Genomic DNA, 113,245 nt, shown 5'->3' with positions numbered 1-113,245 from the left:
CTCGTCGAGCTGCCGGGCGTCACCAACGACGCCGAGGCGCAGCGGGCCGAGGAGCGCATCGGCTCGACCGCCAAGCTGACCATCCACGAGGTGCTCGCCACCGCACAGGCCGACGCGAAGCCCAGCAAGAAGGGCGACCAGGTCCTGGTGTCCGACCAGGGCGACACGATCGAGATCGGCCCGACGGTCATCCAGGGTGACGAGATCACCGGCGCGAGCGCGCAGCAGCCGCAGAACAGCGTCGACTGGGTCGTCGGCATCGACTTCAACGGCAAGGGTGGCGACACCTGGGCCGACATCACCGGCAAGGCCGCCTGCAACCCGTCCGGCGACCCCAAGCGCCGCATCGCGATCGTCCTCGACGGTGAGGTGATCTCCTCGCCCGAGGTCAACACCGACGTCGGCTGCGACGTCGGCATCCGCGGCGGCAGCACCCAGATCACCGGCAGCTACACCGCCACCCAGGCCGGCGACCTCGCCGCGCTCATCGAGGGTGGTTCGCTGCCGCTCGAGCTGTCGCCGATCTCCGACCGCCTCGTCGGTCCCTCGCTCGGCGCCGCGGCGATCGACCAGTCCATCGAGGCCGGCATCATCGGCATCGTCCTGACCGGCCTGTTCATCATCATCGTCTACCGCCTCGTCGGCTTCGGCGCGACGCTCGCGCTGGCGTCGTACGCCCTCCTCGCCTACGCCATGCTCGTCGGCCTCGGATCGACGCTGACGCTGCCGGGCCTCGCCGGCTTCGTGCTCGCCATCGGCATGGCGATCGATGCCAACGTCCTCGTCTTCGAGAGAGCCAGGGAGGAGTACGCCGCCTACCCATCGGCAGGGTTCCGGCGCGCCCTCGCCGTCGGCTTCAACAAGGCGTGGAGCGCGATCATCGACTCCAACGTCACCACCCTGCTGGCCGCCGGCCTGCTGTTCTTCCTGGGCTCCGGGCCGATCAAGGGCTTCGGTGTCACGCTGACCATCGGTGTCATCGCGTCGATGATCTCCGCGCTCATCGTCGCCCGCGTGCTGTGCGACCTCCTGGTCTCCAACCGGCCGGTCTCGCGTCGTCCGCGCCTCACCGGCCTCAGCGACGTCGGTGCGGTGCGCAAGTGGCTCGAGAAGAAGAACCCGCAGATCATGCCGCGCCGCAAGATCTGGCTCGGCATCTCCGCCGCCGCGCTCGTCGTGGCCGTCACCGGCATCGTCACCCAGGGCCTCAACCTCGGCGTCGAGTTCACCGGTGGGCGCCAGCTCGACTACTCGGTGACCAAGGACACCTCCGTCGACCAGGCGCGCCAGGCAGTCGCCGACGCCGGCTTCCCGGAGGCCGTCGTGCAGACGGCCGAGAGCGGCTTCACCGTCCGCACCGGTGAGATCAGCAACGACGAGGAGCAGAAGATCGAGGCCGAGCTGGCCAAGGTCGGCGGCGACGTCACCAAGGTCGACGACCAGACCATCGGGTCGTCGCTGGGCAAGGAGCTGCGCAACAACGCGCTCATCGCGTTCGGCGTGGCCTTCCTGGCGCAGCTGCTCTACCTCGCGATCCGCTACAAGTGGACCTTCGGCTTCTCCGCCGTCGTCGCGATGGCGCACGACGTGATCCTCGTGGTCGGTCTCTTCGCCTGGCTCCACAAGCCGATCGACGGCATCTTCCTGGCTGCCGTGATGACGATCGTCGGACTCTCGGTCAACGACTCCGTCGTCGTCTTCGACCGCATCCGCGAGCGCTGGTACGGCTCCAAGCCCGACGCCGACTTCATGGAGATGGCCAACACCGCCGCCGTCGAGACGATGCCCCGCACGGTCAACACCGGCCTCGGCGCGATGTTCATCCTGGCCGCGCTCGCCGTCATCGGCGGCGACTCCCTCCAGGACTTCGCGATCGCCCTCCTCGTCGGACTCGTCATCGGCACGCTGTCCTCGGTCTTCGTGGCCACCCCGATGCTGACCTACCTCCACCAGCGCTTCCCGATGAGCCGGGTCAAGCGCGAGAAGGTCGTCCGCGCCCCCGAGGACTCCGGCGCCGTCGTCTGACGCCTCCTGCCGCGAGTCACCGGATATCCGGTGACCGCCCCGCTTGTCGGCCGAGATCTCGGCCGACAAGCGGGAGACTCGGGTGCAAAGGTTCGATCGGCCGCGCCCCCACCTTGCCCGGTCGTCGTACGCTCTGCCCATGCTGTGGTTGCTGCTGATCGTCGTGCTGGGCGTGGTCGCGTACAAGTACCGCGTGAAGATCCTGGCCAGGCTCCTCGGCCAGCCCGAGCGGCGCATCGAGCGCCAGATCGGCCGCAAGAAGAACTACTGACGTCCCTTGTGGATGGCGTACGACGTCGTGTCGGCGCCGCCCCGTAGGGTGCTCTGGTGCCTGAGCCCGACACCTCCTCCAGCCGAGTCGCGACCGTGCTGGCCCAGGCCGTCTCGGCGCTCGGCGGGCAGCAGCGCGACGGCCAGGTCCAGATGGCGACCGAGGTCGCGGAGGCGATGGAGGACGGCCGCCACCTGCTCGTCCAGGCCGGGACCGGCACCGGCAAGTCGCTGGGCTACCTCGTCCCGGCGATGCTGCACGACAAGCGCGTCGTGGTCGCCACCGCGACCCTGGCCCTCCAGCACCAGCTCGTCGAGCGCGACCTACCCCGGCTGGTCGAGGCGGTCAAGGACGTGCCCGGCCTCGACACGTCCTACGCCGTCCTCAAGGGCCGCTCCAACTACGCCTGCCTCCACCGGATCCGCGCCGGGGTCCCCGACGACCAGGGCACGTTGGTCGACGTCCCCATGGGCTCGATGGCCGAGAAGGTCCTCGAGCTGCGGGCGTGGGCCGAGGAGGAGTCCGAGCAGAAGGGCAGCGGTGAGCGCGACAACGCCCCGCGCCACACCGACCGCGAGTGGCGCCAGGTCTCGGTCAGCCACCGCGAGTGCCTCGGTGCCGCGAAGTGCCCCTTCGGCGCGGAGTGCTTCGCCGAGCTCGCGCGTGAGAAGGCGCAGCGCAGCCACCTGATCGTCACCAACCACTCGCTCCTCGCGATCGACGCGATCGAGGAGGTGCCGATGATCCCCGACTACGACACCGTCGTCATCGACGAGGCGCACGAGCTGACCGCCCGCGTCACCCAGGCCGCGACCGACGAGCTCGCGGCCGCCGACATCGAGCGCGCCGCCCGGCGCTCGAGCCGCTGGACCGCCGACGCGGACGGCGATCCGGCGGGCGACCTCGAGGACGCCGCCCAGCAGCTGGCCGAGGCGTTCGAGGCGACGCCGCCCGGGCGGATCGACCAGGTCTCGCAGCAGCTGTCCGACGCCCTGGTGCTCGTCCGTGACGCCGCGCGCGCCTGCCTGTCGGCGTACCCCCGCGAGTCCGGTGGCGGTGGCGGCGAGGGCGATGCCGGGCGCACCCAGGCCAGGGGCATGGTGCAGGAGGTGTTCGTCAACGCCGAGCGGATGGCCGCCGGCTCGCAGGCCGACGTGCTGTGGCTCGGCGAGGCGCGCGACCGGTTCCCGGCGCGGCTGCACGTCGCGCCGCTCCAGGTCTGGGGCCCGATGCGCGACAAGCTGCTCACCGACAAGACGGTCGTCTTCACCAGCGCCACGTTGATGCTCGGCGGCGAGTTCGGCGCGGTCGCCACCTCGCTCGGGCTCAAGCCCACTGAGCGGATCGGCCACCAGGTCGCGACCACCGACGCCGACGACGCGCTGCCCTGGAAGGGCATCGACGTCGGCTCGCCCTTCGACTACGGCCAGCAGTCGATCCTCTACGTCGCCCGCCACCTGCCGCAGCCCGGCCGCGACGGCCTCGGACAGGCGCAGCTCGACGAGATCTGCGAGCTCGTCGACTCCCTCGACGGTCGCACGCTCGGGCTGTTCTCGTCCCGACGCGCCGCGGAGACCGCGGCCGAGGCGGTGCGTGCCCGGCTGCCCCACCTGACCACGCTCGCGCAGGGCGACGCGCAGCTTCCCGAGCTCGCCAAGCAGTTCGTCGAGGATCCCCACACCTGCCTGTTCGGCACGCTGTCGCTGTGGCAGGGCCTCGACGTCCCGGGCGACACCTGCCAGCTCGTGATCATCGACCGGATCCCCTTCCCGCGCCCTGACGACCCGCTGATGTCCGCGCGGCAGAAGGCGGCCGACCAGGCCGGTGGCAACGGCTTCATGCAGGTCGCCGCGACCCACGCCGCGCTGCTGATGGCGCAGGGCGCCGGACGCCTGATCCGCACCACCACCGACCGCGGCATCGTCGCCGTCCTCGACCCGCGCCTCGAGACGGCGCGCTACGGACGGTTCCTCAAGGCCTCCCTGCCGCCGATGTGGTCGACGACCGACCCGGCGCTGGTGCGCCAGGCGCTGTCGAGGCTGGGTCAGGCGAAGAGCGCGTAGGCGATCACGCCGACGACGACGAGGATCGCGACGAGGATCAGGTAGAGGGCGGGTCCGCCCGAGCTCACCTCGGTGATCGCGGACGACCTCGTCGGCTCGTACGACGACCGCGCGGGCGCCGCCTGCGGCTGCGGCGCCGACACCGGCTGCGGGGCGGCCTGCGGATGCGGCTGCGCCTCGGGCGCGGGTCCGGGGACCGGAGGCGCCTGCTCGGGCGGCGCGCCTCCTGACGCGCGTCGGGCGGTCTCCGCGGCGGCGAGGTCCAGCCAGGTGTCGACCTCGCCGATGTCGTACCCCTGGCGCAGCCGCACCGGGGTGAAGCGCAGGTCAGTGATCCGCTCGGCGCCGAAGCGCGGCTCGGCGAGCTCGAGGTTCTCGAAGATCAGGTCGATGGCCTGGTCGACCTCCTGCATGTCGTAGCCCTCGCGCAGCGAGGTGGTCGAGAAGCGCGGGCGGTCGAGCGTCATCATGCCTCCACGTCGGTCGGGTAGCCGAAGAGCTGGTAGTCGCGGCGGTACATCCGTGCCACGAGGTCGCGCAGCTCGGCCGACACCTGGCGGTCGCGGCCGCCGGGTGCGGTCTGGTTCTTCGGAGCGGTGGGCACGGCCGGCGCCCCGATCCGCTCGCACACCTCGGCGAAGTCGCGGTCGAAGGTCTCGAGCCGGCCGACGAAGTCGACGCGGTTGAGGTCGATCATCCGGCTCTGGAGCGTCAGGTGCTGGTCGGTGCCCGGCACCGCGCCGAGGTCGTGGGTCGCGGTCCACGCGGCGAACTCCTCGATCACCTGCATCCGCGCGTGCGTCGCCGGGTCGAAGTCGTAGTAGTTGTTGTCCACGACCTTGTCGTGCCACGCCGACACGAAGCGGTCGAGCGGGTCGCGGACGAACGCGAACGTGAAGTAGTCGGCGTACGACTCCCACGGGTAGCGGATCCGCATGGCGTGGTCGACGTCGAGGACCACGCCGTTGCTCTCGCAGTGGTGCCGGATCGTGCGCGTGGCGACCTTCGCCACGCGGTACCAGACGAACCGGTGCGAGTGGCTGATCGTGAGGTTGTACGCCAGGGGGCTGAGCCAGCCGGACTCCTCGCCGGCGGTCGCGAGCCGGTCGAGCTCCGCCTCACCGGGCGGCGTGAGCCGGCGCCGGTTGCCGGGTCGGGTGCGGAACAGCTCGGGATCAGGTCGCGACATCGCCGCTCAGCCTAGGCGGTTGAGCAGCCCCGCGTGGAACGAACGAGGCGCATCGAGACCCCGACCGGTCAGCCGAACGCGATCCGCCCTCGCAGCGCCTCCGGGTCGGCGACCGGCTCGTCCTTGGTCTCGGCGATGAGCTCGCGCGCCTGGTCGACGCTGTCCCACACGTTCCACAGCAGCACGCCGCGCACGTGCCCGGACTTCAGGTAGTAGACGACGCCGGTGCCGACCTCGCCGTCCTTCCAGTCCTCGACCAGGTCGAGGTCGCTCTTCGTCTCGCCGACGGCCTCGTAGCCGTGGTCGAGGATGTCGGACCAGAAGAAGGGCGTGTAGTCGTAGGTCTCGTCGCTGCCGGTCATGGCCTTGCCGGCGGCCTCACCGGACTTCTCGGCGTGGTCGACGTGCTCGACGCGACGACGGCCGAGCAGCGCGTCGTCGTACGCCGCCACGTCGCCCGCGGCCCACACGTCCTCGGCGCTGGTGCGCAGGTGCTCGTCGACGACGATGCCGTTGTCGACCTCGAGCCCCGCAGCGTCCGCCAGACCGGTGCGGGGGAGCACCCCGACGCCGATGACCGCGCCGTCGGCAGTGATGTCGGTGCCGTCCTCGAGGCTGATCCGGACGCCGCCGTCCTCCTCCTGCCCACCCTCGACCGAGCCGTGCACGATCGTGACGCCCTTGTCGGCGAAGGCCTTGGTCAGCGTCGCGGCCAGCGCGCGCGGGAACATCTGCTCCTGCACGTCCTCGAGGTCGAGCACGAGCGTGACGGTCACGCCGTTCTGCACGAGGGCGGAGGTGATCTCCGACCCGATGTAGCCACCGCCGACGACCACGACGTGGCTGCCCTCCCCGGCGAACGCGCGCAGCCGCTCGTAGTCCGCGGCCGTGCGGTAGTAGACCACCCGCGGGCCGGGGTCGATGCCGAGCACGCGCGGCTCGGCGCCGGTGGCGAGCAGCAGCTTGCCGTAGGACACCGACGTCCCGTCAGCCAGGCGTACGACGTGCGCGCCCGGATCGATCTCCGTCACGGTCGTGTCGGTGACCAGGTCGACCGCGTCGTCCTCGTCGAGGTCGCCGGCCAGGTCGGAGTCGGCGAGCGTCTTGTCGTCGTCGAGCCAGAGGTCCTTGGACAGGTCCGGGCGGTAGAGCGGCCTCGCGGGCTCGGACCCGAGCACGGCGATCGTGCCGCCCCCGTCCCCGGACCGGATCCCCTTCACTGCACTGGCAGCGGTGACGCCTGCTCCGACGATGACGTAGTCGTACGACTCCTTGATGGCGCTCATCTGGCCATCGTGTCCGGCGGATACGGCCGTTTCAACGCACGAACGGGTGGACACCCGTGGAGGTGTCCACCCGTGCGATGGTTGAGCAGGGCGCCCCGCGCCCGTGTCGAGACCCAGCTCAGATGCTGCGCAGGACCGCCGTCACAACGCCGAGGATCGTGGCGTTGTCACCCGGGATCGGGTCGTACGCGGTGTTGTGCGGCAGCAGCCAGACGTGGCCGTCCTTGCGCTGGAACGTCTTGACGGTGGCCTCGCCCTCGATCATCGCGGCGACGATCTGGCCGTTCTCGGCCGTCTGCTCCTGGCGGATGACGACGTAGTCGCCGTTGCAGATGGCCGCGTCGACCATCGAGTCACCGGAGACCTCGAGGAGGAAGAGCGTGCCGTCGCCGACGAGCTGCTTGGGCAGCGGAAAGACGTCGGTGACCTGCTCCTCGGCGAGGATCGGGCCACCGGCGGCGATGCGGCCCACGACGGGGATGTTGACCGCGGTCGGCGAGACGTCGCCGATGCCGGTCTCGTCGACGCTCGACTCGTCGCCGCTGGAGATCGAGCGACGGGCGGCCATCACCTCGGGCAGGAACACCTCGAGGGCGCGCGGACGGTTGGGGTCGCGCTTGAGGAAGCCCTTGCTCTCGAGCACGCGCAGCTGGTGGGCGACGCTCGAGGAGGAGGTCAGGCCGACGGCCTGGCCGATCTCGCGCATCGACGGCGGGTAGCCCTTGGACTCGATGGAGTCCTTGATGGTCGCGAGCACGCGCTGCTGGCGCGGGGTCAGGCCCGTCGCGTCCGGGGGACCGTCGGGCATCTCGATGACGTTCTTGTCGTCTGACTTGGCCATCTGTGGAACCTCTCGACGCATGTCTGGACGGGCTGGTGGTGCGACTGCCGGACCAGGCCGGCTGTGCGAGCACCGTAGCCCGAACCGAGGGGCGTGATCAAACATCTGTTCGAAGCCGCGTGTCGCGCGAGACCGGTGGCGACACGCCGAACATTTGTTCAACAGGGGTCTTGCATCGTTCGAACACGTGCTCTAACGTCGTACACCTGTTCGATCGAACGTCTGATCGACAACCACCCACTGTCGGTGGCTGTCGCTAGACATTCCTCCGACAACTTCCACCCGGCTGATCTTCCCCAGGAGGCCACACCATGAGCACCCTCAGCCTTTCTCCGGTCTTCACCGCCAGCCCCGCCACCGCTCGCCCGCGTTCGACCGTGCGGCTGACGCGACGTGGCCGGCTCGTCGTCTTCCTGACGTCGCTCTTCCTCGTCCTCGGCGTGGCGATCATGCTGGCCGGCGGTGCCGTCGGCACCGACTCGGCCGGCCAGCCCGTGCCGACCGAGGTCGTCCAGGTCGCCCCCGGCGACACCCTCTGGGGCATCGCCAGCGACATCGCCACCGAAGGTGACGTCCGCGGGATGATGACCCAGATCGAGCGGCTCAACGCCCTCGACTCCGCCAGCCTCACGGCTGGCCAGAAGCTCCGCGTCCCGGTCGTCACCGAGTAGGCGCAGAGGCCTCCATCAGCCGCTTCGACCCCGGCTGGTGGACCAAGGGGAAGGCGAGGGGCGGGCCATGTGCCCGCCCCTCGGCGCATTTCGGTTTGTCCACAGGCTTTGCCGACGCACTGGTTCGAGACGCTCCGTCATGGGTAACTTGACTGCGTTCAACGCTCTCGGGAAGGCCCACTCGATGCACGTACGCCGCGCCCTCGCGCTCGCCCTGGTCGCACCCCTGCTCCTCGCCGGGTGCTCCGACGACCCCGAGCCCAAGCCGAAGATGCCGGAGACGTCGACCTCGACGCCCACGGATGAGCCGACGGAGACCGAGACGCCTGAGGCCGAGAGCGCGGAGGAGTTCATCCGGCGCTGGGTGAAGGCGGGCGACGAGATGCAGGTGACTGGGGACACCGCCGAGTACGACGCCATGACGCCAAAGTGCTCGCCTTGTCAGGCGTTCGTCGACAACGTGAGCGAGGTGTACGCCGCCGGTGGAAGCGCCGAGTTCGCCGGTTCGACCATCGTGAGCATCAAGCAACTCGGCAAGACGCCTCCCACCTTCAACCTCACGAAAGATCTACCCGACACGGTCATCTCGCGACCGGGTGAGGCCCCGGAAACCCTGCCGGGAGGGCGCACCACGCTGAGAGTCACGCTTGGCAAGGCATCGGGCAATTGGGTCGTGACCCACTTTGGAATCCTGTGAAGCCCTTTCATGCACTCCGAGCCCTCGTGCTGGTGGCTGCCCTGCTCATCACTCCAGCTGTTTCGAGTCCAGCTTCTGCCGAGCCATCGCCATGCATCACCGTTGGGTGGGAACAGGCAGATGCCGAATGCCAGTGGACGTATGCCGACTACAGCTCGAGTTCCGGCTCCGGAGATGGGCACACGTGGGTCGTCACGATCCAGTGCAGCAATGGCGGCATCTGCGCTGAGCACGTCGAGTGTCTCGAGAACGGGGAGGAGGGCTTCGTCCACGACGTCTACATGGATGGCACCGACGTCGGCGACGTCTGCGTACCCGAGAGCCAAGTGGAGGAGGTCAACATCGCCGAGCTTGCTATCCGCGAGTTCAAGCGCCTGACGTGGCCCTCGTCCGAGCTCGTCGTCCAACCGCCCGGCGGCAAGACACTGGTCAACCTCGAGACGAACTTCTACACGACCAACGACCAGGTCAGCACGCGGACCGTCACGCTGGCCGGTCGCCGCGTCGAGATCCGTGCGATGCCGTCGTACACCTTCAAGTTCGGCGACGGTCAGAGCACGGCGACGACCAACCCGGGTCGCCCGCACCCGAATCTCGACGTCACCCACGTCTACCTGGCGACCGGCGACGTCGTGGTCAGCGTCGACACCACGTACGCGGGCCAGTTCCGGATCGGCGACGGCGACTGGCAGTCGATCCCGGACGCGCTCACCGTCGCCGGCGCCGGCTCGGACCTCCGGGTCGTCGAGGCGCTGCCCCAGCTCGTCATCCGCTGAGCGCGACGTCCTCGAGCGGACGCCGCGCTAGCGAGCCGCGCGCTTCCCGCCGACCGGCCGAGGAGCAGGAGCGGGGGAGTCGGGGGCCGAGGTGACCCCCAGGGCCCGCATCATCCGGGCGACCAGCAGCAGCCCCACGAAGAGGCACGCGATCGCGCCGAGGCAGGCGAGGGCCATGAAGCCCCAGGCGCCTGAGCTGCCCCCGCGCGCGGCCGTACCGAAGTCGATGGCGGCGTAGACGAGGTAGCCCCAGGCGACCACGCAGACGGTGATCGCCGCGCCCAGGAAGAGCGCCGCGCGGTTGAGGGAGCGGGGCTGGCGAGTGCCACGCCTCGACCCTGCTCGCTTCCCCGTGGACACGGGGAACAGTGTGACGCATGTGACCGGAGGGGGACACCCGAACTGACCACAAACACGGGTCGACACGCCGCCCCGACAGGACTCGAAATCGCTCTGACCTGCAGTTTTGTGAGCGCCGCCAAATTGGTCGGCAGAGGTTCCGCATTCGCTTGCCAAGCATTGTGGTCGGGGCGTACGGTTACCACTACATCTAGTAGTTACACCGCTGTAGTTATCCACATCTGGTGCACAAGCTAGAGGCCGAAGCGCACAGCTTGAGGCTAGTTGTCCACAGGAACATCCCCAAGCCGCACCCTGTTATGAGGGTGTACGAAGCGCGCCCTGACGACGCGAGAGGAGGACCCATGCACTGTCCCTACTGCAAGAACGAGGACACCAAGGTCCTCGACTCCCGCGTCGCCGACGACGGCGGTTCGATCCGCCGCCGGCGCACCTGCTCGGAGTGCGACCGCCGCTTCACGACGATCGAGAAGATGCAGCTCACGGTGCTCAAGCGCTCCGGTGCGACCGAGCCGTTCAACCGCGACAAGGCGATCGCCGGCGTCCGCAAGGCCTGCAAGGGCCGCCCGGTCACCGACGCCCAGCTCGCCTGCCTCGGCCAGGACGTCGAGGACGCCCTGCGCCTGAGCGGCCAGGCCGAGTTCGACGCGAACGACGTCGGCCTGGCGATCCTGGCCCCGCTGCGCGCGCTCGACGAGGTGGCGTACCTCCGCTTCGCGAGCGTCTACCGCGCGTTCGAGTCGGCTGACGACTTCGACGCCGAGATCAAGATGCTGCGGCTCGAACGAGCCGCAGCCGACGATCAGCCCGCCGCCGAATCGGCGCACTCGGGCTGACCCCCAGACGGCCCGGCAGGTAGTGGGGAAGCTGCCTGCCGGGCCTACCAATGCCGCGGACGCATTCCGCACACCTGCAGGACATCAGCACCACCACACGGCAGCACACACCACGAGGGAACGAGGAGCCCGAATGACCGAGACGGCGAGCGCCCGCAGCAAGCGTGCGACGAAGGGCAAGGGTCTGACGCTGGAGCGCGTCTTCAGCACCGAGGGCACCCACCCCTACGACGAGATCACCTGGGAGCGCCGCGACGTCGTCCAGACCAACTGGAAGACCGGCGAGACCGTCTTCGAGCAGCGCGGCGTGGAGTACCCCGACACCTGGTCGGTCAACGCCTCCACGATCGTCACCACCAAGTACTTCCGCGGCGCCGTCGGCACCGACGTCCGCGAGTGGAGCCTCAAGCAGCTCATCGACCGGATCGTGACGACGTACACCAGGGCCGGTGTCGACCACGGCTACTTCGCCACCCCCGGCGACGCCGAGATCTTCGAGCACGAGCTCACCTGGCTCTTGGTCAACCAGTACTTCTCGTTCAACAGCCCCGTGTGGTTCAACGTCGGCACGGCGTCGCCGCAGCAGGTCTCGGCCTGCTTCATCCTCAGCGTCGACGACTCGATGGACTCGATCCTCAACTGGTACAAGGAGGAGGGCTTCATCTTCAAGGGCGGCTCCGGTGCCGGCCTCAACCTCTCCCGCATCCGCTCGTCCAAGGAGCTGCTCAGCTCCGGTGGTACGGCGTCGGGTCCCGTCTCCTTCATGCGCGGCGCCGACGCCTCCGCGGGCACCATCAAGTCGGGCGGCGCGACGCGTCGTGCGGCCAAGATGGTCGTCCTCGACGTCGACCACCCGGACATCGAGGAGTTCGTGATGACGAAGGCGAAGGAGGAGGACAAGATCCGCGCCCTCCGCGACGCCGGGTTCGACATGGACCTCGGTGGCGCCGACATCACCTCGGTCCAGTACCAGAACGCCAACAACTCCGTCCGCGTCACCGACGAGTTCATGCGCGCCGTCGAGGACGGCACCGAGTTCGGCCTCCGCTCGCGCGGCACCGGCGAGGTCATCGAGACCGTCGACGCCCGCGACCTCTTCCGCAAGATCAGCGAGGCCGCGTGGGCCTGCGCCGACCCGGGTCTGCAGTACGACGACACGATCAACGACTGGCACACCAACCCCGAGACCGGCCGCATCACCGCGTCCAACCCGTGCTCGGAGTACATGTCGCTCGACAACTCGTCCTGCAACCTGGCCTCGCTCAACCTGCTGAAGTTCCTCAAGGACGACGACACCTTCGACGCCGCCCTGTTCGCCAAGGCCGTCGAGTTCATCATCACCGCGATGGACATCTCGATCTGCTTCGCCGACTTCCCGACCGAGCCGATCGGCAAGACCACGGTCGACTACCGCCAGCTCGGCATCGGCTACGCGAACCTCGGCGCGCTGCTCATGGCCATGGGCCTCGGGTACGACTCCGAGGGCGGCCGCTCGATGGCTGCCGCGATCACGTCCCTCATGACCGGCACGTCCTACAAGCGCAGCGCCGAGCTCGCCGGGATCGTCGGCCCCTACGCCGGCTACGCCCGCAACGCCGAGGCCCACAAGCGCGTGATGCGCAAGCACCAGGCGGCCAACGACGTCGTCCGCGTGCTGCACACCGAGGACGGCCGCACCCACAAGCTGGCGACGCAGGCGTGGGCCGACGTCATCAAGCTCGGTGACAAGAACGGCTTCCGCAACGCGCAGGCCTCCGTGCTCGCGCCCACCGGCACCATCGGCTTCATGATGGACTGCGACACGACCGGCATCGAGCCCGACTTCTCGCTGGTGAAGTTCAAGAAGCTCGTCGGCGGTGGCTCCATGCAGATCGTCAACCAGACGATCCCGCGGGCCCTGAAGAAGATGGGCTACCAGGAGGAGCAGATCGAGGCGATCGTCGCCTACATCGCCGAGCACGGCCACGTGGTCGACGCTCCCGGCCTCAAGCTCGAGCACTACGAGGTCTTCGACACCGCGATGGGCGCTCGTTCGCTCAAGCCGATGGGCCACGTGCGGATGATGGCTGCCGCGCAGCCGTTCCTCTCCGGCGCGATCTCCAAGACGGTCAACCTCCCCGAGAGCGCCTCGGTCGAGGAGATCGAGGACGTCTACATGCAGTCCTGGAAGCTCGGCCTCAAGGCGACGGCCGTCTACCGCGACAACTGCAAGGTCGGCCAGCCCCTGTCCGACGGTGGCGGCAAGGCCAAGAAGGACGAGGCCGACAAGGCCGCGGCCGACGCGGTCGTCGAGACCAAGGTCGTGGAGAAGGTCGTCTACGCCCCGGTCCGCAAGCGCCTGCCGAAGTCGCGCGTCTCCCGCACGACGTCGTTCACCGTCGGCGGTGCCGAGGGCTACATGACCTCCGGCGCCCACGACGACGGCCAGCTCGGCGAGGTCTTCCTCAAGCTCGGCAAGCAGGGCTCGACCCTGGCCGGCGTGATGGACGCCTTCTCGATCGCGGTGTCGATCGGCCTGCAGTACGGCGTCCCGCTGGAGACCTACGTCTCGAAGTTCACCAACCTGCGCTTCGAGCCCGCCGGCCTCACCGACGACCCGGACGTGCGGATGTCGCAGTCGATCATGGACTACATCTTCCGCCGCCTGGCCCTGGACTACCTGTCCTTCGACGAGCGCTCGGCTCTCGGCATCTACTCCGCCGACGAGCGCCAGCGCCACCTCGAGACCGGCTCCTACGAGCCGCTCGTGGAGGAGACCGGCAACGCTTCCGAGCTGGTCGAGGCGGTTGCTGCCCCGGTCGCCGCTGAGGTCGTCGAGGTCGAGGACGTCGTCGAGGCCACCGCCAAGCCGGCTCCGTCGGGTGCCAAGACCACCGCCGAGCTGTTCGAGCAGCTCACCGGTACGGCCGTCGACTCGCCGCTGTGCATGACTTGCGGCACGAAGATGCGGCCTGCTGGTTCGTGCTACGTGTGCGAGGGCTGCGGGTCCACCAGCGGCTGCAGCTGACCTGACACCTGGTGGGCTGGTTGCGGCGTGTCTCGTCGCTCCAGTCCACCAATGTCGGTGGGCCTGTCTAACCTGGCTCCGTAGGGTCGTCGAGCGCTTTGAAAGGGCATCACCGTGGTCTCCAAGATTGTCAGTCAGATCGATCGGAATCCCGACCCCACGTTTCGCTTCATCGACCTCTTCGCGGGGATCGGCGGCTGCCGGCTCGGCTTTGAGCGAGCTGGCGGGGAGTGTGTTTTCACGTCTGAGTGGGACCGATTCGCGCGCCAGACCTACGAGACCAACTATCCGACGGACGAGGGTAGTGAGCATGTCTTCGCTGGCGACATCCGCGAGGTGACGGCGTCCGAGGTTCCCGACCACGACGTACTTGTTGGCGGCTTCCCGTGCCAGCCGTTCAGCATCGCTGGTGTATCGAAGAAGAATGCCCTCGGGCGACCGCACGGCTTCCAGGACCCCACGCAGGGGACGTTGTTCTTCGACGTCGCGCGCATCATCGCCGAGAAGCGTCCGCGAGCGTTCGTGCTGGAGAACGTTCGCAACCTCGTGTCGCACGACAAGGGCAACACCTTCAAGGTGATTCGGGCCAAGCTCGAGGACGAACTTGGCTACGAATTCCACTCGATCGTCATCGACGCCAGTCGTGTTGTCCCGCAGGGTCGTCGGCGCATCTTCATGGTCGGCTTCGACAAGCGCGTTTTCCCCAACGGATCAGGCTTCACCTTCGAGGACTTCGAGCTCGATGGCGACTCACCCACCATGGAGTCCGTTTTGCACCGCGAGGATGGTTCTGAGGCTCCTCACCTGCCGTACACCGACGCTGTTGGCCAAGTCGCTCAGAAGTACACGCTGACGCCGGGGCTATGGCAGTACCTGCAGAACTACAAGAAGAAGCACAGCGCTGCGGGCAATGGCTTCGGTTTCGGCTTGGTCACCCGCAATGACGTTGCCCGCACGCTTTCCGCTCGGTATTACAAGGACGGGTCGGAAATCCTCGTGGACCAAGGAACGGACTCGCGCCCGCGTCGTCTCACCCCGCGCGAGTGTGCCCGGCTCATGGGCTTTCCGGATACCTTCGAGATCCCGGTGAGTGACACGCAGGCCTACAAGCAGTTCGGCAACAGTGTCGTGGTCCCGGTTGTCGAGGCCGTTGCGACACGAGTGGCGGAAGTCCTTGCGGCCCAGACTCGTGAGGTCGCCGCCGCGGGCTAGCCTCGATGCATGCCGGATATTGTGTCTCGCGAGGTCCGCAGCCGCATGATGTCTGGAATCCGCGGCAAGGACACCAAGCCTGAGGTCGTCCTCCGCAAGGCGTTGCACCGCCGGGGGTTCCGGTACAAGCTCCACGATCGGAGCCTGCCTGGTAGGCCCGACCTCGTGCTTCCCGCGCGTCACGCGGTTGTTCTCGTGAACGGATGCTTCTGGCATGCCCACGAAGGGTGTCCCTACTTCAAACTCCCCGCCACGCGGCCCGAGTTCTGGCGGGACAAACTGATGGCTAACCGCGAGCGGGATCAGCGCAACTTAAGTCTGCTTCAGGATGCAGGCTGGCGAGTCGCGGTCGTGTGGGAGTGCGCGACGCGGAAGGATTTCGACTCGACGGTTGATCAGCTCGAGGGCTGGTTGAGGGGAATGAGCCAGAGAGTCGACGTGGCATGGCTGCAAGCGCAAGGCTAGAGGACTACTTCGACGGAGCTGCAGGAAAGTACCTCAGCAGTGTCGAGACGGATCCCACCAGGTCGAACCAGCATGAATTCAATGGTGTCGCACCACTGATCGAGCTGCTTGACGTGCCGCCAGCTAACGGAGGCCGCAGGTTCGCGACCTCCTACGTGTACCTAGAGGACGACAACGACCCGCTCGTGGTCGACAGCACCTCAACGTGGTACGACGCTCGCGAAGCCCACCCGACGCGCACCGAGTACCGCTTCTACTATCCCGCTGGCATCGAGGTCATGAGTCGGGCGAAGTCCGGCGACTACCTGGTCCTTGCGAAGACGCGGTCAGATCCGCAACGCGACCTGTTGGTGATCGTGGCCGCTGGAGGGTCAACCCTTGCGCAGCAGGTGGAGGTCCTGTTTGGGCTGGAGCCCGCTGATCGGTTCGATGTTGAGACTGCTCCGTCGGGCGTCGACCTGAACTTCACGTCGCGTGCGCTTCTGGAAGCCCTCGGTTATGAGGTTGAGCTCGCTGACGACAACTTTCTCGATGTCCTTATCGAACGATTCGGGATGACCTTCCCTCAGACCAAGGTGTTCTCTGCCTTCGCGCGAGAGACCTTGCTGGCCGTTGACTCGCGCATTGACCCTGACGCGGCCCTTCTCGAGTGGTGGGAGCGCGAGGAGATCCTGTTCCGCACCTTTGAACGGCACGTGCTGTCCGAGAAGATCGCCGAAGCGGCGACCGACGTCGATCAGATACTCAAGCTCGCCATGAGCGCTTTCCAGCGCCGCAAGTCGCGCGCGGGTCACGCGCTGGAGAACCATGTAGCTGCAGTCCTTGAGGCCTGGGAGATCTCGTTCGATGCGCAACCCAAGACAGAGGGCAAGGTGCGTCCCGACTTCCTGGTACCGGGGGAGGTTGCCTACCGCGACCGCACCCACGACGCGGCGCGACTTCGCATGCTCGCGGTCAAATCGACCTGCAAGGACCGATGGCGTCAGATCCTGAGTGAAGCCGCTCGAATCCCGCACAAGCATCTGCTGACGTTGGAGGCGCCGATCAGTGAAGGCCAGACGACAGAGATGGCCGACAGCAACGTGACGCTCGTTGTACCGGCCGACCTCCATGGCGCATATCTGCCGTCACAGACAGTGTGGACTGTGGCGCAGATGTTGGAGGACTTTCAGGCTGTCACGGCGGGAGGCTCGTGACCGCGGCACGGGATGCGACATGTGATCGGTGCCGCTGCGGTCATTTGTCCGTGCAGTAGTCCGCAAGTATCGAGCGAAGTATCAATTGCGTCGAGCGCTCGGGTGAGTCGCTGTTCTCCTGCGTGTGTCGGACGGCTGATCTACATTCGTCCCGTACCGGAAGCGTGATTATGGGGGAACAGTGCACGGTTGGAAGGCTGGCTCGGCCGGTCTGGCATGGGTAGTAGACGAGCAGACGCGGGTGTGCCTGAACGTGTATGCCGAGGATGCGTCACGGGTGCGGCAGGACGCGAACAATGAGCGCCGCATCGCTCAAGGCGGCTACTCGTCGCGACAGTTCGAGGAACTGCTCCAGAACGCCACGGACGCTGCCGCCAAGGGCGGAGGTCGCGTCGAGGTCTACCTGAGCGACACGACTCTTTACGTGGCCAACGATGGGGAACCATTCACTGAGCGAGGCATTCGATCAGTCCTGGCGTCCGATATCTCCGCCAAGGACGATGAGCAGATCGGCAAGTTCGGAATCGGCTTCAAGTCGATCCTGGCGGTGTCGGACACGCCTAAGGTCTTTAGTCGCACAGTCTCCTTCGGATTTGACCGTATGTGGTCGACCGAGCTGCTTCAGAGCCGTGGGTACGACGAGGACCACTATCCGGTGATGCGGCTTGCTCGTGTCCTGGATCCGCAGGGGGACGGCGCGCATGCCGATCCCGTGCTGGCAGAACTCATGGACTGGGCGTCCACCGTGGTGGTGGCCACGCTGAACACGGACGTGACGCCCCTGGCGTCCCGACTCGCACAGTTTCCTTCTGAGTTTGTTCTGTTCTCCCCGCATCTCAAGACGGTCCGGATGCGAAGCAACGTGACTGGGCCTGACGGTCAGCCATCCATAATGGCGGGAGACCGCACCATTGCGCGGCAGGACCGTGGTGACGGCTTCGTTACCGTCGTCTCCGGGACAGGATCGACCACGTGGTCGCTCGTCACCAAGAAGGTGGCGGTATCGCGAGCCGCCTACGCCGAGGCTGGCCACGTTGCTGCGCGACAGTCCGTAGAGGTGCAGTACGCCGTCCAGTTCCCGCCGTCGAAGAGTGACGGTGCCTTCTGGGCCTACTTCCCGACCGAAACGAAGACGACGTTGTCGGGCATCGTGAATGCGCCGTGGAAGCTGAGCGACGACCGCCGTCACCTCCTGGATAGCAGCTTCAACAGAGAACTGCTCGAGGTCCTGCCACAGTTGGTCGGTTCGGCCCTGATCCGTTTCGGGGGCACGGACCAAGCGGTGAGCATCCTGGATGCGCTGCCGTCCCGTGGTGGCGAGCTCGGCGCCAAGGAGGCACGTAACTGGGCTGACGAGGAGATCAATGGGCCGATCTTCAGCCACATGAGGAAGGTCGCGTGTGTGCCGAACGCCGCGGGCGACCTGCGTAAGCCGAAGGAACTCCAGTGGGTCGGCAATATGGGCGCCAGCGGCTGGCTGGACAGGTGGGCCGCGACGGCTTCAGCACCGTTGGACCACTGGGTCGCAGGTGCCGCTTACGCGCCCGAAGAGCGACGCCTGAAGGTTTCGCGGTTGATGGGTGCAGGTGCTGCGATCGAAGACAGCGCAGCAGGGCTATCGGAATGGCTCGAGGCGCTAGTTGCAAGCGAAACGGTGGACGCGTCAGCAGACGCGATCCTGCTGGCCGAACATGTCTTCGCAGACGATGCGGGTATTGAGGAGTTCACGAGGCGGCGACGCGGCCAAGACGCGAAGGCACTTCAGCGTGAGGTTCAGGCCCAAGTGCGGGCAGCCAAGATCGTGCGCCTCGAGGATGGATCGCTCAGCGCGCCTGCCAAGGGGCGAGTCTTCGTGCGCGTGGCGGGGGATGACAGTTCCGACGTAGCGTTCGTTGATCGTGATCTCGCCAAGCGCCCAGGAATTCCGGATGCACTCGGTGTCCTCGGTGTGAAGCTCATGGACCTCAGCGGTGAACTTCGCAAGCTTCTGCACCGGTGGAATGCCAGTGCGAAGAGCCCGGCGGATGCCGCGATCTGGAGTGAAATCTGGCGGGTAATGCGCCAGCTTTCGCCCAGAAGTATCGACGACATCCTTCATGAGGACCTCCCGGGGGAATTCGTCAGATCAGGGCGCGTCAAGTCTGCTGCGGGAAGGTGGGTAAGGGTCTGCGACGCATTCATAGGTGGTCGGCTGGTGCCAGCCGATGGGAGTCGCGATCCGGGCTTCCTGATCGACCCCAAGTTCCACTCGCACGACGACGAGCTACTTCAGCACTTCGGAGCCGTGGAGGTTCCGCTGAGCCGAAGTGGCAAGCTCGGCGAGCCATGGCTCGAGGAATGGGCGGAGATGGCTCGTCAGGCCTTCGTCGATAACACAAGGTTCGTCGACCCCAAGAAGGCCGAGATTTCGATGCCCGCGAGCGTGACATGGCCGCTTCAGCCAGTCACGCTCATGAGCGCCGAGGCCAAACGGATCGTGACGGAGCTACTGCTCAGGCGCACCTTGCCACCGCCCGTGAGGGTGGCAAACCGTGGTGAGTCGGTCACCGTGGTGGGGCCGGAGACCTTCTTCCTTTGGCGGAACGCCCACTTCGCGACCTCGCACGGAACGCTTCGCCCGTCGGACACCGTGGTTCCGTTGGAGGGTGTCAGGCCTGAGGTCTTCCCGACTGTAGACATCGCACCTAGCGCGGCGTCCATGCTCGGCGTTAAGGCATCACTCGAGGAGCTTGGCGGAGAATCGTGGCGTCGGATGAAGCACGTTGTAGATAACTGGCGCTCCCCGGATAGGGACGCGGACCGTTCCCACTTCTACGCGTGGAGTCTGTACCACGGACCGGCGGACCTCCTCACAAATTCACCTCCGGTCGTGGCAGTCGGCAACAGCCGGCAACCAGTGGAGGTGCAGAACGTCGGCGTGACGAGTTCGTCCACCACTTACGACTCTCTGCTCGATGCGGGTATCCCTGCCCTCCTCGTGGAGGAACCCACGGATCTCGACGAGTTCGTCCGTAAGCTCGAGATGCCCTTGGGCGAGGACTTGCTCCAAGAGGAGGTAATCGTCGAGCCATCCGGTGAGTTGGTACACCTGACCGATGAGTTTCCACCGCTGAAGATCCGGTTGCAGACTGCTGACCAAGACCTGAAGCTGCAGCCGGCAAGCCGCATCGAACGCATGACCGCCACGCCAAAGGGCCAGGTGGCCAAGCGGCTGGCCTTCCGTCGGGAGTCCGGGACGCTCTTCGTGACTGGCGAGTCGGCCCGCGATCGCCTCGCGCAGGTCTCTGAAGCGCTTGGGCTCGACCTCGGACGTGAGGGCGTGGACCAGGTCCTCGCCTCGATGGCAAAGGCCGCGACTGACAAGCTTCGTACGCAGGTGAAACGCTGCAAGGACCACAATGAGCGGCTTGTGTTGGCAGCAGGTGTCGAGGCACTGCGTCGTGCCGTCCCCGCGCAAGCACTCACCGTCCTCGAGCAAGCGACGGGGGAGGCCTCGCCAACACAGGTGGCAGCCTTGGCCCAAGCTGTCCACGGTGTCGGAATCCTGAAGGTGCTCAGTCCTGCGCTGGAAGAGAACGGACTGATGCCGCCTCGCGAGTGGACAGGGCGTCGGCTCCCGCGGCAGTGGGTCGACGGACTTGGTTTCCCGGGAGACTGGGCCGGGTTCCCGGGGAGCCAGCGAGCTGCCGTAGAGGTGGTAGATGGGCCAGCTGTGCTGAGTCCGCTGCACGCCTACCAGAAGGTCGTCACCGAGCGGATCGAGGAACTCCTGCGCGGGGTGGGACCAGATCGCGGGATGGTCTCGTTGCCGACAGGAGCCGGCAAGACGCGAGTTACGGTGGAGGCCCTTGTGCAGGCCGTCGCACTGGAGCTGGTCGCCCCCGACAAGCCCTTGGTCTGGATTGCACAGACGGATGAACTGTGCGAGCAGGCGGCTGAGACCTGGACGTATGTCTGGCGCGCCATCGGGCCTCAGGTTCCTATGCGTCTGGGTCGCTTATGGGGCAGCAACGAGGTGCCGGAGGAGCCGGGCGCGTTCCAACTGGTGATCGCCACAGTGCAGAAGCTGTCGTCCCTACAGAAGCGGGGCGAGGAGTATGACTGGTTGCGCGACCCATCCATCGTCGTGATTGATGAAGCGCACACGTCGATCGCAACCTCCTACACCCAAGTGCTGGACTGGATGGGGCGTGGAGGTCGGGGTCGCGACAGGGACATCCGACGTCCGCTACTCGGTCTGACAGCTACACCATTCCGGGGGACCTCGGAGGTGGACACGGACCGACTCGTGGGAAGGTACGACGGCAATCGGCTGGATCAGGGCGCCTTCCGGAAGGAAGACCCGTACGAAGAACTCCAAGACATGGGCGTTCTGGCGCAGGTGCGCCACGAAGTGCTTGACGGGATCGACGTCACGCTCAGCGCGCAAGACAAGGCGGAGATCGAAAAGACTCGGAAGTTGCCGTCGACGGTGTCCGAGCGACTGGGGTCGGACCTCGAGCGAACCAAGCGCGTGGTGGATCACATCGCGTCGTTGCCGGACGACTGGACGGTGATCGCATTCGCCCCGTCGGTGGAGAATGCACGCGTCGTGGCGGCGCTACTCGCCCAGCGCGGGGTCCCCGCGGTCTCCGTTTCCAGCGATACCGAGCCAGCGGTGCGCCGTCATTATGTCGAGGAGTTCAAAGCGGGGCGCATCAGGGTGATCACGAACTACAACGTTCTCACCCAGGGTTTCGACGCTCCGCAGGTGCGAGCGGTATACGTCGCCAGACCCACCTTCAGCCCGAACGTCTACCAACAGATGATCGGACGCGGGCTCAGAGGACCGCTCAACGGCGGGTCGGAAGAAGTCCTCATCGTCAACGTGGAGGACAACTTCGATCAGTACGGCGACTTGCTGGCCTTTAACGAGTTCGAGTACCTCTGGACGAAGCGTTGAGCGATGTCTGCCTCGACGACGACCAGTTGACCGTCGCCACTTGTGACCCATCGGAACGGCAGGTCGTCATTGCTGGGCCTGGGGCAGGGAAGACGCACGTTGTTGCCCGTCTGGTGGAGAACCTGATCATTGACGAGGGCGTCGACCCGGTAAACGGACTGCTGGTGCTGAGCTTCTCCAACGCTGCTGTGCACGCTGTCCACGCTCGGCTCAAGGCGCACGATGTCCCGCCCGTTCAGGTGCGGACTATCGATTCTCTGGCCGGCCTGATCCTGCGTCGGTATGCGGAGGATGACCCGACGAGCTCCTCCTTCGAGGCACGCGTCTCTCACGCAACAGAACTACTCAAGACCGGCGGATGGGATGACGGCGAGGACATCGAGCATGTCTTGGTCGACGAGGTGCAGGACGTAGTGGGCGTGCGAGCCGATTTCGTGTTGGCGCTTCTCGCATCGATTCCGAAGGAGGCTGGGATGACCCTCCTGGGCGACCCCGCGCAGGCGATCTACGATTTCCAGCTAGCGGAGGAAGGCGGAGGAACCACCTCGTCCGAGATGCTCGACCAAGTGCGGGCCGACGGGGCTCGGACAGTGTTTCTGCGAGGTCAGTACCGCGCACGGAGCCGTGACGCGGTCGCCGCTGCTGGCCTCCGCATGTCGGGCGCCGATACAGCGGATCCTGACGACGTCGAGGATTTCTGGAATGAAGTGGTTCCGCTTGGCAGCGCAGGTGAGGCGTGGGACGTGCTGGCAACCCGGTCGGGCACCAAGGCCTTCCTGACGGGGACGAACGGGCACGCATTGCTGGTGGCGTCGGCGCTGCGCGACATGGGGCTGAGGGTGACCCTGCACCGCGGCGCACAGCAGCAGTGCTTAGCGGCCTGGATAGCACTTGTCTTCGTTTCGCCCGCAGCCTCGCTGGCTCGCGATGAGTTCCGAGATCTGCTGAGCGAGGTCGCCCCCAAAGTGGATACCGCCGTCGCCTGGCAAGCGCTCAGGTCCGTCGTATCAGGGCGCGGCACGGAGATCGACAAGGTTGCTCTGGCTTCGTCGCTCCGAGCACGGTTCACCTTCGCCCCGGAACTCGTCTCCGTCCCCGACGCAGATGTGGTGGTGTCGACGGTGCACCGAGCCAAGGGTCTGGAGTTTGACCACGTCGCCTTGGTGGAGGATCTATCGCCGGGCCAATCCCGCACGGCTGAGGAGGAGTCAAGAGGACGGTTCGTTGCCCTGACCCGGGCGAAGGATCTGCTTCTGAGAGTGCCCGGACCCTCCGATCGCACGGTTCGGCTACACAAGCCGCCTCCACCAGCAGGGGCCCGGTGGATCCGCGGAGGTCCGCAGAAGTGGCAGACGTTGGCGTTCGAGATGCGCATGGGTGACATCGATGGAGACGCTGGCGGCGATCTCGGTGTTACGGGGGCCACCGGAATGCTGGACGTGAAGTACCTCGTCGGGAGGTCCGCTCGCCTGACGCCTGATCTTGTCCTCTCCACTTTGGAGCGACCCATCTACAGCGTGGAGATCGAGGGTAAGTCCGTCGGCGTAACGACCGAGGCATTCGGGACGGACCTTGTGAGCCGCATCGGAGGGCTGGAGAGGCGTCGCCGCGGTTGGCCAACTCTTACTAATGCCTACATCGAGGATGTGGCCACGTTTGTGGACGAATCCCTTAAGTTCCGGCTCATACCGGTGCTGTCCGGACTTGCCGACATCGAATGGAGCGACAGCGACGGTGAATGACATTTCTGCGTGGTACGACGCCCGTCGGATGATGGTCGAGGCGCTGGTGGCCGATCTGCAGGGCACGCATGACCACGAGCTGATCGACGAAGCGCCATTGAGGCGATTCCTTGTTGGCGTGCTCTACCCAAGGGGCACCTCGGCCGAACCGCAACCGGACTCGACGCTGGGTGACGACACTGATCAGGACGCCGGAACCGAGGTGGACGCTACCTACGACCCGGGTGTTTCGTTTGCTCATACTCGTCGGCCATCGACCATTGGTCTGACCACCTCGGTCAGTGCCGTTACCCCGGTCATCAACGTGACGGTGCAAGCCGATCGTTACGAGCGGGTGTCTGAAGAATCTGCGAGCAACTCATGGAGCAGGGTTCCGTTCGGACCCGTCGAGGTTGACCTCACTCTGGCGGTCACCGGGTCTGGGCAGTCCGTCCTGGGACAAGGCCTGGTGTTGCGCTATGTGATCCGGCCGGTGAAGGACGGGCGTCGAAGTGTGACGGTCGTGCTGCTCAACGACTTGTCAGAGCCCTTGCAGGGAGCACCCGACGGTGCTTGCTGGTTCCGGCCCTCGCTCACAGTTCGCACGCCGGATGGCGAGTTCGTGGACCGGCGTCCCAGCCCGAGCGTCGAATTCATGGACGACGACGAGATGAGCAGCGCGCTGCTACACCGCCGCCAGCGCAACCTCGCTGTAGGTCACGGCGTCGCCGTCGAATGGGAGGAAGGGCTCGTGGTCCGTCAATTGACGACCACATTCTTCCCCCAACACGACCTGCCTCTGGCCGATGCCAGCCGTGCTGATGTGCCGTCTCTGGATATGCAGATGCTGGCCTCCGGTGACAGAACCCTCCTGTACGCATTGGTCGAAACCTACGAAGCGTGGATTCACGACCGCAGCATCATCGACCTAGAGTCTCTAGACGGAGCCCACCTGGACACCGCGGGGAGGCATCTCCGAGAAGCTGAGGCAGCCGCTCGAAGGATGCGACGAGGCATCTCGCTCCTCGAGAGCGATGCGATGGTCGCTCGTGCGTTCGCGGCCATGAACGAGACGATGCGTAGCCAAAGGCAACGTCAGGAGGTGCTGAGGACCGGTTCGGACCGACACATCGACGCCGTCGTCGCAGCGTGGCGCCCGTTCCAGATGGCCTTCATCCTGATGAACATCGAAGGGGTCGTTAACCCGGCCAGCAACGATCGCGAGATTGCGGATGTGCTGTGGTTTCCCACCGGCGGTGGGAAGACCGAGGCCTACCTCGGCCTGATCTCACTGACCTTAGTGCTTCGGCGTTTGCGAGGGACCGGCAGCGATGGGCAGGGGGGCGGCGTGGGTGTCCTCATGCGCTACACCCTGCGGCTGCTGACCCTTCAACAATTCGAACGGGCTGCGGGCCTCGTCTGCGCACTTGAGGTTTGGCGGGCCGGGCAGCCCGACCTCTCGTCGAAGTCGCCGTTCACCATTGGGCTGTGGGTGGGACAAGGAGCGACACCGAACAACGTGAGGGACGCCGGCAAGGCGCTGCGTGACAGAGCTCGCGGGCTCACCCCGGAGAATGGGGATCCCGTCCAACTGCTGCGTTGCCCTTGGTGTGGGAGCAGGCTGTCTGAGGTCGCCTACGTCGCTGACAGGGCGGCCGATGAACTACGCGTTGAGTGTCCCGGGACCACCTGCCCATTCGCGGCAGGGCTGCCGGTCGCATTGGTTGACACAGACGTGTACGCGAAGCGACCGTCCTTGGTCATCGGCACCGTTGACAAGTTTGCGATGTTGGCGTGGAATGCCGATTCGAACAGCATCTTCGGGGGAGGTACAGACGCCCCACCCGAACTGGTTATCCAGGATGAGCTGCACCTTATCAGTGGACCCCTCGGTACATTGGTCGGCTTGTACGAGACCGCCGTGGACCGGCTTGCGACCGACCCGCACACGGGTGCCGGTCCCAAGGTGGTGGCGTCCACGGCAACCATTCGACGATCTGCCCAGCAAGTCCGCGCAGTGTTCAACCGGGAGTCGCGACAGTTCCCGCCACCCGGAATAGAAGCAGGGGATTCCTTCTTTGCCGTCGATGCGTCATCGGCGACGAAGGGCACCCGGCAATACGTCGGCGTCATGGCACCAGGCGCGAGCCACGCGACCCTGACGGTTCGTGCCTATGCGGCGCTCCTCCAGGCAGGAGCCGGGATGGAGGTGCCAGACGAGGTCCGGGATGCCTACTGGACGCTGCTCGGCTACTTCGGGAGCCTAAGGGTTCTTGGAGCGGCCTACATCGCAACCATCGACGACGTCCGGGACCGCATCAAGGTCGTCGCATCGCGGTTGGGGCAGTCCGAGCGCAAGACCCGAGACCCCCGCGAGCTGACGTCACGCAAGAAGGCAAGCGAGATCCCCGTCGAGCTCGATGCCTTGCAGACTCCCTATCCATCTCCCGAATCTCCGGACACCGTGCTGGCGACGAACATGATCTCTGTCGGCCTGGATGTCGACAGACTTGGCCTCATGGTCGTCTCCGGGCAACCCCAAACAACGTCGGAGTACATCCAAGCGACCAGTCGAGTAGGGCGTCGCCACCCCGGTTTGGTGATAACCCTGTTCAATGCTGGCCGATCGAGGGACCTCTCCCATTTCGAGTCATTCACCACGTACCACCGTTCGATCTACCAGCAGGTTGAGGCAACCGGTGCCACGCCTTTCGCTCCCCGAGCCCTGGACCGTGGGCTTCACGGCGTGGTTGTAGTCCTCCTCCGGCACCTGCTTACCGGCGCACGGCCGGATTCAGCAGCGGGCATGGTCGACGAGGTGAGTCGCTCAGATCTCGACGATGCCTTGGCTTGCGTCCTGGAGCGCGTCCGCAGTATCGCGCCCGAGCAGGAGGATGAGGTGCTGCAAGCCGTCGACGCTCTGGTGGACCACTGGAGGGATGCGGTTGCCGATGGATACGTGTCGAAATACGCAGGCTGGAGATCTCCGGATGCGGCGCTGATGGTTCCGGCAGGCGCCCAAATGCAAGGTGCGGATAACGAACCGTTGGTGGAAGTTTTCCCACCCAGCCGGCCCGCTTGGCCGACGCTGACGAGCCTCAGGAATGTCGACAGCGAGAGCACACTGCGGTTGGTCAACGTGAAACGAGAGGCCCGCACGCCATGAAGCCTGAGGACACACGAGTGCGGCAGAGCCAATTGGTCTCCACTTTCGGGGTCGGCGCAATCTTCCCCTCGGGCGATCACAGCTACCTGATTTGTGGCCTTGATGAGTGGGACGACCGGAGGTGCACCCCGATCGAGGAGCCGCGGCTCGCGCGGTCGTTGGGAGTCTCCCTGTTCAGGGCACCCTCCACGGGCGCGCGGCGCGGGGACGTCCCCGTTGTCCGCTTTCCTGAGTTCCAGTACTGCCCGGAGTGCCGCCGCTTGGCGCGCTACTGGGAGTTCGATGCCCAGAAGATGCAATGCCAGGAATGCATCCGCGAACTAACCCCGTCACGTTTCGTGGCCTGTTGCGAGAACGGACATCTTGAGGAGTTCCCGTACTTCCAATGGGTTCACCGCCGCGTGGAGGGGGCCGTCACTTGGGACGAGTCCGCCGAGCACTCCCTGCGGTTGGAGACTCGCGGGACATCGTCTTCCTTGGGGGACATCGTGATCAGGTGTTCCTGCGGAGTTCCGCCGCGTGACCTGGAAGGAGCGTTCGGGCGCAACGCAGTCGCCATGGTCAAGGGCTGCTCCGGCCGGCGTCCGTGGCTGCCCGGCTCTGAGCCTGAAGCCTGCGACAAGAACCTGCGTGCCCTGCAGCGCGGTTCCGCGAACGTGTGGTTCGCGTCTGTGCGATCCAGCATCTCGATCCCACCGTGGTCTAGCCCGAGTGCGCGCCTCGTAACCAAGCTCTGGGACTCGTTCGAGGTGCTCGACGACGTGGCAGTGCGCACCGTTGTGGAAGCACAGGCGGCGAAGAATCGTGACGTAGATGTCGAAAGCGCCATGGCCTTGGTGGCCCAACGGCGGGGCGTAATAGCAGGCCCTCCGCCAACCGAGGCGGAACTCCGTGCAGAGGAGTACCAAGCGCTCGTCGACGGCAACCACGGCGGTCGACAAGATTCGTTCCAATGCGTCGCCGTGGACGTGTCCCCGAGTCTGTCGTGGATTCTGGCGCAGGTCTCAAAGGTCACTCGCCTACGTGAGGTCAGGGCTTTGAGTGGCTTCTCTAGGGTGACTCCGGTGGCCACGGAACAAGGGCCTTCGGCGGGGCTTAGCCTGCGACGCCACGACTGGTTGCCGGCCGTCGAGATCTTCGGCGAAGGCGTCTTCGTCCGCCTGGATGAGGGCCTTGTAGCCGATTGGGAGTCTGGGAGCGAGGCTAACGATCGCCGCACCATGCTCGCCACCGCGATTCAGGCCCGAGACAGCGACACAGGGTCGAACGTGGAAGCGCCCTCTACTCGCTTCCTCGCGGTCCACACGCTCGCACATGCGGTACTAAAAGAACTCAGCCTCGATGCCGGTTACCCCGTGGGCGCTCTGCGGGAACGGATCTACGCCGAGAAGGAGCAGGCGGGCTTCCTCGTGTACACGGCGTCATCGGACGCAGCCGGGAGCCTTGGAGGTCTAGCTGCACTAGCAGACCAGGAGCGCATGGCCGAGATCCTGCGGAACGCAGTCACTAGGGCACGTTGGTGTTCCAATGACCCCGTTTGTTCGGAGTCAGGGCCCTCAGGCAGCGACGGGTTGAATCTCGCAGCGTGCCACGCATGTCTGCTGCTGCCGGAGACGAGCTGCGAGCACCGGAACATCTTCTTGGACCGTGTGGCGATGGTAGGAGTGGATGGCGAAGCAACTACTGGAATGTTGAGCGGGATGTAGCACGACACGTCCCCGTCATCCCGGGCGCGAATAGGCATCGCGAATCGGACGCCGAGCGCCGGATGAGTCTTTGCGGATCGATGCCGCCTGAAACCTGTCCTCCTTCCGCCGCTGAATTCTGACCCTTCGTCGAGACGGTGAGGCACGAGGACTGGACTGTTGTCGATGGAGGACTGGGGAGAGATCCGTGTGCTGCACCAAGCTGAGAGGAGTTGCCTATCGAGACGATCGCTAGGGCGTCTACGGTGTCCCGCGCGACAAGGTGCCCGCTGCGGCGGAGGCGGGTTTGCTGGAGCCCACATTCCTGCCCCTCGAGGACGCGCAGCCTCAGATCACCTATGATCCGCCTGCGCGGGAAACGTAAGTGCCTACTTCCAGTAGGCACCGTACTCAGTATCGCCCTGCCCAAGGAGCGCGTAAGAGAGTTTGAGTGCCACGCCTTCAAACGAGTCCTTTCCTCCCTGATTCTTCGTCAGTGCGTCTTGAACCGCTAGCATCCTTCCGTCACGATCGAGTGATGCAGTCCAAACTGGGTGATCGCAAATGTTCTTGATCGACTTTTCGATAGCGTCACGCTGGGTTTGATCGGGAACGCCATCAAGCATTTTGGAGTCCCCCTTTATCATGACGTATCCGTACAGTTGGCCGAGCAGATTCGAGATATGTTCGAGAGAAGCTTGCTTGAATAGTCGTCGGCTTCGTTCAATAAAGATCTCGTCAGGTGTTCCATCATCCCTTTTGGTCGCGAGCTCATCGAGAACAAGATTCCACATCCAGACGATATTCTCGACTTCTTCTTCGCGACGACTAGTCGACTCGTAGAACGGATCCTTGAGTGGCGCGCTACTCAACATCTTGTCCAGGATCTGACGCTTGATCATGCCTTCCGTCAGGCTGGGTGAGGCCGACGCCTCCGTGAAGTTGTTAGCTCGAAAATTGGAGTGTTCCAGCACTCTTTGCATAAGTGCTGACTGAAAGGCGGCCTTGGCGCGGGTACGTTCTGCACCGCTTGGCACCCACCTTAGGAACCCGTCTTCGCTGGCACTCTTGCCTTGGTCGGCCATCGCGGATTCGTACTGGTCGACCTTATTGCGCCATTCGTCTGACATCTTCGATGCGAGTTCGAACGCCGAGAGTGGGAGCTTCTTGATCTTCGATTGAATTGAGTTGACGAGATAGTTGGCAGCAGAGACGCTCATGTCTAGGTAGAGCTTAATGACGATGGTCATGCGCCCCTGCATCCAGCAAGCAATCGTCTTGTGCTGGCCGTCAAACATCAGGATTCGCTGAAGACCGTTCTTATCCGGCTCGTCGAGCCTGCAGCCAGGTGGCTCGTGAAGTGGATTCTTCAAGAGATCGCTGTAGATCATGAATGCGTGGTCATATCGGATATTTCGGGGCTGCACGCGAGCGTCGTTGAATAGAGCAACCCTCGGTACCTCGACGAAGCAGAAGGTGAAGTCAGTGCCCCCTACGCTTTCTCGATGCAACTGGGACGAGGTAGTTGACTTGTCCGCGAATGAGATATCCGCTGATGTCGGAGAAAGCTCGACGTGCGACGGTCCAGGCACGATGTCAAAGTGGGTCGTCACGCCATCATACTTAAGGCGCCCGCCGTTTTCTCGCATGAACCGACGTAGGCGAAGATAGGGTTGAATCTGGGTCGTGGAAAGATTTCGCTTGGACCTATTACATTCCAAGTGAGCGAGATGGAGGTTTGCGAGGACCGTTGGCCCTCCCTCGCCCTCTGGCTCATCGTGATCGGCCTCGAGAACCTCGGACGCAATGTGCATCTGTCCACTACAGAGCCAGCAGATGCCGCCTTGCTCGTCGAGGAGGTACTTGCCGATCACCTCGGGATCGTTGCGCTCGTTGGCTGGCAACTTGTTCACGAGGGACTTGGCGATGTTGTACGGCATTCAGATCTCCACGGTCGGCTGGAATGACCCTATGGCACGCAACGACAGGCCGTCATGGATCAAGGTCGGATGTGGACGAGCCGCCCGAAATCCAGACGGCCGGCCGTGGTCACGCGGCCAGATCTGCCACGCGGATAGCGTCCCGGCAAAATTGCTAGTACCACTCGAGGCGTTGAAAGGTCACCTCCCCGCCCACCCGCGCCGAGCCGCCTCGTGCCCGAGCTGAAACCGCGTCACCACCCGAGCCCGATCCATCAGGGATGACACCCGCCGCTGGATCGTACGGAGTGACATCCCGAGCTGCCCTCCGATCGCCTGGTCGGTGAGCCCGGCGAGCAGGAGCGTCAGGATCCGGGCGTCCACCTCGTCGATCTGGTCGGAGGGCTGGAACGCGCCGGAGGGCAGGACCTCGTTGGATGAGGCCCACACGAGGTCGAAGAGGTGGAGCAGGGCGTCGAGCAGCCCTGACTCGTGCACGAGCAACGCGCCGCCACCCACGTCGGAGGCGGTCGGCGCCAACGGCAGGAGAGCAAGGGAGCGGTCGGCGATCATCAGCCGCAGGGGGAGCGAGTCCGCCACCCGCACGGTCTCGCCGGCGGCCACCGACTCGATGACCCGCTCCATGAAGCCCGGCCGCTCGAAGGCGGCGCGTTCGAGCACGACGCGGTAGGCCACCCCGCGGGCGAGGGCGACATCTTCAGATGCCGAGTTCTCCTCCGCTGACACGATCGCGACCGACGACTTCACCAGCGCGACCACCTCGGAGGTCGCGCCGCGCTGCATCTGGGCGAAGCGGTCGGCGACAGCCTGCGGGCCGCGTACGACGTCGACGACGTCCGTCCCTGTGCGGTCGGCGACCGAGCCGCGGTACTGCTCGGTCAGCCGGCCGAGCTCGAGCTGCGCGCGGCGGATCTCCTCCTCCCGCTCCACGATCAGCGACCCGAGCGCGAGGGACGGGGGAGAGGCGACGAAGTGGTCGCGCTGGCCGGTCGAGCGGGCGACGAGGCCCTTCGACTCGAGGGCGGAGAGAGCGGTGGCGAGCGCCGACACCGACAGCGTCATGGCCGAGGCGAGGTCCTCCGCAGACGCAGAGGGCAGCGCGACGAGCCGGCGGTAGGCGCCTTCCTCCGTCGCATCCAGTCCGAGCACGTCGAGCATGCTGCCGCCTTCCGGGTTGCCGGGTGAGCACGGTCATAGGCGGAGATGTGTCATGGCGTATCCCCGCCATTGAGCAGCGTACTCATCGGTGGCAGGTTCATGCCTACCTCTCGGTCTCGGAAAGGACCCACCCCTGATGCCCCGATCACTCCTCGCCGGCCTGGCAGCGCTGGCGGTCACCGCCGCCGCGCTGTCGGTGCCGAGCGCCGCGGCCAGCCCGGAGGGCAAGCCCGCGCCGCAGCCAGCAGCGCCGAAGAAGACCACCGTCACGCTCCTCACCGGCGACGTCGTCACCCTGGTCGGCGACGCAGTGACCATCGACCGCGCGCCCGGCAGCACCGGCGGCGTCCAGACGTACACCGTGGGCGGCGACCTCCACGTCGTACCGGATTCGGCTCTGCCGTTCCTCGCGCAGGACCGCCTCGACGCGGACCTCTTCAACGTCACCGAGCTCGTCGAGCAGGGGTACGACGACGCGTCGGTGTCGTCGATCCCGCTGATCGTGCAGTACGGCCCGGGCACCCGAGCGGCTGCTGCGCCGGCGCCCGAGCACGCCACCAGGTCAGCGGTCCTCACCAGCATCCACGGCGCTGCGATCGCCGCGTCCAAGGAGGACGCGACCGACTTCTGGGCGGACCTCGCGCAGCAGAGCAAGGCCCGCTTCGCCGGCGGCATCGCCAAGATCCACCTCGACGGCAAGGTCGAGGCCTCGCTCGCTGACAGCGTCGCGCAGGTCGGCGCCCCGGAGGCGTGGGCGGCCGGCCTCGACGGCACCGGCACGACCGTCGCCGTGCTCGACACTGGCATCGACCAGACGCACCCCGACCTCGCCGACCAGGTCACCCAGACGCAGAGCTTCGTGCCTGGCGAGACGATCACCGACGTCAACGGCCACGGCACCCACGTCGCTTCGACCGTCGCCGGCACGGGTGCCGCGTCGGGCGGCAAGGAGAAGGGCGTCGCGCCCGGCGCCCACCTCGCCATCGGCAAGGTGCTCAACGACGCCGGCTCGGGCGCCGAGTCGTGGATCATCGAGGGGATGGAGTGGGGCGCCTCGGTGGCCCCCGTCGTCTCGATGAGCCTCGGCAGTACCGAGCCCAGCGACGGCACCGACCCGATGGCGCTCGCGGTCGACTCCCTCAGCGAGTCCACCGGCGCGCTCTTCGTGATCGCCGCCGGCAACTACGGCCGGGTCAGCGGCATCGGCTCGCCCGGCGCCGCCCAGTCCGCGCTCACGGTCGGCGCGGTCGACGGCAACGACGAGCGGGCGTACTTCCAGGACATGGGCCCGCGCCTCGGCGACGCCGTCGTGAAGCCCGAGATCGTCGCCCCCGGCGTCGACATCCTCGCCGCCCGTTCGTCCGCGTCCGCGGAAGGAGAGGGCGCCTACGTCTCCCTGTCCGGTACGTCGATGGCGACCCCCCACGTCGCCGGTGCGGCCGCGATCATCAAGCAGCAGCACCCCGGTTGGACGGGCGCGCAGGTCAAGGACGCGCTGGTCAGCACCGCCGAGCCGCTCGCCGGGCAGACGGCGTACCAGGTCGGCGGTGGTCGCCTCGACGTCCCGTCCGCCCTGGCCGACATCCACGCGACCGCGAGCGTCGAGCTCGGCTACCACGCCTGGCCCGCCGACGACGACGTCCCGGTCGAGCACGCGATCACCTACACCAACGACGGCGACACCGACGTCACGCTCGACCTCACCGAGGCCGTCACCGCCGACGACCTGGCTCCGGCACCCGAGCCGCTCGTGACCCTGTCGGCCGAGCAGGTCACGGTGCCCGCAGGAGGGACCGCGGACGTCACCGTCACGGGCAACCCGGACGCCGGCGCGCCGGGAGCGACGTACTCCGGCACGATCGTCGCCTCCTCCGGCGGCGAGCAGGTCGCGCAGACCGCCGTCGGCCTGGTCAAGGAGGAGGAGCGCCACGACCTCACCATCCGCGCGCTCGGGAGGGACGGCCGGGCGACCGGCGGCTTCGTGACGATGTACCGCTACGGCGACCAGTTCGTGCAGACGCTCGAGCTCGACCCGACCACCGGACAGGTGCCCACCCAGCGGCTGCGGCCCGGCGTCTACAACGTGACCAGCTGGCTGCCGGTCGACGCGAACGCCAGTGGTGTCGCGCTCGTCGGCAACCCGCACCTCGTCGTCGGCGACGCCGACCAGACCCTCGTCCTCGACGCGCGCAAGGCGAAGGAGATCTCGGTGCGCACGCCGCGCCCGAGCATCGACGGCACCCGCCGCCCGGGCTACGTGCACGACTCCGGGATCGGCGGGGACTACGCGACCTTCGTCAACCAGTACGACGTCTCGCCCGCGATCGACACGGTCTACGCGGCGCCGACGGGACAGGTCGCCGGTGCGAGGTACGAGTTCCTGACCCGTTGGCGGCGCACCGCTCCGCTGCTGACGGTGACGGTGGGCGGCGACGACATCGACGCCCGCAACCTGCCGTCCGCCCGTCGGTGGGACGGCACCACCCGCCTTGCCGCGGTCTCGGTTGGCACCGGTCAGGCCGGTGACTTCACCGGCCGCGACGTCCGCGGCAAGGCGGTGCTGGTCCGGCGCTCCGACGACATCGCGGCCTACGAGGTCGCGGAGAACGCCGCGCGTGCCGGCGCCCGCGTCGTGCTCGTCGTCAACGACCGGCCGGGCCGCTTCGTCAGCTACGCCGGCGGCACCGACCTGCCCGTCCTCGCGGTGACGCAGGCGGACGGGCAGCCGATGATCGACAAGCTCGAGCGCGGTCGGAAGGTCACGGTGAAGCTCGACGGCACCGAGCAGGCGCCCTACGTCTACGACCTGGTCCGGTCGTTCGACGGCCGCATCCCGGCCAACCTGGCGTGGGCGCCGTCGACGAGCGACCTCGCGACGATCACCAACCGCTTCGTCGGGGAGGACGGTCGCCTCGCGATCGAGAGCCGCGGCGACTGCCGCGACTGGAACTGGCCGCCCTGCCTGATGGAGACCGAGCCGGTGCACCTCGGCACCGAGCGCACCGACTACGTCAGCACTCAGGCCGGGACCGCGTGGTACGACGACGTCCAGGACGTCCGCGGCTGGGAGCAGCGCGGCGACCAGCAGTCCTACCGCCGCGGTGAGAAGGTCGCCCGCAGCTGGTTCGACCCGGTGGTGCGGCCGCGCACCGGTCCCGGCTACTGGCAGCCGCGCCGGGTCGGCAACTTCTTCGCCGTCAACGTCCCCACCGCCAGCTCCGGTGCTGACGGCGTCACCGGCGGCATGCTCGACGAGGGATCGACGGTGACGTCCCGCCTCTACGCCGGTGGTGCGCTCGTCGACGAGGGCCCGTTCCAGGCGGTCCAGACCGAGGTGCCGGCGGCCGGCGGCTGGGGCGACTACCGCTTCGAGATGGACACGACCCGCCCGGCGGCGTGGAAGCTCGGCACGCGGACGTCGACCTCGTGGGAGTTCCGCGCGCGCACGAACGAGACGGCCGACTGGGTGAACCTGCCGCTGCTGCAGCTCGACTACGCGCTCGACACCGACCTCAACGGCCGGCTCACCGGGAGGTGGCAGGAGATCGGGCTCGCAGCCGCCTTCCCACCTGACGTCGAGGGCGCCGGTCGCGTGACGGACGCGACGCTGGAGGTGTCGTACGACGACGGGGCCACCTGGCAGCGGATCGACCTGACCCCCGAGAAGGTCGGTCAGTGGTCGGGGACGGTGCGACTCCCGGCGAGGGTCACCCACCTCGCCCTGCGCGCCACGGCCTCGGACGACGCGGGCAACCGCGTCGAGCAGGAGGTGATCCGCGCCGCTGGGGTGCGTTGATCACCTGCTGAGGACGCCCGCCGAGGACCCCACCCTCGGCGGGCGTCCGTCTGTTCTTCCGGGCGTTCGGGCGTTCGGCAGACAGGAGGGCGGGTACCCACCGATGCTGTCCGTGCTCGACCGAAGGGGGCTACGTCCATGCGTAGGAAGTTCGCCGGCGCCATCGCCTGCATCACCATCACCGCACCTGTCCTGGTGCTCGTCACGCCTGCCGAGGCAGCCGTCCCGGCGCAGTGGCAGAACTGCACCGTCGTCAACAACCGCCTGCCTCACGGCGTCGGCCGGGCGAACGCCCGCGACCGCACCTCCGGCACGCCCGTCACCACTTTCCGCCGCGACACCGCGCTCTACAACACCGCGATGCGAGCCAACCGCCGCCTCGACGGTGACGGCGACGGGATCGCGTGCGAGAAGGCGTGAGCCTGACCTGACCGACGCCACACGTGTCCGAGAAGCTGCCCCTGATCCGCGCGATCGGGGGCGACATCTCGGACACGTGTGCCGTCGTCCGGCGACGCAGGGTCAGAGGGTGTCGCCGATCAACCGGAGCACCGCGGCCTGGGCGTCGTTGAGGCGTGGGTCGAGGTCGACGGCGGGCACGTCCTGCTCGCGCAGCTGGCGCAGCCGTCCACCCATCGCCGTGTCGGCGTGCTGCGTCAACATCGGACCGAAGGCGGCGATGAAGGCATCCGCGACGCCGCGGACGTCGGCCTCGGAGGCGTCCGCGGGCAGTGCTTCGAAGCGGGCGGCGAAGTCGTCGTACTCCCCGCGGCTGCGTACATCGTTGAGCACCGCTGCGAGCTCGTGCAGGTCCTCGGGCGTCCCGCCGGCCTCGTAGAGACGGGCCAGCAGGACCGAGGCGTCGTGCTCGAGGTCGGCGAGACCCGACTCCTCCACCCCGCCCACCGCCGCGAGGAACTCGGCCAGCGCCGGAGTCAGGTCCGGCCGCGCGCGGGAGGTGCGCAGCTCGCTCACCCGCCGCAGCTGGCCCTCGAGGTGCGCGATGCGCTCGCGCAGCTGGGTCTCGAGGTCGGCGAGCAGGTCCGCGCTGGCGGTGTCGGCGGGATCGTCCAGGAGCGCGGCCATCCGCTCGAGGGGTACGCCGAGCTCGGCGAGGGTCCGGATGCGGAGGAGGCGGGCGACGTGCGAGAGCTCGTAGGTGCGGTACCCGTTGGTTCCGCGGCCGGGCTCGGGGAGCACGCCGACCTGGTGGTAGTGCCGGAGCGTGCGGACCGAGACGCCCGCGAGCTCGGCGACCTCCTTGCTCCTCATGCCACGAGCTCCGGGGACTGCGAAGACTCCGATGAGGAGAGGTCGCGCAGCGAAGGGAGGAACAGGGCGGCGACGGCCACGACGGCCCACAGCCCGCCGATCGCGAGGCCGGCCGCCTCGAGCGAGACCTGGTCGACGAGCACGGCGGTCGCGAGGATGCCGAGGGACGGCGCCACGGTGAGCAGGGCGTTCTGGGTGCCGGTCACCCGACCCCGCAGCTGCTCGGGGATGCGCTCGGTCATGAGGACGCCGAGCACGGTGCTCACCATGCCCCCGAACGTACCGACGATCGCGGCTCCGCCGAAGACCAGCCACACCGCCGGCAGGGAGCCGATCACGAGCAGCCCGGCCGCGGAGCCGAGCAGGCCGACGACCAGCCAGACCCGTCGCGACAGCCGCGTGCCGACAGCGGCGTACACGCCCGCCCCGACCAGCATGCCGACGGCCAGCGAGCTGAGGACGAGGCCGAGCCGCCCCTCGTCGCCCGTGATCGTGAAGTGCACCGGGAGCAGGAGGCCCTGCACGGCCGCGAGGCAGGACGCGAGGACCAGCGTGAGCACCGTGACGGTCAACAGGAAGGGGCTGCACAGGAAGAGCAGCGACCAGCCCTCGGCCAAGTGGGCCAGCACGGCGCGCGGCGACGACCCGGCAGGCGACGCCCCGATGACCCCGACGTCGCCAGGCAGGACGAGGGTGATGAGCGCAGCCAGCAGGGACATGCCGGCGGTCACCCAGAGTGCCTCCGTCCCGTCCAGCGCGGTGACCAGGCCTGCCGCGATCGCCGGGCCGACGATCATCGTGATCGCGGCGGTGCCCTCGCGGAGCCCGACCAGCCGGTCCACGGTCCACGAGCTGCGCCGCGCGACGGGCAGGAGGAGCGCCTCGCGAGCGGTCAGTCCGGGTACGTCGCCGAACGACCCGAGGATGCCGAACAGCACGAACCAGCCGAGTCCGAGGTCGGTGAACAGCGCGGTGATCGGCAGCGCTGCGACGGCCGCGCCCGAGATGACGTCGGTCAGCACGGACACCCAGCGTCGGTCGTACCGGTCCACCACGCTGCCCATGAACAACCCGGCCACGAACGCCGGGAGCGCAGTGGCGGCGGCGACGAGCCCGGCGTCGAGCGCGCTTCCGGTGGTCTGCAGCACGACGAGCGGCAGGACGACGACCGCGACCGAGTTGCCGAGGAAGGAGATCCCGTAGGACGTGAGGTAGGCGAGCACCGAGCGGTTCATGCGTCCAGTCGAAACCATGACGCTACGTCGGGCTCAAGCCGAGGCGACCACGTAGGCGTCGTGGTCCGAGAGCCGCTTGCCGTCGTACGACGCCTCGATCCGCGTGGCGACCGCACTCCAACCATGCGGCACGGCGATGTGGTCGATGCTGACCAGGCCGTCGATCACGTGCGGCAGGTCGGCGGTCGGGACGTCGAGCTCGAGCTCGGCCAAGACTGACTGGATGGCCGCGCGACCGCCGAGCGAGCCGGCGTGCTCCCGTCCGATCAGTGCGTGGTTCCAGTCGCCGCCCCAGACGAGCGAGGCCGCTGCGCGCAGCCGGACCAGCAGCTCGTCGACAGCGTGCTCCGTCTTGTCGACGTGACGCGCTGTGTCGGTGTGATGTCGCGGTTGTCCACAGATCATCGTCGAGGTCTTACGGCGACCCGCTCGTGCGGCTTCAGTGGATGCATGCCTCGTTCACGACACCGCCGCAAGGGAAGCACCCGCAGGCCCCACCACCCGTCCACGCCACCCCGAGTGACGCTCGCCGACGCGGTGGCGGCCCACCCCGAGCTGAAGGGCTCCTTGCCCTGGCTCGAGCGCATGTTCGCCGTCGACGCGGCCGAGGCCGACGGCGACGCACGAGGGGCGCTGCAGCTGATCGAGGAAATGCTGCTCGGCCCGGACGGGCGACCCTTCTGGCGGCCGGAGCGCGTGAGACGGCTTCGCCAGCTCGTCGAGCTCGGTGCCGATGTGCCGACGTGGGCCGTACGTCGCTGGGCGGTCGCCCAGGCAGCGCAGGTGTCGCCCGGCCGGCCCAGGGAGGCCATGGATCTGGCCATCCGTACGCGCGGTGGTCGGAGCACCCTGTGGGGGATCGACGATGACGCGAGGTCGAAGATCCTCGATCACGACTGGGTCTACCGCCAGCTCGTCCTGCACGACCACGGTGGCCTGGCGGACTTCCTGCGACGGGTGGCGAGCCCGGACCTGCGTGGCCTCACCGGCGACATGACGTCGTGGTCGACGGCGCCGATGGGCGGATACGAGCTGTGGGAGGAGGCGAGCAACCACATCGTGTGGCGAGACCTGGCGACCTCGCTGCCGGTCACCACCCTCAATCTCGGGAGCGCGTCGATGATGGCCATCGGGGAGGGCGCGATCGGCCGGATCGTCGAGTCTGACGACGTGCGACTGTTCGAGAGTGCTCCGCTCTGCGTTCCGATCGACGTCGCGCAGGCCGTCGCTGATCGTCCTTTCGCGTGGATCGACGCCATCAACGAGGCGTGTCGGGGCCCGTACGGCGAGGTCATGACCGAGCTGATCGCCAAGCTGAACCATTTCGACCTGCTCTTCGATCTGTCGTCCCGATCCCGTCGCTACCTCATCCAGCCACCGGATCCCGACCTGCGTTCCGACCGTGTGGTGTCGGGTGGCAACGGCACGGAGTACGACGTCGCGCTGGTGCTGGCTGCAGTTGCGGGGGAGTTGGAGCGCGACGAGAACGAGCTGTGCAGCTGCGGGCGACAGCACGACGAACGACGCCCCCTGGAACCGCTGGTGGCTGCGGCGATGCTCGAACCTGACACGGTCGGGCGACTGGCGTCGATGCTCGTGGATTCGGACGCAGCGGCACTCCGCGACCTCGAGCTTCTGCTTCCCTCGCCTGCCGACGTGCTGTGCCGACGGCTTCGCCGGGGGCTGGCCGACGCGGCGTGAGGCGGTATGATCATGGTATGACCACGAAGATCGCGGTGAGCCTTCCGGATCACCTGGTCGACGAGGCCCGTGACGCGGTGGCCACGGGGCGAGTGGCATCTGTCTCGGCGTATGTCGCCGAGGCGATGACGGAGAAGTCGCGGCGACTCACCTTGGCGGAGGTTCTCGACGAGATGGACGCCGAGCTGGGCGCTCCCGACGAGGACGCCCGGGCTCGTGCTGAGCGGGCGCTCGACGCGCTCGGCCGATGAGCGGAGTCAGCCTCGACGCGGGCGCTCTCATCGCGATCGAGCGGGGTGACGCGAACGTTCGCGCTTTGCTGCGAGAGGCGGTGCGACGCGGACTGGAGGTTCACGTCGTCCCTGAGGTCGTCGCTCAGGTCTGGCGCGGCGGTCCGCGACAGGCGCGACTTGCTGCGCTGCTCACGGCGCGCGGGGTCGAGACGCCGGCGTACGACGTCCACGCTGCGCGCGAAGTGGGCCGGCTCTGCGGAGCCTCGGCCACTTCGGACGTCGTCGACGCGCACGTCGTGTGGCACGCCCGCCTTCACGGACATCTCGTCGTGACGTCCGACGCAGGCGACCTGCTGGCGATCGACCCTGACCTGCGAGTCGTCGGGGTGTGACCGACGAGTTCCGAGCGGCCGTACCACCTCACGAGTGCTGGCGCTCTCAGGGCGCGGTCTGAGCCTGACCGAAACCTTTCGCTCAGCGCCCAAGCGGCGAACGCGAGCCCGTCAGGACCACTGCCGACGCATGACCGTGGTCGCGGCGAACGGGTCCTCGCCGGACACCGCGGCCATGATGCCGGCCCCCTCGGGCCGAGCCGTCGCCAGGAGCCGGCCCTCGCCGACCCAGGTGCGCCAGGTCTCGAGGTAGTGACCGGCGCTGGTGGCATTCCGTCCGAGCACGGTCGGCACTGGGTGCCAGACCTCCCCGGTGGCGCCGGCCGCGGCCAACGCCCTGCGAGCGCCGGCGCGGGTGCGGATCCGCCGGCCGGGGGCGTGCAGCCGGGCCGAGGTCCAGCGCGACACCAGGTAGCGAGGTGCACCGACAGGGGCGATGGCCTCGTCGAAGGCCGTCGCGAAGACCTCGGCGTCGGCCTCGGAGCCGACGAGGCGGAAGCGGTACTCCCCGCCCGGGTGGACGTCCGCGGCGAGGGCGGGCGCGCCCACACCGGTGAGGCCAGCAGCGACGAGGGCGTCCGCGACGGCGGCGGCAACCGCCTCGAGCGGGGGAGTGCCAGACGTGAGGGCGAGCTGTGCGTGCACCCACTGGGTGAGGACGTCCGCGTTGCGATGACGGGCGACAAGAGCCCCGCCGGCGGTCAGGACGGCGAGCACACCGGCGCCCACCAGCGTCCCCACGCCCGGGAGCGCGGCAGCCGCACCGCCGGCCCCGGCCGTGCCGGCGGCGAGGGAGAGCGGCGTACGCCAGCTGGTGTCCGGGACCTCGGCGTCGGTCGCCAGGCCGTCCGCTGTCAGCCGCCACGTCGGCCCAGCCGGGACCAGGGTGACGACCTCGCCCGGGTGCACGGCGACAGGAGAGGTGGCGCGTCGGACGCGCAGGGACGCCAGCGTGATGTCCTCGTAGGGCTCGCCGACCGCCCAGAGGTCGCGGATGGCGTCGCGGTCGGCGGCCGCGACCAGCATCCGCGCGTTGTAGCCGTCGAACGAGGCGACGGGCGGCGGCGCGAAGGGAGAGAAGGACGCGTCGATGTGGGCGACTCCGTCGACGATGTCGCCATCGGCGTCCACGCCGTGGAACCCCTGGTGCTTGCGGACCAGCCGGAACCAGTCGTTGTCGCCCTTCGGGTGTGCCTCCGACACGCACACGACCGTCCAGTTGGTGGCGACCTTCTCGGGCCAGGTCGGGTCGGTGCGCAGCGCCCTGCCCCGCGTCTGGACGACGGCCGTCAGGGTCGTGGCGGTCGTGAGGTCGATGAGGGTGGAGACGCCGCGGGCGTTCCACCCCTCGCCGAGGAGGCCACGGGTGCCGACCAGGACCTGCGTCCCGCCCGCCTCGAAGAAGGCCGTGACGTGGCCGACCCAGGTCCGCGAGGTCCACCCGGCCGTGCACGTCGCCACCGGACCCGCACCTGCGTCGACGACGAGCCGGGCGGCCAGCTCGGGGTCGCGGGTCGCGACGAACTCGACGAGCTCGCGCAACGTCGACGCGGACGCCGCGACGACCGACCCGGTCACCAGCATCGGCTGGAGCACGGCGGTGTCGGGCGACGAGAGCAGCGCCTCCAGAGAGGCGACCGCCGAGCCGGCCTCCGCGTCCTGGACCCCGTCGAGCGTGACCGGCACCGTCGCCGACGCGCGCTCGTGGTCGCACAGCACCAGCACCCGGGTCCGTACGCCGATGGCCGCGTGCTCGGCGGCGATGATCTCGACCGCCGCGCCCGGCTTGGCGTAGGACCGGGCCAGCACCCGGTCGACGGTGGACCGTCCACGACGCACGCCGCGTCGGGTCCACACGTAGCCGACCGACGGCAGCGCCGCCTTCACGGTCGCCAGCACTTCTGCGTCGCGAGCCTCGGAGGAGACGGCGACGTGGTGCAGGAGCCAGTCGCCGAGCAGGCCGACCCAGTCCTCGGCGGAGGGTGGGTGGCGGTGCTCCTCGCGGAGCCGTGCACCGACGGGCAGCGCCAGCAGCCCCGCGTGGTGCATGCGCAGCGCGGCGTCGCAGAGGTCCGGCTCCCGCTCGGCGAACGCGGCCCACGTGGTCGTGGCGGGCACCGGGTCGTCGTACCGCGCCGTGAGCCACTCGTAGAACCCGATCGACCCGAAGCCCGGGGTGGTGAGCAGGGTGGTGAGCTCAGTGAAGCGGAGCGCCTCGCTGGTGAGCCAGTCCTCCTCGGTCGGGGTGGGCGTGGTCAGCCAGACGAGCTCGTCGAACGGCGCGAGGTGGCCCTCCTTGACGACCGCCGGCACGGACACGCGGTAGCGGATGCTCCCGAACAGCTCGTCGACGAGGTCGCGCTGCTCGCCCGTCAGGCTCTCGGGCGGCGTGGCGGTGAGGGCCAGGACGTGGGCGCCCGACACGGCCTCGAGCAGCTCGGCGAGCAGGCGGCCCCACACCTCGAGCAGGTGGTGGCACTCGTCGAGCACCAGTGTCAGGTCGGGCTCGGTGCGGATCCGGTCGAAGAGCGCCACGCCGTTGGGGTGGAGCCGGTCGACGACCGCGGCCTCGGAGTCGCTGGCCTCGGAGTCGAAGACCGCGAGGGACTGGTACGTCAGGCAGGTCAGGGCGCCGGCCAGGGACTTGTCGTCGTCGGCGTCGAGCCCCATGGCACGCGCCTCCGCGATCCACTGGGACTGGATGGCGGTGTTGGGGGCGAGCACGACGGCCCTCGAGCCCGGGTCGGCCCGGAGCCGGCCGGCGATCGCCTCGAGGCCGACGCGCGTCTTGCCCGCGCCCGGCGGCAGGACGACCCACGCCCGTGGGCGCTCGGAGCCGTCCCACGCCCGCGCGAGTGCCTCGAGTGCCTCGCGCTGGTGGATGCGCAGTGGCGGCACCGGTGGGATCACGCGTCGAGACCGATCACCACGTCGGCGGAGTCGCGCGTCGCGGCGACGAGCCGCGCGTTGGCCTCGTCGCTGCGCATCACCCACTCGCGCGCCTCGGCGGGAGACTTGCCGAACCGCTCGTGCCGCGCGATCAACCGAGCCACGCGCAGGTCGTCGTCCACGTCGACGTACCAGACCTCGGCCAGCAGGGGACGTACGCGCTCCCACCCGTCGCCGGGCAGCAGCAGGTAGTTGCCCTCCGTCAGCACCAGCCGCGCCGACGGCGGGATCGCGATCGCGGCCGCGATCGGCTGCTCGAGGTCGCGCTCGAAGCCGGGTGCGAAGAGTGTCTGCCCGGGGAACGCGTGGAACCGGGACAGCGCCGAGACGTAGCCGTCGACGTCGAAGGTGTCGGGCGCCCCCTTGCGGTCGCGGCGCCCGAGCCGGTCGAGCTGCTCGTCGGCGAGGTGGAAGCCGTCCATCGGCAGGTGCCCGGCGGCCGGCCCGAGGTGCTCCAGCACGAGCGAGGTCAGCGTCGTCTTTCCCGCACCCGGCGGCCCGGTGATGCCGAGGATGCTGCGACCGGGGCGGGCGAGCAGGGCGTCGGCGCGGGCGAGCAGCGGCTCGAGGGAGGCGACAGGGCTGCTCACGGGTGCGATGGTAGGGGCCATGTCCGGCCTCGAGGCAGTCCTGCGTCCCCACGTCGGGTCAGGCGCGATCCCCGGGCTGGTCGCGCTCGTCGCGACGGGCGACGACGTCGAGGTCGTCGCGCTGGGGAGCCAAGGCACGAGTGGTGCGCCGATGCAGCGCGGATCGATCGTCCGCGGGGCCTCGATCGCGAAGCCGCTCATGGCCGCCGTCACGATGATGCTCGTGGAGGACGGCACGCTCGACCTCGACGCCCCGGTCTCCGGCCTGCTGCCCGAGCTGGCGGACCCACGCGTGCTCCGCACGCCCACCAGCGAGCTCGACGACACCGAGCCCGCGCAGCGACCGATCACGGCCCGCCACGTCCTCACGAGCACGTCGGGGCACGGGTTCGCGACCGTCGAGACCCCGGTCGTGCCGCTCCTCGTCGAGCGGCTCGGGCAGGCCTCGATGGAGCTCGACAAGGTCCCCGCGCCCGACGAGTGGATGCGGCGCCTGGCGGACATCCCGCTGATCCACCAGCCCGGCGACGGCTGGACCTACAACGCCTCCTACGACCTCCTCGGCGTCCTGCTCGCGCGTGCGGCAGGGAAGGACCTCGCCGAGCTCATGGCCGAGCGGCTGCTCGGACCGCTCGGCATGGTCGACTCGGGCTTCTTCGTGCCGATGGAGAAGCGTGACCGCTTCACCACGCTCTACGGCAGCGACCTCAGCGTCAGCGACGAACCGGACGGCTCGTTCGCCGAGCCGCCCGCCTTCGCGTCCGGGGCCGGCGGGATCGTCACGACCGTCGACGACATGCTCGCCTTCGGCCGGATGCTGCTCGCCGGAGGCGGCGACCTGCTGACGCCCGGCTCGGTGCGCCAGATGACAACCGACCACACCACGCCGGAGCTGCGCGAGATGGGTGGCTTCTTCCTCGACGGCCAGGGCTGGGGCTACGGCGGCGGGGTCGACACCTCGGTCCGCGAGCCGTGGAACGTCGTCGGCCGCTACGGCTGGGTCGGCGGCACCGGCACGTCGGCGTACGTCATCCCGAGCCGCGGATCCGTCAACGTGCTCCTCACCCAGGTCGAGCTCGGCAGCCCCGAGTCGACCGCGGTGCTCGAGGCCTTCTGGACCCACGCCGCTACCGCCTGACGGCGCCACCCCGACGGGCGTGGTCGCCCGGGGGAGCGTGGCTACGGTGGGACGCATGACCGACGAGACGAAGCAGGCGGCCGTCGAGGCCGCGCAGCGCGTGGTGGACAACGTCAGCTCCTACCAGTACAGCGCCGAGGACGCCGACATCGCCCAGCAGCTCGACGAGGGCCTGGCGGAGGCGCAGGTGAGCCTCGGAGCCGACGAGCGCACCCGCATCCTCGAGGAGATCGACGCCCTCAAGGACGAGGAGTCGGGGACGCCGCAGGTCCGCTCGGCGGACCCGGTCGAGTGAGGTCGGCATGGACGTCCGTGGACTGCTGACCGAGGGCTTCGGCCGCATCACCGAGCTGTACGCCGGCCTCGTCGAGGGGCTCGACGACGAGACCCTGCACACCCGACCGGGCGGCTCCGGCAACCCGATCGGCTGGCTGCTGTGGCACCTCGCTCGCGTGCAGGACCACCACGTCGCCGGCCTGGCGGGTCAGGCGCAGGTGTGGGAGAGGTTCCAGGAGCGGTTCGGCCTGCCCCACGGCACCGACGACATCGGCTACGGCCACACCAGCGCGCAGGTCGACGCGCTCCGGATCGAGGACCCCGCGCTGCTGGCGGACTACCACCACGAGGTGACGCTCGCGACCGCGCGCTACCTCGAGTCCGTGGACGAGGACGAGCTCGAGCGGGTCGTCGACGAGCAGTGGGACCCGCCGGTCACCGCCGGCGTACGCCTCGTCAGCATCCAGTCCGACTGCCTCCAGCACCTCGGCCAGGCCGCCTACGTGAAGGGTCTGCTCGGCTCCTGACGTTTGCTCGACACGGTGTCGGGTAGGAGGTGCGCGCAACGACGCGACGAGTGGGGGAGTGGCAGTGACGAGGAAAGAGGACATGGGCGCGAGCCTCGAGGAGCTGCTGAAGGGCGGGCTCACGGAGGTTCCACCGATCGCGGATGCGTTCACGAACGCCAGCACCACGCTGTCGGGGATCTCGACGGGCGGGATGTTCGCCGACGGTGGTCCCTTCGACAGCAACAACCCGAAGGAGGCCATGGCCTCCCTGATGAGCGCGATGGCCTCCTCGACGCAGAAGTCCGGCGCGGTGCTCGACGACGTGGCCCAGGCCCTCGTGACCACGGCCCGCGACTTCGCGAAGACCGACGACGAGATCAGGCGCGCGTTCATCGCCGCGGGTGGGACGCTCGCATGAGCGCCTTCGACATCGGCTGCCAGGTCGGCGCCAAGGCCTCCGAGCTCATCGACGGCACCCCGCCCGGCTACACCGTCATCGGTGGGAAGTACGGCGACATCGGTCCGTCGTTCGGGCACTACGACGGGCTGCCCGGTGACAGCATCACCGGCTCGTGGCCGTCCTTCGCCACCGCGCTGAACAGCGTCGCCATCGCCGGCCAGGGCTCGTCGGGCGTGATCGCCGACGCCGTCACGGTGACGCCCAACGGCGTGTTCGCCAACATGGAGCGGATCGCCACCGACGTCGACGACTGGAAGGGCTCGGCCGCGACCGACTTCACCGAGAACTACAAGGCGCAGCTGCCCTACGTCGCCGACGCGAACTTCACCGGCATCTCCGTGGCCATCGCGGCGCTCGAGGCGCAGAACGAGCTCTACACGACGGCCTACGAGTCGATCATCGACATCGGCAACAAGACCCTCTCCGCCCTGGAGGCGGCCGACGGGCGCGGTGGCGCGGACGGGAGCTTCGCGCTGACGGTCCTGGCGGCGGTCGGGACCGTCGCCGTCACCGTCGCCAGTGCCGGGACGGCGGCCGTCGTCATCGCCGTCGCCGCAGGGGCGGCGTCCGTGGGCGCCTCCGCCACCTCCCTCGACTTCAGCGCGGGCGACCCCGAGGGCGTGATGACCCAGTTCTACGACGCGGTCGACAAGGTCGAGAACCACGTCAAGACCCGCCAGCAGGAGATCTCTCAGGGCCTGCGCGACTACGCCGCGGCGGTCAACGCCGACATCAACAGGACCGACTTCGCCGAAGGAGAGTTCCCTGCCTTCAAGTTCAAGCCCACCGGCTTCGCGCAGGGTCCCGGCAACCTCGGGGGTTATGACGGATGAGTGAGACGCAGCTGCAGTACGTCCCGCAGGCCGACGGCCACGTCAGCCCCTTCGGCAGGGCCGTGGACGCGATGCACGTGAGCGCGAGCACGGCCGGTGACGCCCTCTTCGCGGAGATCAACGGGTGGTACGCCGTGCGGGTGGGCATCGCTCCCGGCCACGCGGAGCGCACCTCCGACGCCGAGATGGCCGCGCAGGTCACCCAGCTCGCGCGCCTGATCTTCGTGGCCCGCACACGTGAGTACTACCGACTCATGGACGTGCACCTCCAGCCCAACCCGGTGTCCCTGCGCCGCACGCGCGACCACCTCGAGTCGTCCGTCGAGGACAAGCAGGTGACCGGGTACGCCGCCGGCGGTGCGGTCGAGGTGACCTCGATCGGCATGAAGCAGTTCGTCATCCAGCTCCAGCCGGGCACCTGCGAGCGGCTCGGGAGCGACGGCCTGGGGGCCGCCCTGACCACCGCCGCCAACGAGATGGTCGCCGCCTGGCTGCTGGTGCTCGCCGACTACAAGAAGCAGCTCTGGAGCCGATGAGGAGCCGGGCCGCGAGCGTGGCCGGGAGCCTGGCCCTGGCGTCCGTGCTGCTCGTGAGCGCGTGCGGTGGCGACGAGTCCGGCTCGGCGCAGGCCGGGGACCTGGTCCGCGGGCGCCTCGGTGAGGTCGAAGGCACGACCCACAGCCTCCTCCTGCCCAACGGCCTGCTCACCGTCGTCGCGGCCGAGGGGCCGGACTCGATCGGTCCGACCGACGCCGCCGACGGCCGCGAGCACCCGGCGCCGGACGGCGCCGAGTGGCTGACCCTCGACTGGGAGCTCAGCCCGGGGGAGGGCCTCGACCCCTTCCAGCGCACGCTGATGGAGGACACCGCGCAGCGCACCACGCTCGAGCTGGTGGCCGGTGACGCCACCACCGAGCTCGGGGACGCTCCGGGCTCGACGTCCACCCCGACCGAGGTGCGCACCGGCGGCACCGTCTACGTCGCGGTCGCGTCCGGGGAGTCCCCGGTGGTCGAGGTGACCTTCGACGGCGTGACGACCAGCCTCGACCTCGACACCGGCTCGGCCACGGGCGACCGCGCCGATGCGCTCGCGGACCTCGCCGCGCCGGAGTCGGCCGAGTGCCCGCCCCTGAGGGGCACGGGGGTCTCCGCCGACGTCGCCTGCACCTACACGCTCACCAGGGTTCCCTACCTCAGCGGCCAGGGCTGGTCCGACGGCGACGGCTGGACGGTGGCGCAGGTCGAGACCCGCATCGACTCCTTCACCCGCGCGGGGACGACGTACGACGTGCAGGGGGCTGAAGACGCTTCGGGGTTCGACGGCACGACGGGCGAGTCGACCGTGGTCGACGAGCGGCTCACCAGCCTGGTCACGCGGGTCGTCGTCGACGGCAACCCGAGCACGCTCGACATCGCGCGCACGCTGACCGGCCTGCGCGCCGACGGACAGGGCCCCGAGGACGCGAGCGCGGAGCTGACCGGCACGGTCGAGCTCGGCTGAGGCCTTAACCGCACGTTGAGGGACTGGGGAAGCGGCCTTATCCCGCCTCCCGGCACTGTGGTCGTCGTACGCACGAGAAGACGACCACAGGAGCAATCACGATGAACACCCTCAGCCGCCGCACCCGCCTCGCGACCGCCGCCGTGCTGGCCCCGCTCGCCCTCGGACTCGTCGCCTGCGGAGGCGACGACGACTCCGACGACGCACCGGTCACCAGCGCGTCCGGGACCGCGGCGCCCAGCGAGGGTGCTGCGTCCACCACGATCGAGGGTGACGTGGAGACCGCCGCCCAGACGGCCCTCGGCGAGGTCGACGGCACCGTCTTCTCCGTCGACCACGACGGCCAGGGCTGGGACGTCACGATCGTGACCGCCGACGGCGAGGAGAACGACATCGAGCTCAACGCCGACGCCACCGAGGTCACCCGCGGCCCGGTCGCCGACACCGACCAGGACGCCGACGACGCTGCCGAGCGCGAGACGCTCCTCGGTGCCTCGCTCGACTACGCGGCGGCGATCGAGGCCGCGGCGGGCGAGGTCCAGGGGACGGTCACCGGCGTCGACCTGTCCGACGACAACGGCACGGCCGTCTGGGAGGTCCAGCTCGACGAGGACACCCCGAACGAGTCCACGGTCGACGTCGATGCCGAGACCGGCGAGGTGCTGAGGGTCGAGCTCGACGACTGAGCCTGCCTGCGAGACTGGCGCCATGCCCGCCGAGCTCGTCGTCCGCGCCGCCGGCCACTCGCCGGTCAAGGGCATGCGGCACCTCGCCCAGCCGCGGGTGGAGCTCGACGAGCACGGCCCGGTCGGCGACCGGCGCTGGTGCGTGGTCGACGTACGTGCTGGAAAGGTCCTGCGCACCGTCCAGCACACGTCGCTGATCAGCGTCGTCGCCCGGCAGGACGATGACGTCCTGACCATGGAGCTGCCGTCGGGGGAGTCGGTCGCGGCCGAGCCCCGGGCCACCGGCGAGACGATCACCTGCGACTACTGGGGGAGGGCCGTCCCGCTCACGCTGACCGACGGTCCGCACGCCGCGATGCTCGGCGACCTGCTCGGTGTCGACGTACGACTCGCTGCCGCGCCGCGCGGTGGCGTCGTGTTCGCCTCGCCGCTCACGATCCTCGGCACGGCCTCGCTCGCCGCCCTCGCCGAGGAGCTCGGCGAACCAGTGGATTCGGCCCGGTTCCGGGCGAACCTCGTCGTCCAGACCGACGAGCCCTGGCAGGAGGACTCATGGCGCGGAGCGGAGGTGCGTGTCGGCAGTGCGCGCGTGCGGATCGGTGGGCCGGTCCCACGGTGTGCGGTCGTCGACCACCATCCGGTGACCGGCGAGAAGGACGTCCGGCTGCTCAAGGCGCTGGTCCGGAGCCGCCCCACCAACCGCGCCGGGGAGCCGTTCCTGGGCGTGTACGCCGACATCGTGCGGCCCGGATTCGTGCTGGGACAGCGCTGAATTCACCGCGAGGGCGCATACTCGACGCAAATGACTTCTTCGCACGGCTCACGGCCGAAGCACCTCTCGAGCAGCCCTTTCAAGCCCAAGGTCGAGCCCGAGATCGAGGTGTTCGAGGTGGGTGACCGCGTCACCCACGACCTCTACGGCCTCGGCCGGGTCACCAAGATCGACAGCCACGCGGTGACCGTCGACTTCGCGGGGCAGACGGTGCGCATCCAGCCGCCGTACTCCAAGCTGCAGCACCTCTGACCTCGGGTCCCCGGCAGCGGACCACCGCCCCGACTGGTCCGCATGACCAGAACGGCTCCGGTCCGGTGGCTGCTGGACAGTGATGGAAGCGCTCTCATAGCGTGACGGGCGTCACCAATCTCTCGGGAAAGAGGTTCCGTCATGCGCACCTTCCGCGCGCTCCTCGGCCTGTTGGTCGCCCTCGCGATCGGCTTCACGCTCGCCAGTCCGGTCGCCCCGGCGGCCGCCGCCGGCCCTGACCGGTTGCCGTTCAACATCACCAACAACTCGCAGCGGGGGGAGAACGTCTTCCTCTACGTCGTGGGTGTCGACCTCACGTCCGGTCGCCTCGGCTACGTCAGCCAGGACGGCACGTTCACCGCATGGTCGGGCGGGACCAACCCACCCAGCCCCGCGCCCGACGTGTCCATCCAGATGGGTGGCTCCGGCTCCAGCACGACCCTCAACGTGCCCCGCGGCTTCTCCGGCCGCCTCTACATGTCGTTCGGCGAGAAGCTGCCCTTCTCCCTCACGCCTGACGGCCTCGTGCAGCCCGCACCGTGGGCGCCGGGCGACGCGTCCGAGAACATCCTGTTCGACTGGAGTGAGTTCACCTACAACGACGCCGGTCTCTGGCTCAACAGCTCGCAGGTCGACATGTTCGCCGTGCCGCACGCCGTCTCGGTGACCGAGGCCAACGGCACCTACCTCGAGACCGGCAAGCTCAAGGCCGGCGGCCGCGACGCCGTCATCAACGGCCTGCGCGACCAGGGCGGCTGGGACGGCCTCATCCGCACCCGCGGCGACGGCATCGTCCTGCGCGTGCTCGCCCCCGGCAAGGGCGCGGACTCGGGATCGTTCGACCCCGACTACCTCGCCCCCTACATCGACGAGGCGTGGGGTGCGTACGCCAGCAAGACGCTCACCGTGCAGCCCTTCGGCGACCGGCCGGACGTGAAGTTCTTCGGCACCACCTCGGGCAGCACGATGAGCTTCACCGACACCACCGGTGCCCAGGTCGCGTCGTTCCAGAAGCCCTCGACCAGCAACGTCTGGGGCTGTGACGGCAACCTCGGTGCGCCCAACGACCAGGTCGTCGGCCCCATCGCCCGCACCCTCTGCGCGGCCCTCCACCGCTCGACCCTGGGTCGCCTCGACACCCAGCCCAGCGGCACGGCGGCCGACTTCTACCAAGGCGACATCACCAACCACTACTCCCGCCTGATCCACCAGAACATGGTCGACGGACGCGCGTACGGCTTCGCGTTCGACGACGTCCAGGCCCAGGAGTCCCTGGTCCACAGCGGCGACCCGCGCCAGGCCGGGATCACGCTGAATCCCTTCTGACCAGGACCTCAGAAGCGCTGTGACGCCGGGTCACGTGCTGTGCCCACCCCTCTGCAGCAGGGTGGGCACAGCCACGAACCCGGCGTCGCAGCGTCGGTCAGAGGCGTTCAGGCCAGCCTCGCCTTACTGGAATCGTTCAAGAAAAGACGGTTAGGTAGGCGTCAGCACACCGATCCGACCCAGATCTTTGAGGGAGAGCCATGACCCAGACCGCCACCTCCAGCGCCACCACCCACACCGCGCACCCCGCCTTCCAGGCCTCCGAGCGCCTCGCCGGCCACCTCCAGCAGCTGCTGGTTGACCTGACCGACCTCCACCTCCAGGGCAAGCAGGCCCACTGGAACGTCGTCGGCAAGAACTTCCGCGACATGCACCTCGTCCTCGACGAGGTCGTCGACGCCGCCCGCGCCTTCTCCGACGACGTCGCCGAGCGGATGCGCGCCGTCTACGTGACCCCCGACGCCCGGGCGAAGTCCGTCGTCGCGCAGACCTCGCTCGCCGAGTTCCCCGCCGACGAGGTCAACACCGGCGACTGCGTCAACCTCATCGTCGCCGCGCTCTACGCCGTCGCCGGCACAGGCCGCCGCATCCACGACGAGGTCGACTCCGAGGACCCGACCTCCGCCGACCTCATCCACACCATCCTCGAGCGCATCGAGCAGCTCGCCTGGATGATCGACGCGGAGAACCGCATCGCCAACAGCAGCCTGCCGCGCTCGTGGAGCGAGTGATCGCGAGCACCTGAGCGGCGTACGCCGTCTCGTCGACACCACGTGAGCAGGGCCGGTCCTCCAGGGCCGGCCCTTTCGCGTGCCCGGGGTCAGGCGAGGAGTGACGGCAGCAGCGAGTCGACGCGGCCGCTGAGGATCGAGAGCGCGTGCTCGCGGTGCTCCTCGGGGCCGGTGGCCCACGACAGGAGCGTCTGCACGAAGAGCCCGTCGAGCATGCCGTAGGTCGTCGACGGGTCGAGGGCGGGCTCCTTCTCCGCCAGCTCGGCGTACTGCGACACGACGCGCCAGATCATCGCCTCGAGCTGTCCGTCGATCTCGAGGACGACCTCGCGCAGCGCCGGTTCGAACATCGACTGGTTGCGCAGGTCGTACCAGAGCTGGTGCATCGGACCCTCCTCGCGGATGGTCTCGGCGAGCTTCGCGGCGAAGCGCGACTGGAGCTCGCCCGCGGACGTCGAGGTCTCGACAATCTCGTCGTAGCGCGTCACGCACGTGCGCTTGTAGTAGCGCACGCAGTAGGTGATGAGCTCCTGCTTGTCGGCGAAGTAGTAGTGCACGACCCCGTGCGAGAACGGTGAGTGCTGGGCGATCTCGCGCAACGAGGTCTTGGCGTAGCCGAGCTTGCCGAGCGTGACGAGCGCGGACTCCGCGAGCTGGTCGCGCCGGTTGTCGTGCTTGCTCGCGCGGGCCGCAGCGGACGCCGCGGGGTCAGCGACAGCGGGTGCGGACGACGGGCTCATGGGGCGATCCTACGCCTTCACTCGTTTTCTTGACATGTGTCCAAAGATTTCCTTGACAGTCGTCAAGAAGCGGGGCCACTGTGATGGTCACCACACACCGCTCGACGATTTTCGAGGAGCCCCGGATGACTGGAATGGACCTGACCGGCCGCGTCGCACTGGTGACGGGAGGCGCCCAGGGACTGGGCGAGGGCATGGCCCGGGCGCTCGCCGCGGCCGGGGCGAAGGTGATGATCGCCGACGTCAACGAGGCAGGTGCCGAGACAGCCGCCAGCCTCGGCGACGGCCACGGCTTCACGCACCTCGACGTGACCGACGACGCCGGGTGGGAGGCCGCGACCGCCGGGTGCGTCGAACAGCTCGGCGGCCTCGACGTGCTCGTCAACAACGCCGGCGTCGAGATCAGCAGCCTCATCACCGAGGTCCAGACCGACGACATCCGCAAGATGCTCGACGTCAACATCCTCGGCACCGCCCTCGGTCTCAAGCACGGCCTGCGCACCATGCGTCCGGGCGGTGCGGCCGGCCAGGGCGGCTCGATCATCAACATCGCCTCGGTCGCCGCGACCATCGCCTTCCCGGCGATCTCGATCTACTCCGGCACCAAGTCGGCCGTCGACCGGATGACCCGCGTGGCCGCGATGGAGTCCGGGAAGCTCGGCTACGGCGTCCGCGTCAACTGCGTCTACCCCGGTCTCGTCCCGACCGCGATGGGCGCCGGCCTCGCCACCGACATGGCCGAGCTCGGGCTCTACCCCAGCGTCGAGGCCGCGATCGGCGCCGTCGTCGAGCTGACCCCGTCCGGCCGCCTCGGCGAGGTCGAGGACATGGCCGACGCCGTGGTCTTCCTCGCCTCCGACCAGTCGCGCTTCGTCAACGGGGCAGGCCTGCCCGTCGACGGCGGCATGGGCATGTGACCGGGACCGACGAGACACCAGAGACCAGAGGAGATCGCCATGAGTGAGAAGAAGGTCGTCGTCTACGGAGCGTCCGGCTACACCGGCCGCCTGATCTGCGAGTACCTCCGCGAGTACAACGTCCCGTTCGTCGCGGCCGGCCGGAGCCAGGAGAAGCTCGAGTCCTCGATGGCGACCAACGTCGCCGGCATCGAGACCGCCGACTACGAGATCAGGACCGTCGACCACGACGTCGAGAGCCTCGCCGAGCTGTTCGACGGAGCCTCCGTCGTGTGCAACACGGTCGGCCCGTTCAGCACCCTCGGCCCGACCGTCGTCGAGGCCGCGCTCAAGGCCGGCGTCCACTACACCGACACCACCGGCGAGCAGGACTGGCTGATGGACTGCGACGCCACCTGGGGCGAGAAGTACGCCGAGGCCGGGCTGCTGCTCTCGCCCGGCATCGCGCAGATGTACACCACCGGCGAGATCGCCGCCCAGCTCTGCCTCGAGAAGCCCGGCCTCGACACCCTCGACATCGCCGTCTTCTGGGGCGGCTCCCCGACGATCGCCTCGACCGAGACGATCCTCGTCAACGCGGCCTCGTCGGCCGCGCACTTCCTCGAGCAGAACGCCTACGTCCCCTTCGACCCGGGGCAGGGGCTCGTCCCCCTGGTCGTCCCCGGCCAGCACGAGCTGGCCCAGTCCCTGCCCTGGGGCGGGACCTCGCACCCGGTGTGGTTCAAGCGCGACCCGCGCGTGGCCAACTGCAAGGCGCAGGGCGGTGTCTTCAACGCGGCCCTGATGAACGGCGTCCCGCAGATCGTCGCCGGCGCCCTCGAGGCGACGAAGGACATGAGCGCCGAGGACCGTGCCGCTGCCCTCACCGCGACGGCGCGCCAGGTGATGGACCAGATGCCGCCGCGCGAGAACCCGCGCGTCAACAAGTCCCTCGACTCGGTCCACGCCTCCGGACCGCTCGGTCGCGCGCACTGCGTGATCCACGGCAACAGCAACTACAAGCAGACCGGCCTGATGCAGGCGTACGCCGCCTACTCGCTGCTGCAGCAGCCGCCCAGGCGGGTCGGCTTCGCGTCGGGCTGCCAGGCCTTCGGGCACCACGAGCTGCTCGGGGTGCTGCGGACGTTCGGCCTGGTCTCGACGCCGGTGCTGACCACGCAGGACTGACGGCGGCGCGACGTGCGGCTCCACGACTACCTCGACAAGGGCGCCAGCCTCGGTGCCGACCGCCCCTGCCTCACCACCGACGGCACCTCGATGTCGTACGCCGACGTGGTGGGGCTGTCGCGGGACGTCGCGGCCGCGCTCGTGGCGCGCGGCCTCGAGCCGGGTGGCAGGGTCGCGATCCTGTCAGCCAACGACCCGGTCGCTTTCACCTGCGTCTTCGGGATCAGCCGGGCGGGCGGTGTCTGGTGCCCGATCAACCCGCGCAACGAGGCCTCGGAGAACCAGGAGCTGCTCGACCTCTTCGGGGCCGAGGTGGTGATCTACCAGTCCGGGTTCTCCTCGCTGGTGGCGGCGATCCGCGAAGCGCTGCCCGGCGTGCACACGTGGGTCTGCCTCGACGCCGTCGACGACGGGTCGCTGACGTTCGACCACTTCGTGTCGTTCGGTGAGCCCGCCGCCGTGCCCGCCCTCCCCGATCGCCCCGGTGCCGACGAGCTCGCGATGCTCGTCGGCACCGGCGGCACGACCGGACGGCCGAAGGGCGTGATGCTCACGCCCACCAACCTCGAGACCATGACTGCCCTGACGCTGATGGGCTACCCGTTCGACGGTCCCCCGGTCTACCTCGCGCTCGCGCCGCTGACCCACGCCGCAGGGGTGCTCTGCTTCCCGGTGCTGTCGCTCGGTGGCGAGGTGGTGATCATGCGCGCACCCGACGTCGGTCGCTTCCTGGAGCTGGTCGAGGCGCATCGGGTCACCCACACGTTCCTGCCGCCGACGCTGATCTACATGGTGCTCGGCAGCTCGGCGCTCGAGACGACAGACCTCTCGAGCCTGCAGTGCTTCTGGTACGGCGCCGCGCCGATGTCGGCGTCGCGGCTCGAGGAGGCACTGGCCCGGATCGGCCCGGTCATGGCGCAGCTCTTCGGCCAGACCGAGGCGCCGATGATGATCTCGATGATGCCGCCGGCCGACCACTTCCTCCCGGACGGCTCGGTCGCGGTCTCCCGGCTCACCTCGGCCGGCCGCCCGTCACCGCTCGTGACGGTCGCGATCCTGGACTCCTCCGACCAGCCGGTCGCGCCGGGGGAGCGGGGTGAGATCTGTGCGCGCTCCTCGCTGGTGATGGCGGGCTACTGGAAGAACCCGTCCGAGACGGCGTCGACGCTGGCCAACGGGTGGCTGCACACCGGCGACATCGGGTTCCTCGACGACGAAGGCTTCCTCCACATCGTCGACCGGGCCAAGGACATGATCATCACCGGCGGGTTCAACGTGTACTCGACCGAGGTCGAGCAGGCGGTCCTCGACCACCAGGCCGTCCAGGACTGCGCCGTCATCGGGCTGCCCGACGAGAAGTGGGGCGAACGCGTCGTGGTCGTCGTCCAGCCCCACGCCGGGGCCTCGGTCGACCCCGCCGAGCTCACCGCCTTCGTGAAAGCGCGCATCGGCTCGGTCAAGGCACCGAAGGAGGTCCACGTCTGGGACGACCTCCCCCGCTCCAAGGTGGGCAAGGTGCTGAAGACGGAGATCAAGTCGTCGTTGGCGACGTAGCGCGAGTCTCGTCGCGGGCGGCCGCACCATTCCACCGCGTGGGGAACCGTCGGGCTCCTTGAAGGCTGGTACGACTACCCGTTGGTTCCCCGGTCGTGTACGTCCCCGGTGAACATCTCGATGTCCTCGAGCGCGTCGGCGGCAGCGCCCGCCAAGTCGGGGTCGCTGGCCATCGCCTGGAGGTGCGCAACGACGACGTCGGCATCGATAGAGCGATGGACGCGTGCGATGTGTCCGAGAGCAACGACCGAGGCGCGCCTGACCTGAGCAGATGGGTGAGACCCGAGCTCGATCGATCGGCCTGTGAGCCACTCGGGTTCCGCCCCTTGCAGCGCAAGAGCGATCAACCTCGAAATGATGAGGTCGGGGTCGTCGGCCTCGATGGCCGCCGCCAGCAGGAGGGGACTGGCCTGATCTGGTTCCTCGTACCGATTCACGATCCACCTCTCGTCATGGCCCGGCCCTTGCGGTCAACCACTCCCGCTTCGACCAGTGCGCGTTGCATGGCGTGACTGAGCTCGCCCCAGCTGCGCACGTGGCCATGAAACACGCCAGGCGTTGTCTCGTCGAATACGACGAACTCCTCCGTCTTGCCGTCGTATGCCACGCGGCGGGTGGTCGTGCTCGGATTGACTGCCACGCTGTCCTCAAGTGCTTGCTGGCCGTTGCGCGGCCCGGCAGCGGCGCGCCCATTGGGTCGACTTCCGTGCTTGGGACTGGCTTCGAACCTGGCGTCCTTCGAGAGCCACGCGAGCGGGTGCCTCAGCTCACCGCGCTCGTTGCGCGCCGGCACCCGGAGCCAGCCTTCGACCCGAGTTCGGAGGTCGGCCAGGTCGTCGAGCACCCGCTGGAGCCGGGCAGAGGCGGTGGCGACGGAGGCGCGGAGGGCGGTCAGGAGCGCGACGAAGCGGGGGAACTTCTCGCGGATCTTCGCGACAGCTGCGGTGGCCGAGGCGCCACCGCCCAAGCTGCCGGAGATCGCGGTGGCGATGGTCGAGATCGCGACGCCCTCGACGATCATCCGGCCGATCTCCTCGAGGAGGGCTCGTGTGCGCTCGCGGGTGTCGTCGATCGCGTCGGCGTAGTCGTCGCACGCGGTCGCGAGCGAACCGAGCTGCCAGGCGGTGTCGAGGACGAGGTCGCGCAGGTCAGCCAGGGCATCGGCGGCGACCGGGATCTCGGGGGAGCGCTGCGACTCCAGGAAGGTGATGGCGGCGTCGACGTGGTCGGCCAGCCCGTCGGTGGAGGCGGCCGCCCGTCGCCACGCGGAGGCGGTCGCGCGGAGCGCCGTCACGTCGCCTCCCGGCCAGACGAACCCCTCGACCTGGTCGAGGATCCACCGATCGACGGCGCCGAGCGACGGCTCCTGCGCGCCGAGGCTCGACGGCGGCCGCGGAGGACTGACCCGGACGAAGGCATCGTCGTCGAGGCCCCGGCCGCTGTAGGCCGACACGGCATGGGCGGCCGCGGCCTCGGCCTTCGCGTGCTCCGAGCCCGTCGCCGCCAGCAGCCGACCGGCGCCGATGAAGGCGTGCGTGAGGTCGGCCAGGGCGGCGAGCGCTGCCGGTGCGCTGGCGTCGTACGCCCGGGCGAAGCTCGCCGACGTGGCGTCGTTGCCGGCCATCCCGGCCCCCGCGACCAGCCGCCCGGCGAGGGACTGGGTGAGCAGGGCCGAGGTCTGGTTGGCCGCCAGGCAGGCGTCTGCCGCCCGGGTGAACCCTCCGCACTCCACTGAGATCCGCACCCCTCCACCTTCAGCGGCAGAGAGGTCCCGTCACCACCCGTGCCGGACGATCTGTGGAGAACTCGCTCAGGCGCGCACGAGCCGCCAGCGCGCGAGGTTGGCGTCGACGGCGCGCGAGTAGTGGCCGTCGGCCGCATCGGCGATGCCGCGCAGGGCGGACAGGGCCGTGACCATCTCGTCGCGGTGCCCGCGCCAGTCGGCGTACGCCGTCCGCTCGGCGTCGGCGGCCACGCCGAGCCACTCCTCTCCCAGGGCCGCCTGCGTGCGGTCGACCTCGGCGGCCAGGGCGAGGAGGTCGCGGTGGCAGGCTCCCAGCTCGCGCACCGCGGCGCGGAGCTCGTCGAGGTCGATGTCGAAGGCCGTCATGCCGGTGTCACCCGAGGCGGCGGTCGAGCTGGCGCGGCACGACGACGATGCTCTCGTCGACGTCGACGAGCTCCTCGCGCGCGAGGTCGAGGGCGGCGAGGAGGGCCGACAGGGAGTCGATGACCTCGTTGGCCGCGTCGTCCCACTCCTGCCAGCGCGTGGTGAAGTGCGCGGAGGCGTCGCCGCGCCACGACGCGAGCAGCGATCCCACGGTCGACTCCGCCGTGCGGCGACGCGCCTCGATGTCCTGCAGCCGTGAGGACAGGCTGGTCGAGGCCGTGGCGTGCGCGTTGCGGTCGAGGGCGAGCTTTCCGGAGACGATCATGTCTAGACCATCTCTTGCCCGGCCGTCCCGACAACAGACCCTTGACACGATCTGTGGACAACCGAGACGGCCTCTTACGGCGAGCCCACCCGCACGGGTCGGCAGGTTGTGCCGTCGGCGCTGACGCCTAGGGTGAGGCAATCGAACTGGGAGGTTCTCTCGTGGACACCATGACCCCGGTCTACGGCTCGGGCACCCTGCTGCTCATCGCTGCCGCGGCCGTCGCCCTGCTGCTCGTCCTGATCATCGTGCTGCGGATGCACGCGTTCGTCGCGCTCGTGCTCGTGAGCCTCGGCACGGCCGTCGCCGCTGGCGTGCCGGTCGCCGACGTGCCGACCATCGCCATCGCCGCCTTCGGCAGCACGCTCGGATCGGTCGCCCTGCTCGTGGGGCTCGGCGTGATGATCGGCCGGCTGCTCGAGGTGACGGGAGGCGCCCAGGTCCTCGCCGACAGCCTCATCAGCCGCTTCGGCGAGAAGCGCGCACCCCTGGCGCTCGGCGTCGCGGCGCTGCTCTTCGGCCTGCCGATCTTCTTCGACGCAGGCCTCGTGGTCTTCCTGCCGATCATCTTCTCGGTGGCGAGGCGCTTCGGCGGCTCCGTCCTGCTGTACGCCCTGCCCGCAGCCGGCGCATTCGCCGCGATGCACGCGATCGTCCCGCCGCACCCGGGCCCCGTCACCGCCGCCACCGAGCTCGGCGCCAGCATCGGCCTCACCCTGTTGGTCGGCATCGTGGTGGCCCTGGTCGCCTGGTTCGCCGGTGTCTACGCGGTCACCACGTCGTGGCTGGGCAAGGTGCACGTCCCGATCGACGACTCGGTGCTCACCGGCGGTCGAGAGGACGTCAGCGAGGACGCCCGTCCGGCCTTCGCCCACGTGCTCGGCATCCTGCTGCTGCCGGTGCTGCTGATCGCCGGCAACACGATCCTCACGACGCTGCGGACCAACGAGACGATCGGCGCGGACAACGGTGTCGTGGACGCCTTCATCTTCATCGGCCAGACCCCCGTCGCGCTCCTGATCGCCCTGCTGGTGGCGACCTACACCCTTGCGATCAAGAGCCACACGCGCGCGGAGATCGAGGGCCTGCTCAACGACGCGCTCGGCCCCATCTGCGCCATCATCCTGATCACCGGTGCGGGAGGCATGTTCGGCGGGGTGCTCCGCTACAGCGGCATCGGTGAGGCGCTCTCCGACTCTCTGGCGGACCTCGGATTGCCCCTGATCGTCTCGGCCTTCGTGATCGCCACGATCCTGCGCGTCGCGCAGGGGTCGGCGACCGTGGCGCTCACCACGACTGCCGGTCTGCTCTCCGCCGCCGTCACCGAGGCCGACCCCTCCTCGCTGCAGCTGGTCGCGCTCGTGCTGGCCATCGCGGCGGGCGCGACGGTGCTCTCCCACGTCAACGACTCGGGCTTCTGGCTGGTGGGGCGCTTCTTCGGCATGGACGTGAAGACGACGCTGCGCACCTGGACGGTGCTCGAGACGACCCTGGGCCTCAGCATCTTCGTGCTGGCGCTCGGCGTGTGGGCCATCGGATGACCGGCGCGACGCCGCTGCACCTCGTCTTCATGGGCGTCTCCGGATCGGGCAAGTCCACGGTCGCCCGGGCCGTGCAGGGCCTGCTCGGCTGGGAGACGGCCGAGGGCGATGACTTCCACCCCCCGGCCAACGTCGAGAAGATGAGCCGGGGCGTCCCGCTCACCGACGACGACCGGTGGGGCTGGCTCGAGTCGCTCGCGCAGTGGACGGCCGAGCGCGACCAGCGCGGCGAGCCGACGATCATCACCTGCAGCGCGCTGCGGCGGGCCTACCGCGACGTGCTCCGCACCGGCGGGGCCGGCACGTTCTTCGTGCACTGCACGGGTGACAAGGGGCTGCTCCTCCAGCGGATGGAGGCACGCGCGCACTTCATGCCGCCGAGCCTGCTGGAGTCGCAGCTCGACACCCTCGAGCCGCTGCAGGCCGACGAGGACGGCATGGACGTCGACCCCGCCCTGCCCGTCGACCGGATCGCGGCGATGGTCGTGGCGCGGCTCGGAGTCAGTTGAGGACGACGATCCCGATGTTGAGCGCCGTCGCGAACAGCACCCACGCGAGGTAGGGCACGAGCAAACCCGCGGCGACTCGGGAGGTGCGCCACGCCAGCGCCACCAGCACGGCGACCGCGACGTCGAGCGCCAGGATGTCGACGAGCGCGAGGACGTAGCGGTCGGCGGAGAAGAAGAGCGGAGTCCAGGCGAGGTTGAGCACGAGCTGGCCGGCCCAGAGCCACAGGACCCCGTCCCACCCGCGCGCCCGCCAGAGCAGCCACCCGGCGACGCCGATGAAGAGGTAGAGGACCGACCACACCGGCCCGAAGAGCCAGCCCGGCGGTGCGAACGGGGGGAGCTCGAGGGCGTCGTACGTCGAGCGCGCGGAGGCCGCGGCCAGCCCACCGAGGCCGGCGACGGCGATCACCGCGACCAGGAACGGGGCGAGGGTCCACCACTGACGGGCGGGCGGAACGGTCGGGGCGTGCGTGCTCACCCGACCATCCTGCCCGCCCACCGGTGACGTCGGTTCACCCCTGGCGGCGGGCGCGGAGCGTCGCGTCGGCGATGTCGATGTCCTCGCCGGTCTCCGGGTGCCTCTGCGTGCGGGGACGCGACTCGCAGACCTCGACGACGAAGTCCTCGTCCAACGCGGGGAGCAGCTGGTCGGCGGTGTGCATGAAGCTGTGGTGCCCGCTCCGCAGCCCGGTGTGGATGTCGTTGGGGGCGTGGCCGACCACGAGCAGCGTGCCACCGGGCGCGACCGCGGACGCGAGTCGGCGTACGACGTCGACCATGCCGCCGTCGGGCAGGTGCACGAAGTGCGCGGTGACCAGGTCCCAGGTCTCGCCGGCGGGCTCGAAGGTGCGGACGTCGATGCGGCGCGTCTCGACGCGGTCGGCGACACCGGCCTCCTCGGCGTGCTCGCTCACCCGGGCGAGGGCGGCCTCGGCGAAGTCGGACGCGGTGACCTCCCAGCCCCGCTCGGCCAGCCACAGGACGTCACCGCCCTCGCCGCAGCCGACGTCGAGCGCCCGGCCGGGGGTGAGGTCGGCGGCCTCGGCGGCGAGCTGGGCGTTGACCTTGCCGCTCCAGACCTTGTCTCCGGAGTAGCGCTCCTCCCACGCCGGTTGCTCGAAGAAGTGGGCGCGCTTCTCGGCGACCGCGGCGGCGGCCTCCTCGCCGGCGAGCTCGGCGTTGATCCAGGCACCGACGCGCACGCCGTGGGCCGCGGAGGCGATGAGGATCATCGAGACGTCGGTGATGTTGCCGGCGGCGAATATGCCGGGCACGGACGTCGCTCCGGTGTGGGGCTGGACCTCGACCACGGAGCCGAACGTGACGCCGTTCATCTCGAAGGGGACGGGCTCGATGCCGAGGGGTGCGAGGTAGTCGGCGCGCGCGTGCACCTGCGAGGCGACCACGATCGCGTCGCGCTCGAGGAGGGTGCCGTCCGCCAGGCGCAGGCCGACCAGCGCGTCGCCGTCCGTCACGACCTCCTGGGGCGTCCCGAGGACGATCTGCACGCCGATCGCGCTCATCTTCTCGAGCTCGGCGTCCGGGACCTCGACGTCGTCGAAGACGACCAGCGTGACGTCGTCCGACAGCTGGCTGAAGAGCAGGCCCTGGTGCCCGGCCATCGGCGTGGTGCCGAGGACGACGATCCGCTGGTCGCGCACCTCCCAGCCGTGGCAGTAGGGGCAGTGCAGGACGTCCTTGCCCCACCGCTCGGCCAGGCCCGGCACGGCAGGGAGCTCGTCGACGACGCCGCCGGCGACGAGGATGCGGCGTGCGGTGACGCGGCGCCCGCCCTCGGTGGTGACGAGGAAGGAGCCCGCCTCGCCGGACAGGCCGGTGACGCGGTCGGCGAGGATCTCGACGCCGTACTGAGCCACCTCCCCGCGGCCGATCTCGAGCAGCTCGAGGGGGCTGACGCCCTCGCGGCCGAGGTAGTTGTGGGCGTGGTCCGCGGGCGCGTTGCGCGGCTCGCCGGCATCGATGACCAGCACGGACCGCTTGCTCCGGCCGAGGGCCATCGCACTGCTCAGGCCGGCCGCGCCGCCGCCGATGACCACCACGTCGAAAGTCGTGTTCTCACTCATGCAGACGATGATGCACAGTCGTTCGCGGTATTGACAAACATTCTTGCCGTAATGGCAAACTCATCCACATGGACGACGACGACGTGCTGCGCGGGGTGGGCCCGCGGCTGCGCCAGCTCCGGCTCGAGCGCGAGGCCACCCTGGGCGACCTGGCGGAGGAGACCGGCATCTCCGTGAGCACCCTGTCGCGGCTCGAGGCCGGGCAGCGCAAGCCGACCCTGGAGCTGCTCCTCCCGCTGGCGCGAGCCCACCGGGTCGCCCTCGACGAGCTCGTCGACGCACCGGAGACCGGTGACCCGCGGATCCGCTCGAAGCCGGTGGTCCGGCACGGGCGCACCTTCATCTCGCTCACCCGGCGTCCCGGCGGGCTCCAGTCCTACAAGATCCTGATGCCGATCGAGGACGAGCCGTCGCCGGTGCTGCGCACCCACGAGGGCTACGAGTGGCTGTACGTCCTGAGCGGCCGCGTCCGCCTGATCCTCGGCACCCGTGACCTGACCCTGGGCCCGGGCGAGGTGGTGGAGTTCGACACCCGCACCCCGCACTGGCTCGGGAACCCGGGGCCGACCGTCACCGAGGTGCTGGCGATCTTCGGGCCGCAGGGCGAGCGGATGCACGTCCGCTCCTGAGGGTGGTGCGTCCTGTCCGGCGGAGGTGGCACGGTGGGCGCATGGCGATCCGCACCGGCACGACCGTGAAGTGGAAGTGGGGCTCCTCGTGGGCCGAGGGGAAGGTCACCGAGGTGCACCACGACGACGTCTCCCGCACCACCAAGGGCGAGAAGATCACCCGCCACGGCAGCGAGGACGACCCGGCCTACGTCATCGAGCAGGAGGACGGCACCACCGTGCTCAAGCTGCAGAGCGAGGTCGAGCGGGCCTGATCCGTAGGTTGGGGGCATGACGACCCGCTGGCTGTTCGGCGACCAGCTCGGCCCGCACTTCACCGACGACCACCGCGGGCCGCTGCTCATGGTCGAGTCGCTCGCGGTGCTGAAGCGGCGACGCTTCCACCGGGCGAAGGCGCACCTCGTGCTGAGCGCGATGCGCCACCGCGCGGCGGAGTTCGGCGACCGGATGCCCTACGTCAGGGCCGAGACGTACGCCGAGGTGGTGGCCGACGTCGAGGACCTCGAGGTCGTGCACCCGACCACCTTCGCCGCCCTGGGCCTGGTCGAGCGGCTCGGGGCGACCGTCCTGCCGCCGCGGGGCTTCGCCACCCCGCGCGAGGACTTCGAGCGCTGGGCGGGCGCGCGGGGGAGCCGGCGGCTGGTGATGGAGGACTTCTACCGGCGCGCGCGGCTCGCGCACGGCGTGCTGCTCGACGGCGGCGAGCCGGCCGGCGGCCAGTGGAACTTCGACCACGACAACCGCGAGCCCCCGCCGCGCGGGGCGACGACGCTGGGCGTCACCGAGCCGTGGTGGCCCAGCGAGGACGACATCGACGCGGAGGTGCGTGACGACCTCGACCGGTGGGAGCGCGACGGCACCCTGATGTTCCTCGGTCGTGACGGCGACCGGCTCTTCCCCGCCACCCGGCGCGAGGCGCTGGCCGCCCTCGACCACTTCGTCGAGCACCGGCTGCCGGAGTTCGGCGCGCACGAGGACGCCATCCTCGAGGGCGACCCGTGGATGGCGCACAGCCTGGTCAGCGCGCCGATGAACCTCGGCCTGCTCGACCCGCTCGAGGTCGCCGAGCGGGCGGAGGCGGCGTACCGCTCGGGGGCTGCACCGATCGCCAGCGTGGAGGGCTTCGTCCGGCAGGTCATCGGGTGGCGCGACTACGTCTGGCACACGTACTGGCACCAGGGCGACGCCTACCGGGGGGAGAACCACCTGCGCGCGAGCGAGCGGCTCCCGCAGTGGTTCGCCGAGCTCGACGCCGATGCGACCGACGCGCGCTGCCTCTCGCACACCCTCGGCCAGGTCGCCGAGAACGGCTGGGTGCACCACATCCCGCGGCTGATGGTGCTGGGGTCCTACGCCCTCCAGCGCGGGTGGTCGCCGCGGCAGGTCACGGACTGGTTCCACCGCGCGTTCGTCGACGGCTACGACTGGGTGATGGTGCCCAACGTCGTCGGCATGTCCCAGCACGCCGACGGCGGCACGATGATGACCAAGCCCTACACCTCCGGCGGGGCCTACATCTCGAAGATGTCGGACCACTGCGGGTCGTGCCGCTTCGACCCGAAGGTCCGGGTGGGGGAGGACGCGTGTCCGTTCACCGCCGGCTACTGGTGGTTCCTCGACCGGCACCGGGAGACGTTCGAGGGCAACCACCGGATGTCGCGCGCCGTGAAGGGGCTCGATCGGCTCAAGGACCTCGACGAGCTCGTCGAGCAGGAGTCCGCGCGAGGCAACCGCGCGCCCTGAGGTTTGGCGCGGCCGGAACGGGTGAGGATGCCTGCATGCGCAGCGAGCTCTTCGACCAGGCCAACCAGGAGAACCCGACCACCGAGAGGTGGAGCCTGCACCACCGCAAGACCTTGCGGGCGGTGCTGGGCGAGCCCGTGCTCGCGGCGAAGGGCTCGATGGTGGCGTTCCAGGGGCAGGTCACCTTCGAGCACAAGTCGGCCGGCTCGGTCGGCAAGATGATGCGCCGCCTGGTGACGTCGGAGGACACGCCCCTGATGACCGTGGCCGGCCAGGGCGAGGTCTTCTTCGCCGACACCGCCAAGGACATCTTCCTGGTCGGCCTCGAGGGCGACGGCCTGTCGGTCAACGGGACGTCCCTGCTCGCGATGGACGCGACGCTCGACTACGACGTCCACCGGGTCAAGGGCGCCGGGATGATGACCGGCGGGATGTTCAACACCCTGATCCAGGGACACGGCACGGTCGCGCTGACCAGCGACGGCCAGCCGCTGATCCTCGACTGCTCCGGCCCGCCGACCTACGTCGACATGAACGCCGCCGTCTGCTGGTCGGCCAACCTGGTGCCGCAGGTGGTCAGCTCGATGAACATGCGCTCGATGCTGCGCGGCGGCACGGGTGAGGCGTTCCAGTACGCCTTCCAGGGTCCGGGCTTCGTCGTCGTCCAGCCCTCCGAAGGACCCGTCCTCCCGCCGCACAGCCACTGACCCGGTCGAGCGATCTCACCCCATGCCGCTGAGGTCGGGCGGCACGTCCACGGAGTGCGCCCGGAGCACCTCGAGCGGTACGACGTCGAGCGCACGCTCGGAGGTCGCGGCCAGGACGACCGGGGCGGCGAGGCCGTCGGCGTACGCATCGAGCCAGCGCGTCGCGACGACGCACCAGCGGTCACCCGGCACCAGGCCGGGAAAGCTCCACTCCGGGCGCGGCGTCGACAGGTCGTTGCCGACCGCCTTCTGGTGGGCGAGGAACTCCTCGGTCATCACCGCGCAGATCGCGTGGAGGCCGACGTCGCGCGGGCCGACGGTGCACGTGCCGTCGCGGAAGTAGCCCGTCACCGGGTCGGTCCCGCACGGTTCCAGCTCGCCACCGAGGACGTTGCGCTCGCTCATGGGAGGAGCATGCCCGGTGGTCAGGACGACTGGCGCGCCGCCCGCTTCGCCTCGGCCTCCGCGCGGCGCTCGACGAAGCGGGTGGCCTCGCCGTCGAGGGCCGACACCGCCGCCGCGAGCTCCTCGCGCGCCTTCTCGCCGTCCTCGTCGAGCCCCTCGAGTTCCCACACGCCCCACTGCCGCAGCAGTGGGGTGACGATGTCGTCGTGGTGGATGCGCAGGTCGTAGATCCCGGCCTTCGCCATCTGCACCGCCTTGCGGGAGAAGCCCGGGATGACGCTGCCGGGCATCTGGAAGTCGACGACCTCCTCGGTGATCGCCCGCATGGTCTGGCTCGGCGCGAGCTGGAGGGCCGCGGTGACGATGTTGCGGTAGAAGATCATGTGCAGGTTCTCGTCCTTGGCGACGCGGCTCAGCAGCTTCTCCGCGATGGGCTCCTCGGTGTAGCGCCCGGTGTTGCGGTGCGAGATCCGGGTGGCGAGCTCCTGGAACGAGACGTAGGCGCACACGTTGAGCAGCGACTTGTCGAGCGCCTCGTAGCCGGTCTCCATGGTCTCCATGCGAGCGCGCTCCAGCTCGACGGGATCGACGCCACGCGTGACGAGGAGGTAGTCGCGGATGCAGAAGGCGTGCCGGCCCTCCTCGGCGGTCCAGCGGTTGACCCAGGTGCCCCAGGCGCTGTCGCGGCCGAACGCGCGGTCGATCTCGCGGTGGTAGCTCGGGAGGTTGTCCTCGGTGAGCAGGTTGACCTCGAGCGCCGTGCGCGCGATGGGCGACAGCTGGGACTGCGCGACCTCCCACGGGTCGCCGCCCAGGTCGGCGAAGTCGCGTCCCAGGCTCCACGGCACGTACTCGTGGGGCATCCACTCGTCGGCGGTGCCGAGGTGGCGGTTGAGGTTCTCCTCCACCACCGGCTCGAGCTCGGTCAGCAGCTGGGTGGTGTCGAGAGCGGCCATGTCGGACTCCTGGCGGGTCGGGAGGCGGTGCGCCTCCCGACCCTGCCTACACCCGCACGGTCGGGGTGAGAAGGGGTTCGGCCGTCGGAGTCGTCAGTTCCAGATCGCGTTCGCCCACTCGGGGTGGTCGATGAACGGGTTGCGGTTGCCCTGCCACTGCGCGTGGATCCGGTCGTTGCGGCGCATCTCGAACGCGTCGACCGGGTCGGCGGCGTTCCAGGCCAGGAGCGTCTCGAGGTCGCCGATCTGCGACGACGAGCTGCCGACGGTGGAGCTCATCTCGAGGTCGTTGAAGCCGTCGTCGCCGTTGTAGCGGACCGCCATGTAGAGGAGCATCCGGGCGACGTCGCCCTTGACGGCGGCGCGCGGCTCGAACGAGTCGGAGTCGGTGTAGCAGCCCGAGCAGCTCGACACCGCCGAGCCGCCGTTGTCGAAGTCCTTGTTGCCGCGGGTGGAGTTCACCGTGACGTCCTCGGCCCGCAGGTGGTGCAGGTCGGTGCCCGGTCCGGCGCTGGTGGAGAAGCCCCCGCGCGACTGCGCCCAGACGTGCTCACGGTTCCACTGGCCGGTGCCGCCGCCGTTGCTGTTCTTCGAGATCGACCTGCCGGTGTAGAGCTCGATGACGTTCGCGGTGTTGCTCGGGTCCTGGTCGGTGTCCTTCAGGGCGGTCCAGACCTGGTCGTAGGACAGCCGCGTGTTGTCGTCGATGATCTCGTGCAACGAGCTCTTGAGCGCCGAGCCGGTCTTGCCGATCGCCGGCGCGTAGTAGGTGTCGTCCCACGGGCTGTCGGCCCCGCCCGGTGGCGTGGTCGGATCGGTCGTCGGCGGGTCGGTCGGCGTCGTACCGCCTCCGGCGTCGGCGAAGGCCGACGTGCCGGTCATGCCGGGGTGGGAGAAGTACGCCGCCAGCGCACCGGTGACGTCGATGCGCCGGCCCATCAGCGACGGGTTCGACCTCAGGCCCCACTGCGCCCGGAAGGCCGAGGGGATCTGCACGTAGAGCATCGACGACGTGCCGGTCTGCGACGCCGAGTCGGCGATCGCGAGCGCGTAGTCGTTGGGGAACCCGGAGCGTACGACGGTGCTGGTGGCCGTCGGCTGCCCGACGACGTAGCCGCGCACGGTCTGCGAGGCACCCGTCTGCTGGCCGATGGCCTGGCTGACGGTGATCGGCGTGGCCGCCTGCGCCGGAGCCGTGAGGGCTGGCAGGGCGACCACGGAGAGGGTCAGGACGAGGGTGGACACAAGGGCGGCCGCGAGCGACCGGCCCTTCCCGAGATGAAGGGTCATGACAGTGCACCCTGCCCGAACATCGTCCGGTGCGAAAGGGCGTCCGGATGAACCTCTGGTGGGGTCGGTGGTGCTGGTGGGACACTTCCCACGCTCACCGGGCTGCACGAGCGGCATCCATACACGATGGCGCAACAGTTCTGTGAAAACGCCACGGAAAGTCGCCAGACTCTTTAGGTTGAGTCTGCTCCGGGTGCAACCCGGCGTCCGATCCACCGTTCGAAGCCGCTACCACCCTCGCGAGGCACACATGACTCAGGATGCAGCCCGGCCCGCCAAGGGCAGGGGCAGTTCGGTCGCCGGTTGGCCGCTGCGCCGCAAGATCGCGCTCGCGCTCGCCGTGCCGCTGGTCCTTGCCGGTGTCCTCGGTGGGCTGCGCGTGTCGAGCGACTACGGCGACTCGCGCCAGGCTTCGCGCAGCGCCCAGCAGGTCACGATCATCCAGCCCGCGGTCGACTACCTGACCGCCGCCGAGGCCGCGATGGTCGCCGCGCAGTCCGACTCCGCCGCCAGCCAGGGCGACAAGATCGACGCGATCGACGACATCGTCACCAACGCCGAGGCGCTGACGCAGGCCCGCGACTCCGCCGACCTCGACGAGCTCCAGACCGCCCACGTCGACGCCCTCCTCGACCTCAGCCAGGCCATCCGCGGCGACGGTGCCCAGAACCTCGGACCCGCCACCTGGGTCGCGCTCGTCCGCCAGCTCGAGTCGAGCGTCTCGCAGCTGATCACCAGCGTGAACGCGGCACAGGAGACGCCCGAGCCGCGCCTCGAGCAGCTCTCGCAGGCGATGAGCGGCCGCCTGTCCCTCGCGCTCCAGCAGGGACTCGTCTCGACCACGCTGGCCCAGTCCACCTCGCAGGACCTCTTCTCGGAGGTCGGCGTCGAGGCGGCCGCCATCGACCGTCTCGCCGGTTCCGTCGACGGCGCCGAGGCCGAGACGTCCCAGCTCCGCACGCAGAACACCCGCCACGCCAACGAGATCCGCGACAACTCCGCGACGAACCTCGACGGCCGTGACGCCTACGCGTCCTACGACAAGATCACCGAGGACCTCATCTCGGGCGTCACCGCCTCTCTCGACAGCGCCGCGTCGGCCGCCCAGCGCAACGCGCTGCTCGGTGCGCTGCTCACGCTGTCCGCCCTCGCCGCCGCCATCTTCCTGGCCCTCCTGGTGGCCCGCAGCCTCCTCGAGCCGATCGGCAAGGTCCGTGACGGCGCCCTCGCGGTCGCCCGCCACCGCCTGCCCGACGCGGTCGCCCGGATCCGCGCCGGCCAGGAGCCGGAGCCGATCAAGACGATCGACGTCACCACCAACGAGGAGATCGGCCAGGTCGCGCGAGCGGTCGACGACCTCCACCGCCAGGCCATCCACCTCGCCTCCGGCGAGGCCCAGCTCCGCCAGACCGTCAACGCGATGTTCGTGACCCTGTCGCGGCGCTCCACCTCGCTGGTCAACCAGCAGCTCGCCCAGATCGAGCGCCTCGAGCACGACGAGGAGGACCCGAAGCGCCTCGAGTCGCTCTTCCGCCTCGACCACCTCGCCTCGCGCATGCGTCGTACGGCCGACTCGCTGCTGATCCTCGCCGACGCCCCCAACCGCGCGGCCGGCCAGTTCAGCCTCACCGTCGGGGAGGCCCTCCAGGCCGCCACCTCCGGTGTGCAGGACTACCAGCGCGTGCAGATCCTGTCGCACATCGGCACCCGCGTGAGCGACGAGGCCGCCGCCGACCTCGTCCACCTGCTCACCGAGCTGGTCGACAACGCCCTCACCTACTCGCCCCCGGCCGAGCCGGTCCGCCTGGCCGCGAAGCTCGGCGCCGAGGGCGTCACCATCACGGTCACCGACTCCGGCCTGGGCGTGCCCCCGGCCGAGCTCGAGCAGCTCAACCGCGACCTCGAGCACGGTGCCGAGGCGACCCCCGACACCGCCCGGCGCATGGGCCTGTTCGTGGTCTCCCGCCTCGCCGAGCGCCACGGCATCGACGCGACCCTGTCGCGCAACGCCGGGGGCGGCATGACGGCCACCGTCGTGCTCCCGCCGTCGGTGCTGCCCGAGCTGCCGCAGACCGGTGCGCCCGCCCCGGCCGCCCCCCTGCGCGAGACGGCCACTGCCCTCGAGGCGCCGGCCCCCGTCGCCGAGCCGGCCGCGGCCGCCGCCGCCCCGGAGGTCGTGGAGTCCCGCCGTGAGGCCCGCAACCGCTCCCGCGCCGAGAAGGCCGAGGCCAAGGCCGCCGACAAGGCCGCGAAGAAGGAGTCCGCCGCCAGGTCCGCTGCGCCGGTGGTCGAGCCCGAGCCCGTCGTCGAGGCCCCGGTCGTCACCGAGGACCGCCCGCCGCTCGAGAGCCTGCTCCCGCGCCGCGAGCCCGGCGCCAACATGCCCCGCACGGGTGCCGACGCGTTCCTGCCGCCCGAGACGTCCGGAGTCACCGGCCCACTCTTCGGCAAGCGCGAGCCCAAGCCGGTCGAGGAACCCGCCGCCGAGTCGACCGCTGCCGGGACCACCACGTCCGGCACCGCCGGCGCGGAGGGTGCCGCCGGCGCCGAGCAGACCGCCGAGAAGACCGCCGAGAAGGTCGCCCGGGTCGTCCCGATCACCGCCCTCGCCGCCCGCCAGCGCGCCCAGGCCGAGGCCGAGGCCCGGGCCGCGGAGGCTGCTGCTGCAGCCGCCGAGGAGCCGGCCGCCGAGGAGCCGGTGGCCGAGACCCCGGTCGAGGAGTCCGCCGCGGAGGAGCCGGTCGTCGAGGAGACGGTCGCCGAGCCCGTTGAGGAGCCCGTCGCCGAGACCCCGGTCGAGTCCCCGATCTTCGAGCCCTACCGCTCGCACGAGTCGGTCGTCGGCTCGAGCCCGGTGCCCGACCCGCTGTCCGACCCGCTGCCCGCGGACGCGTTCGACGACGAGCCCGCCTCGCCGGAGCCCGTCGCCGAGCCCGTCGCCGAGCCCGTCGCCGAGGAGCCCGTCGCGGAGGAGCCGGTCGTCGAGGAGACGGTTGCCCAGCCTGCCGCCGAGGAGCCGGTCGAGCCGGAGCCGGTGGTCGAGGAGCCCGTCGCGCACGTCCACGACGAGGTCGAGGTCGACTACAACGACCCGCTGGGCCTGGGGACGCCGTCCCTGCCGGCCAGGCCGGTCGTCGAGCCCGAGCCCGCAGCGGAGCCCGAGCCCGCAGCGGAGGTCGAGCCCGAGCCCGTCGTCGCGGCCACGCCCGCCTGGGAGCCGGAGCTGCCGGCCTACCAGCCTGTCGTCGCCTACGAGCCCGAGCCCGCGCAGCCCGTCGCGACCTACGGTGACACCCTCACCGAGACCGTCGCCGAGACCGAGACCGAGACCGAGACCCTGGTCGACCTGCCCGTGGTCCCCGAGCCGACGTACGACACCCCGGCGGCCCTCGCCGAGACGGCGTACGAGCCGGGCCACGCCAGCAACGGGATCTCGCCCGAGGGAGTGGCGCCGGCGCGTGTCGGCGGCGACTCGCCGATCTTCAAGTCCATGCGGTCGGGCTGGCTCGCCGGCGACGGCCAGGGCGAGTTCCACCAGACCGAGGTGGACCGCGGATGGGAGATCGCCGAGCAGGTCGCGGAGGAGGCCCCCGTGGCCGAGTCCACGGTCGCCGGACTCCCTCGTCGTGCCCCCGGAGAGCGCCTCGTTCCGGGTAGCGTTACCCCGCCCACTGCAGCCAAGACGCGCGACCCGGAAGCGATTCGTCGCCGGCTCCAGGCCCACAAGGCCGGTGTCAGCCGTGGTCGAGCTGCAGCCCAAAGTTCCACTCAGCACACGGAAGCAGGCCCCGCATGAGCTACGAAACCTCCGTCCCCGGCGCCGCTGGTGACGACCGCGACCTCGACTGGGTGATGTCGCGCTTCGTGGACGACGTCCCCGATGCGGCACACGCCATCCTGGTCTCCGCCGACGGCCTCCTGATGGCCTCGAGCACCAGCATCCCGGGCGAGCGCGCCGAGCAGGTCGCGGCCGTCTCCTCCGGCCTGGCCAGCCTCGCGGTGGGCGCCGCCCGCCTCTTCGAGGGCGGCTCGGTGATGCAGACCATCGTCGAGATGGAGATGGGCTTCCTGATGCTGATGAGCGTCGGCGACGGCTCGAACCTGACCGTGCTCACCACCGAGGAGGCCGACATCGGCCAGGTGGGCTACGAGATGGCCCTGCTCGTCGACCGCGTGGGACGTACCGTCGAGGCCCAGGCCCGCGTCGGTACGGGCGGCTGAACCGGCTCCGTGCCATGACGCCGCCAATCGAGCCTGAGGACGACGGGTACACCCCGCGTCTGATCCGCTCCTACACCATCACCTCAGGTCGGACGGCCACGTCCGTCGACCTGGCCATGGAGGCCACGCTGCGCCTCCAGGCTGGTGCAGAGGCGCCCGTACTCACCCCTTCCGCCGCGCAGGTTCTCGAGGTCTGCGACCGCCGTTCCGTGGCCGAGGTCTCGGCCCTGACCAAGATGCCGATCGGCGTCACCCGGGTGCTGCTGGGTGACCTCATCGAGCAGGGCTTGATCAGGATCCAGGCCACCATCACCGAGAAGACGTCGACAGATGAGCGTCTGGAGCTCATCGAAAGGACCCTCCGTGGACTTCGAAACTACTAAGGCACAGCGCGCGGCTGCGTCGACGAAGATCGTCATTGCCGGCGGCTTCGGCGTCGGCAAGTCGACGCTCGTCGGCGCCGTCTCGGAGATCGACCCGCTGCGCACCGAGGCACTCGTCACCAACGAGTCCGAGGGCGTCGACGATCTCGCCGCCGTGCCCACCAAGGCCACCACCACGGTGGCCATGGACTTCGGCCGGCTGACGCTGGCGGAGGACCTGGTCCTCTACCTCTTCGGCACGCCCGGCCAGCGCCGTTTCTGGTTCATGTGGGACGACCTGTGCCGCGGCGCCATCGGCGCCATCGTGCTGGTCGACGTCGCCCGCCTCGACGAGTCCTTCTCGCCGCTGGACTACTTCGAGTCCAAGGGCATCCCGTTCATCGTCGCCGTCAACGAGTTCGACGGCGTCCCGCGCTACCCCGCCGAGGAGATCGCCGCCGCGCTGGCCCTGCCCGCCGACGTCCCGATCATCAGCCTCGACGCCCGCGACCGCGAGCAGGCCAAGGGTGCGCTCGTGAAGATCACCGAATACGCCCTCATGCGACTGCGCGAGTCGCTCACCGTGAATGCGAACTGATCGATGACCCGTTCCACTCCACGCGCCCGCGTCGTCGGTGCCGCGCTCTCCTCCGCAGCCCTGCTGCTCACGCTCAGCGCGTGCGGCGGCAGCGCCAGCGGCCAGTCGGCCGACTCGCTCAGCGACGTGTCCCTGGTCTTCAAGGGCGCGCTGACGGTGTGCACCGACAGCCCCTACGCGCCGTTCGTCTACGAGCAGAAGGGCAAGCTCGTCGGCTTCGACGTCGACCTGGCCCAGCAGGTCGCCGACGCGCTGGAGGTCGACCTCGACGTCATCGACGTGGACTTCGACGACATCACCTCGGGCGACTCGCTCAACAACGACGTCTGCGACGTGGCCGTCTCCGCGATGACCATCACCGGCGAGCGCGCCCGCGTGCTCGACTTCTCCAGCCCGTACTTCGACGCCAAGCAGGCGCTGATCACGCCGCGCGGCTCGGGCACCGACACGCTGGAGGGCCTGGCCGGCCAGCGGGTCGGCGTGCAGAAGGAGACGACCGGCGAGACGTTCATGAGCGACTACGCCCCGGAGTCCACCGAGGTCGTCACCTTCGACGACGCGGCGGGCCTCCAGGCCGCGCTCAACGCCGGCGAGATCGACGCCGCGATGCTCGACAACACCGTGTCCGGCGAGTTCGTCGCGCAGAACCGCACCCTCAAGCTGGCCCGCGAGTTCGACACCGGTGAGCAGTACGGCATGGCGGTCAAGAAGGACGGCAACGTGCCGCTCCTCCGCTCGATCAACGGCACGCTGGCCGAGCTCCGCGACGACGGCACCTACGACAAGATCTACAAGAAGTACTTCGGCTGATCGCACACCGATTGCTGCTTCGAGCGGTGGTCCAGCCACATCCTGCGCGTGCGGGATGTGGCTGGGTCACCGCTCGTCTGCGTTGTCGGGCGTGTCTGCCGGGATGGCGGTGAGTGAGCCACGTTCGCGGCGTCGGGAATGTGGCTCACGCACCGCTACAGACGGCGCGGGAAGTCGGGCTACGGCGCGATCGTCAGGAACAGGAACGACGCGAGGAGCACGAGGTGCACGCCGCCCTGGAGCGGCTTGGTGCGTCCCGGGACCACGGTGAGGATGGCCACCGCGGCGGTCAGCAGGAGCAGGACCGTCTGGAGCTGGTTGAGGCCGAGCTCGAGGGGCCCGTCGAGCCAGATGCTGGCAATGGCGATGGCGGGGATGGTGAGCCCGATCGAGGCCATCGCCGAGCCGAGGGCGAGGTTGAGGCTGACCTGGACGCGGTTGCGGGCCGCCGCGCGCACGGCGGCGATCGTCTCCGGCGCGAGGACGAGCAGGGCGATGACCACGCCGACCACGGCCTGCGGGAAGCCGAGCGCGGCGACTCCGGACTCGATGGCCGGCGACTCGATCTTGGCGAGCCCGACCACCGCGACGAGCGAGACGACGAGCAGGCCGAGGCTGGCCAGGGCGGCACGGTTGGTCGGCGGGTCGGCGTGGCCGTCCTCGTCGAGGTCGACCGGCTCGTGCTCGAAGGAGTCGCCGCCGCCGGAGGACATCACGGTCGGGGTGTGCTGGCCCTGCTCCACCGGCAGGAAGAAGTCGCGGTGCCGGATCGTCTGGGTGAAGACGAACATCCCGTAGAGCGCGAGCGAGGCGATCGCGGCGAACGCCAGCTGGGCGCCGGTGAACTCCGGGCCGGGCTGCGACGTCGTCACCGAGGGGATGACCAGGCACAGCACCGCCAGCGAGATGACGGTGGCCAGCGCGGCCCCGGTGCCCTCGGGGTTGAACACGGCGAGGTGGTGCTTGAGCGCACCGACGAGCAGGGAGATGCCGACGATGCCGTTGACGGTGATCATCACGGCGGCGAAGACGGTGTCGCGGGCCAGGCCGGAGGCGTCCTTGTCGGCGGTCACCATGAGCGTGACGATCAGGCCGACCTCGATGATCGTGACCGCGACCGCGAGCACCAGCGACCCGTAGGGCTCGCCGACCCGGTGGGCGACGACCTCGGCGTGGTGGACGGCGGCGAGGACCGCGCCGACCAGCAGGAGGGCGAGGAGCCCCAGCAGGATCGGGCTCTCGGGGTGCGCAAACCAGGCCGGGACGAGCACCACGAGGGCCAGGATGGGGGCGACGGTCGTCCAGGATGGCCTGCTCATAAGGCAACCCTATGGGGAGTTCCTGAAGGCGGCCCTCAGGTCTCGGGGGTCGTCAGCTTCTCGAGGCGCGCGCGCAGGAGCGGGACGCGGTGGCTGTTGCCGTCGAGGGTGACGTACTGCTCCCCGAAGATCGCCAGCAGCGCGTCGTCGAGACGGCGTACGGCTCCCGCGGGGTAGCGGTAGCCCATCCGCCGGATCACGGCGTCGGCGTCGACGGAGGTGAGCAGGTCGGCGAGGTCGTCGACGGTGTCGATGCCGAGCTGGGCGAGCAGGCCGGCGATCCAGTCGTAGTGGTCGGTGTGCGACCAGCCGGCGTCGCTGTAGTGGCCGGCGAGGAAGGTCGCGAGCTCCTGGCCGACGATGTGGTCGGCCTCGCCCTCGGACGTGCTGCCCGGTGCTGCGGCCTGGATCCTGCGCCGGATCGTGGAGAACTCGCGGTCGGCGAGCTCGATCAGGCCCGCGGCGAGGGTGAAGCGACGGTCGAGGTCGGCGGCGGCGTCCTCGGGGACGTTGCCCTTGTAGCGGATGTCGTGCTCGAACTCCGCCCACGCGTGCTGCAGCACGGTGCGCAGCTGGATGCTGGCCCGCTCGCCGGCGAGCTCCCCGTGCTCCTCGTCGCCGTCGTTGCCACGGACGAGCAGGTGCCGGCTGGCGTAGCCGAAGCGGCCCGACCGGGCCATCTCCTCGCCGAGGTCGCGGTCGTCGAGGATGGTGAGCTCGTCGTCGAGCAGCTCGGCCACGGCGGCGACGTCGCTGTGGACGTAGGTGATGACGCGGACGCCGATCTGGTCGGTGATCTCCTCGAGCGGGTCGCGGTAGAGCGGACCCCCACCCTCGGCCCGGTTGGCCTTGGCGGCGAAGGACGCCACGCTCTTGGTGCGCCCGGTGACGCTGAGGTAGTCGATGCCTGCGTCGTCGAGGAGCGTGCGCACCAGCGTCACCCACGCACCTGTCGCGGCCACCAGCTGCGGCTGGCGGGCGGCGTACGCCCTCACCGCCTCGCGGACCGGCTCCTGCTCGCTCATGACGCCAGCCTGCCAGAGCACCAGCCTCCGCCGGGAGCCGTCCGGTCCCGGTTATCGTCGAACCACCATGAAGACGTCATCCTGTCGCGGACTGCGCCGCCACCGTCCCGCCGCCGCCCTCGTCGCCGGTCTCGCGCTCGCCGCCGGTCTGTCGGCCTGCGGATCCGACGGCGGCGACGACACCGCCACCGACCCGGCCGGCTCAACGAGCACGCCGAGCGACACCCCGTCGGAGACGCCCTCGGACACGCCGTCCGAGTCGCCGACCAGCGAGGTGCCCGAGTCGGGCAGCGGCTCCTCGGTCCCGATCGGGGCCATCGGCTCCGCCGGCGTCACCGAGGCCCAGCTGGTCAGCCAGACCGACGCGGGCGGCACGGCGTCGGAGATGGCGTTCGCCGTCGACACGGAGCAGGCGATCGGTGACTTCGTCTCGATCTCGGGCCTGGAGTCCGGCTTCGCCGACACGGTGACCTCGCTGATCACCGAGACGACGAGCGCCAACCCCGGCTCGACCACCTACGCCAACGTCGCGGCCGTGGGGTGCGAGCCGCCGCGGTCGGTCGCGATCGACGCAGGTGAGGCCGGCTTCACCGTCCTGCCGAAGCTGCCCAAGAGCAACATCCAGTGCCTCGCCCCGGTGACCTACGTCGTGGTGTTCGCGGCGCCGAACGCCTGATCCGTCAGCCCTTCGAGGGCGGCGGGGTGGTCGGCGGCACCGAGGTCGGCGGCGTGGTCGGAGGCAGGGTGGTCGGTGACGCCGTCGGGGTCGTCGGCAGGACCGGGACGACCGGCACGTAGGGGCCCGAGTAGACGACCCCGAACGAGTTCGCGACGAGCCGCTCGCCACCGTCCGAGGGGACGTTGACGATGCCCATGTTGCCCGCGCCGTCGCGGGTGAACATCGCGGACGAGCCGCCGCCGTCGAGGTTGATCGCGTTCTCCGCGCCGAGCGCCGTCATGACGTTGGCGAGCTCGACCATCGTGTAGCCGCGGCTGACCGTGGAGCGACCGTCGACCACGAGGATGAGCAGCTTGCGGCCGTCGGCGTCGATGCCCACGGCGGTGCGCGGGTGCGCGATCGTGTTGTTGATGACGGTGCGTACGCCGTTGACCAGCAGGGCGCGGTCGCCGCTGATCGCGACCCTGGGCCGGCCGCCCTCGATGCGCTTGGACAGCGTGATCCGCTTGCCCTTCTTGAGCGTCGCGAGCTTGGCGGCCATCGGCCCGGTGCCGATCAGCACCCGGTCCTTCGTGCCGATCTTCTTGCCGTCCGACAGCTTCGGCCGGTTCGAGATGACCTTGTTCTTGCGGACGATCACCTCGCGGGCGCGCTTCTTGCCGGCGGTCACCTCGTAGCCCGAGGTGCGGTGCCAGTCGGAGGTGTAGACGCCGATCTGCCCGGGCGGGATCGAGGGGTGGTTGATGCCGCTGACCGTCCACGCCTTCCGCTGCCGGATCGTGTACTGGAGGCTGAGCGGGCTGACGTGCGGGCCGGAGTCGTCGAACCACAGCGTCGAGTTCACGCCCGGGATCCAGCCGTCGCGCGAGCCGCCGAGGATGCCGCGCTTCTGGTCGATGGTGACGCCGAGCGGGGCGTCGGTCCTGCCGATGTCGAAGAAGTCGCCGTTGACCGCGACCAGCGCCTGGTTCATGGCGCCGAACTCGCTCACCTTGCGGCGGTTGGTCACGTAGGTGGGGGAGAGCGACTCGAAGCTGAGGTTCGGGGCGTCGAGGCTGACCGAGACCAGGTTCATGTGGACCTGGCCCACCGGCTGGCGGCCGTCGACCTGGTCCCACTGGCGCAGCGTGACGCCGGGAGCGATCTCGTAGGTCACGTCGTTCTTGAGCTTCGGCGCCACCCGGGCGTTGACGGGCGGGCCGACGACGGTCCCGGGCTTGCCGTCGGACGTCTGGTCGCGACCCCGGTAGCCGCTCGCGCCCTGCGCACCGAGGGAGGACCGGCCGACGGCCGATCCTGCCGACCGGTCGTCGGCGGCCGACGGACCGATGCCCGCCGTGACGGCGAGTCCCGTGACGAGGACGCCCGCCGTGGCCAGCGTCAGGGCGCGGCTGCGGGCGGACGTGGCGGCGGCCTTGCGGGACCGTGGGCTGCGGGCGAGGTCAGGCACGCGCTCCAGAGTAAAGGACGCTATGGGACTGGTGGGAATATTGGGACCGACGCTCCCGAAACGTGATCCGGCGCCCCGACGGTGACGCCCTAGGCTGCGGGCGTGCCCGCCTCGTCGTCGTACCCCCTCCCGGGGCAGCCGTGGAACACCTTCCACGCCGGCGACAACCTCGACGTGCTGCCCCGCCTGGCGCCCGGATCGGTCGACGTCGTCTACGCCGACCCGCCCTACAACACCGGCAACGACTTCGCCTACGCCGACCGCTTCCGCGACGGCTCGCACCCCGACCGGTACGCCGGCCGGCACGCAGCGTGGACGGCGATGATGCGGCCGCGGCTGCTCGCCGTCCGCGACGTGCTGGCCGCGCACGGCGCGGTGTTCGTCAGCATCGACGACAACGAGGTCGCGCACCTGCGGCTGCTGATGGACGAGGTCTTCGGCGAGGCCAACTTCATGGCGCAGGTCGTGGTCAACCTCAACCCGAAGGGCCGCCAGCTCGGGCGCGGGTTCGCGACCAGCCACGAGTACGTCCTGGCCTACGCCCGCCACCTCCCGGGCTGCGCGGTCGACGCCAGCACGACGGAGGCGGTCGACGAGGGCGACTTCCCGCTGACCACCGACGACGGGCGACGCTTCCGCTACCTGCCGCTGCGCAACACCAACAAGAAGTTCAACCCCGGCACCGCGCCGACCCTGCACTTCGAGCTGTACGGCGACCCGGTGACCGGTCGCGTGTCGACGACCGCGTTCGACGGTGCCCTCGCCCTCGCGCCGGTCTTCGGCGACGGGCGCGCGGCGGTCTGGCGCTGGTCGCAGCGCAAGGTCGACGAGCGGCCCGACGACCTGGAGTGCCGGGTGATCCGCGGCCGCGGCGGTGAGCGCGCCGACATCTTCCAGCGCGACTGGCTCCACCGCGAGGGCGGCCGGCGCAAGAAGCTGCGCACGATCTGGCTCGCCGAGGAGATCGGCTCCACCGACTCCGCCGTCGCCGAGCTCAAGGCGCTCGTGGGCCACGTCTTCGAGTCGCCCAAGCCGACCGGCCTGGTCCGCCGGATCCTCGCGACCCTGCCCGACGACGTCGTCGTGCTGGACCCCTTCGCCGGCAGCGGCACCACCGGCCACGCCGTCGCGCTCGCCAACCTCGCCGACGGCGGCACCCGCCGCTGCATCAGCGTCAACTCCACCGAGCCGACCCGCGAGGGCTCCAACGCCCACGCCGCCGGCCTCGCCACCGTCGCCGACATCACGGTGGCCCGGCTCACCGCCGTCGCCGACCGGCTCGGCGGCGGGCTCGAGGTGGTCCGGGAGTCACCGGATATCCGGTGAATCCAGACAGGGGCCGCGCTAGACCCCGGCGGCCTTCTCCAGCGCCGCCAGCTCGTCGTCGAGGTACTGCAGCAGCACCTGGAGGTGGGGCACCGTGCGACGGCAGCCGGTGAGCCCGAAGGCCATCTTGCCGTCGTAGGACGTGCAGGTGATGTTGAGCGCCATGCCGTTGATCGGGATCGAGAGCGGGTAGGTCCCGACGAGCCTCGCGCCGTTCCAGTAGTGCGTCGTCCGCGGGCCGGGGACGTTGCTGACGATGAGGTTGTAGGGCGGGCGGACGATGCCCTGCATCCGGAGGACCGGACCGAGGATCGCGGGTGCCTGGCCGAGGGCGCTCATGGCGAGGATCTGCGCCGGCGTCATCGCCGAGAGGCTCTCCTTGCCGTCCTTCATCGACCGGTGGATGGCGGAGAGGCGGTCGGCGGGGTCGGCGAGGTGGGTGCCGAGCTGCACCATCACGGCCCCGACCGCGTTGCCGCCGTCGCCGGAGGCGAGATGCGACTGCTTGGCGTTGAGGCCGACCGGCACCATCGAGATCAGCGAGGTCTCGGGCAGCGCGTCGAGGTCGGCGAGGTAGGTCCGCATCGCGCCGCTGACCATGGCGAGCACGACGTCGTTGATCGTCGTCCCGGTCGCCCTGCCGACGTCGCGCAGCCGCTCGACCGGCCAGTCCTGGGCGGCGAAGCGGCGTGACCCGGTGATGTTCTGGTTGAGCATCGTGCGCGGGGCGTAGAGCGACAGCGCGGAGGTCTCGTTGCGCACCGACTTGTTGAGGGTGCGGATCAGCGCACCGGGCATCCCGGCGGCCTCGGACGCCAGCGCGAGCGCCGTACGCACCGTGCTGGCCGAGATGTCGGCCAGGGAGGCACCGCCGTCGCTCACCGGCTCCTCCCGCGGCGCGCGCGGCCGCATCGCCCAGGGGGCGGGCATGTTGCGCTCGTCGGGGTCGGTCGAGAGGACGCTCGCGAGCAGCCGCATGGCCGAGACGCCGTCGACGAGGGCGTGGTGGGTCTTGGTGTACATCGCGACCCGCCCGTCGCGCAGGCCCTCGATGATCGTCGCCTCCCACAGCGGCCGCTCCCACGCGAGGCGGGTGCCGTGCAGCCGCGAGCAGAGGTCGAGGAGCTCGCGGACGCGACCGGGCCGGGGGAGCGCGCTGTGGCGGACGTGGTGCTCGATGTCGAACTGCTCGTCGGGCTGCCAGACGAGCTGGCCGGCCGTGCGCGCCGAGCGGTGCGGGTGCTTGAGGAAGAGCGGTGCGATCTCCTCGACGTTGCTCATCTGCTCGTACATCTCGCGAGCGAACCCGCGCCCCGCACCCTCCGGCTTCTCGAAGAGCTGGAGGCCGCCGACGTGCATCGGCATGTTGCGGTTCTCGGCCAGCAGGAAGCCGGTCGCCGTCGGGTCGATCGGGTTGACCACGGGATCCTCCTCCGGCCCCCTCGGCTCGAGGGCAGTCCGCGCATCCTCTCGCCCTGCGACGACCGCCACAAGGAGGTGTCCGGCGCGTCAGGTCGCGCGCGCGTCGGACAGCGAGTCGGTGAGCTCGGTGACCAGCGCGTCGACGACCGCGATCAGGTCGCCGCCCGACTCGCGCGCGACCGTGCGCTGTCGCTGGTACGACGCGCCGCGCCGCGGGATCTCGGCCACGGTCCGCAGCTCGGCCTCGCAGTCGAGGCGCTTCGCCACGGGCGTGAGGCGCTCCAGGAGGTCGTCGAGGTCCTCCGTCACCAGCCGCTCCCGGTTGGCGTCGTCGAGGATGACGATCGCGTCGAGGCCGTAGCGCGCGGCACGCCACTTGTTCTCCTGCACCTGCCACGGCGGCATCGTCGGCAGGACCTCGCCGGCCGCCAGCCGGGTGTCGAGGTCGACGACCAGGCAGTGCACGAGCGCGGTCATCGCCGCGACCTCGCGGATGTCGGACATGCCGTCGCACACCCGGTTCTCGAGGGTGCCGAGGTGGGGCGCGGGCCGGAGGTCCCAGCGCACGTCGGACATCGAGTCGATGATGCCGGTCGTGGTCTGGTCGCCGATGCACTTCTCGAACTCGGCCCAGGTGTCGAAGGCGAAGGGCAGCCCGGCGGTCGGCAGCTGCTGGAACATCAGCGCCCGGTTGGAGGCGTAGCCGGTGTCCTGGCCCGCCCAGATCGGCGAGCTCGCCGAGAGGGCGAGGAGGTGGGGGTACGTCGTGAGCATGGAGGCCAGGACCGGCATCACCCGGTCGCGCTCGGGCATCCCGACGTGGACGTGCACGCCCCAGATCAGCATCTGGCGGCCCCACCACTGCGTGCGGTTGATGAGCTCGGCGTAGCGGTGGCCGTCGGTGAGCTGCTGCATCGACCAGTCGGCGAAGGGGTGCGACCCGGCACCGAGGAGGTCGACGCCGACCTCCTGGGCAGCGGGCACGACGACCGCGAGCGTGTCGGCCAGGTCGGTCATCGCCTCGCCGACCGTGTCGCAGATCCCGGTGACCACCTCGACGGTGTTGCGCAGGAGCTCCTTGTGCAGGCGGGCCGGGTCGGCGAGTCGGCCACCTGCGAGGTCGTGCACCTCGGAGGCGACGCTGCGCAGGTCGCGGCTGACCCGGTCGACGAGCGCGAACTCCCACTCCACGCCGAGGGTCGGCTGCGGCGACGCGTGGAAGTCGATGCGCATGCCGACCACCCTAGGGGTGCCGGCGACACGACGGATCACCCTTGTGACGTCCGTCGCCGGCCCGGTGCCACCATGGGCCGGTGGACGAGCAGGAGGACCAGACCGAGCAGGAGCGGGCCGCAGAGCTGGCCCGCGAGGCCCACTTGACGATGGACCTCTGCCTGCGCATCGGCGAGATGCTCCTGTCGTCCGGCGCAGGGGCCGCCGACGTCACCGCGACCATGCGGTCGGTGGCCGACCACTTCGGCCTCCGCGCGGCCGAGGTCGACGTCACCTTCACCGCGCTCTCGATGAGCTTCCAGCGCTCGCCCGACGACGTACCCGTGCTGATGATGCGGCACGTGCAGCAGCGCGACATCGACTACGAGGACCTCACCGCGGTCGACCACCTCGTCCGCGACGTCCTCACCGACCAGGCCGACCTCTACCTCGCGCGGTCGCGGATGGCGACGATCGTCTCGCTCGGCCACGCGTTCCCGCGATGGGCCGTGACGATCGCGTGGGCCGTGATGGCGGCCGCGGTCGGCGTGTTCCTCGGCGGTGGCGTCGTGGTCTCCGCCGTGGCCGCCGTGGCGGCCGCGTTGATCGACCGCGTGCAGATGGCACTGGCCCGTCGCCGACTGCCGTTCTTCTACCTCCAGGTCGCCGGCGGGGCGATCGCGACCCTGATCGCCGCTGCCGTGGCGGCGTCCCCGATCGACGTCGATCCCTCGCTGGTCGTGACCGCCAACATCATCATGCTGCTCGCCGGCATCGGCCTGATGGGTGCCGTCCAGGACGCGCTCACCGGCTTCTACCTGACCTCCAGCGCGCGCCTCATCGAGGCGATGATGGCCACCGCGGGCATCATCGCCGGGGTCGCCCTCGGCATCTCGGTCGCCAACGGCGTCGGCCTCGAGCTCGGCACGCTGGTGCCCGGACAGCTCGGCCGGGAGTACTCCGACCTGCCGACGATCCTCGTCGGCGCGGCCGTCTCCGCCGCGGCGTTCAGCGTCGCGTCGTACGCCCCTCGCCGCGCCGTGCTGCCGATCGCCGTCATCACCGCGCTGGCCGCGCTCATCGGCCAGCTGGTCTCCCTCAACGGCTTCGGCCGGGTCGCGGCCGCCGGCGCGTCGGCGTTCTTCATCGGCCTCGTGGCCTACGCCGCCGCCGGCCGGGTCCGGGTGCCGCCGCTCGTGGTCGCGGTGCCCGCGATCGTGCCGTTCCTGCCGGGACTGTCGATCTACCGCGGCCTCACCTGGCTCGCCGACGGCGGCTACCTGATCTCCCAGGGCATCCTGGCGCTGATGACCGCGATCTCGGTCGCGATCGCGCTGGCCTCCGGCGTGATCCTGGGGGAGTACGTCGCCCAGCCGCTGAAGCGGGAGGCGCGCAGGCTGGAGAGCCGGCTGTCGGGACCCCGCCTGGTCGGGCCCTACCGGGCGATGACCCGCGCCGAGCGCAAGGCGCTGCGCAAGGTCAGGGACGGTCTCTCCGGGCGTTGAGCGCGTCGAGCCACCGCTGGTGGGATCCGTCGTACGGCGCTGCGTGGGCGCGCACGAGCGGCACGAGCCGGTCGGCGGCCGAGCGCGCGGCGGCGACGACGTCGGCGGGGTAGCCGAAGGCCGCCTGGTGCTCGAGGAACTCGTCCTCGTCGTCGATGAAGGTCTCGCCCGGCCCCGCCATCCAGTCGGCCGGCGACTCCAGGGGTTCGGGCGACATCCGGATCACGTCGAGGTCGAGGTCGACCGCCCGCAGCACGTCGCCGTCCCACCTCGCCGGGGTCGAGACGTCGATGTAGACGTCGCACCAGATGCCCGGCGCCTGGAACGTCGGGACGTACCAGCCGTCCGCGGTCACCAGCGTCACGGCGTCGACGGAGGACACGAACTCGTGCCCGGGGCGGCGGTTGAGCGTCCCCTCGGGGAACCCCAGCCACTCGCCGTGCTCGTCCGCACCGAGGTAGATCCCGTCGAACTCCCAGTGGGGCCGGTCGCCCCACTTCGTCATCTCGACACGGATCGGGGTCCCGGGCTCCATGGCCTCAACCTAGATGACCGGGCACTCCGTCCCCGTCAGGCGCGGTGACCGGGCACTTGGTCCCTGTCAGGCGCGGTGACCGGGCACTTCATCGCGAAGGACGGGGACGAAGCGCCCGGTCGGCGGCTGGGACGGGGACGAAGCGCCCGGTCGGCGGCTGGGACGGGGACGAAGCTCCCGGTCGGCGGCTGGGACGGGGACGAAGTGCCCGGTCAGCGGAGGGGCATCCGCGACGTCACGCGTGCGACGACGTCCTGGTAGCGCGAGCCGGCGAGCTTGGCGAAGTGGTGGATCGCGTGGGCGTCGAGGCCGACGAGCACGCGCGCCTTCCCCTTCAGTGCCCCGTCGAGGATGATCTCGGCGGCGCGGTCGGGGGACATCTTGGCGAGCTTGTTCTCGAAGAGCGCGTCGATCGCGCTGCCGTCGAGACCGGCGGCCTTGCGCCCGTTGCGGCTGATCCCGGTGCGGATGCCGCCGGGGTGCACGCAGGTCACGGTGACCGGGTGGCCCGCCACCAGCATCTCCTCGCGGATCGCCTCGGTGAGCCCGCGGACGGCGTACTTCGTGGCGTTGTAGGCCGACTGCCCGGGGACCGACACCAGCCCGAACAGCGAGGAGACGTTGACCAGTGCTCCGTTGCCCGAGGCGATGAGGTGGGGGAGGAACTCCTTGGAGCCGTGGACGACGCCGTCGAAGTTGACCCCGACGATCCAGTCGAGGTCGTCGTAGGTGAGCTCGGTGAAGTCGCCGGTCAGCGTCACCCCGGCGTTGTTGACGACGAGGTCGACCCGGCCGAACTGCTCGACGACGCCCTCCGCCCAGGCGGCCATGGCCGCGCGCGAGGAGACGTCGACGACGTCGTGGCGCACCTTGGTCGCGCCGGCCTGCTCGGCCAGCCGGACGGTCTCGGCCAGGCCCTCGGGATTCCAGTCGGACAGCGCGAGGAGCGCACCACCGCGGGCGGCGCGCAGGGCGAGTGCCCGGCCGATGCCGGACCCCGCGCCCGAGATGACGACGACCTTGTCGGAGACGGTCCTGAGGCTCATGGGTCCGACTGTAACTCGGAGTTACGAAATGGGGGAGTCCCCGGGCAGGTCGACCGCGATGACGGTCTCGCCCGGCTCGCTGCGCAGCGACACCGTGCCACCGTGGGCGAGGACGATCGCCTCGACCAGCGAGAGCCCGAGCCCGGCGCCGCCCGCGCGGTTGCGCGAGGCGTCGCCCCGGACGAAGCGCTCGAAGGCGCGCGGCGCCAGGTCGGTCGGGAAGCCCGGTCCGTCGTCGCGCACCGTGAAGCCGTACGCCGTCCCGGTGACCGTGATCGTGCTGCCGGCGGGGGTGTACTTGCGTCCGTTGGTGAGCAGGTTGCTGACGACCTGGTGCAACCGTGCGCCGTCGCCCTGGACGGTGATCGGGGCGTCGGGGAGCGCGAGCCGCCACGACCGCTCCGGGTCGACGACGCGGGCGTCGTCGACGGCCTCGATGAGCAGGCGCGACAGGTCGACGGGCTCCCGCACGAGCGGGCGACCGGAGTCGAGCCGGGCGAGCAGCAGCAGGTCCTCGACCAGCCCGGTCATCCGCGCCGACTCCGTCTCGACCTTGTCGAGCGCGGTGCCGGTGGCCTCGGGGCGCTTGCGGGCCAGCTCGGTGTAGCCGGCGATCGTGGCCAGCGGCGTGCGGAGCTCGTGGGAGGCGTCGGCGACGAACTGGCGCACCTGCTGCTCGCTGCGGTGCCGCTCGGCCAGCGAGCTCTCCACGTGGTCGAGCATCGAGTTGAGCGCGGCACCGACCTGGCCGACCTCGGTGCGGTCGTCGGTGAGCCGCTCCGGCACCCGCTCCCCGAGCTCGATCTCCCCCGACCCGAGGGGGAGCTCGGAGACGCGGTGGGCGGTGGCCGAGACCTCGCGCAGCGGCGCCAGCTGGCGGCGAACGACCCAGAGGCCCACGCCTGCCGCGGCGAGCACGCCGAGCGCCGTGGCGAGCAGCTCGAGGCGTACGAGGTCACTGATCGTCGCGTCGACGTCCGAGCAGGGGAGGCCGACGACCGCCACCCCGTCGCTCAGGTCGGTGACGAGCACGCGGTAGTCCCCGAGCCCGGGGATCGTGACGTCCTGCGGCTCCTCCGACGGATCGAGCCCGGAGAGCGCGTCGAGCTGGTCGTCGGTCAACGAGGTGCGTCGGGGACCCCGGTCGTCCTCGTCGTGGTTGAGCACCTGGCCGCCGGCCTTCACGGGACCGTCGTCGAGGAACCCGGCGTAGAGGGTGCCGTACTCCTGCCCCGCGCCGAAGTCGCCCGGGCCGCCGCGTCCCGGGCCGAACAGCGTGCGCATGGTGTCGGCGACATCGGCGTCGAGCCGCTTGTCGAGGCTCTGCCGCATCGCCAGGGTCGTCGCCGTGCCGATGGCGAGCGCCGTCACCGCGACCAGCAGCACCGCCACGGCGACGAGCCGGGCAGTGAGGGTCAGTGGACGGCCGGTCAGCGACCGGAGGCGGTTCACGGAGTGGACCTCACGCCGGCTTCAGCACGTAGCCCGCGCCGCGCATGGTGTGGATCATCGGCTCACGGCCGGCGTCGACCTTCTTGCGGAGGTAGGAGATGTAGAGCTCGACGACGTTGGCCTGGCCCCCGAAGTCGTACTGCCAGACGCGGTCGAGGATCTGCGCCTTGCTGAGCACCCGGCGCGGGTTGCGCATCAGGAAGCGGAGCAGCTCGAACTCGGTCGCGGTCAGGCTGATCTCCTCGCCGGCGCGGTGCACCTCGTGGCTGTCCTCGTCGAGGGTGAGATCGCCGACGACCAGCATGTTGCCGGCATCGGCCTGGGCGGCGGTGCCGCCGCGGCGGATCAGGCCGCGCAGCCGCGCCACGACCTCCTCGAGCGAGAACGGCTTCGTCACGTAGTCGTCCCCGCCGGCGGTCAGGCCGGCGATGCGGTCCTCGACGGCGTCCTTGGCGGTGAGGAAGAGGACCGGCACGTCGTTGCCGTCGGCGCGCATCCGGCGCAGCACCTCGAGGCCGTCGAAGTCGGGGAGCATGATGTCGAGCACCACGGCATCGGGCCGGAAGTCGCGGGCGGTCGCGACGGCGTCGGTGCCGTTGTGGGCCATCTGGAGCTCCCAGCCCTCGTATCGCAGGGCCATCGAGAGGAGCTCGGCGATGTTGACCTCGTCGTCCACGACGAGGACCCGCACAGGCGTGCCGTCGGGCCGGGTGAGCTGCTGCATGGGCAGCATCTTGCCGATTATTGCTGTGCGTTTCCTGTGCCGCGCCTGTCGACCGTCTCAGCGCCGGTTCAGGCGGGCCGCCTGCTTGGTGAGGTGGTTCCGCTCCGCGACGTTCGTCGCCAGGGCGGCGGCCTCGGCGTAGAGCCGTGCGGCGGTCGTGAGGTCGCCGTCCTTCTCGTGCAGGTACGCCGACACGGCCCGGTGGCGCGGCAGCGCGGGGTCGACCTCGGCGAGCGCGGCGACCCCGGCCCGGGCCCCGTCGGCCTCACCGAGCGCGACCGCCCGGTTGAGCCGGACGACCGGGCTGCCAGTGAGCGCCAGCAGCTCGTCGTACCACTGCACGACCTGCACCCAGTCGGTCTCCTCGGCGCTCGCGGCATCCGCGTGGAGCGCGGCGACGGCCGCCTGGAGCTGGAACTCGCCGCGTCGGTCCTGCGCCAGCGCGGCCTGCAGGACCGCGACCCCCTCCGCGACGAGTGCGGTGTCCCAGCGGCTCCGGTCCTGCTCGGCGAGCGGGACGATCGTGCCGTCCCCGCGGGTGCGCGCCTCGCGCCGCGCGTGGTGCAGCAGCATCAGCGCGAGCAGCCCGTCGGTCTCGGGGTCACGGGCGAGCGTCGCCAGCTGGCGGGTCAGCCGGATCGCCTCCGCGGCGAGGTCGACGTCGCCGGTGTAGCCCTCGTTGAAGACGAGGTAGAGCACCCGGCGCACCGTGGCCGGGTCGCCCGGCTGGTCGAACGACTGCGTGGACACGGTCTTCTTCGCGCGGCTGATCCGCTGCGCCATCGTGGCCTCGGGCACGAGGTAGGCCTCGGCGACCTGCCTCGTCGTGAGGCCGCCGACGGCGCGCAGCGTCAGCGCGACCGCCGACGCCGGGGTGAGTGCCGGGTGCGCGCAGAGGAAGAAGATCCGCAGCGTGTCGTCGACGGCCTCGGTCGGTCCCCGCTCGGGCTCCGCGTCGACGGCCACCTCCCGGCGCGTGCGCGCGGACTCGGAGCGTACGACGTCGAGGAACCGCCGCCACGCGGCCGTCACCAGCCAGCCCTTGAGGTCGCGCGGTGCCTCCGCCGAGCCGTCGCCGAAGGTCCGCCACGCGTCCACGAGCGCCTCCTGCACGGCGTCCTCGGCCGCCGCGAAGTCGGCTCCGCGGCGGACGAGGATGCCGGTGACGGCCGGCACGAGCGGGCGAAGCACGGCCGGGTCGAGGGCGTCTGTCATCACGGTCCAGGTCGTCGGGCGTCAGTCGCCGGTGCTGGTCGGCGAGCCGTAGAAGGGGCGCACCTCGAGCCACTCGTGGATCGGCTTGCCGTCCTTGCCGGGGGCCATCGACAGCTCGCTGGCGAGCTCGACCGCGCGGTCCCAGCCGTCGACGTCGATGACGTACCACCCGGCGATGAGGTCCTTCGTCTCGGCGAACGGGCCGTCGGTGACCGGCGCCGTGCCGGCGTCGTCGGCCCTGACCCAGGCGCCGTCGGGGGCGAGCGCCTGCGCGTCGACGTACTCCCCGTTGGCCTCCAGGCGCTTCCCGAAGTCGTCCATGAACTGCATGTGGGCGTCGATCTCCTCGGGCGTCCACTCGTCCATGGGGTGGTCGTTCACCGCGGTGGGCGCGCCGCGGTAGTGCTTGAGGAGCAGGTACTTCGGCATGTCGGTCTCCTTGTCTCGTGCGGCCCATTGTGGCCGCGTCCACCCCGGGGACGGAGCCGCGCGGCGCGTCTCGACATCCACCGGGCGACTTTTCTCGGTTGCCTCAGATCCTCGCCACAGGTCCCGCACAGGGAGCGGCTGCACCTTCGGGGACATGACCGATGACAAGTCCCCGGGCGCCCAGCCCATCGACGAGACCCAGCCGGTGCGTCCCGAGGGCGCGCCGGTCGACCAGCCCGCAGCGCGGACCCCCGCCGGCCAGGCCCCCACCGACGAGACCAGCGCCCTGCCGCCCGCGCCGCCGTACGCCGCCGCGACCGTCCCGCCTGCTGCGCCCGCCGCCAGGCGCGGCTTCCGCGAGCGCTTCCGCGGCGTGCGCCGCGGCGACGGCAACCGCGCCTTCAGCCTCGGTGCCCTGATCGCCTCCGCGCTGGCCGGCGTCATCGTCGGCGGCCTCGGCGTCACCGCCGTCCACGCGGTGACGAACGACGGCCCCGACCGCGGCGACTTCAGCCAGCAGCGCGGCCCGATGGGCGACTTCGGCGGCCCCGGTGGCCGCCAGGACGGCAACGGCGGCCCGGGCTTCGGACCGGGCGGCGGGATGCCGGGAGGCCAGCAGCCGACGACGCCGCCCGAGGACGACTCGGACTCCGGTTCCAGCTCCTGACCCCTCGCGTGACCCCTCGTGTGACCCCTCGTGATCCCCCGGTCAGCCGGGTATCAACGAACTTGTCGGCCCGTGCAAGACCCGAGAAGTTGGGGAATCCCCGGTCAGCCGGGGGATCACGAATCGGACGACCACGGACAATCCGGTTGCCGCGGTGGGCGAGAATGTCTCCCGCTGTGAAGATCACCTATCCCGCCGAGCTCCCGGTCTCCGCGCGCCGCGACGACATCGCGGAGGCGATCCGCGACCACCAGGTCGTGATCGTGGCCGGCGAGACCGGCTCCGGGAAGACCACCCAGCTGCCCAAGATCTGCCTCGAGCTCGGCCGCGGTCTCGGGTCCGCCGAGGGTGGCAAGCTCATCGGGCACACCCAGCCGCGGCGGATCGCCGCCCGCTCGGTCGCCGAGCGCATCGCCGAGGAGCTCGGCACCGAGCTCGGCGACGTCGTCGGCTACCAGGTCCGGTTCACCGACCGCACGAGCCGCTCGAGCCGGGTCAAGCTGATGACCGACGGCATCCTGCTGGCCGAGCTGCAGCGCGACCGCGACCTGCGCAAGTACGACACGATCATCATCGACGAGGCCCACGAGCGCAGCCTCAACATCGACTTCCTCCTCGGCTACCTCAAGCGGCTGCTCCCGCGCCGGCCCGACCTCAAGGTGATCATCACCAGCGCGACCATCGACGTCGATCGCTTCGCCGCGCACTTCGACGCGCCGGTCGTCGAGGTGTCGGGACGGACGTACCCCGTGGAGGTCCGCTACCGGCCGCTCCTCGAGCTGCCGGAGGAGGACGAGGAGGGCGAGCCCGTCCAGCGCGACCAGACCGAGGCGATCCTCGACGCCGTCCGCGAGCTCTCGGCGGAGGGCCCCGGCGACGTGCTGGTCTTCCTGCCCGGGGAGCGGGAGATCCGCGACACCGCCGACGCGTTCGACGCCCTCAGGAGCGACCGGCTCGAGATCGTCCCGCTCTACTCGCGCCTCAGCGCGGCCGACCAGCACCGGGTCTTCTCCAGCCACTCCTCGATCGTGCGCCGGGTCGTGCTCGCCACCAACGTCGCCGAGACGTCGCTGACCGTCCCCGGGATCCGGTACGTCGTCGACACGGGCGTCGCGCGGATCAGCCGCTACTCCGTGCGCACCAAGGTGCAGCGGCTGCCCATCGAACCCATCAGCCAGGCCTCCGCCAACCAGCGCTCCGGTCGCTGCGGGCGCGTGTCGGAGGGCATCGCGATCCGGCTCTACTCCGAGGAGGACTTCGAGGCGCGCCCGGAGTTCACCGACCCCGAGATCCTGCGCACCAACCTGGCCAGCGTCATCCTCCAGATGGCCTCGCTGCGCCTCGGTGACATCGCGCGCTTCCCCTTCGTCGAGCCACCCGACCGCCGCAACATCAAGGCCGGCACCGACCTGCTCGACGAGCTCGGCGCGCTCTCCACCGCCCCCGAGCCGCAACGTCATGAGAATCCCCGGTCCGGACCGGGACGACCCATGACGTCCCGTCCGGGCGTCCGGCTGACCGAGGTCGGCAGGCGCCTCGCCCGCCTCCCGATCGACCCCCGGCTGGGCCGGATGATCATCGAGGCCGATCGCCTCGGCTGCCTGCGCGACGTGCTCGTGATCTCCGCCGCGCTCTCGATCCAGGATCCCCGCGAGCGCCCCGAGGAGCAGCGGGCCCAGGCCGACCAGCTCCACGCGCGGTTCAAGCACGAGTCGAGCGACTTCCTCACCTGGCTCAACCTGTGGCGGCACGTCAAGGAGCAGCAGAAGGAGCTCTCGTCGAGCGCCTTCCGCCGGATGTGCAAGCGCGAGCACCTCAACTACATGCGCATCCGCGAGTGGCAGGACTACGAGTCCCAGCTCCGCCAGGTCGCCAAGGAGATGAAGCTCCACGTCGGGCACCCGTCCGACACCCCCGACGAGGACGGCATCCACCAGGCGCTGCTGTCCGGCCTGCTCAGCCACATCGGCGCGCTGGAGGAGCGGGAGAAGGCGAAGCCGGGCGAGCGGCGCCCGATGCGGGAGTACCTCGGCGCCCGCAACGCACGCTTCGCGATCTTCCCCGGCAGCGTGCTGCGCGGCAGCAACCCCGGATTCGTGATGAGCGCCGAGCTCGTCGAGACCTCGCGCCTGTGGGCCCGCCAGAACGCCGCGATCAAGCCCGAGTGGGCCGAGACCCTCGGCGCCCACCTGGTGAAGCGGACCTACTCGGAGCCGCACTGGTCGACCAAGCGCGCCGCCGTGATGGCGCGCGAGCGGGTGACGCTGTACGGCGTCCCGCTGGTCGCCGACCGGCTGGTGCAGTACGGCCGGATCGACCCGCCGCTCGCCCGCGAGCTGTTCATCCGCCACGCGCTGGTGCAGCGCGAGTGGTCCTCGCGCCACCGGTTCCTCGCCGAGAACGCCCGCCTGCTCGAGGAGGCCGAGGAGCTCGAGCACCGCGCCCGGCGCCGCGACATCGTGGTCGACGAGGAGACCCTCTTCGAGTTCTACGACCGCCGGGTCGGCGCCGACGTGGTCAGCGGCCAGCACTTCGACCAGTGGTGGAAGCGCGCCCGGCAGAAGCGGCCCGACCTGCTCACCTTCGACCCGGCGATGCTGACCCACGACACGGCCGACGACGTGCGCGCGACCGACTTCCCCACGCAGTGGCAGGACTCCGACGAGGCCGGGCTGACCTTCCCGATCAGCTACCACTTCGAGCCCGGCGCGGTCGATGACGGGCTCACGATCGACGTCCCCGTGGCGACCCTCAACCGCATCGAGGCCGATGACTTCTCGTGGCTCGTGCCCGGCCTGCGCGAGGAGCTGGTCACCGAGCTGATCCGCTCGCTTCCCAAGAACCTCCGCGTCTCGATGGTCCCCGCGCCCAACACCGCGCGCGAGTTCCTCGCGGCGACCCCGCCCGGCGCCGAGCCGCTCCTGGACGCGCTCGAGCGCTTCGCCCGCAGCACCCGCAGCTTGGTGATCGACCGCGAGGCGTGGGACTGGTCGAAGGTCCCCTCGCACCTGCGGCCGACCTACCGCGTCGTGACCGAGGAGGGCACCGTGGCCGGTCGCGGCAAGGACCTCGACGCGCTCAAGGAACCGCTGCGGCCGAACTTCGAGCAGGCGATGGCCGACGTCGCAGCCGACTCGGGAATCACCTCCACCGGGCAGACCACCTGGACCTTCGGCACCGTCGAGGAGTCCTTCGTCCAGCGGCGCGCGGGCCACGAGGTCCGCGGCTTCCCGGCCCTCGTCGACGAGGGCGCGACCGTCGGCCTGCAGGTGCTCGCCACGGCGGACGAGGCGGCGGCGCACCACCGGCTCGGTGTACGCCGTCTCGTGCTCCTCGCGCTCGGCCCGGCGGCCCCTGTCGACGACGTGCTCGCCGCGGCCGGCCTCGACCAGAGGGCCAAGCTCGCACTGGTCGGGTCGCCGTACCCCTCGGTCGCCGACCTGCTCGACGACGTGCGCGCCGGCATCGTCGGCGAGGTGGTCGACGCGCGACCCACGGTCCGCGACGAGGCGGCGTACGACGACGCGGTGGCCGCCGCCCGCGAGGCCGTGGCCGCCGGGACGAGTGCCGCGGTGCACGACGTGATGCGGGTGCTGGAGTCGTGGCGCGCGACCGACAAGGCGATCTCCGGCCGCGCCGACCTGATGACGCTGCCCGCACTGACCGACATGCGCGCCCAGGTGGGCCGGCTGATGACGGCCGGGTTCGTCGCCGACGCCGGCCCGGCGCGGCTGCGCGACCTGAGCCGCTACCTCACCGCGGTGGCCCACCGTCGCGAGCGCCTCGACCAGCAGGTCGTCCGCGACCGACAGCTGATGGACCAGCTGTCCGGTCTCCAGGAGGCCTGGCTGCACGCCGTCGCCGCGCTCCCCGACGGCCAGCCGGTGCCGGCGCACCTGCGCGACGCACGGTGGCTGCTGGAGGAGTACCGCGTCTCGCTCTTCGCCCAGGCCCTCGGCACGCGCGAGAAGGTCAGCGACCAGCGGATCCGCAAGGTGATGGCGCGCTCCGCGGGTTGAGCAGGCACGACGGCGCGGTGTCGTGACCAGGTCCTAACCTGTCGTGGTGAGCGATCGCATCCACCACCGCCCGATGACCCCCGGTGACGGCTTCTTCGCCGACATCGTCGGGGGCGCCGATCCCGCGCAGGTGCGCGAGGCGGGCGACCTCGCCGCGACGGTGCTCGTCCGCGGGGCGCGCGAGTCGGACGACCCGACGCTCGCGGAGCGGGTCGTCCACCTCGCCGAGACCGAGGGCCTCGAGACGCTCGCCGAGGTCTGGTCCGGCGCGCCCGCCGACACCCTGGCCGGCAGCCTGTGGCGGCTGTTCCTCCTCCGCTCGTGGGTGCACGCCGACCCCGAGCGCGTCGCTGCCGAGTACGACGCCGGCCAGCGCAGGGTCGACGTGGCCCGTGTCGTCGCCGGGGTCGCCGACCCGCCCGGCCCCGACGAGCTGCGCTCCATGGTCGACGACGTGCTGCGCGGCATCGCCCGTGGTGACTTCGCCGTCACGCTCTTCCGGGCCGCCGCCTTCGCCCGGATCGTCGCCGCCGGGCGCGCCAGCCTGGACGCGTCGCACGACGAGATCTCCCGGATGCTGGCCCTGTCGGAGCAGCTCGAGGCGGCCGGACATGGGGAAATCGCGGACACGCTGGCGTAGCCACTTACAATGGTCATGAGTGCGTCGGGCTGTGGCAGCCCCGGGTCCCAAAATAAGCCGCTACGAGCGGCCACGCGCCGTGAGGCGCTCCCGGTCCGGCGCACTCGTCACCTCCTCCGGCCCTAGGCTCGGGCTGTGACTGACGACGTCGAGGCCCACTACGCACCCGAGATCGACGGCGAGCCCGACCCGGGCGAGGTCGTGTGGGCGTGGGTCCCCTACGAGGACGACCCGAGCCAGGGCAAGGACCGGCCGGTGCTGGTGCTCGACGAGGATCCCGACGGCCCCGGCTGGGTCGGGCTGATGCTCAGCAGCCAGGACCACGACCGCGACGCCGAGGACGAGGCACGCCACGGCCGTCACTGGATGGACGTCGGCACCGGCGGCTGGGACGCGCAGCGCCGGCCCAGCGAGGTGCGCCTCGACCGGCTGGTCCGCCTCAGCCCTGACGGCGTACGCCGCGAGGGGGCCGCGCTGGACCGCGCGACCTTCGACGCCGTCGTCTCCGCCCGCCGTGGACTCCCTCGGTAGGGTCTCGCTGTGCTTGGTGCTCCTGTCTCCCGATCGACCCTCCGTCGAGGTGCCCTCGCCGGCTGCGCGCTCATGGTCGCGCTGGCCACCGCGGCGTGCACCGGCGACGCCGACCCGGAGCCCGGGCCGGGCCCGAAGCCGACCAAGACCGGCAAGCCGACCGACAAGCCGCGCCAGGTCACCTTCGGCGCCTACGGCACCGACGAGGAGGTCGCGGCGTTCCAGAGCGTCGTCGACTCCTTCAACGCCACCTCGACCACCCGCCAGGTGACGCTCAAGTCGTGGCCCGACCACGAGTCCGCGCTCGAGGACGTGCTGGCCGGCGACGCGCCCGACGCCTTCCTCACCTCGCGCATCGACCTCGGCCAGCTGGTCAACGCCGAGGCCCTCCAGCCGGTGAGCCTGCTGCTCGACGAGCGCGGGGTCGACTTCGGCGACCGGTTCTCGCGCGACGCCGTCGACGCCTTCGCGATGAACGACGACCTGCAGTGCATGGCGTACTCCATCTCGCCGATGGTCATCTACTACAACACCAAGCTCGTCGACTGGGACAAGATGGAGCGTCGCGACTACGACGTGCCCACGCCCAACGCCGACGGGGTGCGCGACCGCTGGACGCTCGCCGAGTTCGGTGACGCCGCGCGCTTCGCCTCGCGCCGCGGTGATCGTCGCGGGGTCTGGATCGACCCGACCCTCCAGGGCCTGGCCCCGTTCATCTACTCCGGCGGCGGCCAGGTCTTCGACGACGACCGCGAGCCGACCTCGCTCGCCTTCACCGACGACGGCACCCGCGACGCGCTGAACCAGACGCTGCAGATCCTGCGCGACTCGACGCTCACGCCGACCAACGCCCAGCTCGCCCGCGCCACGCCGGTCCAGCTGTTCAAGCGCGGCGAGCTCGCAATGATCGCCGGCTTCCGCAACCTCGTCCCGCAGCTGCGCGACGCCGAGAAGCTCGACTTCGACGTGATGCCGATGCCGACCATCAACGACCGCGCCACGGTCGGCGACATCACCGGGCTCTGCCTGTCCGCCGACTCGAAGGTGACGGGGGACGCGGCCGACTTCATCGCCTACGCCGTCTCCGACGCCGCGAGCGCCACGGTCGCCAAGACCGGCTACATCGTGCCGGCCAACACCGAGGTCGCGTCCTCCGACGACTTCCTCGCCCCCGAGCTCGAGCCCGCGGACGCGGCGGTCTACAACGCGAGCATCCGCTACATGGTGGTGCCGCCGTTCATCGACCAGCGGCTCGAGCTGATCGAGGCGGTGACCCCGTTCCTCGAGCGGATGGTGACCGCCCCCGGCGTGCTCGACCTCGACCTGGTCACCGAGCAGATCGACGAGGCGTCGCAGGCGATCCTCTCGCCGCCCGACGAGACCGAGACGCCGACGGAGACGCCCACCGACGACCCGAGCGACTCGCCGACCGAGTAGCTGCTCGCTCCTGAGTCTCCAGGAGACTCAGGACCGAGGAGCCGGGCTCAGCCGGGCTCGACCTCGGCGCCGAGGACCGCGCCGACGAGGGCGCCGGTGACGAGCTCGGCCTGCCACGGCCGTGCGCCGTAGGACGCCAGCTGCTGGCGGATGCCCTCGGCCAGGGCGGCCGGCTCCCGGGTCGCCGGCGGCGCCCACATGAGCCGGCGGAGGTAGTCGGGGGTCAGCAGGTTCTCCACCGGGAGGTGGTGGACCTCGGCGAGGTTGAGCATCGACTCGCGGGCGGCCTTGAAGCGCCGGTCGGCGACCGGGTCGCGGTCGGCCCACGTGCGCGGGTGGGGCGGTCCGTCGCCCCGGGGAGCGCGGCTCGGCAGCTCGTCCTCGGACATCTCGCGCACCCGGGTGAGTGCATCGACCCAGCTCGCGGCGTAGCGGCTGGCGCCGCGGCCGTGGAAGCCCTGGAGGGCGAGGAGCGCGCGGCGGTCGGAGGGCATCGCGGTCGCGGCGACGACGATCGCGGAGTCCGGCAGGATCCGGCCGGGGGTGACGTCGCGCTCGGCGGCGATCTCGTCGCGGGCCTCCCAGAGCGCCTTCGCGGCCCCGAGGGACCGGCGCCCGCGCAGCCGGTGCACCCCGGACGTACGCCGCCACGCGTCGACGCGCACGGCGGGCTCGAAGCCGAGGAGGTGCTCGAACTCCTGGCGGGCCCACTCGGTCTTCCCGGCCTCGGCGAGCTCGCCGATCATGTGCTCGCGCAGCTCGATGAGCACCTCGACGTCGAGCGCGGCGTAGTCGAGCCAGGGCGTGGGCAGCGGGCGCGTCGACCAGTCGGCGGCAGAGTGCTCCTTGCGCATCCGCTGGCCGAGGATCGTCTCGACGAGGGTGGCCAGGCCGACGCGCGGGTAGCCGAGTAGCCGTCCGGCCAGCTCGGTGTCGAACAGGCTGGTCGGGGTCAGGCCCACCTCGCGGAGGCAGGGGAGGTCCTGGGTCGCCGCGTGGAGGATCCACTCGGCGCCGGCGAGCGCCTCCTGGAGCGGCGCGAGCGTGGTCATCGGGATCGGGTCGATCAGCCACGTGCCGGCGCCCTCGCGGCGCAGCTGGATCAGGTAGGCCCGGTTGGAGTAGCGGTAGCCCGACGCGCGCTCGGCATCGATCGCGACCGGACCGGTCGCGGCGGCGAGCGCCGCGCAGGCCTCGAGGAGACCGGCGTCGGTGTCGACGACCTCGGGCAGGCCGTCGCGCAGCTCCAGGAGCGGCGCGGGCGGCGCCTCGGCGTCGGGGGAGGCCCCGGCATCGGGGGAGGGTGCGGCGTCGGGAGCTTCGTCGGGCGCGGTGGCGGGCTCGGCGTCAGGACTGTGCGGCGTCTCTGGCATCTGCTCAGGTGCCGCGCTGCCCGCGACGGCTCGGGATGGCGATGACGCCCTCGGGCACGGGGGCCAGGCCGACGGCCGTGCACATCAGCTCGCCCCACGCCTCCACGTGGGCCGTCATGTCGAGCGCGCCCCCGTCGTCGACGTCGGGGGTCCACGACGCCCGGATCTCGACCTGGGCGGTGCCCTCCTCGTCGGCCATCCCGCCGAAGCTCTCGGTGGTGACGCAGGTGACCGTGCCGGACGCCGCGTGGTAGTCGGCGCCGTGCGCCTCCAGCGCCTCGGTGAGCCACGACCAGCCGACGGCGGCCAGCATCGGGTCGGCGCCGAGCTCGGGGTCGATGTCGGCGCGGGCGTAGGCCACGCAGCGGAAGGTGCCGTCCCACGCGTCGTTGCCCGCGGGGTCGTGCAGCAGGATCAGCCGGCCGGTGCCGAGGTCCTCGTCGTCGACGGTGACGTCGGCGCTCAGGGCCGACGACCAGGGGGCGATCCGCTGGGGTGCGGGCATCTCCTCGCAGAAGACCTCCGGGCGCAGTGCGGCCCGACGCATCGACTCCACAGCCGCGCGGAACTCCGCGGGCCCAGCCGCGGCAGCACTGCCCGGGTGGGTCTCGTGACGGGCCACCATGCCAGCCAGCGTAAGCCAGCCCACGTCCTCGTGGATGTGCCGCCACGCCGCCTGACCTGCGAAGATTCGAGGGTGACAGACGCCGGCCAGACCCCCCACCCGGGGCTCGCGCAGAGCCCGTTCCTCGCCGCGGCGAGGGGTGAGGCGCCGTCGCACACGCCGGTCTGGTTCATGCGCCAGGCAGGTCGCTCCCTGCCGGAGTACCTCGCGGTCCGCGAGGGCATCGGGATGCTCGAGTCGTGCATGGACGCCGACCTCGTCACCGAGATCACGCTCCAGCCCGTCCGCCGCTACGGCGTCGACGCCGCGATCTTCTTCTCCGACATCGTGCTGCCGCTGAAGGCCGTCGGGGTCGACCTCGACATCAAGCCCGGCGTCGGCCCGGTCGTGGCGTCACCGGTGCGCACCCTCGCCGACGTCGAGGCGATCCCCGACCTGACCGACGAACACGTCCCCTTCATCACGCAGGCCGTGCGCCAGCTCGTCGCCGAGCTCGGCGCCACCCCGCTCATCGGCTTCGCCGGTGCGCCCTTCACCGTCGCGTCCTACCTCGTCGAGGGCGGTCCCTCGAAGGAGCACGCGAAGACGAAGGCGATGATGTTCGGCGCCCCCGACGTGTGGGACGCGCTCATGCGCAAGATCGCCGGCATCGCGGCCGCCTACCTCCGGATCCAGGTCGAGGCCGGCGCCTCGGCCGTGCAGCTCTTCGACTCCTGGGCGGGCGCACTCACCCCCGACGACTACCGCGCCTCCGTCATGCCGCACTCACAGCGCGTGCTCGCCGCGGCGGGCGAGCTCGGCGTGCCGCGCATCCACTTCGGCGTCGGCACCACCAACCTCCTCGGCCTGATGGGCGAGGCAGGTGCCGACGTGGTCGGCGTCGACTGGCGTACGCCGCTGGAGCTGGCGATCCCGCAGGTGGGGGACCGGGCCGTCCAGGGCAACCTCGACCCGACGCTGGTGTTCGCCCCGACCGAGGTGATGACGCAGCGGGCGGCGGCGATCATCGACGCCGGCCGGGCGGCCGCGGGGCACATCTTCAACCTCGGCCACGGCGTGATCCCGTCGACCGACCCCGATCAGCTGGCGCGGCTCACAGACTTCGTGCACGGCTACTGATCGGCGTCACGGGCGAGGGGACCGTCACCGGGTCCGACCCGGTCGCCGGCAGCTCGAGCGAGGCGAGGTAGGCGCGCGCCTGCCGCACGAGCGCGGTCTGCAGGTCGCGCAGCGGCTCCGAGACCCGCTCGGCGCGCCGGCGCAGCATCAGCAGCGTGACGGTGGTCTGGTCGGTCTGGATCGGCCGCGTCGTCAGCACCCCGGCGCGCACCAGCGGGTCGCCCGTGATCGAGAAGTCGGGCAGGATCGACAGGCCCAGGCCCGCCGCGACCATCGCCTTGCCCATCTCGGCCCCGTCGGTGGCGTACGTCGTCTCCGGCAGCGCGCCCGCGAAGAGGCGGTGGGCGTAGCGGTGCATGACGAAGCCGGGCCTCATCAAGACGTGCGGCTCGGCGCGCAGGTCGTCGATGGTGACCCGCTCCTTGGAGGTCAGCGGGTGGTCGGAGCGCAGGCAGGCGACCGGCGTGCCCTCGATGAGCTTGTCCGCGACCAGCGTCGGCGGCACCTCGTCGCCGGGGAGGACGTTGACCAGGCCGAGGTCGAGCGATCCTTCGGCGAGTCCCTGCTGGATGTCGGTCTGGCGGCCGTTGACGACCTCGATGCCCCCCGATCCGTGGCGCGCATGGAGGTCGCGGAGCGCCGGGGCGAGCAGGCTCGACGACGCCGTGTTCACGGTGCCGATGCGCAGGTCGCGTCGGCGTACGGACTGCTGGCCCGCGGCCTCGCGCAGCCGATCGACCGCCTCGAGCACCTCCGTCATGCTCTGCAGCAGGTCGAGGCCCTGGCGGCTGATCCGCGAGCCGGTGCGCCGACGGTCGAGCAGCGTCGTGCCGAGCTCCTTCTCGAGCTTGGTCACCGCCTCGCTCAGGGCCGGCTGGGAGATGTGCATCGCCTCGCTCGCGCGTCGCAGCGACCCGTGCTCGGTCACTGCCGCGAGGTACTCCAGCTGTTCGATCCGCACCCGTTGCTCCTGCTCTCTGCTGACGTGATCTGGCGTGGTGGTCGGCAAAACCTGCTGCCGGGAAGTCGTGGTCCGCGACCCCGACTCCCTAAAGTCTACTAAGTAACTATACAAAACGGGAGGAACCACCCATGACCACCCTGCGTGTCCGACCCACCCTCAGTCGGTCCACCCCTCGCCCGCCCGGCCCGCAGTCCACCGACTGGCCGGCCGTGTTCGCCGCTGTCGGCGAGGGCGCACTCCAGCGCGAGCTCGACGGCGCACTGCCCGTCGAGGCGGTCGCGCGCCTCAAGGCCGCGGGCTTCGGCGCCCTGCGCGTCCCGGTCGCCCACGGCGGCTCCGGCCTCGACCTCGTCGACCTGGCCGGCCTGTGGATCGACCTCGCCGCGGCCGACGCCAACCTGCCGCAGGCCTTCCGCGGGCACTTCGCGCTCGTCGAGGACCGGCTGTGGCACCACGCGCGCTCGAGCGACCAGCGCGTGTCGTTCGACCGGTTCGCCGCCGGTGAGATCGCGGGCAACGCGTGGTCCGAGGTCGGCTCCGACATCGACCTCCCGCGCACCGTGCTGCGTCCCCGCGCCGACGGGTCCTACCGCCTCGACGGCACGAAGTACTACACGACCGGCACGATCTTCGCCGAGTGGGTCGACGTGCACGCGCGCGTCGCCCGACCCGGCCACCCCGACGAGGTCGAGGACCCGACCGCGATCGCCCTGGTCGACACCCGCGACGGTGGCGTCGTCACCGCGGACGACTGGAACGGCTTCGGACAGAAGGGCACCGGCAGCGGGACGACCACCTTCGACAACGTCGGCGTGCCGGCCGACCACGTGCTGCCGTTCGAGGAGCGCTTCCCGTACCAGACCGCGTTCTACCAGCTGAACCTCCTCGCGACGCTGACCGGCATCGCGAGGGCCGCGCTCGCCGACGTCGTCGACGCCGTGCAGAAGCGCACCCGCAACTTCTCCCACGCCAACGCACCGCGCGTGCGCGACGACGCGCAGGTGCTCGCCCGGATCGGCGAGATCGCCGCGGCGGTGTACGCCGCGGAGGCCGCGACGCTGCGTGTCGCGGGCAGCGTCCAGGCCGTGGCCGACGCGGTGCTCGCCGACGCCGACGAGGTCGCCCGCCTCGTCGAGGTCAGCGAGATCGAGTCGTCGACCGCGCAGGTCGTGGTCTCCGAGCTCGTGCTGCGGGCGACGTCCGACCTCTTCGACGCGCTCGGCGCCTCCGCGACGGCGCGCCCGCTCGCGCTGGACCGGCACTGGCGCAACGCCCGGACGGTCGCCTCGCACAACCCGCGCATCCTCAAGGCCCGCGTCGTCGGCGCCCACGTCGTCAACGGCACCCCGCCGCCGTACGCCTGGTCGATCGGTGGCACCCGCCGCCGCCAGGACTGGGCGCCCGCCCCCACCAGCTGACCGGTCACGCACCGGCACCCGAGGGCGACGGGTGGTGCCTGGCCGGACCTGAACCGGTCTGGCTGCAAGGCACCACCTGTCACCCGATCGCCATCCCCGCTGGACGGGTGCGGGAGATCGGGCTCACCCGCTGCTAATTTTGTCTACAAGATCGATAGAGATAAGCCATGAAACCCGACCTGATCAGCACTGCCGAGGAGCACCGATGAGCACCAGCCGACCGATCGCGAGCGAGCCGCTGAAGTTCGCCTACTGGGTCCCCAACGTCTCCGGTGGCCTGGTCATCTCCGACATCGAGCAGCGCACCGGCTGGGACTACGACTACAACAAGCGCCTCGCGCAGACGGCCGAGAACAACGGCTTCGACTACGCGCTGACCCAGGTGCGCTACACCGCGTCCTACGGCGCCGCCTACCAGCACGAGGCCACCAGCTTCAGCCTGGCGCTGCTGCTCGCCACCGAGCGGCTCAAGGTCATCTCCGCCGTCCACCCCTACATGTGGCAACCGGGCGTGCTGGCGAAGTTCATCGCCACCGCCGACCACCTGAGCAACGGCCGTGCGGCGATCAACGTCGTGTCCGGCTGGTTCAAGGACGAGGCCACCAACATGGGGGTGCGGTGGCTCGAGCACGGCGAGCGCTACCGGATGGCCGAGGAGTTCATCTCCTACATCCGCGAGATCTGGAGCACCGACGCAGCCGAGTTCCGCGGGGAGTTCTTCCAGCTGCGCGACTTCTCGATGAACCCCAAGCCGCTGGACCTGCCCGGGCGTCCGCTCCCGGAGATCTTCCAGGGCGGCAACTCCGGCGTCGCGCAGGCGATGGCCGGACGGGTCAGCGACTGGTACTTCGCGAACGGCAACACCCCCGACGGGATCGCCGAGCAGGTCGCGGGCGTCTCGGCGTCCGCGCGGCAGGCCGGTCGTGCGGTGAAGATCGGGGTCAACGGCTTCATGGTCGCCCGCGACACCGAGGCCGAGGCCCACGCCACCCTCGAGGAGATCATCGCCCGGGCCAACCCCGAGGCGGTCCAGGGCTTCGGTGACGCGGTCAAGCAGGCCGGTCAGTCGACGGGGGACAAGAAGGGCATGTGGCAGGACTCCGACTTCCGCGACCTCGTGCAGTACAACGACGGCTTCCGCACCGGCCTGGTCGGCACGCCCGAGCAGGTCGCCCACCGGATGATCGAGTTCAAGCGCCGCGGTGTCGACCTCTTCCTCCTCGGCTTCCTGCACTTCCAGGAGGAGGTCGAGCACTTCGGCCGCGAGGTCCTCCCCATCGTGCGCGAGCTCGAGGCCGCCGAGCAGGAGCGCGTGGCGTGAAGACACCCCACGACGTTCTCCTCCCCCGCTCCGCTCCTCCGGACAACGCCGCGGGGACCCCGTCTGCCTCCGACCACCCGGCTGGTGACGCGGAACACGTCCCCGTGCTCACCGCCGACGAGGCGATCGCCACCGCCCGCGAGGTCGCCGCCGACCTCGCCGCGACGTCGAGCGAGCGTGACCGCGACCGGATCCTGCCCGCCGCCGAGCTCGAGCGGCTGTCGGCCTCGGGGCTGCTCGCGGTCACGGTGCCGGTCGAGCACGGTGGCGCCGGCCTGTCCGTCGAGACGCTGGTCGAGGTCTTCCGGATCCTCGCCGCCGGCGACCCGAGCGTGGCGCAGGTGCCGCACAGCCACTTCGTGTACGTCAACGCGATGCGGCACCAGGGCACGACCGAGCAGCAGCGGTTCTTCCTCGGCGAGGTGCTCGCCGGCAAGCGGTTCGGCAACGCCCAGTCCGAGACCGGCACCCGGCACGTGCGCGACATCCGCACCGCCCTGACGCCGATCGGCAACGGCCGCTGGACGCTCAACGGGACCAAGGGCTACAGCACCGGTGCCCTCTTCGCCGACTGGATCCCCGTCCTCGCCCACCTCGACACGCTCGCAGCCCCGGGCGAGGGCCCGCTCCACGTCGCGTGGGTCGAGCGACAGGCGCGCGGCGTCACGGTGACCGACGACTGGAACGGGATGGGCCAGCGCACGACCGCCAGCGGCACCGTGGAGCTGGTCGACGTCGAGGTGCACGACGCCCACATCACGCCGTACCACCTCACCTTCACCGGTCCGCAGACCTACGGCGCCTTCGCCCAGGTGCTGCACGCCGCCCTCGACGTCGGCATCGCGCGCGCGGCGCTCGACGAGGCCGCGCGCTTCGTCCGCACGAAGTCGCGCCCGTACCCCGACGCCGGGGTCGAGCGGGCCGCGGACGACCCGCTCGTCGTCCAGGCCCTCGGCCAGATGGAGCTCGACGTGCGCGCCTCCGAGGCGCTGCTGCGGGAGGCCGGTCGCGCCGTCGACGCGGCCGACGCCGACCTGGGCGAGGACACGGCGGCCACGGCCAGCCTGGCCGTCGCCGCCGCCCGCGCGCACTCGGCGAAGACGTCGGTCGAGGTCGCCAGCCGGCTCTTCGAGGTCTCGGGCACCCGCTCGGCCCTCGACTCGCTCAACCTCGACCGGCACTGGCGCAACGCCCGCACCCACACCCTCCACGACCCGGCCGCGTGGAAGGTCCAGCACCTCGGGCGGTACGCCGTCGACGGCACGCCACCGCCCAACCACGGCCAGCTCTGACACCCGTCCCGAAAGGACTGCGATGAAGTTCCACTGGTTCCTGCCCACCAACGGAGGCGACGGCCGCCAGGTCGTCAGCGGCGGCCACGGCGTCGAGCACGGCGTCGCCGGCCGGCCCGCCAGCGTGCCCTACCTCGGGCAGATCGCGCGGAGCGCCGAGCAGCTCGGCTTCGAGGCCGCGCTGACCCCGACCGGCGCGTGGTGCGAGGACGCGTGGCTGACCACGGCCATGCTCGCCCCGCTCTCGGAGCGGCTGAAGTTCCTCGTCGCCTTCCGGCCCGGCCTGACCTCGCCGACCCTGGCCGCGCAGATGGCCGCGACCTTCCAGAACCTCACCGGTGGCCGGCTGCTGCTCAACGTCGTCACCGGCGGTGAGTCGCACGAGCAGCGCGCCTACGGCGACTTCCTCGACAAGGACGAGCGCTACGAGCGCTGCGGCGAGTTCCTCTCGATCGTCCGGCGCCTCTGGACGGGCGAGGAGGTCACCTACGCCGGGCGGCACCTGCGCGTGGACCAGGCCCGGCTCCAGCAGCTGCCCGACCCGATCCCGCAGATCTACTTCGGCGGCTCGTCGCCGGCCGCCGGTGAGGTCGCCGCCGAGCACGCCGACGTCTACCTGACGTGGGGCGAGCCGCCGGCCGCGGTTGCGAAGAAGATCGCCTGGATCAAGGAGCTGGGGGAGAAGCGAGGCCGCGAGCTGACCTACGGCCTGCGCGTCCACACGATCTCCCGCGACACCTCCGAGGAGGCGTGGGCCGAGGCCGACCGGCTGCTCGCCGGCATCGACGAGGCGGACATCGCGCGCGTGCAGGAGGGCCTGCGGCGCTCGGAGTCGGTGGGTCAGCAGAACATGCTCGACCTCAACAACGGCAGCAAGGACGGCCTGGAGATCCACCCGAACCTGTGGGCCGGGGTGGGCCTGGTCCGCGGCGGTGCCGGCACCGCCCTGGTCGGCAGCCACGAGGAGGTCGCCGACCTCGTCGAGGAGTACCACTCCGTCGGGATCGACGAGCTCGTGCTGTCGGCCTACCCCCACCTCGAGGGCGCCTACCAGTTCGGCGAGGGGGTGCTCCCGATCCTCGAGGAGCGCGGTCTGTGGACCAACCCCGCTCCGGTCACCGCACGCGCCTCGGTGCCGTTCGGCGCCCAGAAGGCGGCGTCGTGAGTGCGCCCGGGCTCGACCAGCGCACGCTGCGCGACGCGTTCGGGGCGTTCCCGTCCGGCGTCGTCGCCGTCGCCGCGTCCGTGAAGGGCCAGCTGACGGGCATCGCCGCGTCGTCGTTCACCTCGGTGAGCATCGACCCGCCGCTCGTGTCGTTCTCGATCGCGACGTCCAGCTCCACCTGGCCGGCGCTGCGCGAGGCCGACCGGCTCGGCATCAGCGTGCTCGCCGACCACCACGACGCGGTCTGCCGCCAGCTCGCCGGGCCACGTGAGGAGCGGTTCACCGGGCTGCCCTTCCGGGTCACCGGCAACGGCTCGGTGCTGCTCGACGAGGCCGTCGCGACCTACGACTGCTCCATCCACGACGAGGTCGTCGCCGGCGACCACGTGATCGTGCTGCTCGAGGTGCACGAGGTCGGAGGGGGCGACGGCGAGCACCCGCTCGTCTTCCACCGCTCGGCCTTCGCCAAGCTGCACCGCGACGACCTCGACCCGTCCCGCCTCGACGGCCGGATCAACGGCGCCGAGGTCGACCGGGGCGAGCCGTCCGTCGTACCCGGCGAGGCCCACGACGCGGCCTGATCGCCACCAGACGCCCGGGAGCCAACGCTCCCGGGTCACCAGCGGCCCGGCCTCCCTTGGGCGAAGTGGAGGCCGGGCCGCTGCCTTCGTCGTCCACCCCCGGGGCGCTCAGGCGTCGGCGACCTCGGCAGGTGCCGCGGCGGCCCGGCGACGGCGTACGACGAGCCAGAGTGGGAGGCCGAGCACCAGGGCCGCCACGGCGAAGGGCAGCAGGGCGCCGAGGATCGTCAGCACGGCGACCAGCACCGCACCCATCGCCTTCATGCCACCATCGAGCCCGCTGAGGAAACCGGCCGGCCGGTCGTCCTGGCCCTCGGGGTCGTCCTCGAAGACGTCGACCTGGGAGATGTCGACGGTGATGGTGGACAGCGACGTCTGGTCCTCGAGGTAGGACTGCTGCGACTTCAGCGAGTCGAGCTCGGCCTGGCGGCTCGTGAGCTGCGACTCGATCCAGATGACGTCCTTGAGGCTGTCGGCCTCCGCCAGCAGCAGCTCGACGCGCTCGAGGCTGGCCTCCTGGGCGCGCACGCGCACGCCGGTGTCGATGACCTGCGTCGTGACGTCCTCGGACCCGCGGGTCGAGGACCGCAGCGTGGCCGTGTCCTCGAGCGCCTGCATGGTCGCGGCGAACTTCGCGCTCGGCACCCGCACGACGAGCCGGGAGTAGGACGCGTCGCCCCGCTCGTCGCTCTCGGTGTTCTCCTCGGCGACGTCGCCGGACTGCGCGTCGACGATCCGCTGGACCTCCTGGCGGGTCGCCCGCACGTCGTCGGTGGACAGCGAGACCGCCCCGCTGGAGATGACGGCGCGCTGCATCTCGGGCGTGGTGGGTCCGCCGCCGGGCGCCGAGCCCGTGCGGGAGCCGGCGTCCTTCGCCGTGGACCGGTCGCCGAGCTCACGGGCGGTGCCACCGCTGCTGTCCGAACCACCGCCGGAACCGCTCGACGCCACCGAGTCGGCCGCCGAGCTGTCGCCCGCGCCGTCGCCCGAGCCGGAGGAGCAGGCGGCCAGGAGGGCCGTCATGGTGATCGCGGTCAGGATGCCGGCCGCCCGCAGGCGCGTCGTGGGGAGTCTGCTCATGTCGCGTTCGACGCGGCGCGCGTCGGAGCCGGTTCCGGCGTGGTCGGGCCCGTGACGGAACTGTGACCCTCAGGTCCTCTGGGTCTGGGTGACGACCGGCTTCGTCGTGGCGGCCTTCTTCGCCGGTGCCTTCCTCGCAGGCGCCTTCTCTGCAGGGGCCTGCTTCGCGGGGGCCTCCTTGGCCCGCGCCTTCTTCGCGTCGGCCTGCGTGGCCGCGGCCTTCCTGGCGGCCGAGCCCTTGAGGCGGACGCGCAGCGCGTTGCCCGACCCCTCGGTCACGAGGTAGGGCTGCGCCTCGACCAGCGTGCTCAGCCGGCCGCCCGGTCCGGCGAAGGTGCGCGCGTCGAAGGACGGGTGGGTGCGGTTGAGCTGGTTGCCGAGGGAGCCGAGGTGGGCCCAGCCCTCGTCGTCGGAGACCGCGTTGATCGCGCGGGTCAGCGCGCTCTGGAGGTTGATGGGCGCCGGGGCGGACTCGTCGTCGTGCGCCTCGTCCGGGTGCTCCTCGGGCTCGGGCTCCGGCTTCTTCTCGTCCTGCACGACGCCGAGGTCGATGAACTTGTCGCACGCGTTCTTCAGCGCCGCCGGCGCCTTGCTCTCGCCGAGCACGTAGACGGTCTTGCCCGACTCGCGCAGCCGGTGCGCCAGGCTGGTGAAGTCGCTGTCGCTCGTCACGAGCGCGAACGCCTCCACGTGGTCGTCGTACAACAGGTCCATCGCGTCAATCACGAGCGCGAGGTCGGTGGAGTTCTTGCTGGTGGTGAAGGCGTTCTGGTGCATCGCGCGCAGGCCGAGGCTGTTGAGCTTGCGCGACCACTGGTTGAGGTGCGAGTTGGTCCAGTCGCCGTAGACCCGCTTGATCGTCGGGTTGCCGTACTTCGCGACCTCGCTCAGCACGTCGTCGGCGTAGGCCGGTCGGGTGTTGTCGCCGTCGATGAGCACGGCGATCCGGTCGGTGCCCCCACTGGTCTCCATGGTCATCACCCTAGGCTGGTCGGGTGGTGCAGCGCAGGGACGTGGTGGTCGTCGGGGTGGGATCGCCGGCCTCGTCGCCGCCCGCGACCTCGCGGTGGCGGGCCGTGACGTGCTGCTGCTCGAGGGCTCGCCCGAGGTCGGCGGCAAGCTGCGCTCCGCCGAGGTCGCCGGGCTGACCGTCGATGTCGGTGCCGAGGCCATGCTGGCGCGCCGGCCCGAGGGTGTCGCGCTCGTCGCGGAGCTCGGCGCCGAGGTCGTCCACCCGACCGCCGCCACCTCGGCGGTCTGGTCACGCGGGGCGCTGCGGCCGATGCCGCGATCGCTGATGGGCGTGCCGTTCGACCTCGCCCAGCTCGGCGCCAGCGGGGTGCTCAGCGCCGAGGGCGTGGCCCGTGCCTCGGTCGAGGTCGTCGACACCGACGTGCCCGACGACGTGTCCGTCGGCGACCTGGTCGCGGCGCGCCTCGGCGACGAGATCGTCGACCGGCTGGTCGAGCCGCTGCTCGGAGGGGTGTACGCCGGCCACGCCCGGCAGATCTCCGCCGCCGCCGCCGTGCCCCAGCTGCTCGCGATGGCCCGCCGGGGGAGCGTCCTCGAGCAGGCCGCCGCCGTGCCGACCTCGGCCGCGCCCGTCTTCGCGTCCCTGCCGGGCGGGATGGGCCGGCTGCCCGCGCTCGTGGCGGACGGCTCCTTCGAGGTCCGCATGTCCGCGGCGGTGCGCGAGCTCCACCGGACCGGCAGCGGGTGGAGGGTCGTCCTCGGCCCGACCACCCACCCCGAGACCGTCGAGGCCGACGCCGTCGTGCTGGCCACGCCCGCCGCCCCGACCGCACGGCTCCTCGCCGACGTCGCTCCAGAGGCCGCCGCCGGGCTCGCCGCCATCGAGGCCGCGAGCGTTGCCGTCGTGACCCTCGCCTTCCGCGCGAGCGACGTGCCCGACGCCAGCTTCGAGCGCTCCGGCTTCCTCGTGCCGCCGGTCGAGCGGCGCGCGATCAAGGCGTCGACCTTCTCCTTCGCCAAGTGGGGCTGGGTGCGTGACCTCGACCCCGACGTGGTCGTGCTCCGCACCTCGCTCGGCCGGCACGGGGAGGAGAGCACGCTGCAGGCCGGCGACGACGGCCTCGTGCGGGTCTCGCTCGCCGACCTGGCCACCACGGCCGGCATCACCGCGCAGCCGGTCGACACCCACGTGCAGCGGTGGGGCGGCGCGCTGCCGCAGTACGCCGTCGGCCACCTCGGGCGGGTCGCGCGCATCCGCGCCGGGATCGCCGACCTGCCGGGGCTCGAGCTCTGCGGGGCGGCGTACGACGGCGTGGGCATCCCGGCCGTGATCGGCTCGGCCCGCCGCGCGATGGCTTCGCTGCTCCCGGCAGAATGAACGCATGAGCACGGACGCCCCCGCAGAGCAGACCAACGCCGCCCGCACCAAGGAGCTCAACAACACCATCCGCTACACGATGTGGTCGGTGTTCAAGCTCCGCGACGTCCTCGGCGACGCGGACCGTTCCGCGGAGGCGACGGACGTCGAGGCGCTCTTCGAGGTGCTCGCCGAGGAGGACGTGGTCGTCCGCGGGCTCTACGACGTCTCCGGCCTGCGCGCCGACGCCGACCTCATGGTCTGGTGGCACGCGGCCGACTCGCAGCAGCTCCAGGCGGCCTACAACGCCTTCCGGCGCACGGCCTTCGGTCGTCGCCTCGAGCCGGTCTGGTCGCAGATGGCGCTGCACCGCCCGGCCGAGTTTAACAAGTCGCACATCCCCGCGTTCCTCGCCGACGAGGAGCCGCGGGCGCACATCTGCGTCTACCCGTTCGTCCGCTCCTACGAGTGGTACCTCCTCGACGACGGAGAGCGTCGCCGGATGCTCGCCCAGCACGGCCAGCAGGCGCGGGGATACGCCGACGTGCGGGCCAACACGGTCGCCTCGTTCGCCCTGGGCGACTACGAGTGGCTGCTGGCCTTCGAGGCCGACGAGCTGCACCGGATCGTCGACCTGATGCGCGACCTGCGGGCCTCCGACGCCCGTCGCCACGTCCGCGAGGAGGTGCCGTTCTACACCGGCGCCCGCGTCTCGCCGGGCGACCTGCTCGACCGTCTGCCCTGATCGGGAAAGCCTCGCGCCGTTCCTCCTGGAATGGCGTGTCGCGGCGTACCAGCAATGTAGAGTAAGTTACTCAACATTGTTCAAAGGAGTAGCCATGACCGCCACCTTCCCCACCACGTTCCGCACCGTCGCACCCATCGACGACGACCCCCGCGACCAGGTCGCCCGGGACGCCCTGGCCGAGTACCTCTCCACGCACGACCCGCTCGCGACGGTCGACCTGACCTTCCCCGAGCGCACGTGGGAGCGCATCGGCTCCGTCGCCGGCGCCGACATCTGGCTCATCACCTGGCCCGCGGGCTCCAGCACCGGCTGGCACGACCACGGCTCGGCCAGCGGCGCGTTCGTGACCCTGCAGGGGCGGCTCACGGAGTACGTCTGGACGGGCGTCGCGACCGCCTCGACCCTCGACGAGCACGCGGTCCGCGAGTTCGACGGCAGCCACATCCACGACGTGGTCAACCATGGCACCACCGCCGTGTCGCTGCACGCCTACGCACCGTCGCTGGCGGCGATGACCCGCTACGAGCTGGTCCGCGGCCGCCTCCAGGTGACCAGCGTCGAGCAGCGCGGGGAGCAGTGGTGAGCACCGTCCAGGACCGCCCCGCCGTGCGGCACGACGGCGTCGACGCGCTGCTCGCCGACGCCCGCTCGCGGCTCGCCCGCATCGACGTCGAGACCGCCTACCGCGAGGCTCTGGGCGGGGCGCTCCTCGTCGACATCAGGCCGGCGGCGCAGCGGGCGGCCGAGGGCGAGGTCCACCCCGCCGTCGAGCCGATGGTCATCGAGCGCAACGTCCTCGAGTGGCGGCTCGACCCGCGCTCGGACGCGCGCGTGCCCGAGGCGTCGTACGACGCCCGGATCCTGGTGCTGTGCCAGGAGGGCTACACCTCCAGCCTGGCCGCGGACGCGCTCCGCAGCCTCGGCCTCGACGCGACCGACGTGGTCGGGGGCTTCAAGGCGTGGCGCGAGGCGCACCTCCCGGTGGCCTGTCGGGGTGCCGCGGACTGACGGGGAACGGGTCGCGGCGCGCTAGCGTCGTACCCACCATGAGCCCCACACGAGCCATCGCTGCCCTGGCCCTGTCCGTCGCCGCGCTCTCCAGCCTGGCCGCCTGCTCGACCGAGGACGAGATGAAGGCGGTGGACCCGGCCGCGTCCGGTGAGCCGACCTCGTCGGCCCCGGACGAGGGCCCCGGCGAGGCGCCGGACCCGGTGCCGGACGGCGAGGTCGGCACCAACGGCCTGGTGACCGTGCTCGACAGCGGCAGCGGCCCGGAGCTGTGCCTCGGTGCGGTCGCCGAGTCGTACCCGCCCCAGTGCGGTGGCCCGGCCCTCGAGGGCTTCGACTTCGGCGACGTCGGCGCGGAGACGGCCGGCGATGTGACGTGGGGCCAGTACGCCGTGACCGGCACCTACGACGGCACGACCTTCACCGTCACGGACGCGATCCCGGCCGCGCTCTACGACACGATGGAGACGCCCGCGGCCGGCGGGCTCGAGCCGGCCTGCGACGACGCCACGACGACGGACGCCGACAAGGCGACCCCGGAGGACATGGACGCGACCCTCGCGGCGGCCTCCGCGCTGCCGACCTACGCCACCGCGTGGCTGAGTAACGGCACGATCAGCGTCGCCGTGACGGGCGACGCCGAGGCCGCCGAGGCGACCCTGCGCGAGACCTGGGGCGGCCTGCTCTGCGTGACCACGGTGGAGAAGACCGACGCCGACCTCAACGCGATCAACACCGAGCTCCAGGCCGCGCTCGGTGACC

103 protein-coding genes (2 of these 103 running past the window's edge) are annotated in these 113,245 nt (G+C 70.3%); 65 read left to right on the top strand and 38 right to left on the bottom strand.

Features of this window, described 5'->3' with window-relative positions; genetic code table 11:
* The 3 genes from secD to BLV76_RS03340 all read left to right on the top strand — a co-directional run.
* Positions 1–2,025 carry the 3' portion of a protein translocase subunit SecD gene (gene secD / locus BLV76_RS03345; RefSeq protein ID WP_090972266.1) on the top strand. It extends 258 nt beyond the left edge of the window, so only the last 2,025 of its 2,283 coding nucleotides appear in the window; its start codon lies off the left edge, out of view; the stop codon is at positions 2,023–2,025.
* 139 nt (positions 2,026–2,164) lie between these two features.
* Positions 2,165–2,296: a hypothetical protein gene (locus BLV76_RS23265; RefSeq protein ID WP_281246149.1), complete on the top strand. Its 132-nt coding sequence runs from the start codon at positions 2,165–2,167 to the stop codon at positions 2,294–2,296.
* 56 nt (positions 2,297–2,352) lie between these two features.
* A complete protein-coding gene (locus tag BLV76_RS03340; protein ID WP_245734521.1) occupies positions 2,353–4,359 on the top strand; it encodes an ATP-dependent DNA helicase in 2,007 nt (668 codons plus the stop codon).
* Here the strand turns inward: BLV76_RS03340 and BLV76_RS22765 are convergent.
* The 4 genes from BLV76_RS22765 to lexA all read right to left on the bottom strand — a co-directional run bounded on the left by BLV76_RS22765 (position 4,341) and on the right by lexA (position 7,675).
* The gene (locus BLV76_RS22765; protein WP_090967862.1) at positions 4,341–4,826 is read right to left on the bottom strand and encodes a DivIVA domain-containing protein; all 486 of its coding nucleotides are present in this window, start codon (positions 4,824–4,826) and stop codon (positions 4,341–4,343) included. The two genes, BLV76_RS03340 and BLV76_RS22765, sit on opposite strands and share 19 nt — an antisense overlap.
* Positions 4,826–5,548: a sulfotransferase family 2 domain-containing protein gene (locus BLV76_RS03330; protein WP_090967861.1), complete on the bottom strand. Its 723-nt coding sequence runs from the start codon at positions 5,546–5,548 to the stop codon at positions 4,826–4,828. Before BLV76_RS03330 ends, BLV76_RS22765 begins: the two co-directional genes overlap by 1 nt.
* 68 nt (positions 5,549–5,616) lie before the next feature.
* Positions 5,617–6,834 carry an NAD(P)/FAD-dependent oxidoreductase gene (locus tag BLV76_RS03325; protein WP_090967860.1) on the bottom strand — a complete coding sequence of 406 codons (1,218 nt, stop codon included), beginning with the start codon at positions 6,832–6,834 and terminating at the stop codon, positions 5,617–5,619.
* A gap of 118 nt (positions 6,835–6,952) precedes the next feature.
* Entirely contained in the window at positions 6,953–7,675 is a 723-nt protein-coding gene (gene lexA / locus BLV76_RS03320; protein WP_175539551.1) for a transcriptional repressor LexA, read from the bottom strand.
* Positions 7,676–7,986: 311 nt separating this feature from the next.
* Here lexA and BLV76_RS03315 point away from each other — a divergent pair, with 311 nt between their 5' ends.
* The 3 genes from BLV76_RS03315 (at position 7,987) to BLV76_RS03305 (ending at position 9,819) form a co-directional block, all read left to right on the top strand.
* The gene (locus BLV76_RS03315; RefSeq protein ID WP_090967858.1) at positions 7,987–8,346 is read left to right on the top strand and encodes a LysM peptidoglycan-binding domain-containing protein; all 360 of its coding nucleotides are present in this window, start codon (positions 7,987–7,989) and stop codon (positions 8,344–8,346) included.
* Between the two features lie 184 nt (positions 8,347–8,530).
* Positions 8,531–9,043: a hypothetical protein gene (locus BLV76_RS03310; protein WP_139306454.1), complete on the top strand. Its 513-nt coding sequence runs from the start codon at positions 8,531–8,533 to the stop codon at positions 9,041–9,043.
* A gap of 281 nt (positions 9,044–9,324) precedes the next feature.
* Positions 9,325–9,819 (top strand): hypothetical protein, encoded by a 495-nt coding sequence (locus BLV76_RS03305; RefSeq protein WP_090967856.1) that lies wholly within the window; start codon positions 9,325–9,327, stop codon positions 9,817–9,819.
* A 27-nt stretch (positions 9,820–9,846) separates the two neighbouring features.
* Here the strand turns inward: BLV76_RS03305 and BLV76_RS03300 are convergent, their stop codons facing one another.
* Complete coding sequence (locus BLV76_RS03300; RefSeq protein ID WP_090967855.1) at positions 9,847–10,179, bottom strand: hypothetical protein; 333 nt, start codon at positions 10,177–10,179, stop codon at positions 9,847–9,849.
* A 344-nt stretch (positions 10,180–10,523) separates the two neighbouring features.
* Here BLV76_RS03300 and nrdR point away from each other — a divergent pair, with 344 nt between their 5' ends.
* From nrdR to drmB, 9 genes are all read left to right on the top strand, one after another.
* A complete protein-coding gene (gene nrdR, locus BLV76_RS03295) occupies positions 10,524–11,015 on the top strand; it encodes a transcriptional regulator NrdR (RefSeq protein WP_090967854.1) in 492 nt (163 codons plus the stop codon).
* Positions 11,016–11,148: 133 nt separating this feature from the next.
* Positions 11,149–14,022, top strand: coding sequence for a vitamin B12-dependent ribonucleotide reductase (locus BLV76_RS03290; RefSeq protein WP_090967853.1), 2,874 nt, complete (start codon positions 11,149–11,151; stop codon positions 14,020–14,022).
* Between the two features lie 114 nt (positions 14,023–14,136).
* Positions 14,137–15,234, top strand: coding sequence for a DNA (cytosine-5-)-methyltransferase (gene dcm / locus BLV76_RS03285; protein WP_281246148.1), 1,098 nt, complete (start codon positions 14,137–14,139; stop codon positions 15,232–15,234).
* A gap of 9 nt (positions 15,235–15,243) precedes the next feature.
* A complete protein-coding gene (locus BLV76_RS03280) occupies positions 15,244–15,699 on the top strand; it encodes a very short patch repair endonuclease (protein ID WP_090967851.1) in 456 nt (151 codons plus the stop codon).
* Positions 15,678–16,895, top strand: a complete 1,218-nt coding sequence (locus BLV76_RS03275) for a type II restriction endonuclease (RefSeq protein ID WP_090967850.1) — start codon at positions 15,678–15,680, stop codon at positions 16,893–16,895. The genes BLV76_RS03280 and BLV76_RS03275 overlap by 22 nt, the downstream gene beginning before the upstream one ends.
* Before the next feature lie 241 nt (positions 16,896–17,136).
* Positions 17,137–21,837, top strand: coding sequence for a sacsin N-terminal ATP-binding-like domain-containing protein (locus BLV76_RS03270; RefSeq protein WP_090967849.1), 4,701 nt, complete (start codon positions 17,137–17,139; stop codon positions 21,835–21,837).
* Positions 21,834–23,579, top strand: a complete 1,746-nt coding sequence (locus BLV76_RS03265) for a UvrD-helicase domain-containing protein (RefSeq protein ID WP_090967848.1) — start codon at positions 21,834–21,836, stop codon at positions 23,577–23,579. The genes BLV76_RS03270 and BLV76_RS03265 overlap by 4 nt, the downstream gene beginning before the upstream one ends.
* A gap of 28 nt (positions 23,580–23,607) precedes the next feature.
* A complete protein-coding gene (locus tag BLV76_RS03260) occupies positions 23,608–26,724 on the top strand; it encodes a helicase-related protein (protein WP_175539550.1) in 3,117 nt (1,038 codons plus the stop codon).
* Positions 26,721–28,430 (top strand): DUF1998 domain-containing protein, encoded by a 1,710-nt coding sequence (gene drmB / locus BLV76_RS03255; protein ID WP_090967846.1) that lies wholly within the window; start codon positions 26,721–26,723, stop codon positions 28,428–28,430. Before BLV76_RS03260 ends, drmB begins: the two co-directional genes overlap by 4 nt.
* A 368-nt stretch (positions 28,431–28,798) precedes the next feature.
* Here drmB and BLV76_RS21970 read toward each other — a convergent pair whose 3' ends face one another.
* Together BLV76_RS21970 and BLV76_RS03240 are read right to left on the bottom strand one after the other, a co-directional pair.
* Positions 28,799–30,349, bottom strand: coding sequence for an HNH endonuclease (locus BLV76_RS21970; protein WP_139306453.1), 1,551 nt, complete (start codon positions 30,347–30,349; stop codon positions 28,799–28,801).
* Positions 30,350–30,529: 180 nt separating this feature from the next.
* Positions 30,530–31,507 (bottom strand): helix-turn-helix domain-containing protein, encoded by a 978-nt coding sequence (locus BLV76_RS03240; RefSeq protein ID WP_090967843.1) that lies wholly within the window; start codon positions 31,505–31,507, stop codon positions 30,530–30,532.
* A gap of 136 nt (positions 31,508–31,643) precedes the next feature.
* Here BLV76_RS03240 and BLV76_RS03235 point away from each other — a divergent pair, with 136 nt between their 5' ends.
* Complete coding sequence (locus BLV76_RS03235; protein WP_090967842.1) at positions 31,644–35,303, top strand: S8 family serine peptidase; 3,660 nt, start codon at positions 31,644–31,646, stop codon at positions 35,301–35,303.
* Positions 35,304–35,441: 138 nt separating this feature from the next.
* Positions 35,442–35,723 carry an excalibur calcium-binding domain-containing protein gene (locus tag BLV76_RS03230; protein WP_090967841.1) on the top strand — a complete coding sequence of 94 codons (282 nt, stop codon included), beginning with the start codon at positions 35,442–35,444 and terminating at the stop codon, positions 35,721–35,723.
* A gap of 102 nt (positions 35,724–35,825) precedes the next feature.
* On the opposite strand, the gene BLV76_RS03225 is transcribed toward BLV76_RS03230, so the two are convergent.
* The 3 genes from BLV76_RS03225 to BLV76_RS03215 are packed head-to-tail and all read right to left on the bottom strand — an operon-like array spanning position 35,826 to position 38,215.
* Positions 35,826–36,575, bottom strand: a complete 750-nt coding sequence (locus BLV76_RS03225; RefSeq protein WP_090967840.1) for a MerR family transcriptional regulator — start codon at positions 36,573–36,575, stop codon at positions 35,826–35,828.
* The gene (locus BLV76_RS03220) at positions 36,572–37,810 is read right to left on the bottom strand and encodes an MFS transporter (protein ID WP_090967839.1); all 1,239 of its coding nucleotides are present in this window, start codon (positions 37,808–37,810) and stop codon (positions 36,572–36,574) included. Before BLV76_RS03220 ends, BLV76_RS03225 begins: the two co-directional genes overlap by 4 nt.
* 33 nt (positions 37,811–37,843) lie before the next feature.
* Positions 37,844–38,215: an endonuclease/exonuclease/phosphatase family protein gene (locus BLV76_RS03215; RefSeq protein ID WP_090967838.1), complete on the bottom strand. Its 372-nt coding sequence runs from the start codon at positions 38,213–38,215 to the stop codon at positions 37,844–37,846.
* 114 nt (positions 38,216–38,329) lie between these two features.
* On the opposite strand from BLV76_RS03215, the gene BLV76_RS03210 reads away from it, so the two are divergent.
* From BLV76_RS03210 to BLV76_RS03200, 3 genes are read left to right on the top strand one after another with little or no spacing between them, the layout of a single operon-like run.
* Positions 38,330–39,511, top strand: a complete 1,182-nt coding sequence (locus BLV76_RS03210; RefSeq protein ID WP_090967837.1) for a hypothetical protein — start codon at positions 38,330–38,332, stop codon at positions 39,509–39,511.
* A gap of 17 nt (positions 39,512–39,528) precedes the next feature.
* A complete protein-coding gene (locus BLV76_RS03205) occupies positions 39,529–39,762 on the top strand; it encodes a hypothetical protein (protein WP_090967836.1) in 234 nt (77 codons plus the stop codon).
* Entirely contained in the window at positions 39,759–40,136 is a 378-nt protein-coding gene (locus BLV76_RS03200; RefSeq protein ID WP_090967835.1) for a PIN domain-containing protein, read from the top strand. Before BLV76_RS03205 ends, BLV76_RS03200 begins: the two co-directional genes overlap by 4 nt.
* Before the next feature lie 111 nt (positions 40,137–40,247).
* On the opposite strand, the gene BLV76_RS03195 is transcribed toward BLV76_RS03200, so the two are convergent.
* Positions 40,248–43,034 (bottom strand): DEAD/DEAH box helicase, encoded by a 2,787-nt coding sequence (locus tag BLV76_RS03195; protein WP_090972263.1) that lies wholly within the window; start codon positions 43,032–43,034, stop codon positions 40,248–40,250.
* Positions 43,035–43,042: 8 nt separating this feature from the next.
* The gene (locus BLV76_RS03190) at positions 43,043–43,675 is read right to left on the bottom strand and encodes a nucleoside/nucleotide kinase family protein (protein ID WP_245734520.1); all 633 of its coding nucleotides are present in this window, start codon (positions 43,673–43,675) and stop codon (positions 43,043–43,045) included.
* Between the two features lie 19 nt (positions 43,676–43,694).
* Here BLV76_RS03190 and BLV76_RS03185 point away from each other — a divergent pair, with 19 nt between their 5' ends.
* The 12 genes from BLV76_RS03185 to BLV76_RS03130 all read left to right on the top strand — a co-directional run bounded on the left by BLV76_RS03185 (position 43,695) and on the right by BLV76_RS03130 (position 52,159).
* Complete coding sequence (locus BLV76_RS03185; RefSeq protein ID WP_090967833.1) at positions 43,695–44,813, top strand: serine hydrolase domain-containing protein; 1,119 nt, start codon at positions 43,695–43,697, stop codon at positions 44,811–44,813.
* A gap of 55 nt (positions 44,814–44,868) precedes the next feature.
* Complete coding sequence (locus BLV76_RS03180) at positions 44,869–45,108, top strand: hypothetical protein (RefSeq protein WP_090967832.1); 240 nt, start codon at positions 44,869–44,871, stop codon at positions 45,106–45,108.
* Between the two features lie 7 nt (positions 45,109–45,115).
* Positions 45,116–45,616, top strand: a complete 501-nt coding sequence (locus tag BLV76_RS03175; RefSeq protein ID WP_090967831.1) for a mycothiol transferase — start codon at positions 45,116–45,118, stop codon at positions 45,614–45,616.
* A gap of 82 nt (positions 45,617–45,698) precedes the next feature.
* The gene (locus BLV76_RS03170) at positions 45,699–46,016 is read left to right on the top strand and encodes a hypothetical protein (protein WP_090967830.1); all 318 of its coding nucleotides are present in this window, start codon (positions 45,699–45,701) and stop codon (positions 46,014–46,016) included.
* Positions 46,013–46,891, top strand: a complete 879-nt coding sequence (locus BLV76_RS03165) for a hypothetical protein (RefSeq protein WP_090967829.1) — start codon at positions 46,013–46,015, stop codon at positions 46,889–46,891. Before BLV76_RS03170 ends, BLV76_RS03165 begins: the two co-directional genes overlap by 4 nt.
* Positions 46,888–47,427 (top strand): YbaB/EbfC family nucleoid-associated protein, encoded by a 540-nt coding sequence (locus BLV76_RS03160; RefSeq protein WP_090967828.1) that lies wholly within the window; start codon positions 46,888–46,890, stop codon positions 47,425–47,427. The genes BLV76_RS03165 and BLV76_RS03160 overlap by 4 nt, the downstream gene beginning before the upstream one ends.
* Positions 47,424–48,392 (top strand): hypothetical protein, encoded by a 969-nt coding sequence (locus BLV76_RS03155; protein WP_139306452.1) that lies wholly within the window; start codon positions 47,424–47,426, stop codon positions 48,390–48,392. Before BLV76_RS03160 ends, BLV76_RS03155 begins: the two co-directional genes overlap by 4 nt.
* 101 nt (positions 48,393–48,493) lie before the next feature.
* Entirely contained in the window at positions 48,494–49,078 is a 585-nt protein-coding gene (locus BLV76_RS03150; protein ID WP_090967826.1) for a PepSY domain-containing protein, read from the top strand.
* A 22-nt stretch (positions 49,079–49,100) separates the two neighbouring features.
* On the top strand, positions 49,101–49,850 hold the full coding sequence (locus BLV76_RS03145) for an MOSC domain-containing protein (protein ID WP_090967825.1): 750 nt from the start codon (positions 49,101–49,103) through the stop codon (positions 49,848–49,850).
* A 30-nt stretch (positions 49,851–49,880) separates the two neighbouring features.
* Positions 49,881–50,102 carry a peptidylprolyl isomerase gene (locus BLV76_RS03140; RefSeq protein WP_090967824.1) on the top strand — a complete coding sequence of 74 codons (222 nt, stop codon included), beginning with the start codon at positions 49,881–49,883 and terminating at the stop codon, positions 50,100–50,102.
* Positions 50,103–50,243: 141 nt separating this feature from the next.
* Positions 50,244–51,428 (top strand): beta-1,3-glucanase family protein, encoded by a 1,185-nt coding sequence (locus BLV76_RS03135; RefSeq protein WP_090967823.1) that lies wholly within the window; start codon positions 50,244–50,246, stop codon positions 51,426–51,428.
* A gap of 200 nt (positions 51,429–51,628) precedes the next feature.
* Positions 51,629–52,159, top strand: a complete 531-nt coding sequence (locus BLV76_RS03130) for a Dps family protein (protein WP_090967822.1) — start codon at positions 51,629–51,631, stop codon at positions 52,157–52,159.
* Positions 52,160–52,248: 89 nt separating this feature from the next.
* Here BLV76_RS03130 and BLV76_RS03125 read toward each other — a convergent pair whose 3' ends face one another.
* Positions 52,249–52,899 (bottom strand): TetR/AcrR family transcriptional regulator, encoded by a 651-nt coding sequence (locus tag BLV76_RS03125; RefSeq protein ID WP_090967821.1) that lies wholly within the window; start codon positions 52,897–52,899, stop codon positions 52,249–52,251.
* Positions 52,900–53,024: 125 nt separating this feature from the next.
* Here BLV76_RS03125 and BLV76_RS03120 point away from each other — a divergent pair, with 125 nt between their 5' ends.
* Genes BLV76_RS03120 through BLV76_RS03110 form a run of 3 tightly spaced genes read left to right on the top strand, consistent with a single transcriptional unit; the run spans position 53,025 to position 56,537 of the window.
* Positions 53,025–53,816, top strand: a complete 792-nt coding sequence (locus tag BLV76_RS03120) for an SDR family NAD(P)-dependent oxidoreductase (protein WP_090967820.1) — start codon at positions 53,025–53,027, stop codon at positions 53,814–53,816.
* Positions 53,817–53,855: 39 nt separating this feature from the next.
* On the top strand, positions 53,856–54,983 hold the full coding sequence (locus tag BLV76_RS03115; RefSeq protein ID WP_090967819.1) for a DUF5938 domain-containing protein: 1,128 nt from the start codon (positions 53,856–53,858) through the stop codon (positions 54,981–54,983).
* A 12-nt stretch (positions 54,984–54,995) separates the two neighbouring features.
* Complete coding sequence (locus BLV76_RS03110) at positions 54,996–56,537, top strand: acyl-CoA synthetase (protein ID WP_090967818.1); 1,542 nt, start codon at positions 54,996–54,998, stop codon at positions 56,535–56,537.
* 74 nt (positions 56,538–56,611) lie between these two features.
* Here the strand turns inward: BLV76_RS03110 and BLV76_RS03105 are convergent, their stop codons facing one another.
* The 4 genes from BLV76_RS03105 to BLV76_RS03090 form a co-directional block, all read right to left on the bottom strand.
* Entirely contained in the window at positions 56,612–56,974 is a 363-nt protein-coding gene (locus tag BLV76_RS03105) for a hypothetical protein (protein ID WP_090967817.1), read from the bottom strand.
* Complete coding sequence (locus tag BLV76_RS03100; RefSeq protein WP_139306451.1) at positions 56,971–58,281, bottom strand: hypothetical protein; 1,311 nt, start codon at positions 58,279–58,281, stop codon at positions 56,971–56,973. The genes BLV76_RS03105 and BLV76_RS03100 overlap by 4 nt, the downstream gene beginning before the upstream one ends.
* A gap of 66 nt (positions 58,282–58,347) precedes the next feature.
* The gene (locus BLV76_RS03095; RefSeq protein ID WP_090967815.1) at positions 58,348–58,647 is read right to left on the bottom strand and encodes a WXG100 family type VII secretion target; all 300 of its coding nucleotides are present in this window, start codon (positions 58,645–58,647) and stop codon (positions 58,348–58,350) included.
* Positions 58,648–58,654: 7 nt separating this feature from the next.
* On the bottom strand, positions 58,655–58,972 hold the full coding sequence (locus BLV76_RS03090) for a WXG100 family type VII secretion target (protein ID WP_090967814.1): 318 nt from the start codon (positions 58,970–58,972) through the stop codon (positions 58,655–58,657).
* A 170-nt stretch (positions 58,973–59,142) separates the two neighbouring features.
* On the opposite strand from BLV76_RS03090, the gene BLV76_RS03085 reads away from it, so the two are divergent.
* Positions 59,143–60,513: a GntP family permease gene (locus tag BLV76_RS03085; protein WP_245734865.1), complete on the top strand. Its 1,371-nt coding sequence runs from the start codon at positions 59,143–59,145 to the stop codon at positions 60,511–60,513.
* Positions 60,510–61,022: a gluconokinase gene (locus BLV76_RS03080; RefSeq protein WP_090967812.1), complete on the top strand. Its 513-nt coding sequence runs from the start codon at positions 60,510–60,512 to the stop codon at positions 61,020–61,022. The genes BLV76_RS03085 and BLV76_RS03080 overlap by 4 nt, the downstream gene beginning before the upstream one ends.
* Here BLV76_RS03080 and BLV76_RS03075 read toward each other — a convergent pair.
* A complete protein-coding gene (locus BLV76_RS03075) occupies positions 61,015–61,500 on the bottom strand; it encodes a TspO/MBR family protein (protein WP_090967811.1) in 486 nt (161 codons plus the stop codon). The genes BLV76_RS03080 and BLV76_RS03075 overlap by 8 nt on opposite strands.
* A gap of 34 nt (positions 61,501–61,534) precedes the next feature.
* Positions 61,535–63,106, bottom strand: a complete 1,572-nt coding sequence (locus tag BLV76_RS22980; protein WP_090967810.1) for a bifunctional NAD(P)/FAD-dependent oxidoreductase/class I SAM-dependent methyltransferase — start codon at positions 63,104–63,106, stop codon at positions 61,535–61,537.
* A 68-nt stretch (positions 63,107–63,174) separates the two neighbouring features.
* On the opposite strand from BLV76_RS22980, the gene BLV76_RS03065 reads away from it, so the two are divergent.
* The 4 genes from BLV76_RS03065 to BLV76_RS03050 are packed head-to-tail and all read left to right on the top strand — an operon-like array spanning position 63,175 to position 66,185.
* Positions 63,175–63,735 (top strand): helix-turn-helix domain-containing protein, encoded by a 561-nt coding sequence (locus BLV76_RS03065; protein WP_090967809.1) that lies wholly within the window; start codon positions 63,175–63,177, stop codon positions 63,733–63,735.
* A 41-nt stretch (positions 63,736–63,776) separates the two neighbouring features.
* Positions 63,777–63,989, top strand: coding sequence for a hypervirulence associated TUDOR domain-containing protein (locus BLV76_RS03060; RefSeq protein WP_090967808.1), 213 nt, complete (start codon positions 63,777–63,779; stop codon positions 63,987–63,989).
* Between the two features lie 16 nt (positions 63,990–64,005).
* Entirely contained in the window at positions 64,006–65,478 is a 1,473-nt protein-coding gene (locus BLV76_RS03055) for a cryptochrome/photolyase family protein (protein ID WP_090967807.1), read from the top strand.
* A gap of 35 nt (positions 65,479–65,513) precedes the next feature.
* The gene (locus tag BLV76_RS03050) at positions 65,514–66,185 is read left to right on the top strand and encodes an AIM24 family protein (RefSeq protein WP_090967806.1); all 672 of its coding nucleotides are present in this window, start codon (positions 65,514–65,516) and stop codon (positions 66,183–66,185) included.
* Positions 66,186–66,200: 15 nt separating this feature from the next.
* On the opposite strand, the gene BLV76_RS03045 is transcribed toward BLV76_RS03050, so the two are convergent.
* From BLV76_RS03045 to BLV76_RS03035, 3 genes are all read right to left on the bottom strand, one after another.
* Positions 66,201–66,590 (bottom strand): DUF2237 family protein, encoded by a 390-nt coding sequence (locus BLV76_RS03045; protein ID WP_090967805.1) that lies wholly within the window; start codon positions 66,588–66,590, stop codon positions 66,201–66,203.
* Between the two features lie 20 nt (positions 66,591–66,610).
* A complete protein-coding gene (locus BLV76_RS03040) occupies positions 66,611–67,546 on the bottom strand; it encodes an acyl-ACP desaturase (protein ID WP_090967804.1) in 936 nt (311 codons plus the stop codon).
* Between the two features lie 93 nt (positions 67,547–67,639).
* Positions 67,640–68,836: an endonuclease gene (locus BLV76_RS03035; RefSeq protein ID WP_090967803.1), complete on the bottom strand. Its 1,197-nt coding sequence runs from the start codon at positions 68,834–68,836 to the stop codon at positions 67,640–67,642.
* A 250-nt stretch (positions 68,837–69,086) separates the two neighbouring features.
* Between BLV76_RS03035 and BLV76_RS03030 the strand changes: the two genes are divergently transcribed.
* Genes BLV76_RS03030 through BLV76_RS03010 form a run of 5 tightly spaced genes read left to right on the top strand, consistent with a single transcriptional unit; the run spans position 69,087 to position 74,827 of the window.
* A complete protein-coding gene (locus BLV76_RS03030) occupies positions 69,087–72,632 on the top strand; it encodes a sensor histidine kinase (protein ID WP_175539549.1) in 3,546 nt (1,181 codons plus the stop codon).
* The gene (locus BLV76_RS03025; protein WP_090967801.1) at positions 72,629–73,057 is read left to right on the top strand and encodes a roadblock/LC7 domain-containing protein; all 429 of its coding nucleotides are present in this window, start codon (positions 72,629–72,631) and stop codon (positions 73,055–73,057) included. Before BLV76_RS03030 ends, BLV76_RS03025 begins: the two co-directional genes overlap by 4 nt.
* 14 nt (positions 73,058–73,071) lie before the next feature.
* On the top strand, positions 73,072–73,440 hold the full coding sequence (locus BLV76_RS03020) for a DUF742 domain-containing protein (protein ID WP_090967800.1): 369 nt from the start codon (positions 73,072–73,074) through the stop codon (positions 73,438–73,440).
* Positions 73,421–74,017 (top strand): GTP-binding protein, encoded by a 597-nt coding sequence (locus tag BLV76_RS03015; protein WP_056906137.1) that lies wholly within the window; start codon positions 73,421–73,423, stop codon positions 74,015–74,017. The genes BLV76_RS03020 and BLV76_RS03015 overlap by 20 nt, the downstream gene beginning before the upstream one ends.
* Positions 74,018–74,020: 3 nt before the next feature.
* Complete coding sequence (locus BLV76_RS03010; protein ID WP_090967798.1) at positions 74,021–74,827, top strand: ABC transporter substrate-binding protein; 807 nt, start codon at positions 74,021–74,023, stop codon at positions 74,825–74,827.
* A 179-nt stretch (positions 74,828–75,006) separates the two neighbouring features.
* Here the strand turns inward: BLV76_RS03010 and BLV76_RS03005 are convergent, their stop codons facing one another.
* Both BLV76_RS03005 and BLV76_RS03000 read right to left on the bottom strand, forming a co-directional pair.
* Positions 75,007–76,146 (bottom strand): calcium:cation antiporter, encoded by a 1,140-nt coding sequence (locus BLV76_RS03005; RefSeq protein WP_090967797.1) that lies wholly within the window; start codon positions 76,144–76,146, stop codon positions 75,007–75,009.
* Positions 76,147–76,181: 35 nt separating this feature from the next.
* The gene (locus tag BLV76_RS03000; protein ID WP_090972261.1) at positions 76,182–77,171 is read right to left on the bottom strand and encodes a GTP pyrophosphokinase; all 990 of its coding nucleotides are present in this window, start codon (positions 77,169–77,171) and stop codon (positions 76,182–76,184) included.
* Between the two features lie 67 nt (positions 77,172–77,238).
* Here BLV76_RS03000 and BLV76_RS02995 point away from each other — a divergent pair, with 67 nt between their 5' ends.
* Positions 77,239–77,847, top strand: coding sequence for a hypothetical protein (locus BLV76_RS02995; RefSeq protein WP_090967796.1), 609 nt, complete (start codon positions 77,239–77,241; stop codon positions 77,845–77,847).
* Between the two features lie 4 nt (positions 77,848–77,851).
* On the opposite strand, the gene BLV76_RS02990 is transcribed toward BLV76_RS02995, so the two are convergent.
* On the bottom strand, positions 77,852–79,300 hold the full coding sequence (locus BLV76_RS02990; protein WP_090967795.1) for a phosphodiester glycosidase family protein: 1,449 nt from the start codon (positions 79,298–79,300) through the stop codon (positions 77,852–77,854).
* Positions 79,301–79,402: 102 nt separating this feature from the next.
* On the opposite strand from BLV76_RS02990, the gene BLV76_RS02985 reads away from it, so the two are divergent.
* Positions 79,403–80,626, top strand: coding sequence for a site-specific DNA-methyltransferase (locus BLV76_RS02985; RefSeq protein ID WP_090967794.1), 1,224 nt, complete (start codon positions 79,403–79,405; stop codon positions 80,624–80,626).
* 18 nt (positions 80,627–80,644) lie between these two features.
* On the opposite strand, the gene BLV76_RS02980 is transcribed toward BLV76_RS02985, so the two are convergent.
* Together BLV76_RS02980 and BLV76_RS02975 are read right to left on the bottom strand one after the other, a co-directional pair.
* The gene (locus BLV76_RS02980; RefSeq protein WP_090967793.1) at positions 80,645–82,048 is read right to left on the bottom strand and encodes a WS/DGAT/MGAT family O-acyltransferase; all 1,404 of its coding nucleotides are present in this window, start codon (positions 82,046–82,048) and stop codon (positions 80,645–80,647) included.
* 87 nt (positions 82,049–82,135) lie between these two features.
* Positions 82,136–83,281 (bottom strand): glutamate--cysteine ligase, encoded by a 1,146-nt coding sequence (locus BLV76_RS02975; RefSeq protein WP_090972259.1) that lies wholly within the window; start codon positions 83,279–83,281, stop codon positions 82,136–82,138.
* A gap of 80 nt (positions 83,282–83,361) precedes the next feature.
* On the opposite strand from BLV76_RS02975, the gene BLV76_RS02970 reads away from it, so the two are divergent.
* On the top strand, positions 83,362–84,765 hold the full coding sequence (locus tag BLV76_RS02970; protein ID WP_245734519.1) for a threonine/serine exporter family protein: 1,404 nt from the start codon (positions 83,362–83,364) through the stop codon (positions 84,763–84,765).
* Here the strand turns inward: BLV76_RS02970 and BLV76_RS02965 are convergent.
* The 6 genes from BLV76_RS02965 to BLV76_RS02940 all read right to left on the bottom strand — a co-directional run bounded on the left by BLV76_RS02965 (position 84,740) and on the right by BLV76_RS02940 (position 90,166).
* Positions 84,740–85,300 carry a ribonuclease FAU-1 family protein gene (locus tag BLV76_RS02965; protein ID WP_090967792.1) on the bottom strand — a complete coding sequence of 187 codons (561 nt, stop codon included), beginning with the start codon at positions 85,298–85,300 and terminating at the stop codon, positions 84,740–84,742. The two genes, BLV76_RS02970 and BLV76_RS02965, sit on opposite strands and share 26 nt — an antisense overlap.
* A gap of 212 nt (positions 85,301–85,512) precedes the next feature.
* The gene (locus tag BLV76_RS02960; RefSeq protein WP_090967791.1) at positions 85,513–86,346 is read right to left on the bottom strand and encodes an SDR family NAD(P)-dependent oxidoreductase; all 834 of its coding nucleotides are present in this window, start codon (positions 86,344–86,346) and stop codon (positions 85,513–85,515) included.
* Positions 86,347–86,367: 21 nt separating this feature from the next.
* A complete protein-coding gene (locus tag BLV76_RS02955; protein ID WP_245734518.1) occupies positions 86,368–87,798 on the bottom strand; it encodes a sensor histidine kinase in 1,431 nt (476 codons plus the stop codon).
* Between the two features lie 10 nt (positions 87,799–87,808).
* Positions 87,809–88,522 carry a response regulator transcription factor gene (locus tag BLV76_RS02950; RefSeq protein WP_175539548.1) on the bottom strand — a complete coding sequence of 238 codons (714 nt, stop codon included), beginning with the start codon at positions 88,520–88,522 and terminating at the stop codon, positions 87,809–87,811.
* Between the two features lie 57 nt (positions 88,523–88,579).
* On the bottom strand, positions 88,580–89,737 hold the full coding sequence (locus tag BLV76_RS02945; protein WP_090967789.1) for an RNA polymerase sigma factor: 1,158 nt from the start codon (positions 89,735–89,737) through the stop codon (positions 88,580–88,582).
* A 21-nt stretch (positions 89,738–89,758) separates the two neighbouring features.
* Positions 89,759–90,166: a YciI family protein gene (locus BLV76_RS02940; protein ID WP_090967788.1), complete on the bottom strand. Its 408-nt coding sequence runs from the start codon at positions 90,164–90,166 to the stop codon at positions 89,759–89,761.
* Positions 90,167–90,320: 154 nt separating this feature from the next.
* Between BLV76_RS02940 and BLV76_RS02935 the strand changes: the two genes are divergently transcribed.
* From BLV76_RS02935 to BLV76_RS02915, 5 genes are all read left to right on the top strand, one after another.
* Positions 90,321–90,833 (top strand): hypothetical protein, encoded by a 513-nt coding sequence (locus BLV76_RS02935; RefSeq protein WP_090967787.1) that lies wholly within the window; start codon positions 90,321–90,323, stop codon positions 90,831–90,833.
* A gap of 164 nt (positions 90,834–90,997) precedes the next feature.
* Complete coding sequence (gene hrpA / locus BLV76_RS02930; RefSeq protein WP_090967786.1) at positions 90,998–94,852, top strand: ATP-dependent RNA helicase HrpA; 3,855 nt, start codon at positions 90,998–91,000, stop codon at positions 94,850–94,852.
* Positions 94,853–94,898: 46 nt separating this feature from the next.
* Positions 94,899–95,492, top strand: a complete 594-nt coding sequence (locus tag BLV76_RS02925; protein WP_245734517.1) for a hypothetical protein — start codon at positions 94,899–94,901, stop codon at positions 95,490–95,492.
* 135 nt (positions 95,493–95,627) lie between these two features.
* Positions 95,628–96,023, top strand: a complete 396-nt coding sequence (locus BLV76_RS02920) for a type II toxin-antitoxin system PemK/MazF family toxin (protein WP_090967785.1) — start codon at positions 95,628–95,630, stop codon at positions 96,021–96,023.
* A gap of 9 nt (positions 96,024–96,032) precedes the next feature.
* On the top strand, positions 96,033–97,460 hold the full coding sequence (locus tag BLV76_RS02915; protein WP_139306450.1) for an ABC transporter substrate-binding protein: 1,428 nt from the start codon (positions 96,033–96,035) through the stop codon (positions 97,458–97,460).
* 47 nt (positions 97,461–97,507) lie between these two features.
* On the opposite strand, the gene BLV76_RS02910 is transcribed toward BLV76_RS02915, so the two are convergent.
* Positions 97,508–98,833 (bottom strand): HRDC domain-containing protein, encoded by a 1,326-nt coding sequence (locus tag BLV76_RS02910; RefSeq protein WP_090967783.1) that lies wholly within the window; start codon positions 98,831–98,833, stop codon positions 97,508–97,510.
* 4 nt (positions 98,834–98,837) lie between these two features.
* Entirely contained in the window at positions 98,838–99,458 is a 621-nt protein-coding gene (locus BLV76_RS02905; RefSeq protein ID WP_090967782.1) for a DUF3000 domain-containing protein, read from the bottom strand.
* Positions 99,459–99,530: 72 nt separating this feature from the next.
* Here BLV76_RS02905 and hemE point away from each other — a divergent pair, with 72 nt between their 5' ends.
* Positions 99,531–100,577 carry a uroporphyrinogen decarboxylase gene (hemE, locus tag BLV76_RS02900; RefSeq protein WP_217630246.1) on the top strand — a complete coding sequence of 349 codons (1,047 nt, stop codon included), beginning with the start codon at positions 99,531–99,533 and terminating at the stop codon, positions 100,575–100,577.
* On the opposite strand, the gene BLV76_RS02895 is transcribed toward hemE, so the two are convergent.
* On the bottom strand, positions 100,552–101,538 hold the full coding sequence (locus tag BLV76_RS02895) for a LysR family transcriptional regulator (RefSeq protein WP_090967780.1): 987 nt from the start codon (positions 101,536–101,538) through the stop codon (positions 100,552–100,554). The genes hemE and BLV76_RS02895 overlap by 26 nt on opposite strands.
* A gap of 131 nt (positions 101,539–101,669) precedes the next feature.
* Between BLV76_RS02895 and BLV76_RS02890 the strand changes: the two genes are divergently transcribed.
* From BLV76_RS02890 to BLV76_RS02870, 5 genes are all read left to right on the top strand, one after another.
* The gene (locus BLV76_RS02890) at positions 101,670–102,959 is read left to right on the top strand and encodes an acyl-CoA dehydrogenase family protein (protein ID WP_090967779.1); all 1,290 of its coding nucleotides are present in this window, start codon (positions 101,670–101,672) and stop codon (positions 102,957–102,959) included.
* 205 nt (positions 102,960–103,164) lie between these two features.
* Positions 103,165–104,280 (top strand): dimethylsulfone monooxygenase SfnG, encoded by a 1,116-nt coding sequence (sfnG, locus tag BLV76_RS02885; RefSeq protein ID WP_090967778.1) that lies wholly within the window; start codon positions 103,165–103,167, stop codon positions 104,278–104,280.
* Positions 104,277–105,572 (top strand): SfnB family sulfur acquisition oxidoreductase, encoded by a 1,296-nt coding sequence (locus BLV76_RS02880; protein ID WP_245734516.1) that lies wholly within the window; start codon positions 104,277–104,279, stop codon positions 105,570–105,572. Before sfnG ends, BLV76_RS02880 begins: the two co-directional genes overlap by 4 nt.
* A 22-nt stretch (positions 105,573–105,594) precedes the next feature.
* The gene (locus BLV76_RS02875; protein WP_090967776.1) at positions 105,595–106,737 is read left to right on the top strand and encodes an LLM class flavin-dependent oxidoreductase; all 1,143 of its coding nucleotides are present in this window, start codon (positions 105,595–105,597) and stop codon (positions 106,735–106,737) included.
* Positions 106,734–107,318, top strand: a complete 585-nt coding sequence (locus BLV76_RS02870) for a flavin reductase family protein (protein ID WP_090967775.1) — start codon at positions 106,734–106,736, stop codon at positions 107,316–107,318. The genes BLV76_RS02875 and BLV76_RS02870 overlap by 4 nt, the downstream gene beginning before the upstream one ends.
* 108 nt (positions 107,319–107,426) lie before the next feature.
* On the opposite strand, the gene BLV76_RS02865 is transcribed toward BLV76_RS02870, so the two are convergent.
* The gene (locus BLV76_RS02865) at positions 107,427–108,398 is read right to left on the bottom strand and encodes a DUF4349 domain-containing protein (protein ID WP_090967774.1); all 972 of its coding nucleotides are present in this window, start codon (positions 108,396–108,398) and stop codon (positions 107,427–107,429) included.
* Positions 108,399–108,467: 69 nt separating this feature from the next.
* Positions 108,468–109,370, bottom strand: coding sequence for an NYN domain-containing protein (locus BLV76_RS02860; RefSeq protein ID WP_090967773.1), 903 nt, complete (start codon positions 109,368–109,370; stop codon positions 108,468–108,470).
* Between BLV76_RS02860 and BLV76_RS02855 the strand changes: the two genes are divergently transcribed.
* The 5 genes from BLV76_RS02855 to BLV76_RS02835 form a co-directional block, all read left to right on the top strand.
* A complete protein-coding gene (locus BLV76_RS02855; RefSeq protein ID WP_217630245.1) occupies positions 109,369–110,748 on the top strand; it encodes a protoporphyrinogen/coproporphyrinogen oxidase in 1,380 nt (459 codons plus the stop codon). The two genes, BLV76_RS02860 and BLV76_RS02855, sit on opposite strands and share 2 nt — an antisense overlap.
* Before the next feature lie 4 nt (positions 110,749–110,752).
* A complete protein-coding gene (gene hemQ / locus BLV76_RS02850; RefSeq protein WP_090967771.1) occupies positions 110,753–111,472 on the top strand; it encodes a hydrogen peroxide-dependent heme synthase in 720 nt (239 codons plus the stop codon).
* Positions 111,473–111,566: 94 nt separating this feature from the next.
* Complete coding sequence (locus tag BLV76_RS02845) at positions 111,567–112,058, top strand: cupin domain-containing protein (RefSeq protein ID WP_090967770.1); 492 nt, start codon at positions 111,567–111,569, stop codon at positions 112,056–112,058.
* A complete protein-coding gene (locus BLV76_RS02840; protein WP_245734515.1) occupies positions 112,055–112,483 on the top strand; it encodes a rhodanese-like domain-containing protein in 429 nt (142 codons plus the stop codon). Before BLV76_RS02845 ends, BLV76_RS02840 begins: the two co-directional genes overlap by 4 nt.
* 38 nt (positions 112,484–112,521) lie before the next feature.
* Positions 112,522–113,245 carry the 5' portion of a hypothetical protein gene (locus BLV76_RS02835; RefSeq protein WP_090967769.1) on the top strand. The gene runs 143 nt beyond the window's last position, so the window shows 724 of its 867 coding nt (coding positions 1–724); its start codon is at positions 112,522–112,524; the stop codon falls past the right edge of the window.

This window comes from Nocardioides exalbidus (assembly GCF_900105585.1).
In the GTDB taxonomy this organism is placed as follows: Bacteria; Actinomycetota; Actinomycetes; order Propionibacteriales; family Nocardioidaceae; genus Nocardioides; species Nocardioides exalbidus.
This window is presented reverse-complemented; position numbering and strand designations above follow the sequence as displayed.

Excerpts from the sequence above, each read along its gene's own strand:
- BLV76_RS03090 (WP_090967814.1), bottom strand. The coding sequence starts at position 58,972 with ATGATCGTCTCCGGAAAGCTCGCCCTCGACCGCAACGCGCACGCCACG.
- BLV76_RS03040 (WP_090967804.1), bottom strand. The coding sequence starts at position 67,546 with ATGGCCGCTCTCGACACCACCCAGCTGCTGACCGAGCTCGAGCCGGTG.
- BLV76_RS03065 (WP_090967809.1), top strand. The coding sequence starts at position 63,175 with ATGGACGACGACGACGTGCTGCGCGGGGTGGGCCCGCGGCTGCGCCAG.
- BLV76_RS03180 (WP_090967832.1), top strand. The coding sequence starts at position 44,869 with ATGACCGACGAGACGAAGCAGGCGGCCGTCGAGGCCGCGCAGCGCGTG.
- BLV76_RS03120 (WP_090967820.1), top strand. The coding sequence starts at position 53,025 with ATGACTGGAATGGACCTGACCGGCCGCGTCGCACTGGTGACGGGAGGC.
- BLV76_RS02945 (WP_090967789.1), bottom strand. The coding sequence starts at position 89,737 with ATGACAGACGCCCTCGACCCGGCCGTGCTTCGCCCGCTCGTGCCGGCC.
- BLV76_RS03145 (WP_090967825.1), top strand. The coding sequence starts at position 49,101 with ATGCCCGCCGAGCTCGTCGTCCGCGCCGCCGGCCACTCGCCGGTCAAG.
- BLV76_RS03080 (WP_090967812.1), top strand. The coding sequence starts at position 60,510 with ATGACCGGCGCGACGCCGCTGCACCTCGTCTTCATGGGCGTCTCCGGA.
- BLV76_RS03200 (WP_090967835.1), top strand. The coding sequence starts at position 39,759 with ATGAGCGGAGTCAGCCTCGACGCGGGCGCTCTCATCGCGATCGAGCGG.
- BLV76_RS02860 (WP_090967773.1), bottom strand. The coding sequence starts at position 109,370 with ATGGAGACCAGTGGGGGCACCGACCGGATCGCCGTGCTCATCGACGGC.
- BLV76_RS03225 (WP_090967840.1), bottom strand. The coding sequence starts at position 36,575 with ATGAGGAGCAAGGAGGTCGCCGAGCTCGCGGGCGTCTCGGTCCGCACG.
- BLV76_RS03220 (WP_090967839.1), bottom strand. The coding sequence starts at position 37,810 with ATGAACCGCTCGGTGCTCGCCTACCTCACGTCCTACGGGATCTCCTTC.
- BLV76_RS03060 (WP_090967808.1), top strand. The coding sequence starts at position 63,777 with ATGGCGATCCGCACCGGCACGACCGTGAAGTGGAAGTGGGGCTCCTCG.
- BLV76_RS03020 (WP_090967800.1), top strand. The coding sequence starts at position 73,072 with ATGACGCCGCCAATCGAGCCTGAGGACGACGGGTACACCCCGCGTCTG.
- BLV76_RS03175 (WP_090967831.1), top strand. The coding sequence starts at position 45,116 with ATGGACGTCCGTGGACTGCTGACCGAGGGCTTCGGCCGCATCACCGAG.
- hrpA (WP_090967786.1), top strand. The coding sequence starts at position 90,998 with ATGTCTCCCGCTGTGAAGATCACCTATCCCGCCGAGCTCCCGGTCTCC.
- BLV76_RS03215 (WP_090967838.1), bottom strand. The coding sequence starts at position 38,215 with ATGATCTGTGGACAACCGCGACATCACACCGACACAGCGCGTCACGTC.
- BLV76_RS22765 (WP_090967862.1), bottom strand. The coding sequence starts at position 4,826 with ATGACGCTCGACCGCCCGCGCTTCTCGACCACCTCGCTGCGCGAGGGC.
- BLV76_RS03205 (WP_090967836.1), top strand. The coding sequence starts at position 39,529 with ATGACCACGAAGATCGCGGTGAGCCTTCCGGATCACCTGGTCGACGAG.
- BLV76_RS03005 (WP_090967797.1), bottom strand. The coding sequence starts at position 76,146 with ATGAGCAGGCCATCCTGGACGACCGTCGCCCCCATCCTGGCCCTCGTG.
- BLV76_RS02865 (WP_090967774.1), bottom strand. The coding sequence starts at position 108,398 with ATGAGCAGACTCCCCACGACGCGCCTGCGGGCGGCCGGCATCCTGACC.
- BLV76_RS03330 (WP_090967861.1), bottom strand. The coding sequence starts at position 5,548 with ATGTCGCGACCTGATCCCGAGCTGTTCCGCACCCGACCCGGCAACCGG.
- BLV76_RS03275 (WP_090967850.1), top strand. The coding sequence starts at position 15,678 with ATGGCTGCAAGCGCAAGGCTAGAGGACTACTTCGACGGAGCTGCAGGA.
- BLV76_RS03030 (WP_175539549.1), top strand. The coding sequence starts at position 69,087 with ATGACTCAGGATGCAGCCCGGCCCGCCAAGGGCAGGGGCAGTTCGGTC.
- BLV76_RS03095 (WP_090967815.1), bottom strand. The coding sequence starts at position 58,647 with ATGACGGCCTTCGACATCGACCTCGACGAGCTCCGCGCCGCGGTGCGC.
- BLV76_RS02855 (WP_217630245.1), top strand. The coding sequence starts at position 109,369 with ATGGTCATCACCCTAGGCTGGTCGGGTGGTGCAGCGCAGGGACGTGGT.
- BLV76_RS03325 (WP_090967860.1), bottom strand. The coding sequence starts at position 6,834 with ATGAGCGCCATCAAGGAGTCGTACGACTACGTCATCGTCGGAGCAGGC.
- BLV76_RS03160 (WP_090967828.1), top strand. The coding sequence starts at position 46,888 with ATGAGTGAGACGCAGCTGCAGTACGTCCCGCAGGCCGACGGCCACGTC.
- BLV76_RS23265 (WP_281246149.1), top strand. The coding sequence starts at position 2,165 with ATGCTGTGGTTGCTGCTGATCGTCGTGCTGGGCGTGGTCGCGTACAAG.
- BLV76_RS02905 (WP_090967782.1), bottom strand. The coding sequence starts at position 99,458 with ATGGTGGCCCGTCACGAGACCCACCCGGGCAGTGCTGCCGCGGCTGGG.
- drmB (WP_090967846.1), top strand. The coding sequence starts at position 26,721 with ATGAAGCCTGAGGACACACGAGTGCGGCAGAGCCAATTGGTCTCCACT.
- BLV76_RS03135 (WP_090967823.1), top strand. The coding sequence starts at position 50,244 with ATGCGCACCTTCCGCGCGCTCCTCGGCCTGTTGGTCGCCCTCGCGATC.
- nrdR (WP_090967854.1), top strand. The coding sequence starts at position 10,524 with ATGCACTGTCCCTACTGCAAGAACGAGGACACCAAGGTCCTCGACTCC.
- BLV76_RS03280 (WP_090967851.1), top strand. The coding sequence starts at position 15,244 with ATGCCGGATATTGTGTCTCGCGAGGTCCGCAGCCGCATGATGTCTGGA.
- BLV76_RS03235 (WP_090967842.1), top strand. The coding sequence starts at position 31,644 with ATGCCCCGATCACTCCTCGCCGGCCTGGCAGCGCTGGCGGTCACCGCC.
- BLV76_RS02965 (WP_090967792.1), bottom strand. The coding sequence starts at position 85,300 with ATGGAGCCCGGGACCCCGATCCGTGTCGAGATGACGAAGTGGGGCGAC.
- BLV76_RS03010 (WP_090967798.1), top strand. The coding sequence starts at position 74,021 with ATGACCCGTTCCACTCCACGCGCCCGCGTCGTCGGTGCCGCGCTCTCC.
- BLV76_RS02910 (WP_090967783.1), bottom strand. The coding sequence starts at position 98,833 with ATGCCAGAGACGCCGCACAGTCCTGACGCCGAGCCCGCCACCGCGCCC.
- BLV76_RS03260 (WP_175539550.1), top strand. The coding sequence starts at position 23,608 with ATGATGGTCGAGGCGCTGGTGGCCGATCTGCAGGGCACGCATGACCAC.
- BLV76_RS03170 (WP_090967830.1), top strand. The coding sequence starts at position 45,699 with ATGGGCGCGAGCCTCGAGGAGCTGCTGAAGGGCGGGCTCACGGAGGTT.
- BLV76_RS02875 (WP_090967776.1), top strand. The coding sequence starts at position 105,595 with ATGAAGTTCCACTGGTTCCTGCCCACCAACGGAGGCGACGGCCGCCAG.
- BLV76_RS03240 (WP_090967843.1), bottom strand. The coding sequence starts at position 31,507 with ATGCTCGACGTGCTCGGACTGGATGCGACGGAGGAAGGCGCCTACCGC.
- BLV76_RS03165 (WP_090967829.1), top strand. The coding sequence starts at position 46,013 with ATGAGCGCCTTCGACATCGGCTGCCAGGTCGGCGCCAAGGCCTCCGAG.
- BLV76_RS02995 (WP_090967796.1), top strand. The coding sequence starts at position 77,239 with ATGAAGACGTCATCCTGTCGCGGACTGCGCCGCCACCGTCCCGCCGCC.
- BLV76_RS03130 (WP_090967822.1), top strand. The coding sequence starts at position 51,629 with ATGACCCAGACCGCCACCTCCAGCGCCACCACCCACACCGCGCACCCC.
- BLV76_RS03045 (WP_090967805.1), bottom strand. The coding sequence starts at position 66,590 with ATGAGCGAGCGCAACGTCCTCGGTGGCGAGCTGGAACCGTGCGGGACC.
- lexA (WP_175539551.1), bottom strand. The coding sequence starts at position 7,675 with ATGGCCAAGTCAGACGACAAGAACGTCATCGAGATGCCCGACGGTCCC.
- BLV76_RS02950 (WP_175539548.1), bottom strand. The coding sequence starts at position 88,522 with ATGCAGCAGCTCACCCGGCCCGACGGCACGCCTGTGCGGGTCCTCGTC.
- BLV76_RS02890 (WP_090967779.1), top strand. The coding sequence starts at position 101,670 with ATGACCACCCTGCGTGTCCGACCCACCCTCAGTCGGTCCACCCCTCGC.
- BLV76_RS03035 (WP_090967803.1), bottom strand. The coding sequence starts at position 68,836 with ATGACCCTTCATCTCGGGAAGGGCCGGTCGCTCGCGGCCGCCCTTGTG.
- hemQ (WP_090967771.1), top strand. The coding sequence starts at position 110,753 with ATGAGCACGGACGCCCCCGCAGAGCAGACCAACGCCGCCCGCACCAAG.
- BLV76_RS03305 (WP_090967856.1), top strand. The coding sequence starts at position 9,325 with ATGGATGGCACCGACGTCGGCGACGTCTGCGTACCCGAGAGCCAAGTG.
- BLV76_RS21970 (WP_139306453.1), bottom strand. The coding sequence starts at position 30,349 with ATGCCGTACAACATCGCCAAGTCCCTCGTGAACAAGTTGCCAGCCAAC.
- BLV76_RS03085 (WP_245734865.1), top strand. The coding sequence starts at position 59,143 with ATGACCCCGGTCTACGGCTCGGGCACCCTGCTGCTCATCGCTGCCGCG.
- BLV76_RS02975 (WP_090972259.1), bottom strand. The coding sequence starts at position 83,281 with ATGCGCATCGACTTCCACGCGTCGCCGCAGCCGACCCTCGGCGTGGAG.
- BLV76_RS03000 (WP_090972261.1), bottom strand. The coding sequence starts at position 77,171 with ATGAGCGAGCAGGAGCCGGTCCGCGAGGCGGTGAGGGCGTACGCCGCC.
- sfnG (WP_090967778.1), top strand. The coding sequence starts at position 103,165 with ATGAGCACCAGCCGACCGATCGCGAGCGAGCCGCTGAAGTTCGCCTAC.
- BLV76_RS02940 (WP_090967788.1), bottom strand. The coding sequence starts at position 90,166 with ATGCCGAAGTACCTGCTCCTCAAGCACTACCGCGGCGCGCCCACCGCG.
- BLV76_RS03115 (WP_090967819.1), top strand. The coding sequence starts at position 53,856 with ATGAGTGAGAAGAAGGTCGTCGTCTACGGAGCGTCCGGCTACACCGGC.
- BLV76_RS03050 (WP_090967806.1), top strand. The coding sequence starts at position 65,514 with ATGCGCAGCGAGCTCTTCGACCAGGCCAACCAGGAGAACCCGACCACC.
- BLV76_RS03185 (WP_090967833.1), top strand. The coding sequence starts at position 43,695 with ATGTCCGGCCTCGAGGCAGTCCTGCGTCCCCACGTCGGGTCAGGCGCG.
- BLV76_RS02935 (WP_090967787.1), top strand. The coding sequence starts at position 90,321 with ATGACCGATGACAAGTCCCCGGGCGCCCAGCCCATCGACGAGACCCAG.
- BLV76_RS03125 (WP_090967821.1), bottom strand. The coding sequence starts at position 52,899 with ATGAGCCCGTCGTCCGCACCCGCTGTCGCTGACCCCGCGGCGTCCGCT.
- BLV76_RS02960 (WP_090967791.1), bottom strand. The coding sequence starts at position 86,346 with ATGAGCCTCAGGACCGTCTCCGACAAGGTCGTCGTCATCTCGGGCGCG.
- BLV76_RS03140 (WP_090967824.1), top strand. The coding sequence starts at position 49,881 with ATGACTTCTTCGCACGGCTCACGGCCGAAGCACCTCTCGAGCAGCCCT.
- BLV76_RS03290 (WP_090967853.1), top strand. The coding sequence starts at position 11,149 with ATGACCGAGACGGCGAGCGCCCGCAGCAAGCGTGCGACGAAGGGCAAG.
- BLV76_RS22980 (WP_090967810.1), bottom strand. The coding sequence starts at position 63,106 with ATGAGTGAGAACACGACTTTCGACGTGGTGGTCATCGGCGGCGGCGCG.
- BLV76_RS03025 (WP_090967801.1), top strand. The coding sequence starts at position 72,629 with ATGAGCTACGAAACCTCCGTCCCCGGCGCCGCTGGTGACGACCGCGAC.
- BLV76_RS03055 (WP_090967807.1), top strand. The coding sequence starts at position 64,006 with ATGACGACCCGCTGGCTGTTCGGCGACCAGCTCGGCCCGCACTTCACC.
- BLV76_RS03155 (WP_139306452.1), top strand. The coding sequence starts at position 47,424 with ATGAGGAGCCGGGCCGCGAGCGTGGCCGGGAGCCTGGCCCTGGCGTCC.
- BLV76_RS03315 (WP_090967858.1), top strand. The coding sequence starts at position 7,987 with ATGAGCACCCTCAGCCTTTCTCCGGTCTTCACCGCCAGCCCCGCCACC.
- BLV76_RS03230 (WP_090967841.1), top strand. The coding sequence starts at position 35,442 with ATGCGTAGGAAGTTCGCCGGCGCCATCGCCTGCATCACCATCACCGCA.
- BLV76_RS03150 (WP_090967826.1), top strand. The coding sequence starts at position 48,494 with ATGAACACCCTCAGCCGCCGCACCCGCCTCGCGACCGCCGCCGTGCTG.
- BLV76_RS03310 (WP_139306454.1), top strand. The coding sequence starts at position 8,531 with ATGCACGTACGCCGCGCCCTCGCGCTCGCCCTGGTCGCACCCCTGCTC.
- BLV76_RS02845 (WP_090967770.1), top strand. The coding sequence starts at position 111,567 with ATGACCGCCACCTTCCCCACCACGTTCCGCACCGTCGCACCCATCGAC.